The sequence below is a fragment of the Nonomuraea sp. NPDC048892 genome, assembly GCF_040649735.1.
GTDB classification, from domain to species: Bacteria; Actinomycetota; Actinomycetes; order Streptosporangiales; family Streptosporangiaceae; genus Nonomuraea; species Nonomuraea maheshkhaliensis.
In genome coordinates, this window is sequence record NZ_JBEZFZ010000005.1 from 232,441 (window position 1) to 346,092 (window position 113,652).

The window sequence follows — 113,652 nt, forward strand, 5'->3', positions numbered from 1 at the left end:
GCTGAACGGCTCCCTGCGCTGAACGGCTCCCTGCGCTGAACGGCTCCCTGCGCTGAACGGCTCCCTGCGCTGAACGGCTCCCTGCGCTGAACGGCTCCCTGCGCTGAACGGCTTCCTGCGCTGAACGGCCCTCCGCGCTGAACGCGGCGCACGCGCGGGGCGGCAGGAGGCTGTTCGGGTGGGGGATGATCGGTATACGGTCGGGCGGTACTGGTCCTCCTCCCCCTCCAAGGAGCGGCATACCGTGCGATCCCGGTTCCTGGCCGCGCTGGCGGCCGCGATGGCCGTCCTGACGGCCCTCACGCTCAACGCCCCTCCTGCCGCGGCGCAGGACGACCTGCTGGACAGGCTCAAGGCCATCCCAGGGCTCACCGTGGTGTCGGAGACCCAGCCGACCGGCTACCGGTTCTTCGTCATGACCTTCACCCAGCCGGCCGACCACCGCCACCCCGGCAAGGGGACCTTCCAGCAGCGGCTCACCCTGCTGCACCGCTCGGCCGACGCGCCCGTGGTGCTCTACACCGGGGGATACGGGCTGCCCGCCACCCCCACGGCCTCCCGTACCGAGCCGACCCGGCTGCTGGACGGCAACCAGGTCTCCGTCGAGCACCGCTTCTTCAGCCCCTCCCGTCCGTCGCCCGCCGACTGGGACGACCTGACGATCTGGCAGGAGGCGACCGACGAGCACCGGATCGTCCAGGCGCTCAAGACCGTCTACTCCGGCAAATGGATCCAGACCGGAGCCAGCAAGGGCGGCATGACGTCGGTCTACCACCGCCGCTTCTACCCCGCCGACGTGGACGGCGTGGTGGCCTACGTCGCGCCCGACGACCCGGTGAACCAGGCGGACCAGACCTACGACCGCTTCTTCGACCGCGTCGGCACCCCCGCCTGCCGCGCCGCGCTGCGGACCGTGCAGCGCGAGGCGCTCAAGCGCCGCGACCGCATGGTGGCGCTGCTGGAGGCCGACGCCGCGCGTAACGGCTACACGTTCACGAGGACGCTCGGTAGCGCCGACCGCTCGTTCGAGATGACGATCCTCGACACGGCGTGGGCCTTCTGGCAGTACATGTCCGAGGCGGACTGCGCCGCCGTGCCGCCCGCGAGCGCCACGGACGAGGAGCTGTACACCTGGATCGACGCCGTCACCTTCTTCGGCTTCTACACCGACCAGGGCCTGGAGTACTACTGGCCGTACTACTACCAGGCGTCCACCCAGCTCGGCTGGCCCGACCTGAAGTTCGCGCACCTGCGCGGGCTGACCCGCCACCGCGGCCTCTACCACCCCAACTCGGTGCTGCCCGCCGAGCTGCGCTCCCGGCACGACCCGCGCCCGATGCTCGACGTGGACCACTGGGTGCGCACCCGGTCGGAGCGCATGCTCTTCGTCTACGGGCAGAACGACCCGTGGAGCGCGGAGCGGTTCACCCCGAGCCGGCGTGACTCCTACCTCTACGTCGCGCCCGGCTCCAACCACGGGGCGAGCATCGCGCGGCTGACCGAGGCGGACCGGCAGGCGGCCACCGCCACGCTGCTGCGCTGGGCGGACGTGCCGCAGGCGCGGCGGCTGCCGGAGGCGGCCAGCCTGCCCGACGACGACATGCTCATCGACCGCCGCACCCACTGACCGCCGCACCTACTGACCGCTCCCTGCGCGCCCGCCTCGTTTTGGCAGGCGCGCGGGCGGCGGTCAGCCCGTCCCGGCGGGTGCGCGGGCCGGCGCGGCCGTTCCCCAGGACACCAGCCGCTCGCGAACCTCCCGCCGGACGGGCAACGCCAGCGCGTCGCGGTACGCACGTTCCAGCAGGTCCGCGAGCTCGACCCGGGCGCCGCCCGACTCGGCCGAGCGGACCGCCGCCTCGACCATCGCCAGGCTGCCCAGGTTGCGGGCGATGGACCCGGACGGCTCCACCCCGCTCCGCAGCGCCGCGACGAACTCCGCCAGCGCCCCCGCGATCTCCTCGCCGGCGCCGGGCGGCACGTCGGCGGCGCCGTCCAGGCTGGAGGTGACCCGGTCCACGCCGTCCCACGTCGCGCTCCCGCCGGCGCCGACCGCGCGCCACTCGCCGTTCCACGACGTCTCCAGCCCGTCCGCGCACCAGCTTCCGCTGTAGACGTAGCGGGCACCGCCGTCGAAGCGGAACGTCGCCGTCGCGGAGGCGTCCCCTCGATACCAGCTCCATGACGGGTTCCAGCTCTCGCACACGACCGAGACCGGCTCCGTCCCGAGCAGGTAGCGGGCCGCGTCGAAGGCGTGGATGGCCATGTCCACCAGCAGCGGCTGCGGCATCTCGGCGCGGAAGCCGCCGAACCTCGGGGCGCGGTAGAAGCCGGTGGTGAGCAGGCCGGGAGGCCCGAGCGCGGCGATCCGCTCCCGGTAGGCGGCCAGCGCGGCGTAGTAGCGGCGCGACTGGCTGATCATCAGCAGCCGCCCGGACGCCTGCGCGGCCGCGGCCTGCACGAGCGCCTCGGCCAGCGTCGGCGCGGCCGGCTTCTCGCACAGGACGGGGACGCCGGCGAACAGCGCCTCGACGCTGACCTCGGTGTGGGCCTCGGGGACGGTGACGTTCACGACGGCGTCCGGCCGGGTGGCCGCCAGCAGGGTGCCGAGCGAGGCGCCCACCTCGGCGCCGCCGCCGACCGAGCGCACGGCCTGCTCCGCCCGCGCCACGTCGAGGTCCGCGACCCCGACCACCTCGACGTCGGGGGAGGCGGCCAGCGTACGCAGCCAGGCCAGCCCCATCGCGCCCGCCCCGACCTGGACGACGCGGAGCCCGCTCACTGGGCCCGCTTCACGGGGCCGTGCTGGGGAAGAAGTCGCCGGTGTCGTGACGCCGCACCGCGGGTAGCTCGCGCCTGGACCGGTCGCCGGCCGCCCACTCGACGCCGTTCGCGATGACCTGGAGCACGTCCGGATGGTGGTAAACGGGAAAGTCCTGGTCGCCGGGGCTGAAGTAGAAGATCCTGCCGTTGCCGCGGCTGAAGGTGCAGCCGCTGCGGAACACCTCGCCGCCGGTGAACGAGCTGATGAAGACGAGCTCGTCGGGCACGGGAATGTCGAACTGCTCGCCGTACATCTCCTGGGCGGGGATCACGATGGGGTGGGGAATGCCGCGCGCGATGGGATGGGTGGGAGCGACCGTCCAGACCAGCTCGCGGTCATTCTCGCTGCGCCAGCGCAGCGAGCACGTGGTGCCCATGAGCCTGGTGAAGATCTTCGAAAAGTGGCCCGAGTGCAGCACCAGCAGCCCCATGCCCGACAGCACGTGCCGGTGCACCCGATCCACCACCTCGTCGGCCACCTCGCCGTGCGCGGCGTGCCCCCACCAGGTGAGCACGTCGGTGCCGGCCAGCACCTCCTCGGTCAGGCCGTGCTCGGGCTCGTCGAGCGTGGCTGTGCCCACGGTGGCCCGCCCGTCCAGGCGGGCCTCGATGCCGCGCCGGATCGCGTTGTGCATGCCGTCCGGATAGATCTCGGCGACCTTCGGCTCGACCTGCTCGTGCCGGTTCTCACCCCACACCGTGACGTGAATGGCTCCCACGACAGTCCTTTCCTCGGCGTTCGATCAGCGGGTTCGGCGATTTCGGTACGGAGCCACGCGCGGCCGGTCGGCGTTGATTTATCAAAGCGCTTTACCATGCTCACTTGTGCAGTATGTTGCGCCGTTCTGTTGGTGATGTCAATAACAAGTCAAGCGTTTATGGAAGCCCCCGGGGCGATATAGTCGCCAGTGCTTCGCACGCCCGCGCCTGATGGGGAGGCGGCCTCGATGGTCACGATGCGCGACGTCGCCGAGCGGGCCAACGTCTCGATCGCCACGGTCTCGTTCGTCGTCAACGGCAGCAAACGGGTCTCCCCTGAGACGCGCGCCCGCATCGAGGCGGCCATCCAGGAGCTCAACTACCGGCGCAACGTCGTCGCCCGCGCCCTGGCCAGCTCGCGCACACGCATCCTCGCCCTGCTCCACCCCGATCTGGAGTCCCGGCCCAACGCCACGGTGATCCAGTTCGTCATGGGGGCGGCCCACGGGGCGCGCGAGCGCGGCTACGACCTGGTGCTGTGGCCGGTCAACGACGACGAGCAGATGTCCCACCTGCTGGCCGGCGGGCTCGTGGACGGCGTGCTGCTCATGGAGGTGCGGATCCGCGACCCTCGGGTCGAGCGGCTGCTGGCGTCGGGGGTGCCGTTCGCGCTGATCGGCCGTACCGAGAAGGACGACCTGCCGTACGTCGACATCGACTTCGCCACCACGATCGAGCGGGCGGTCGCGCACCTGCGCTCCTTCGGCCACGAGCGCATCGCGCTGGTCACGCAGCGCACGAAGGCGCAGGCCGGCCACGAGCCAGGCCGGATCACGCGGGTCGAGTCCGCCTACCTCGACGCCATCGCGCCGCTCGGGGCCCCGCCCGCCATCGTCGCGGTGGAGGGCACGTCCGCCGGGGGCCGTGAGGCCGCGAGCGTGCTCGGCGCGGACTTCCCCGACTCGACGGCCGTGATCCTGGTCAACGAGGGCGCCTCGGCGGGGCTGGTCAAGGGGTCGCGGGCGCTCGGGCGGCGCGTCCCCGAGGACCTGTCCATCATCTCGGCGGCCACCACGCGCGAGCTGGGCGAGATGATCGAGCCGGCCCTGACCGTCATGGCGGCGCCTGCCCCCGAGCTGGGGCGCCTGGCCGCCGACGCCCTGATCGACCAGCTCGAAGGCGTCCAGGACGCGCCGCCGCACGTCCTGATCCCGTGCGCCCTGGAGCCGGGCCAGTCGGTCGGCCCCGCGCCCGCGGGCTGAGTCGCGGACAGAGCGGGTGCTCACCGCCCGGGGTCCTGCGGCGACTATGTACCGTTATGGGTGCTGAAACGGATTTGTCGGGGAATCTCCCGAGGTTAGCGGCGAAGGCGACGACTGTGTTCTGCTGACCCTCGGGGGAGACTGCGTGAGCACACGGTTGGGCCGCTCGCTGCGGACACGGCTGGCGATGTTCGCCGGCATAGCGATGCTGCTGCTGTACATCGTCGTCAGCGCGTCCGTCTTGTACGGCATCCGCAATGAGGCCTCGGCCGCCAGGGCGCACGACATCAGGGGCAAGACCATCACGGTGCTGCTCATGATCAAGCGTGGCAACCTGCCTCAGGTGCTGGACCCGGCTGGACTCGACGGCCTCCAGGTACTCAACCCGCAGGGCGAGCCGGTCGCCTGGACCCCCAACCTGGCCGGCCAGCCCCGGGTGACCGCCGAGATCCCCCACCTGCGCCAGACCAACGACTACGCCGTGCTGTGCGACCTGCCCGCCTTCGACCACCAGTGCCAGATCGCGGTGGTGCTGATCGCGTACCAGCCGGACGGGGAGTGGAAGATCTACGGCTTCGGCCCGGCCGTCCCCTGGTACGTGAGCCCGCAGGTGCTCATGTTCCAGATCGGCCTGGCGGTGGCGCTGGTCGCGCTGACCTGGTTCGGCGTCTCGCGCGTCGTGGCCCAGACGCTCGCGCCCGTCGGCGACATCACCAGGAAGCTCGCCGAGATCAGCGCGGGCGGCGGCGGCATGCGTGTGCCCGTGCCGGAGTCCGACGACGAGATCAAGGCCCTGTCGGAGACCGCGAACGAGATGCTGGGCCGGCTGGAGTCGGCCCTGGAGCAGCAGCGGGTACTGATGGAACGGCAGCGCAGGTTCGCCGCCGACGCCTCGCACGACCTGCGCAGCCCGATCACGGCGATGCGCGCCCAGATCGAGGACGCCCTGCTCCATCCCGACGACACCGACTGGCGGGAGACGGGCGCCGCGGTGCTGGCCAGCCTGGACCGGCTCCAGGCCATCGTGACCGACCTGCTCACGCTGACCAAGCTGGACGCCGGTGCCGCCGACAACCGTGAGCCCCTCGACCTGAGCGAGCTGATCGCCGCCGAGACCGCGAGGCCGCGCCACAAGCAGATCGTCACCACGCTGCAGCCGGGCCTGCGCGTCATGGGCGACCGGCTCCAGCTGGCCCGCCTGCTGACGAACCTGCTCGACAACGCCGAACGGCACGCCGAGTCGAAGATCGTCGTGACCGCCCGGCAGGAAGGCGACGACGCCGTGATCGAGGTGGTCGACGACGGCGCCGGCATCGCGCCGGACCAGCGTGAGATCGTCTTCCAGCGCTTCACCCGCCTCGACGCCTCCCGCAGCCGCGACGCCGGCGGCACGGGGCTCGGGCTGGCCATCGCCCGCGAGATCGCCTCGATCCACCTCGGCACGCTGACCCTGGAGGACTCCGACGTCGGCGCCAGGTTCGTCCTCCGGATCCCGATCTCGGAGGACTGACCGGCCTTCGCGGGTGACCGGGCTTTTTGAAGGTGACCGGTTTTGGCGGCTGAGCGGTCGGGGAGAGCCGGCCGCCTGCTGACGAGGACCCAGCGCTCCCGGCGGGCCGGCCGCCGTTCAACGCAGCTGGTAGGCGTGCCAGCGGCCCGGCATCCCGGCCGCCTCCCAGGGCCGCAGGAACGGCGCGGGCGTCGGGCCTCCCCGGTCCACGGCCACCACCCGCGTGCCCGTGCCCGGCGCCCCGCGCACCTGGGCCGGCGCCTCCTGCGGCCAGCTCAGGACCGGGTAGCCGTGGCAGCCCATCCGGTAGGCGATCATCACCGCGTGCTCGCCGTAGACCAGGCAGGGCGGCCTGACGTCCATGGCCAGCAGGGCGCGGGCCACCCGGACGTCGTCCCCGCGCCTGGCCAGCCCGCCCGTGACGACCTTCTCCAGCGTGATCCCCTGAAGGACGACCTGGGCCACCACACCGGCGGCCACGAGCCCGGCCAGGGCGGGGCGCCGGCCGGGCGACCACACGGCGTGCGCGACGGGCAGGGCCAGCAGCGCGTACGCGGGCAGCAGGAAGCGGGGCGCCGCGTACCCGACGAGGAAGGCGTACGGCACGGCCATGGCCAACCCGCAGCCGGCGGCCAGCACGAACCCCGGCAAGCTGGGCACGCCGCAGGGTACACCGCTGGGCACACGCGGGTCGCTGGGGCGCAGGGTCGCGGCCGGCTGATCGCGGCATGGGACCTCGGCCGGGTGATCGTGGCGCCGGGCCGTGGGTGATCGGTCGTGTCGGCGGGCGGCGTACAGGCCGAGCAGGGCCAGGACGGGAACCGCGATCAACCAGACCAGCCACGGCGTCACGACGGGCCCGCAGTCCGCGGGAGGGCGGCACAGCAGCGGCCCGTCGAGCGCCCTGACGTGATCGAGGAGCGAAACGTGCAGGCCGGTCTCGTTCGCCGCACCGGCCGCGTGCCAGCGCGCCGCCAGGCCGCCGAAGCGCACGTACGCCTCGACGATCCAGTCCGCCCAGCCCACGGCCAGTCCGGCCACGAGGGCGACCCCGGCCCGCCGGCACCTCCATCCGGGCCTGGCCAGGGCGAGCGCGAGCGGGAGCACGAGCCAGACGTTGTCCGGCGGGCGCAGCAGCGCCACGGCCGCCACGCTCAGCGCCAGCCCGGCCGCCGGCCCGAGTCCCGCCTCCGGACGTACGCAGCGCAGGAAGAACCCCGTGGCGGCCACCGCGCCGAAGGCCACCCACAGGTTCGGCATGGCCTCGTTCCCGTAGAACAGCGCGAGCCACGTGGACGCGAACAGCAGGGCGGCGACCGGCACCACGGGGCCGGGACGCACCCGTAGCCAGACGCCGAACGACGCGTACAGCCCCAGAGCGGACAGCACGCACAGATAGACCCGCAGCGCCTCGGTGGACGAGGTGACCAGCACCACGGGGGCGACCAGCAGCGTGATCCCCCTGGCGCGCGGCGCGATGAACTCGGCCGCCGGCACGCGCGGGTCGACCTGGCTGACGTAGACGACCTCGTCCCAGCCCAGGCCCATCCCGGGAGCGACCGCGACGAGCTGGACGACCGCATAGCCCAGCGCCACCAGAACCAGCCACGCCCGCCCTGCCCGCCACGCTGACCACGACTGTGCTCGCCACGCTGACCACGACTGTGCTCGCCACGCCGACCACGGCGCCACCCGGCCGGGCCGCGGCGTCTCATTCGATCCCACCGCCCTGTTCTTAGCCCCGGTCGCCACGCCACGGCGGGCGGAACGGCGAGTGCTGGCGCAACGCATGCCCGTCCATGACGTTCGCGAGGGCCGCCGCCTGCGGGATGACTGACCCGCCGGAGATCGGGAATGCATCTCCCGGACCGGGAATGTGCGACATCGAAGGGAGATCCACATGGACCAGCGGGGATCCGGCGACCGGCATGAGCGCACCACCGCGGGCGGCTCGCCCGCGCACGTCCGCTGCACACCTCCCGCCGCCGCCGCGCTGTTCGAGATCGCCGTCCTGGACACCACGAGCGAGGACGGCAGGCCGCGCTGGCACACGATCGGCTGGGGCGTGGGCAGGGGCGAGGCCGACAGCATCGCGGAGACGTACGTGACCCGTCCGGTGTGCCCCTACGACGAGGCCCAGATCCGCCACAACGGTCACCTGGTGGGCGTGCACCGCAGGCCGGCGGGCCGAACCGGCTAGACCAGCCGACGCCGCCCGGCGGCCAGGCTCAGGGGCCCGGCTCAGCGGCGCGGACCGGTGGTTCCGGTTCAGTGGCGCGGACCGATGGTGCCGGTCGGCGTCGCCTCAGGATGCCTGGGTAGGGGTCCGATCGCGTGGCTCGCCGTCGTTCATGACGCCGTACGCGGTCGCCCGGAACAGGAACGACGCCCACGAGCGGTAGGGCCGCCACGAGTCCGCCAGCCTCCGGTACGCCGACGGCGGGGCGTCCTCCGCCAGCCCGTACGCCTCACGCAGGATCGCGAACAGCCGCGGCTCGTCGCCAGGGAACGCGTCCGGCGCCCCCGCGCCCCTGATCAGGATCAGCCCCGCCGAGAACGGCCCCACTCCGGGCAGCCCACGCAGCTCGGCCAGCGCCTCCTCGGGCGTGAGCGAGCGCAGGTGCTCCGTGGTGAGCAGCCCGTCGAGCGCCGCCCTGGCCAGCCCGCGTACCCACTCCTCCTTCTGCGCGGGCAGCCCGAGACCGCCCGCGTCCAGCAGCGAGACAGGCGGTGGGAAGGCCGCGATCGGCTGCCCGTCCACCTCGACCCGCGCGCCGTACCGCTCCGCGATGCGCTGCTTGATCCGGGACGCGACCAGCATCGACGAGCGCTGCACGATCACCGCCCAGCACGCCGCCTCCCACGGGCTCCAGAAGCACACAGGCCGCAGCCCCGGCCGCAGCCGCTGGAGGTCGCCGAGCACCGGGTCGGCCTCGCCCAGCTTGGCGAATCCGGCGCCGTCCACGTCGAGGGAGAGGATCCGCGCCACCTCGCCCCTGATGCCCGGCCCCGCCGCCCGCGTCGTCGCCACCTCCACCCCGCCTGGCGCCCCCGTCACGCTCACCCCGATCGGCCGCCAGTCCGACTCCGCGCAGTAGGCGAAACGCAGCGCCCGGCCGTCTGAGGGCGGCAGCGCGCTGGTGGCAGGCCAGTCCTCCACGAAGCGCAGGGAGTCGGCGAAGTCGAACGGACCTTCGGCGGTGATCGTGAATCCGTGCGTGGTCATGGGCGTATGGTAGGCGCCGCTCGGGGCTGGGCGGCGATCACCGTCGCCGGCGCCTCGACGGCGGCAGAACAGGTATCGGACTGACAGGAGTACCCACATGCGCATCTTCGTCGCGGGCGGCACCGGCGCCGTCGGCCGGTACCTCGTCCCGGCGCTCGTTGCCGCCGGTCACGAGGTCACCGCGACCAGCCGGACACAGGCGGGGCTGGCCCTGCTGGACAGCCAGGGGGCGTCCGGCGTGCGCCTCGACGTCTACGACGCCGACGCCGTCCAACGGACGGTCGCCGCCGCCGCGCCCGAAGCGATCATCCACCAGCTCACCGCGCTGAGCGACGGCAACCCGGCCGACAACGGCCGCATCCGCAGGATCGGCACCCGCAACCTGGTGGACGCCGCCCGGCACGCCGGCGTGCCGCGCATCGTGGCGCAGTCGATCTCCTGGGTGTACGAGCCCGGCGACGCCCCCGCCACCGAGGCCACCCCTCTGGACGAGCAGGCGCCCGAGCCCAGGGTCGGCATGATCGCCGCGGTGCGCGCGCTCGAAGACGCCGTCTCCGAGCTCGACCGGTACGTCATCCTGCGCTACGGCCTCTTCTACGGCCCCGGCACCTGGTACCGGCCGGGCGGGCCGGTCGCCGACGTGCTGCGCGGAGAAACCGGCGACCCCGCCGCGCGGATGCTCGGCGACCTGGTCGCGAACGACGCGGTGTCGTCCTTCGTCCACGTCGAGGACGCGGCCCTGGCCGCCGTCGCCGCACTCGACTGGCCGTCGGGCCCGGTCAACATCGTGGACGACGAACCCGCGCCCGCCCGCGAGTGGCTGCCGGCGCTCGCCGCCGCCGTGGACGCACCCGCCCCCGCTCCGACGGCGGGGCGGCTGGCCTGGCAACGCGGCGCCGACAACACCTTGGCCCGCTCACGCGGCTGGCGCCCTCGTCATCCCACCTGGCGGACGGGTTTCGGCGCGGGCTGACTCAGCGGGGCGTCCCGGTCGGGCAGGTGGGTGCGTAGTGCTGTGATGAACCAGGTGAGGGCCGGGGCCAGGCTCTCCGGTGGTGGCCAGCCGTTGATCACGGCCAGCAGTTCGGCGTACCGCTCCCTGCGTGGATCCGCGGCCGCCTCCAGCCGGTCCAGCAGGGTCGCGCCGCCGAGTCCCGTCGCGGTGAGCAGCGCCGCCACGTACGGCTCGGCCTCGGCGGAGGCCGGGTCGATGCCGGCGGCGAGCGCGGGCGCGGCCCGATCCCGGACCATGGCCGCCGCATCCGGCCGCACGACGGCGACCTGCGCCCCACCCCGTCCGCGTCCGGCCCGATGATCGGCCCGATGATCGGACAGGTGATCGGCCAGATGTTCGGCCAGGCGGCGGAACGAGGCGCGGAAGGCCGGGTCGCGGGAGAGTTCGGCCAGTTCCACCCACGCCTCCACCTGCTCGGCCTCGGGATCCTCCGGCAACTCGGGCGTCATCGACGTCATGACGCCGGCCAAGGCCGGATCCCCGTCCAGGTCGCCGAAGGTGGCGGCGAGGAAGTCGCCGATCAGGCGGCGCCGCTCGGCCTGCGACAGTCGGGCGAGTTCGTGCATCAGTTCCATCTCCTCAGGGGTGGAGCCGCGCCTGGCCACGGCCGTCAGCACGGCCTGGCGCAGGCGCAGCGTGCGGATCTGGGTCTCCAGGGCCGCCGCGTGCGCGGACGCGACCTCGGCCAGGGAGATCTCCCGGTCCACGACAGCGCGCACGGTGGCCAGGTCGAGCCCGAGGTCGCGCAGCGTTCGTACGAGGTCGAGGCGGGCGAGGGCGGTCGGGTCGTAGCGGCGGTAGCCGGCCGGGCTGCGGCCGGCGGGCGGCACGATGCCCTGATCGGAGTAGAACCGAATGGTCTTGACCGTGAGCCCGGTCCGCCGGGCCAGGTCGCCGATCGAGTAGAGCGTGTCCCCGTCCATGCCCCCACTCTCGCGCCTCCCCTCACTGGAGACTCAAGCGCCCTGGCGAAGATGAGCCGGCGTACTCAGCGGGCCTGGGGACGAATGCTCAGGCCGGCGCGGGCCCGCCCCTGACAGGCTGGGGGAATGAGTTCGCTGAGAGAGTACGTGTCGCGCTACGACCGGTGGCGGCGCGGTCTGGCGATCGCGGGGGCGTACGCGCTGCTCGTCCTGGGGGTCGCCGCCTACGTCGAGATCAGTACCCGGCTGGCGGCGGACAGCCAGGGGCTTGAGGGCATCTACCTCTTCATGGTCACGGCCCCGAGCTCGTGGCTCATCATGTTGCTCCCGGTGGCCGATGTGCTGCCGTCGGAGCTGTATCTCGCGCTGCTCGTGGGGGCCGGCTTGGTGCAGGCGTGGGTGTTGTGGCTGCTCACGCGGGGCCGGCGGGTGGTACATCATCCGCGGCAGCCGGGGTAGGGGGCCGAGAGACAGGACAAAGGAGGGGGATACGGTCATGAGCCGCATAGCGGAGTGGCTGAAGAAAGCCGAGAACCTGGCCCGGGGGCACTCCAAGCAGGCAGACCAGATGCTGGACCGCGCCGAGGAGTACGCGAAGGAACGTACCGGGCACAAGTACGACGACCAGATCAGCAAGGGCGCCGACGCCGTGCAGGAGCGTTACGGCGGGGGCGGCGGCCAGCAGTCCGGTCAGCAGCAGCCCGGTCAGCAGCCGGCGGGCCAGGAGACCCAGGAGGAGCGCGAGCGGCGCACGCCGCCGCAGGGCTGAGCCTCCAACGCGCGTAGAGCCGCGGGACCGCTGACGGCGGGGCGACAGTGCCGGTGGCCACACCACCGACACCGTTCCCGCACGTCAGCAGCGCCCCGACAAGCGCCCCGGTAAGCGTCCCGGCAGGCCTCCGGTCCGCCCGTCCCGGATGAGCGGCCCATCACGTCAGCGGCGCGCGTCCTCCAGGACCTTGTTCGCGTCCCGTTCGAACGACGCCCTGGCCCCGAGCGTGAGCAGCCCGCCCACGACCATGGGGACGATCAGGACGTACATCCCGGACAACAGCGAGCCGAACCGGTCGGAGGCGATGCCGACGACCAGCGAGCCGAACGCGGCCCCCGCCGTGAGCAGCAGTTGCAGGACGGCGAAGCCGAGCCCGCGGGTGCCGGCGGACACCACGTCCGCCAGGCACGCGGTCATGTTGGGGATCGCGATCGACATCAGCGAGCAGGCGAGCAGCACCAGTGCCGTGAGAGCGCCGATCGAGTCCATGGACAGCGCGACGGCGAGGACCACGGAGCCCGCCGTGATGCCGCCGCCACCGGCGAGCAGCCGGCCGCCCTTGCGGGTGCCGTGCCATTTCCGGCCCAGCCACGAGCCGACGAGGGTGCCGGTGAGGGTCCCCGCGACGGTGATGAGGCCGCTGAGCGAGCCGGCCGTGGCCACACCGACGCCGAACGTACGCACCATGAGCGTGGGCAGCCAGTAGAAGACGCCGGCCAGGCCCAGGCTGAGCAGGGCCAGGCCGACGCAGACGAAGATCAGCGTCGGGATCGCCACCACCTGGCGGAACTGGGCCCAGAACGGCGGCTTGGCCTCGGCCGCGGGAGGGTCCGCCGGGGGCGATTCGCCGCTCGCCACCAGCCGGTCGAGCTCGCCGCGGCGCGGCTCGCGCAGGAACCAGACGAGCAGCGCCGTGAGCACGCCGGGCACGACCATGATGAGGAACGCGGCACGCCATCCGAAACTCCCGGCCAGTACGCCGCCGAGCAGGGTGCCGACGCCGCCCAGGTAGGTGGTGACGCGGGTGAGCCCGTACGCCTTGGCCCGGCTGGCGGGCGGGTAGTAGTCGGCCAGCAGGCTGCCCGCGGCCGGGTTGTCGATGTTCTCGGCCGCCGCCAGGAACACCCGCATCAGGTAGAACAGGGCGAAGCCGGTGGCCAGGCCCGAGCCGAGCGTGGCGATGGCCCAGCAGAAGACGACGATCGCGATGATGCGCGTACGGCTGAAGCGGTCGGCCAGATAACCGGCGGGCAGGGCCACGACGGCCGCGGCCAGCGCGGCGGCGGTCGGGATGGAGCCGGCCGCGGTGTCGCTGAAGCCCCATTCCCGCTGGATGAGCGGAAGCACCCCGGACAGGAGGTTGTGCTCGATCCGGTCCACTAGTCCGACGATGAAGAGCACCACGAGGGGCGCCCATCCGAATGGTGCGCGGGATCGCGCGTCGATCAAGCCAGCACGCGGAGAACCGAACGTCCCGACCATGCCCACCCTTTCCAGTAGGGAAAACTAGAATTCTGTTCTAGGGCGATGTTCTAGTCAGAGTGACAGAAGTCACAGCGTTCGTAAATGGGTGATTGCCGCGAAATTTCGTGACTCACTCCTTCGATACGGTGGTCCCATGGTCAAGGGGGCACTACTGGTCGCGGGTACCACGTCCGACGCGGGTAAAAGCGTGGTGACGGCCGGCATCTGCCGCTGGCTGGCCCGCCAGGGCGTCCGGGTCGCGCCCTTCAAGGCGCAGAACATGTCACTCAACTCGTACGTCACCGCCGACGGCGCCGAGATCGGCCGCGCCCAGGCCGCCCAGGCGCGGGCGGCGGGCCTGGAGCCCGTCGCCGACATGAACCCCGTTCTGCTCAAGCCGGGCAGCGACCGCCGCAGCCAGGTCGTGCTCATGGGCCGCCCGGTGGCGGACGTGGACGCCATGGAGTATGGCGCGCTGAAGGACATGCTGCGCACGACGGCCCTGGAGGCCCTGCACCGGCTGCGCGAGCAGTACGACGTGGTGGTGTGCGAGGGCGCGGGCAGCCCGGCGGAGATCAACCTGCGCCGCACGGACATCGCCAACATGGGCCTGGCCAGGGCCGCGGACATGCCCGTGCTCGTGGTCGGCGACATCGACAGAGGAGGCGTGTTCGCCGCCTTCTACGGCACGCTGAGCCTGCTGGACGCCGCCGACCAGGCCCTCGTCTCCGGTTTCGTGGTGAACAAGTTCAGGGGCGCGAAGGAACTGCTGCAACCCGGTCTCGACATGCTCGGGCGGCTGACCGGGCGCGAGGTGTACGGCGTGCTGCCCTGGCTCGAAGGACCCTGGCTGGACGTCGAGGACTCACTGGCCCTCGACGGCCGCCAGGTCGCCGCGCGGCCCCCTTACGGGCGGCAGACCCTGCGGGCGGCGGTCGTGCGGCTGCCCAGGATCTCGAACTTCACCGACGTGGACGCGCTGGCCGCCGAGCCGGGCGTCCTGGTGCGTTTCGTGAGCGATCCGGCCGAACTGGACGACGCCGACCTCGTCGTGCTGCCCGGCTCCCGGGCCACCGTCGACGACCTGGCCTGGCTGCGCGAGCGCGGCCTGGCGGCGGCCCTGCGCGAGCGCGGCGGGCCCGTGCTGGGCATCTGCGGCGGGTTCCAGATGCTCGGCAGGGAGATCGTGGACGAGGTGGAGTCGGGCGCGGGCCGGGTCGCAGGGATGGGCCTGCTGCCGGTACGGATCACGTTCGAGCGGGAGAAGCGGCTGGCCAGACCCGAAGGGGAGGCGTACGGGGAGCCGGTGCGTGCGTACGAGATCCACCACGGGGTGGCCACGGTGGAAGGCGGCGAGCCCTTCCTCGACGGCTGCCACCAGGAGAACGTCTGGGGCACCACCTGGCACGGCGCCCTGGAGAACGACGGCTTCAGGCGCGCGTTCCTGACGGACGTGGCCGCGCGGGCGGGGCGGGACTTCGTCCCGGATCCGGGCACCGACTTCGCCGCGCTGCGCGAGGAGCGGCTCGACGCGCTCGGAGACCTGGTCGAACAGCACCTGGACACCGGCGCCCTGCTCCACCTCATCCAGCACGGTCCGCCACCCGGCCTTCCGCTCCTGCCACCGGGATCCCAGATGGGCGAACCCCGGTGACCGCGCTCAGCCGTGTTCGGCCCGGTCGGGGGTTCTGGCCTGGCGCTGGGCGCTGATCCAGGCGTCGATCCGCTCCCAGTGGTCGTACAGCCAGCCGATCCTGGCCTCGCGCTCCGTGGGCACCTCGGCGGCGGGCACCCGCCACCATTTCGCGGTGATATGAGCGCGTAGGGGGAGTTTGCGCCAGACGTCCCCGAGCGTGATCAGGTCGTCCAGGCCGGTGTGCGCGACGAAGATGACGTCGGCCCCCGGGCACGCCTCGATCGCCGCGATGGCGCCGTTCGGGCGGGGCGGGAGCAGGTGGTCCATGCCGCGCGCCCGATCAGCCTGCGCGGATAGGCCCTTCTCCTCCAGCCGCCTGATCGCCAGCCGGCGGCGGCGCGGGGTGAAGTTGCCGCCCTCGGGGAAGATCACCAGGGCGTCCTGGTCGCCCATCGTCGCGGCAAGGCGGCGGATCTCCTCGACGACCCGGCTCTGTGCGGCGGAGCCTCGGGGGACGAACGCGTTCGGCAGCCGGTTGATGACGACGTCGAGCGAGGGGTCGTACTGGAGCGCGGCCTTCATGACGATGCGGGGTCGCCGGTGGTAGAGCGTCAGCAGGTGGTAGATGAGCAGGAACGAGTCGCCCGGCCCCGCGTGCCGTGACAGCACGATGACCGGCCGCGTCAGCCGGGCCGCCCGCTCCTCCGGCGTCGGCTCGGGCTCCTCGATGTCCAGGGTCAGCCGGAAGATCCGCACCGCGGCGGCGTACACCTTCGCCAGGAACCACCCGATCAGCGCGTAGTGCCGCTCCTGCCTGCGCGCCCCGCCCGCCAGCCACAACCACAGGCAGGCGATCAGCACCGCCGACTCCAGCGTCAGCCAGACGATCCCGAACCAGACGAATCTCGGCCCCCTGCGCTGCGGCGGTGGCAGCCGCAACGAGGCGGCGGCCGTGACGACGAGCCAGAACGGCAGCGTCACCAGCATGAACAGGGTCATCACGATGACCAGAGGAGCCAGCACGAGCCTGCGCAGAATACGTGGTGGAAGCAACGCGGCCTCCCTCAGAGGTCTACTCCCAGTCTCCACCGTCGCGCAGATAGCGGGAAGACGCCTGATAGGCGCGCTCGATCGAGGCCGCGATCTGCGACACGTCGCGGTAACGCAGCGGCGACAGCGGCTCGGTCATCCCGGTCGGCAGCACGTGCACCTCGACGCCCGGCGGCAGCGTGGCCAGGTCCTCGGCGAACCGGTGCCGGCGGGCGATCTCGAACGCCACCATGCCCACCTCCCAGAACCGCCTGGGCGGCGACAGCGGCTGCTCGATCCTGCCGACGTGCAGCACGAAGACGCGCCTGGCCCCGAGCAGCACGGCCCGCCCGATCGGGATGCTGTGCACCAGGCCGCCGTCGTAGAAGTGCTCACCGCCGATCACGACCGGCGGCAGCAGCCCCGGCACCGCGCACGACGCCAGCACCGCCTCCACCAGCGGCCCGCCGGTGAACCAGTGGGCCGCCGCGCGCTCGACCGAGGCCGCCACGCACTGGAACGGCACCTCCAGCTCCTCGATCAGGGAGACCCGCAACGTCTCGGTCAGCACCTCGCGCAACGGGCCGATCGGGTGCAGATGGGTGCCCGTCCTGGCCAGCGTCGACAGCCGGGCCACCCACGAGCCGGCGAAGGCCGTACGGACGATGTCGGAGCTCCACAGGCCCGCCAGCACGTCGGCCGCCTCGCCCGGCGCGGCGGCCACGACCGCCCCGTTCAGTGCTCCGACGGACGTGCCCACCACCAGGTCGGGACGGATGCCCGCCTCGTCGAGCGCCCGCAGCATGCCGACCTCGTGCGCGCCGAGCACGCCGCCGCCACCGAGCACGAACGCGGTCTCCACGCGACTCACCCTCTCCTTGCCGGGTTCCGGAAGCCAAGCCGGCCACAACCTGCCGGGCCCGCCCCGTGACGTGCCGCCCGGCGAGGCGCGACGATTCGGCCATGACAGCAGTGGTGCAGACCGAAGGGCTGACCAAGTATTACGGCAAACGCCGGGGCCTGGAGGATCTCACGCTCGACATCCAGCCGGGCGAGATCTTCGGCTACCTCGGCCCCAACGGCGCGGGAAAGACGACGACGATCCGGCTGCTGCTGGACGTGATCAGGCCCACCAGGGGCACCGTACGCGTGCTCGGCGCCGATCCGCGCGAGCCCGCGACCCGCGCCAGGATGGGCTACCTGCCCGGAGACCTGGTGCTGGAGGAACGCGACCGGGCCATCGACTACCTGCGCTTCCTCGGCCGCGCCCGAGGCGGCGTGCCGGCCTCCCGCATCGAGGCCCTGGCCGAACGCTTCGACGCCGACCTGTCGGTGCCGATGCGCAGGCTGTCCAAGGGCAACAAGCAGAAGATCGGGCTGATCCAGGCGTTCATGCACGAACCGGAGTTCGTCATCCTCGACGAGCCCACCGCCGGGCTCGACCCGCTGGTGCAGCAGGAGTTCCTGGCGCTGGTGCGCGAGGTGCGCACCTCCGGGCGGACCGTGCTCATGTCCTCCCACGTGCTGGCCGAGGTGGAGAACGTCTCCGACCGGGTCGGCATCGTCCGCGCCGGCCGGCTGGTGGCCGTGGAGAACGTCGCCGTCCTGCGCGAGAAGGCGGTCCGCCGGGTCGAGCTGCACTTCGAGTCGCCCGTGCCGCGCGACGCCTTCGCCGACCTGCCCGGCGTACGGGACCTGCGCGTCGAGGGCGCCGGCCTGAGCTGCACCATCGACGGCCGGCCCGACGCGCTGATCAAGGCGGCGGCCGGATTCACCGTCGTGCACCTGGTCAGCGCGGAGCCGGACCTGGAGGAGATCTTCCTGACCTACTACGGCAACGAGGAGGCACACCATGATCGCCCGCAGCCTGCGTGACTTCCGATGGGCGCTCACCTGGTGGACCGCCGGCGTCAGTGCCTTCATCGTCATGTACCTGTCCGTCTTCGGCAGCATCAAGCAGAGCCCCGACCTGTACGGGCCCGCGATGCTGAGCAAGTTCCCCGGCCCGCTGCGCGACCTCATGGGCGGGCTTGAGGACATGACCTCCGGCGCCGGCTTTCTGCAGACGGTCGTCTACCAGCTGTTCGTTCCCATGCTGTGCATCGCGTGCGCGACCCTGCTGGCCAACCGGGCGCTGGCGACGCCGGAGGAGACGGGGACCCTGGAGCTGATCGTCACCCTGCCGGTGGACCGGCGGCGGCTCGTGCTCGCCAGGTTCGCCGCGCTGGTCCTCGGCCTGCTCCTGCTGGCCGCCGTGACGCTGCTGGTCGCCGCCGGGATGGTCGCGCTCGTCTCCGCCGGGGTCCCGTTCGGCCGAATCCTCGCCGGGCACACCGGCGTCCTGCTGATCGCCCTCTTCTACGGCACCGTCGCCCTGACCGTCGGCGCCGCCACCGGCCGCCGGATCGTCGCCACCTCCGTGGTGGGGGTGTGGGTGGTGGCCGGGTACGCGGTCACCACCATCGGGCGGTCAGTGGAGTCCATCGCCTGGTTGAAGTGGGTTTCACCGTTCTACTACTACTCCGCGGGGCGGCCCCTCTACGAGGGGTTGCCGGTGGGGGACTACCTTGTGCTGGCGGGGGCGACGGTGGTGCTCGCGCTCACCGCGGTACTCGCCTTCGACAGGCGTGACGTAGGAGTCTGATGCCCCGCCCCACCCTCCCCCCAGACCCACCCTCCGACCCGCGGCCGGACGCCGACCCGCCTGCCGGTCCGGGGCCGGAGGCTGACCCGTCTGCCGGCTCGCCTCCGGACACCGGCCTGCCTTCCGCTCTGCGGCCGGTGGCCGACCCGCCTGCTGGTCCGCGGTCGGATGCTGACTCGCCCGCTGACCTGCGGTCGCACGCAGACCCGTCCGCTGGCCTGCCTCCGGATGTCGGCCCGCCCTCCGGTCTTCGGACGGATGTTCCCGCCGACATGCCGGCGAACTCGCGTGAGGGCCTGTCGGCGGACGTGCCTGCGGGTCTTCCTCCCACGGACCCGCACACCGACCTACGGGCAGAGGGACCCGGTGACCTGCGGGCGGAGGGGCCCGGTGACCTGCGGGGAGAGAAACATGGCGACCTTCAGACGGAGAGGCCCGGCGAGCTTCGGGCGGAGGGGTGTGACGACCTCGGGGCAGACGGATCGGTGAGGGCGGATCTGCCTGAGGAGCCCCATGTGGACAGGACGGTGGGAGGCGGGGCCGCGGAACTGCTCGGCGGGCACCGGCAGCGGCTGGCGGACCATGCGGCCACCGGCCGATTACCCGACAGGCAGGCCATGGACGCCTACCGCGCCGCCGGCACCAGGGCGGCCGAGGAGGGCGTCCCGCTGAGGGCCCTCGTGGACGCCGCCCTCTCCGCCGGCGAAGGTCTGCCCGGCGTACTGCCCGCACTCCGCAAGGCCGTCGCGGCGCTCATGGAGGGGTACGAGCGGGCGCAGCAGATGGCCTTGCGCGCCGAGGAGGACGCGCGCAGGGAGTTCGTGGACGACCTGCTCCAGGGCCGGGCCGAGCGGCTGGCGGAGCGGGCCGAGCACTTCGGGCTGCGGCTGGCCGAGTCGTACGTGGTGGCGGTGGCCCGCGGCATGCGCGACGGCGACCAGGACAGGATCGAACGGGACCTGATCGCCAGGTTCGGCTCCCACAACGTGCTCGTGGCCGTACGCGACGGGCTGCTCGTGTGCGTCGCCCCGGCGATGCTCCCGGCCGCCGTCGGCGAGTTCACCCATCACGTGCGCGCCCGCTTCCCGGCCGGTTGGCGCGTCGGCGTGGGCCGCCCGCACCGGGGCCCCGGGGGAGTGGTGGCCTCCTACCGGGAGGCGGCCCAGGCCCTTGAGCTGGCCGACGGCCTCGGACTCAAACCCGACGTCGTCAAGGCGGCCGACCTCCTGGTCTTCCCCGTACTGCTACGCGACAGAAGCGCCATCGAAGACCTGGTGACCAGCGTGCTCAACCCGCTCCTGGAGGCGCGGGGCGGCCATGAGCCGCTGCTGGAGACGCTGGAGGCGATCTTCGCCTCACAGGGCAACCAGACGGCCGCGGCCAGGCGGCTCCGGGTGAGCCCGCGGGCGATCACGTACCGACTGGAACGCATCCGCCGCCTGACCGGCTTCTCCCCGGACGAGCCCACACAACGCTTCACCCTGGAAACGGCCGTACTCGGCGCCCGCCTCCTAGGCTGGCCCACCACCTTCCCCCGCCCCACCCCACGCCAGAACCCATGACACCTACTGGCGTCGCGTATCTCCCAGGTGGGCGTGCCGAGCTGTATGACCAACCTGGGGCAGGACGAGGTCCGGTCGCGAGGCTGTCAGTAGCGTTGACGGCCCGACGGCGGCGCATACGCCCCAGATGGGTCTGCCAGGCTGTATCCCACCTGGGGTGAGAGGCGTCCAGCGCCATCAGGAACGTACGCAGGACGAGGGGCCGCGTCGGGGCCGGGCGCCGAGCGGGGAGTCGGCGATGCGGGTTGCGACCACGACGGCGAACAACCCGACCCGGTTCCGGACCTGGGCTCGGTTCCGGACCTGGCTCCTGACCCGGCCTGGACCCGGCTCCCGGCCTGGACCCGAACCCGGTTCCCAACCCGGACTCGGCTGCGGCGTTGGACACGGCTACCGATCGGGACCTGGACCCGGACCCCCGATCCGTGACTCATGGCCTCAGCTCTGTGACGCCTGCTTTGTGGCCTTCGCTTTGCCGCGCCCGGCCGCTGAGAGCAAGCGCGCGGCCCTCCGGATCAAGCACGCCGTCTCACCTCAGCGCGGAACGCCACGGAAGCATGCGCATCCCTGGTCGGCTCAGACCAGGTATGTGGCGCCGGTGGCCAGGCCACCGCGTCAGAGGCGTGCGCAGACCTGGTCGAACCAGGTCATTCATCCCTGCCCGGGCACAAGCACACCGTGGGCCGGCTGCGAGGCCGCCAGCAGTGCTGACAGCCTCGCGGCGCGGGCCGGCGTCAGGGGATGAGCAGCAACTTTCCGGTGGTGCGGCGAGCGGCGAGGTCCTCGTGAGCCTGCCCCACGTCGGCCAGCGGGTAGCGGCGGGAGATGTTGATCGCCAACTGGCCCGCCGCGATCCAGCCGAACAGGTCGGAGGCGCGCTGGAGCAACTCCTCGCGGTCGGCGATGTAGTGACCGAGCGTGGGCCTGGTCAGGAAGAGCGAGCCCTTCCTCTGGAGCACCTGGGGGTCCATCAGCGGGGCGGGTCCGCTGGCGGCGCCGTACAGGGCCATGAGGCCACGGGGGCGCAGCACCTCCAGCCCGCCCTCGAACGTGGTCTTGCCGACGCCGTCGTACACCACATGCATCTTGCCGCGCAGGGCGTCGGCGAAGTCGTCGTACCCCAGCACCTCGTCAGCCCCGGCCTGCCTGGCGAGCTTCTCCTTCTCGCTGGTGGAGACCGTGCTGTAGACCTTGGCGCCCTTGAGCTTGGCCAACTGGATGAGCAACTGCCCCATGCCGCCCGCGCCCGCGTGGACGAGGACCTGGTCGCCCTCCTTCACCTCGTACGTGGAGTGCGTCAGATAGTGGGCCGTCATGCCCTGCAACACCGTCGCGGCCGCCACCTCGGCCGACACGCCGTCGGGCACCGGCACCGCCCGATCGGCGGGCACCACGACCTTCTCGGCGTAGCTGCCGAGCACGCTCGCCCACGCCACCGTGTCCCCCACGGCGACACCCTGCACGCCTACCCCCACGGCCGACACCGCTCCCGCGCCCTCGCCGCCGATGACGGTGGGCAGATCGAGCGGGTACGCGCCGGAGCGCTGGTAGATGTCGATGAAGTTGACGCCACTGGCGGCGACGTCGACCACGAGCTCCCCCTCACCGGGTACCGGGTCGGGACGCTCGACGTATTCGAGAACCTCTGGACCGCCCTGGGCGGAGATGACGATGGCATGCATGCCCCTAGTCAACTCCGCCTCCCTCGGGCCATGCCACCCCGGGGCCCGGGTTTCGCACGGTAACGCGGTGACGCATCCGTCCCTCCCACCGGCCGACCCGCCCACATCCCCGGGCCCGGCAGCCACGGCCCAGCGGACGGTGAGCGCATCGCCCGGATCGTCACCACTCGGCGGCGTGTCCGCAACCTTCGAGTACGTCTCAGCGTCCCCAGTCGGTTTCCGTCCGTGCGGATGCAGCTCAGGGGTCCCCGAGGCTTGATCGGGCTGAGGCCAGGGACGCAGACCAGTACTTCCCCTGGCGTTGGTGGGGAGACCGGTTGGGTTGGAGACAGGGACACGATCCAGCGCCCTTTCAGACGCGGGTGGGGGAGCGGCTTGGGCTTGGGGACGGGGACGCGGATCAGCTCCTCCTCAGGAGTGGATGGGGGAACGGTCGGGCTGGGGGCCGGGGACGCAGGCCAGCCGCTCCCTCAGAGGTGGGTGGGGAACGGCCGGACTAGGGGACCTCTACACGGGCCAGGGCTCCTGCTTCCAGGGCTACCCAGATGGCTCCGTCCGGGCCGATCGTCAGCCCATGGGGCTCGGGCTTGGCGGGGTCCGCGTCCTCCTTGGGCGGTGGGACGGGCAGGGGGTGCTCGTCGATGATGCCGTCCGTGGTGATGCGGCCGAGGCGGCCTACCGCCCACTCGGTGAACCACAATGCGCCGTCGGGGCCGGTGATGATCGCGTGGGGGCGGGCGGCTCGGTCTGGTAGGGGGTATTCGGTGATCTGGCCTGAGGTGTCGATGCGGCCGATCTGGCCGGCGCCGATCTCGACGAACCAGAGGGCGTCGTCCGGTCCTAGCGTCATCCCCACCGGGGCGGCGCCCTCCGTGGGGAGCGGGTGAAGGGTGATCTCGCCCGACAGGGAGATGCGTCCGATGGCGTTGCCCTGGTTGAGGGTGAACCAGAGCGCCTCGTCCGGCCCTGCGGTGATGAATGAGGGCATGCCGCCTTCGACCGGCACGTCGAACGTGCTCACGACCCCGTCGGCGCCGATACGCCCGATTCGGCCGGACTCCAGTTCGGTGAACCACAGGGCCCCGTCAGGGCCGGTGGCGAGCCCGTAAGGCGTCTTCGCCTCGTAAGTCGTGAGCTGTCCGTCAGCGGTGATGCGGCTGATCCGGTTGCCCTTGTACTCGGAGAACCACATCTCCCCGTCGGGTCCACGTACGATGAGGGTCGGCTGCCCGTCTGCTGAGTCGAGGTGGTGGAACACGGGCTTCTCGGCCGGCACCAGCCTGCCGACGCAGCCTTGGTGAGCGAGGGTGAACCAGAGGGCTCCGTCGGCTCCCGTGGCGATGCCGTAGGGCGCGCCTGCGTCGATCATGGTCAACATGTGCTTCTCCCCGATGGTGGTAGGTGTGGTCGGGAACGCCCGTCCCCGAACATCCGCTGATGTCTCCGCGTGGCTCCTGAGGGGCGAGGCAGGTGGTGGTGGGGTGTCGGTCATGGGAGGCGTCCTCCTGCCAGCTTGAGCTCTTTGCCGCGGAATCGGCGCAGGAGGGCGCGGTCGTGGGAGACCACGACGAGTGTCCCCGTGTAGGCGTCGAGGGCGCGCTCCAGCTCCTCCGCCAGCACCGGTGACAGATGGTTGGTCGGCTCGTCGAGCAGCAGCAGGTCGTGCTCCCCTGCCAGCAGCTTGGCCAGCGCGAGCCTGCGCTGTTGGCCGACCGACAGCTCGCCCGTCCGCTGGGTGAGGGTGTGGGGCCGGAAGAGGCCGGTGTCGAGCAGCGCCGACCGGCGTTCGTCGGCGTATCCGATGCCGTAGGCCTCCAGCACGCTCTGGTCCGGGTCGAAGGTCACCTCCTGCGGCAGGTAGCCGACGCGGCAGCCGGCCTGCTCGGCGAGTACGCGCATCAGCGTCGACTTGCCCGCGCCGTTGGCGCCCCGGAGCAGCAGCCGGTCGCCGGCCCTGATGGTCAGCGACTCGATCTGGAGCCGGTCGGCCACCCGGACGTCACGCAGCTCCACCAGAGCCGGTGGTGCGGTCGCGGCCCCCTGCGTCGTACTCCATGACGCTGCGACGTCCTGTGGCGCATCGGGTGAGGTTGCGGATGCCCGCGTGGCGCCGGCTGTCCTGCCGCTTCCCGTCGCAGCACCGACTGTCTGGTGGGTGCGCTCGTCGGCCGCGCCGTCGCCCCCGCCAGAGTCGCGTCCGGACGGGTCGCCGGGCTGGTCGGTGGTGGTGAAGGTGGCGTGGAAGTGGAGGGGGTCCGGTTCCGATCCCGGGCTCAGGTCCCAGCTCAGATACCGGCTCCAGCTCGGAGGGGGAGGGCAGGCTCTCAGAGGCGTGAGCGGGTGCGCCTGCGGTGGATGCCGTACGCGAGCCAGATCAGCCCGAACAGCAGCCCGCCGCCGATCACCAGCGAGCCGATCATCCTGGTGTCGTCGGTCTGCCTGCCCGCCGCCGAGTCGAGCAGCGGCGGCTGCGCGGCCGGCGTGACCGAGGTGCCCGGCGAGGCGGAGGCGGCCGGCGCAGGCGCCGCGACCGGGAGCGGATCGACCAGCTGCCCGACGGGGGCGGCCTTGCCCCGCACCGAGAAGCCCCAGTCCAGCAGCGAGGCGACCTCTTCCCAGAAGAAGCCCTCGTGCCGCATGATGCTCACCACGATCGTATGGCCGCCCCGGGTGGCCGCGCCGACGAAGCTCGCGCGGGCCTTCGACGTCCAGCCGTTCTTGACGCCGACCATGCCGTTGTAGCGCCAGAGCAGCTTGTTGTGGTTGCTGATCTCGTAGTGCCCTCTGGGCGCCGGGAACTTCGTGGTCTTCGTGCTGATGTAGCGCTTGAAGTCCGGGTTGGCCAGGCCGGCGCGGGCGATCAGCGCCAGGTCGTACGCGGAGCTGCTCTGCCCCGGCTTGTCCAGGCCGCTCGGCGTCTTGGCCACGGTGTCGAACGCCTGCAGCCGCTTGGCCTCGGCGTTCATGTCACTCATGGTCTTGTCGAGGCCGCCGTTCGTCTCGGCCAGGGCCATGGCGGCGTCGTTGCCCGACGACATCAGCAGGCCCTTGAACAGGTCGTCGATCTTGTACGTCGCCTTGACCGACAGCCCGACCGCGCTGCCCTCCTGGTTGCAGGCGTTCCTGCTGGGCCGGATCTTGCGGTCCTTGTCCAGCTTCGGGATCAGCGTGAGCGCGGTCAGCGCCTTCAGCGTGCTGGCCGGCAGATAGCGCCCGTGGGCGTCCTTCGCCGCCAGCACCTGCCCCGTGTCGGCGTCCGCGATGACGTACGAAGTAGCCTTGCTCTTGGGCGGCTTCTTGACGCCTGCGGGGGCGACCAGTCCGCGGCTGCCCAGCGCCTCGCCGCCGACCGGGGTCGTCGGCGCGGCGTACGCGGTCCCGCTGGTGAGCGAGGCCGCGGCGATGAGTGCCGTGACCGGCACGAGTTTCGTCCACATGGCGGTCTCAGCGTAGCTCCGTGTTAATGCCCATGTGGCGACACATCCCCCGAAGATCCACCTTCGATACTAGAGAGGCGCATGTGTCACGAAAGCTGGCCGCATTCCTCATCATTCTCGGCGTGTTTATGATCTTCGAGTGGGTGAATCTCGGGTTTAACTTGGCCGACGGGCATCCGACCGCCTTCTACGTCGTGCACGGCATCCTGATCGCGGTGAACGTCGTCCTCGGGGTCGTCCTGGGGATCATCGGCTGGAGGGCCGTACGTGGCTCCGGGTCCGGCTCCGCTGGCGGCGCCGCGCTCAAGGGCCGCAGAGGAGACGGCGGGTGACGGCGTGCAGCTCGTCGGCCTCCTCGCGCGAGTCGCCGATCGAGGTGAAGCCCAGCTTGCCGTGCTCGGGCAGCGCGCCGAGCAGGTGGAAGACGTTCCCGGTACGCCGGTTCGCGTCGAAGCCGAGCCCGAGGCGTTCCGCCGTCCGCATCACCTCGCCGGGCGTACGCCCACGCAGGCAGGACGAAGCGCAGTTGTCGGTCGCGGTGTAGAACTTCGGCTGATTTCCGGACATGAGATGACCGGTGGCCTCGTCGTACGTGGCCCCGGTCGTCAGCACGGCGGCCCCGAACGGATGCGTCGTGCCGCCGATCCGCAGATTGATCTCGCACAGCAGCGCCGCGTACCCGGCGTCGGCCTTCAGCGCGAAGAAGTCCATCCCGAACAGCCCGACCACGCCCCGCTCCGCCAGCACCTCCGCGATCCGCCGCGCCGACGAGCCCACCTCGGCGCGGTACTCGGGCGCGGCGGGGAACGTGCAGCCCTGGTAGACCTGCCCGTTCGGGCCGCCGAGCACCTGGTCGTGGGTGGCGAGCACCTGGGCCTGCCCGCCCGGCGTGATCTGCGCCAGCGCGCTCGGGTAGTAGAGCGGGCGGTGTTCGATGTACTCCTCGACCACGGCCCCCCGGTCGCGGATCTTCGCGGTGAAGCTGCCCCAGCTCTCACCCGCCGCCGAGAAGCTCGTCATCGCCCGGTCGGACTTCGGGACGATCACGTTGCCGAGCCCCGAGTACCCGTCGTTGAGCTTGACGATCACCCGCTCACCGGGCAGCGCCTCGATCGCCTCCTCGATCTGGAGTTCGGTGCGCACGTCGCCGAAACCCCGAGCCATCGGCACGCCGGCCTCGTGTCCCACTTCCCTGGCCCCGCTCTTGGAGCCGTAATAGGAAAGGGACGTCGCCGGTCCGTAGAGGGGCACGTTGAGTAACGACGCGAGCTGCTCCTCCAGCTCGCTCAGGACGAACGGCACCAGCCAAGCGTCACCGACGATCGCGGAGCGTAGTTGCTCGATGGCGTCGGGGCGGTCGAGCAGGTTCCTGGTCAACGGCTGGGACCAGGGCTCGTCGAGGCTGATCAGCGTCAGACGCTTGGCGGCGTCATCCGGATCGGGCAGGAACGAGAGGTAGTAGTCGACGATCTCGGGGTCGACCGGGGCCGAGGAGAGGTAGACCACCTTGACGCCGGGCTCGCGGAGCGTCAGCAGGAGGAACAGCAGGCGTTCCTCGTACGACCTGGCTCCCGTGATCCGGCGCAGCTCATCCTGCGGAAGGGAGAGCGAGGGTACGACCACCAGGGTCCCCTCACTCGGCTCGAAGATGCTCAACCCAGCATTCTTCTCCCCGAACGGGATATTAGTGATCATATAGCGAGTGAAACACGCATTCTTCTCAAAGACAGCCATCGCTAGAGTGTGATGACCATGACAGAAGGTGACAGGATTCGGAATCGCTGACCACGTTTGAACTGACAGCATCGGGTCACGATCTACTGATCCCTTGTGACTATTTCCGGGTCAGCCGGACCGGCACGGAGCGTGACGACCTGCGGTTACGGTCGTGTCATCGGCTAACTTTTGGTGTGACTGTCGGCGCGAAGCGGCACGAGAGCGATAAAGTCGAAGCATCGCCATCGGGCTCACGGCCGACCGCTGTGCTCCCGGCCTGAGCGGCGCTCGCGACGATGAATGCGAAGCCCGTGCTGACGATCTCGCGCACCGAAACCAGTGGGTGTGTCTTTGGATTCGCCGAGCGGCCGCTCTAACCGGGTGGCCACCACGGGATGGGATGGTTTATTTGACGCGCATGAGCCGCGATGGCCGACACGTGTGGGGCCGCGCGGCATGGGACAGGATGGTGACATATGCGGGGACGTGAGCTTCGGGGGGAACTCGACGCGTTCCTGGCGGGGATGGAGCAGGACCTCGTGGCCTTCCGCCGCGACCTGCACATGCACCCCGAACTGGCCTTCGCCGAATATCGCACCACGCAGCGGATCGCCGAGCGGCTCACCGCCGCCGGGCTGACCCCTTCGGTGCTGCCGCGAGGCACGGGGCTGATCTGCGACGTGGGCAGCGGCGACGGGCCGACCATCGCGTTGCGGGCCGACATCGACGCGCTGCCGCTGCAGGACGAGAAGGACGTGGCCTACCGCTCGACCGTGGCGGGAGCCTGCCACGCCTGCGGCCACGACGTGCACACCACGGTGCTGCTCGGCACCTCGCTCTTCCTCGCCCAGCAGGCCGCCGCCGGGCTGCTGCCCGGCCGCGTACGCCTGATCTTCCAGCCCGCCGAGGAGCTGCCCGGCGGCGCGCTTGAGGTCATGGCCCAAGGCGGCATCAGCGGCGTCGACCGCATCTTCGGCCTCCACTGCGACCCGCGGGTCGACGTCGGCCAGCTCGGCCTGCGGACCGGGCCCATCACCTCCGCCTGCGACAAGATCGCCGTGCGGGTGTCCGGGCCCGGCGGCCACACCGCCCGTCCCCACCTGACCGCCGACCTCGTCTTCGCGCTGGCCAAGATCCTCACCGAGCTACCCGCCGCGCTGTCGCGCCGGGTCGACCCGCGCTCGTCGCTCAGCCTCGTCTGGGGCAAGGTCGTCGCGGGCTCGGCGGCCAACGCCATCCCCGACGACGGGGTGGCCGAGGGCACCGTGCGCTGCCTCGACGAGGACGCCTGGCACGCCGCCCCCGACCTGATCAAGTCGCTGCTGGAGTCGGTCGCGAGCGCCTACGGCGTCGAGGCCACCCTTGACTACACGCGCGGGGTGCCGCCGGTCGTCAACGACGAGGTCAGCGTCGAGATGCTGAGCGAGGCGGCCGAGCAGGCGCTGGGCGCGGGGGCGGTCGTCCCCACGCAGCAGTCGCTCGGCGGCGAGGACTTCGCCTGGTACCTGGAGTCGATCCCCGGAGCGTTCGCCCGGCTCGGCACGCGCTCGCCCGACGGGATCACGTACGACATCCACCAGGGCACGTTCGACGTGGACGAGCAGGCCATCGCCATGGGGGTCAGGGTCATGGCCACCACGGCGCTGACCTCGCTGTGGGAGGTCGGGCCGCTCGACTCGATCACCAGCGCCATGGCCTGAACCCGCCGCCCGGCCGGAGACACCGTCCCCGCCGGCCCGCTCCCTCTCCGCCGCACCGCGGCGGAGGTTTCCTGGGGGGAGCGGGCGGCGGGGTCGTTTTTTCCCTGGCCTGAGTGGGTGACTCAGAACAGCTTGCCGAGCACCACCGGGAGGTGGAGGGCCGACTGGCCGGGCGAGACGGTGACCTTGGTGCCGGCCGGATAACGCAGGGTGTAGTCGTAGTCGGTCGAGATGATCACCAGACCCAGCCGGTGTCCCTTCTTGAACAGGTAGTCGGTCGGCTGGAAGTCCCAGGTGAAGGAGTACTCCTTGCCGGGCCGCAACGGTTCCGTGCGGTCGGCGCGGTGCCGGTTGCGGACGTCGAGCCAGCCCCTGGTGACGATCTTGTACGGGGTCGTGGAGGTGCCGAGCGTGCGCAGGACGGTGCAGCCGGTGTCACCGGGGATGCCCTGGCCGTAACAGTAGTTCTGGCCGGTCGAGACCAGGCTCCCGTTGGGCCGCACGTCGGTGCCGTAGTCCACCAGCAGCGCCGTCAGGTACGGCGAGGCCCCGTCCTTCATGGAGGCCCGCACCGACACGGTCGGCGTGCCTGAGACGCGTACGTCGGCGGGCAGCGCCTTGGTCGTGTACGCCAGCCGGTTCGGGTCCGCCCCCACCGCCTCCACGAGCTGCTCGGCCGTCCTCGTCTTCTGGTCCGTGAACGACTCCTTGGCCGTGCGCGGGCGCGGGAACAGACCCAGCGACGAGCCGGACCCCGGGTGGAGCGGCACGGTGACGGTGCCGGGCAGCGGCCATGAGGCGTGCCGGCCCCACTGACCGGGCGCGATCTCCACGTCGGCCTGCGGCTCGCGCATGATGCCCGAGTCGATGCCGTACAGCCAGTGGTCGAACCAGCCGTGCAGCTGGCGCAGCCACTCCTCCGTACGCAGGTTGAAGGGGTTCATGTGGGTGCCCTGGTGCAGCCAGATCTTGCGCGGCACGTGCCGCTTGGCCAGGGCGTACCACCACTGCGCGAACTGCTTGGTCTTGACGTTCCAGTCGTTGAGCCCGTGCACGACGAAGACGCTGGCCTTGACCTTGCGCACGTCGTTCAGGTAATTGCGGGCGTCCCAGAGCGGGCTGTAGTCGCCGGTGATCCGGTCCTGGGTGGCGGTCAGCTGATCCATCAGCCCGCCGCACACCTCCTGGCCGTTCTCCCGAGTCAGCACGTACTTGGCGAGCACGTCGAGGTCTTCGCCCTGGAACCCGCCTGGGGCCAGGACGCCGCCGTTGGCGCGGTAGTAGTCGTACCAGCTGGAGATGGCGGCGATCGGGACGATCGTCTCCAGGCCCTTGACGCCGGTGGCGGCGACGGCGTTCGGCAGCGTGCCGTTGTAGGAGACGCCGATCATGCCGACCTTGCCGGTCGCCCAGGTGGCCTGGACCGGGGCGCCCGCGGCGTCAAAGCCCTTGGCGCGGCCGTTCAGCCAGTCGATGGCGGCCTTCGGTCCGGCCGTCTCGTTGCGGTCGCCCGAGGTGGGGCAGCCGGTGGCGCGGCCGCTGCCGATGTTCTCGACCAGGGCGATGGCGTAGCCGCGGGGCACGAAGTAGTTGTCGTAGTAGCCGTCGAACGGCTCGGCGGCCAGCTTGGGCGAGGCGGACCTCAGCGCGGGCAGCGGGTTGCCGTTCGCGTCCACGTCCACGGGGTGGTTGGCGACGTCGTTGCCGCCCGCGTAGTACGGGCTCGCCTCCATGATGACCGGGACCTTCAGCCCCTGGTCGGTCTCCTTGGGCCGCAGGATGTCCACGGCCACCCGGTCCGGCTTGCCGTCGTTGTCGCTGTCGGTGCCCGCGACCTCGACGAACACCGTCTGGCTGATGGCGTCCGCCCGGGAGAAGATCGGCTGGGTGGCGTTGTTCTCGACCTTGATCGCGGGGGTGGCCGGCGTGGCCGCGGCGGGCGCGGTGCCCGCCAGGCTCGCCACCAACAGTGCGGTCAATGGCACGATGAGCTTGGATAAAGCCTTGCGTGGGTGCATGCGGGGCTCCGATATGAGGTTTCCACCGTCGGTGGGAATCTCTGACACGATGGGGGTTCGGGGCAAGGGGTGATCGTGCACCAAAGTTGGGCAAAATTTCGTCGAGCCCCTGCTGTGTCACGAAACTGCGACACAGGTCACGGACGCGACTGATGTCGATAACGGACAGGTTGCGACCCTGTGTCCCGGTTTGGTTGGCCCTGGTCAAGCAACTATCTTCCGTGCAGGTGCCGTACGTTTCTTCGCGCCTGCGATGAGATTCGGCGGCGGGGAAATGGAAGGGAGTCGCCTTGCTCGGCAAGCGATTCAACAGGATGGCGCTCGGCTCGGTCGCCGGCGTCATGCTCATGGCAGCGGCCGCCTGTGGTGGCGGCGATGGTGGGGGCACCACGGCGAGTCAGGAGCCGACCGGCGCGGCCAGCGAGGCGCCGAAGGACGCGCTCAAGGTGGGTCTCGCGTTCGACGTCGGCGGGCGCGGTGACAAGTCCTTCAACGACGCCGCCTACGCCGGCCTGGAGAAGGCCAAGACGGACCTCGGTGCCGAGATCAAGGAGCTGAGCCCGTCCGCCGACGGCTCCAACCGCGGCGACCTGCTGCGCCAGCTCGCGGACGCCGGCTACAACCCGATCATCGGGGTCGGCTTCGCCTACGGCGAGGACATCAAGAAGACCGCAGAGGAATACCCGGACATCCAGTTCGCGGTCGTCGACTCCGCCTCCAACGCGCCCAACGTGACCGGCCTGCTGTTCGCCGAGGAGCAGGGCTCCTACCTGGCGGGCGTGGCCGCGGCGAACAAGTCGGAGAGCGGCCACGTCGGCTTCGTCGGCGGCGTCGAGTCCGACCTGATCAAGAAGTTCGAGGCCGGCTTCGTGGCCGGGGTGAAGTCGGTCAAGGCCGATGCCAAGATCGACGTCACCTACCTCACCCCCGACGGCGACTTCTCCGGCTTCAGGGCCCCCGACAAGGGCAAGGTCGCGGCCGAGAAGATGTACCAGGACGGCGCCGACATCGTCTACCACGCCTCCGGCGACTCCGGCCTCGGCGTGTTCCAGGCGGCCGCCGCGGCCAAGAAGAAGGCCATCGGCGTCGACTCCGACCAGCGCCAGACGGTCAAGGAGACCGACCTGCAGTCGGTCATCATGACCTCGATGCTCAAGCGCGTGGACGTCGGCGTCTTCGAGTTCATCAAGGCCTTCCAGGGCGGCGCCAAGGGCGGCTCGAACGTGACGTACGACCTCAAGGTCGACGGCGTCGGTCTGTCCACCACCGGCGGCGAGATCGACGACATCAAGGACAAGCTCGACGCTGCCAAGAAGGACATCGTCGACGGCAAGATCACGGTTCCGGCCAAGCCGTAACCGGGGTATGAGTGACAGATGAGGGCCCGGAGTCCGTAAACTTCGGGCCTTCTGTCTATGTCGCCCACCCGCTCTAGGAGAGGCGAAATGAGTGCTGACACCCTGGCCACGGCGCGACCCGCCGTAGAGCTGGAGGGCATCACCAAGCGTTTCCCCGGTGTCGTCGCGAACCACGACATCCGCATCACCGTCCAGCCCGGCACGGTGCACGCCATCGTCGGGGAGAACGGCGCGGGCAAGTCCACCCTGATGAAGATCCTCTACGGCATGCAGAAGCCGGACGAGGGGACGATCAAGGTCAACGGCACGGAGGTCAGCTTCCGCACGCCGAGCGACGCCATCGAGGTCGGGATCGGCATGGTGCACCAGCACTTCATGCTCGCCGACAACTTCACGGTGCTGGAGAACATCATTCTCGGCGCCGAGCCGAAACGGGCCGGGCGGCTCGACACGGCCGCGGCCCGCAAGCGCATCACCGAGCTGGCCGCCGCCCACGGCCTGCGTGTCGATCCCGACCGGCTGGTCGAGGACCTCGGCGTCGGTGACCGCCAGCGGGTCGAGATCCTCAAGGTGCTCTATCGCGGCGCCCGCATCCTCATCCTCGACGAGCCGACCGCCGTGCTCGTGCCGCAGGAGGTGGACGAGCTCTTCCAGAACCTGCGCGAGCTCAAGGCCGAGGGTCTGACGGTCATCTTCATCTCCCACAAGCTCGACGAGGTGCTCGGCATCGCCGACGCCATCACCGTGATCCGCCGCGGCACCACCGTCGCCAGCGTCGATCCGGGCGACGTCACCGCGCGCCAGCTCGCCGAGCTGATGGTGGGCAGCGAGCTGCCGACCCCCGAGACCCGAGAGTCCACGGTGACCGACACGGTCGCGCTGCGGGTCTCCGAGCTCACCGTGGAGGCCGACGGCCACCACCCCCTGCCCAAGGGCGTCTCCGTCGGCGACTACGCCGCCCGGCTGCGCGCCGAGGGCAAGCGGCTGCTGCTCGACGAAGTCTCGCTGCGGGTGCGCAAGGGCGAGATCCTGGGCATCGCCGGCGTCGAGGGCAACGGGCAGTCGGAGCTGATCGAGGCCATCATGGGCATCCGCGCCGCGCACGGCCGCGTCGAGCTGAACGGGCGCGACATCAGCGGCTGGTCCACGCTGCGCCGCCGCGAGGCCGGCATCGGCTACATCCCGGAGGACCGGCACCGCCAGGGCCTGCTCCTGGAGGCCTCGCTCTGGGAGAACCGGGTGCTCGGCCACCAGACCAGGAAGCCCGCGCGCAACGGCATCTGGGTGGACCGGCGCGCCTCCAAGGCCGACACCCAGCGCATCATCGAGGCGTACGACGTCCGCACCCCCGGCGTCGACACACTGGCCCTGGCCCTGTCGGGCGGCAACCAGCAGAAGCTGATCGTGGGCCGCGAGATGAGCGGCGAACCCGCGTTCCTCATCGCCGCGCACCCCACGCGCGGCGTGGACGTCGGCGCCCAGGCCGCCATCTGGGACCATCTGCGCGACGCCCGCGCCGCCGGGCTGGCCGTGCTGCTCATCTCCGCCGACCTCGACGAGCTGATCGGCCTGTCCGACTCGATCCAGGTCATCTACCGCGGCCGGCTCGTGGCCGCGCTCGACCCTTCCGAGATCACGCCCGAACGGCTGGGCGGTTACATGACCGGCGCGATCGCCGGCACTGAGGAGACGTGATGCCCGCCGGGCTCAACCGGGCGCTGCTCACCGTCGCCGGCGCCGCCGTCGCCGTCGTCCTGGCGATCGCGATCTGCAGTGTGGCCATCGTCATCGCGGGCGGCAGCCCGCTCGACGCGCTGGCCGCCTTCTTCGACTTCGGCAGAAGCGAGTCGGCGGAGTCGAACTCCGTCGCCGTCTTCCTCAACCGGGCGGTGCCGCTGTTCATCGCCGGGCTGGCGGTGGCCGTCGGCTTCCGCATGAACCTCTTCAACATCGGCGTCGAGGGCCAGTACCGCATCGCGGCCCTCTGCGCCGCGTACGTGGGCTCCACCTTCACCGCCCCCGCCCCCGTCCAGATCGGGGTCATCATCCTGGTCGCGGCCGCGGTGGGCGGCCTGTACGCGCTCATCCCCGCCGTCATGAAGGTGACCAGGGGCGTGAACGAGGTCATCTCCACGATCATGCTCAACTACATCGCCATCGCCGTGTCGGCCTATTTGGTCCGCGGCCCCTTCGCGGGCGAGCGCGCGCAGGGCCAGCTCACCACGACCACCCCGCCGCTGCCGCCGTCCGGCATGTTCCCCGACCTGAACTTCGTCTTCGAGTGGTTCGGCATGGTGACGCCTACCCGCAACGGCGGCCTGTGGGGCTTCCTTATCGTGGCCGTCGTGCTCGGCGTGGTGATCTGGCTCGTGCTGGAGCGCACGCGGTTCGGCTTCAACGTCAAGGCCAGCGGGCTCAACGGGCCCGCCGCGCTGGCCTCCGGCGTCAACCCCAAGACGATGATCATCGCGGCCATGGTGCTGTCCGGCGGGATCGCCGGGCTCATCGGTCTGCCCGAGATCCTCGGCGACCGGGGCGCGTTCGGCTCCAACTTCACCGCCGGCCTGGGCTTCCTCGGCATCGCGGTGGCGCTGCTCGGCCGTAACAAGCCGCTCGGCATCGCGATCGCCGCGCTGCTGTTCGCCTTCCTCGACCGGGCCCAGGGCGCGCTGCAGTTCGCCGACATCCCCGCGTCCGTCGTCACGATCATCCAGGGCGCGATCGTGCTGCTGGTCGTCGTGGCCAACGAGGTGACCAACCGGATCGCGCTCAGACTCGAAGAACGGCGAGCCGCCCAGCAGCTCGGCCGGAACACCCCCGTTGAGGTGGCCGCATGAGCAGGGTCCGCAAATACCACCTGGCGCTCATCGGCGTCGCCGGGCTCATCGTGGTGGTGTCGCTGGTCCGCGTGCTGACCGGCTTCGACGACCTCACCTCCTCCGGCACGGTCGCCGCCGCGCTGCTGCTGGCCGTGCCGATCGCGCTGGCCGGTCTCGGCGGCCTGTGGGCCGAACGGGCCGGCGTGGTCAACATCGGCCTCGAAGGCATGATGGTGCTCGGCACCTGGTTCGCCGGCTGGGCCGGATACCAGTGGGGTCCCCTGGGGGCGCTGGCCGCCGGGCTGATCGGCGGCGCGCTCGGCGGGCTGCTGCACGCCATCGCGACCGTCTCGTTCGGCGTCGACCACATCATCAGCGGCGTCGCCATCAACCTGCTCGGCCCCGGCATCACCCGCTTCCTGTCGGAGGTCCTCTACAAGGAGGGCACGCCGGCCGCCGAGGCGGGCGCCGGCATCACCACCTCGCCCGCCGTCTCCGGGCAGACGCCGGAGTTCAACCTGCCGATCCTGTCCTCAGGGCCCGACCTGCTCGGCCAGTTGGAGAGCACCCACTGGTTCCTGGTCGCCGACCTGGCCGGTGTCCTGCGCGGGGTCACGCACAACCTCAACGTGCTGGTCATCCTGGCCGTGCTGCTGCTGCCGCTGACGTTCTACGTGCTCTGGCACACCGCCTTCGGCCTGCGGCTGCGCTCGGCCGGCGAGAACCCGTGGGCGGCCGAGTCGCTCGGCGTCAACGTCTACCGGATCAAGTACGCGGCCGTCGTCATCTCCGGCGCCTTCGCCGGCCTCGGCGGCGTGTTCCTGGTCTTCGTCTCCGACAAGTACGTCGAGGGCCAGACACAGGGGCGCGGCTTCATCGGCCTGGCCGCCATGATCTTCGGCAACTGGCGGCCCGGCGGCCTCGCGGCCGGCTCCGCGTTGTTCGGTTACGCCAACAGCCTGCAACTGCGCAGCGCCCCCGCGGTCAACACGTTCTTCCTGTTCGGTGCGGTGCTGCTGCTGGTCTACCTCGGCCTGCAGATCCGCCGCCTGACCGCCGCCGACCGGCCGGTCGAGCTGGCCGCCCCGGGGCCGCGCCAGTACACCCTGATGGGCCTGGCCGCGCTCGGCGCCGTCTTCCTGGTCTGGCTCTGGCTGACCATCGACCAGCTGCCCAACGACTTCATCTTCATCACGCCACACGTGCTCACGCTGCTCGTGCTCCTGGTCGCCTCGCAGCGCCTGCGGATGCCCAAGGCCGACGGCGTCAGCTATCGCCGGGGGGAACAACATTGAACATCGACTGGGACGGCCTGCGGGACGAGGCCAGGGAGGCCATGCGGCACGCGTACGCGCCGTACTCGAAATTCCCCGTGGGGGCGGCCGCGCTGGTGGACGACGGGAGGATCGTCACCGGCTGCAACGTCGAGAACGCCTCCTACGGCCTCGGCCTGTGCGCCGAGTGCGGCCTCGTCTCGGCGCTGCAGCGCTCCGGCGGCGGCCGGCTGGTGGCCTTCACCTGCGTGGACGGCCACGGTGAGCTGCTCATGCCGTGCGGGCGCTGCCGCCAGCTCCTGTACGAGTTCGGCGGCGAAGACCTGGTGCTGGAGACCGAGGACGGGCCGAAGCGCATGGCCGAGATCCTGCCGTACGCGTTCGGACCGCAGGACCTCAGCAGGAGCGCGTGATGGACGCCATCGAGGTCATCCGCGCCAAGCGTGACCGGGGCGAGCTGACCACGGAGCAGATCGACTGGGTGATCGGCGCCTACACGCGCGGCGACGTCGCCGACGAGCAGATGTCCGCGCTGGCCATGGCGATCCTGCTGAACGGCATGAACCGGCGCGAGATCGCCGACTGGACCCAGGCCATGATCCGCTCGGGCGAGCGCATGGACTGGTCGGCGCTCGACCGGCCCACGGCCGACAAGCACTCGACCGGCGGGGTCGGCGACAAGATCACGCTGCCGCTGGCGCCGCTGGTGGCGGCCTGCGGAGCGTACGTGCCGCAGTTGTCGGGCCGCGGGCTCGGCCACACCGGCGGCACCCTGGACAAGATGGAGGCGATCCCCGGCTGGCGGGCCTCGCTGTCCAACGACGAGATGCTGGGCGTGCTGCGCGCGGCGGGCGCGGTCGTGTGCGCGGCCGGCTCCGGGCTGGCCCCGGCCGACAAGAAGCTCTACGCCCTGCGCGACGTCACCGGCACCGTCGAGTCGATCCCGCTGATCGCCTCGTCCATCATGTCGAAGAAGATCGCCGAGGGCACGGGCTCGCTCGTCCTCGACGTGAAGGTGGGCTCGGGCGCGTTCATGAAGAACGTCGCCGACGCCAAGGAGCTGGCCGAGACCATGGTCGCGCTCGGGACCGACGCCGGGGTGCGCACGGTCGCGCTGCTGACCGCGATGGACCGGCCGCTCGGGCGAGCCGTGGGCAACGCGCTGGAGGTCGAGGAGTCGGTCGAGGTGCTGGCCGGCGGGGGTCCCGCCGACGTGGTCGAGCTGACCGTACGGCTGGCGCGGGAGATGCTGGCGGCCGCAGGGGTGTCCTCGGGCAAGGACCCTGAGCAGGCGCTGAAGGACGGCTCGGCGATGGACGCCTGGCGGCGCATGATCGCGGCTCAGGGCGGAGACCCGGACGCGCTGCTGCCCAGGGCGGCTGAGACGATGACCGTGGAGGCGCCCGCATCCGGGGTGCTGACGCGGTTGGACGCGTACGCGGTGGGGCTGGCCGCCTGGCGGCTCGGGGCCGGGCGGGCGCGCAAGGAGGACCCGGTCTCGGCGGGCGCCGGGGTCGTGCTGCATGCCAAACCGGGGGATCTGGTACGGGCCGGGCAGCCGTTGCTGACGCTGCACACGGACGAGACGTCGCGTTTCGATCGGGCGGTCGAGGCGTTGCGGGACGGCTATGCGGTGGGGGAGGCGAGCGAGGAGCAGTTGCCGCTGGTCATCGACCGCATCACCGCCTCGTAGCCCTGCACGGTCCTCAGGCTTTCGCGATCATCGGTCCTCAGGCTTTCGCGATCATCGGCCCTTAGGCGCTGCCGCGATCACCGGCTCGGTCTCTGAGCGGGGACCGGGCCGGTGGTCAGCAGGCCCGGGATCGGGGCGTCGGCGAAGATCTCGGTGAGGACGGCCCGCTGCGTCGGCAGGGCTTCGGCGTGGCGGGAGCGGCCCTCGTCCGTGATGCAGACGTACACCCCGCGCCGGTCCGCGTCGCACACCCCGCGCGAGACCAGCGACGCCTTCTCCAGCCTGGCCACCACCCGCGACAGCGCGCTCTGGCTCAGGTGGACCTCTTCGCACAGCTCCTGGATGCGCAGCTTCCTGTCGTGATGGACGATCCGGTCGAGCACCTCGAACTCGCTGGGCCCCAGGCCGTGCCGATCGCCCAGCTCCCGCTCCAGCGCGCACATCGCCTTGGCATGCCTGCCCAGGACGTAATGCCAGGTGTCGACCACGAGCTCTTCGTCCATGTCGCGGAGGTTACCACTTCCGTAAATCTCATGCAACGACATTAAATGCAGTTGCATTAGATGTTCGTGCATGTATTGTTCTGACTCATGTCCTCTACCTCATCCCGCTGGGGCGCGCTCGCCGTGCTCTGCGCAGTGATATTCCTTGACGCCCTTGACGTGTCGATGGTCGGCGTCGCCCTGCCGGCCATCCAGCATGACCTGGATCTTGACACCTCCGCCCTACAGTGGGTGGTCAGCGGCTACGTGCTCGGCTACGGCGGTCTTCTTCTGCTCGGGGGCAGGACCGCCGACCTGCTCGGGCGGCGCAGGGTGTTCCTGGTCGCGCTGGGTGTCTTCGCCGTGGCGTCGTTGCTCGGTGGCATCGTGGACGACGGCGGCCTGCTGATCGTGGCCCGGTTCGTCAAGGGTGTGGCCGCCGCGTTCACGGCTCCGGCCGCGTTGTCGATCATCACGACCACGTTTGCCGAGGGGCCCGAGCGTAACCGGGCGTTGAGCTTCTTCACCGCCTCGGGGGCCAGCGGCTACTCGCTCGGTCTCGTGCTGTCCGGCCTGCTGACCGAGATCGGCTGGCGGTGGACGTTGCTGATGCCGGTGCCGGTCGCGGTCATCGCGCTGGTCGCCGCGTTGAAGGTGCTGCCGCGAGGCCGGGAGGAGCGGGCCGAAGGCGGTCACGACCTGGTCGGCGCCGTGACCATCACCGCGTCGATGTTGCTGCTGGTCTTCACCGTCGTGCAGGCCCCCGAGGCCGGCTGGGCCTCCCTGCGCACGATCGGCTCGCTGGCCGGCGTGGCCGCGCTGCTCGCGCTGTTCGTGGTGACCGAGCTCAAGGTGCGGCACCCGCTGGTGCGGCTGGGCATCCTGCGCTCCGGCCACATCGTGCGGGCCAACCTGGGGCTGCTCATCCTCATGGGCTCGTACGTGTCGTTCCAGTTCGTCGCCATGCAGTACTTCCAGAACCTGCTGGGCTGGTCGGCCCTCGGCACCGCCATGGCGTTCCTGCCCGCCGGCGTGCTCGTCGCGGTCACCTCGACCAAGATGGGCGACTTCGCCGACCGGTTCGGGACCGGCAAACTGATCGTCATCGGCGCCGCCGCGCTGGCCGGCGGATACGCGATCTTCCTCGGCATCGACCGCACCCCCAGCCTGGGCGGCATGGTGATCCCCGGCATGGTCCTGCTGGGCATCGCCTTCGCGCTGTCGTTCCCCTCGCTGAACATCCAGGCCACCAGCGGCGTGCACGACGACGAGCAGGGGCTGGCCTCCGGCCTGCTGAACACCTCGGGGCAGGTGGGCGGCGCGATCGTGCTGGCCGTCGTGACCGCCGTGCTCACCTCGGGCGGCGAGACCCTGTCCATCGGGGCGCTGCGCGCGGCGATCGTGGTGTCGCTGGTGCTGGCGCTGGTCGGCCTGGTGATCTCGGCCACCGGCCTGCGCGCCCGCAAGCCGGTGCCCGCCGCCGAACCGGAGGCCCGGGTGTACGAGACCGTCTGACGGCGGCACCCGGTCGGTCTGCCCATGGCGATGGCGCCGGCCGGTCTGACGGCGGAGGCGGTGGCACGCCGGGGTCGGTCTGATCGCGGTGGCGCGAGGCCCGGCGTGGCGCGCCCCTGGGCTGGGCATTTAGCGGGCATGCGCTCGTCATCCCCGTCCGCCGGTCGGTCGCCGCGCACCCGTGCGGCCGTCATGGTGGCCTGCCTGGCCGTGTTGATCGCAGGGCTGACCGGGTGCGGCACCGTCCGGCAGGCCACACTGCCGCAGACCCCCGGCAGCACGGAGACCGGCTCGGCCCCCGCCGCTCCCGGGGTCCCGACCAACACCGCCGAGGTGGACGTCGATCGGAGTGGCACCGAGCCGGCCGTCGTGACGGGGGTGCGTTTCGCCGCCCACGACGGTTACGACCGGCTGGTGGTGGACCTCAAGGGCGGGATGCCCGGATACAACGTGAAATGGGTGAACGAACTCGTCCAGGACGGCTCGGGCAAGCCGATCGGCGTGCGCGGTGGCGCGTACCTTCAGCTCACGCTCTTCCCCGCGAACGCCCACGACGAGAACGGCGAGCCCACCTGGAGCGACGGGCCCGTCTACCCGGCCGGTCTGGCCAATCTGGCCGACGTCGTCAGGACCGGCGACTTCGAGGGCCGGGTCGGGATCGGGCTGGTGCTGGACAGGCGGGCCGCGTTCCAGGTCACGGAGCAGAGGTCGCCGAACCGCCTGGTCCTGGACGTGGCACACTGACCTGGTGGTCAGAAAGATCGGGGCTCCGGCCCGCATTCCCGTACCAGGCGGCAAGCTCATCGACGAGCACGTGGGTCGCGTCAGCAGCGGCGACGAGGCGATCTCGATCGCTCACATGGTCGCCCCGCCCGGCTGGGAGGAGCCGCCGCAGACGCCGGCGTTCACCGAATACACGGTGGTGCTGCGCGGCACGGTGATCGTGGCGCACGACGAGGGCACGACGCTGGTCGAGGCCGGGCAGTCGGTGGTGACCTCGCCGGGGGAGAAGGTCCGCTACAGCGCCGGACCCGAGGGCGCCGAGTACGTCGCCGTGTGCCTGCCCGCCTTCTCCCCGGACGGCGCCGGACGAGACTGACGGAACGGGGCCGGCAGGGACCGGTCGGGGCTGACCGGCGCGGAACGGGCCCTGCCGACCGGCACGGGGCTGACCGGGTGGTGGGCGGTGCTCATATCATGGCCTGATGAGGCCCACGCTTGACGAGATCCGGCGGGCTCCCAAGGTGTTGCTGCACGATCACCTCGACGGCGGGCTCCGCGCCGAGACGATCGTCGAGCTGGCCAGGGAGACCGACTACGGCCGGCTGCCCACCCACGATCCCGACAACCTGCGTCAGTGGTTCGAGGAGGCGGCCGACTCCGGTTCGCTCGAACGCTACCTGGAGACGTTCGACCACACGGTCGGCGTCATGCAGACGCGCGAGTCGCTGGTGCGCGTGGCCGCAGAATGCGCGGAAGACCTGGCCGCCGACGGCGTGGTCTACGCCGAGGTGCGGTTCGCGCCCGAGCAGCACACCACCACGGGCCTGAGCCTCGACCAGGTCGTGGAGGCGGTGCTGGACGGGTTCGCGCGCGGCTCGGAAGGGCGCGGCATCCGCGTCGGCACCCTGCTGACGGCCATGCGGCACCAGGCGCGTTCCAGGGAGATCGCCGAGCTGGCGGTGCGTTACCGCGACGGCGGCGTGGTGGGCTTCGACATCGCGGGCGCCGAGGCCGGCTACCCGCCCACCCGCCACCTCGACGCCTTCGAATACCTCCAGCGGGAGAACGCCCACTTCACCATCCACGCGGGCGAGGGGTTCGGGCTGCCGTCGATCTGGCAGGCCATCCAGTGGTGCGGCGCCGACCGGCTCGGCCACGGGGTGCGCATCATCGACGACATCTCCGTGTCCGAGGACGGGTCGGCCAAGCTGGGGCGGCTGGCGGCGTACGTTCGCGACAAGCGCATTCCGCTGGAGATGTGCCCCACGTCCAACCTGCAGACCGGAGCGGCCGCGTCGATCGCCGACCACCCCATCGGGCTGCTGCGGCGGCTGCACTTCCGCGTCACCGTCAACACCGACAACCGGCTGATGAGCGCGACCGGCCTGTCGCTGGAGTTTCTCAAGCTGGTCGAGGCGTTCGGCTACGGCTGGGACGATCTGCAGTGGTTCACGGTCAACGCGATGAAGTCGGCGTTCCTCCCGTTCGACGAGCGGCTGGCGCTGATCAACGGCCGGATCAAGCCGGGGTTCGCGCAGCTGAAGTGGCAGCCGTGAAGCAGACCTACCGGTCCAGGACCGCGTTCGTGCTGGCATGGGTGTGGCTGGCGTTCGTGGCCTTCAACGTCTTCGACCTGATCGTCCGCTACAGCGGCAAGGCGTCGCTGGTGGCGCTGGCCGTGCTGGGGGCGCTGACGGCGCTCGTCTACGCGGTCGCGCTGCGCCCCGCCACCGTGCTCACGGAGGCGGGGCTGGTCGGGCGCAACCCGTTCCGCACCACGTTCGTGCCCTGGGCTTCGATCGAGGACGTCACGGTGTCCCACTCCATCAACGTGCACCACGGCGAGGAGCAGGTGTTGCGGCTGTGGACGCCGATGAGCAGCGCGCGCGAGCGGGCCAAGGCGCAGCGGCGCGGCGCCCCCGCGCCGCAGCGGGGGCGCTTCAAGACCGAGCCGACCCTGACGAAGGGCGAGCAGGCGGCGGCGGAGGCGTTCTCCGGCAAGACGCACGCCGACTGGGTGGGCGACCAGATCCGCGAGCGCGCCGAGTCGGCCAGGCGCCGCGACGAGCAGGCGGCGCCGGCTCGGATGACGTGGTCCTACGACGCGATCGGGGTGCTGGTGGTCGCGGTGGCGCTGGTGATCGCCGCGCTCGTCGTCGCCTAGCCGGAAGCGCTGACCCGCGCGGCCGGTTGACGGTCGCCTGGCCCGCGCGGCCTGTTGACCGGCGCCTAGCCTGCTCGTTTCCTGTTGACGAAGGCGTTCATGCCGGCCTGGGCGATGCCGGACGCCTCCACCTGCTCGGCCGCCTCGGTCTCCACCTGGAAGGCCCGCTCGACCTCCGCCAGTGACGGGCGGAGCAGGGTGAGGTGGACCGCCGTGGCCGTGCCCGCGGCGCTCCAGTGGCGTACGCGGGCGATGGCCGTCTCCACCAGCGCCTCCGGGGCCACGATCTCGTCCAGCAGGCCGACGGCGAGGGCGTCCTCGGCGCTCATCCTGGTCGAGTCGAGCACCAGCCGCAGCGCCCGGCCGCCGACGAGGCGCGGGAGCAGGTAGCTGGAGGCGTTGGAGATCGACAGGCCGATGTGGTTCTCCGGCAGGAAATACTCGGCCGCCGGCGTGCCGATGCGGGCGTCGAAGCAGAGCGTCCACTCGGCGGCGCCGCCCACGGCCAGGCCGTTGACCGCCGCCACCACAGGCACCCGGGTCTCCAGTACGGCCCTGGTCATGTCGTGGAACAGCTCCACCTCCTCGATCAGCGACCGGCCGACGGCCTGGTCGATGTCCTCGCCGGCGGAGAAGGCCCGGCCGGTCCCCGTGACCACGATGCCCCTGCCGCTGCGGCCGTGCTCGCGGACGGCGGCGGCGAGATCCCTGCGCATGGGGGCGGTGAGGGCGTTGAGCTTGGCCGGTCGGGCGAGGGTGATCAGGGCCACCTCGTCGCGTACGGTCACGTCGATCATCTCTGCTCCTTGTCCGGCCGGCCGGCAGGGGTGGTGGCGCGCTGGTCGCGCGCAGGAGGGACCTGGACGGCGGGCCCCGGGGGGCTGGTCGCGTTCGGGCTGAACCTGGATGGCGGGGGCGGCGCGCTGGTCGCGCTCGGGGTGGAGGAGGTGGCGTTTCTCGATGCGGGCCGACGGGGTCAGCGGGAACGCCTCGACGAACTCCACGTACGCCGGGATCTTGAACCGGGCCAGCCGCTCCCTGGCGTGCGCGATCACGCTCGCGGCGGTCTCGGCCGTGGCCGGATGGCCCGGCCGGAGCTGGAGGAACGCCTTGGGCAGCTCGCCGAACAGCTCGTCGGGGATGGGCACCAGGGAGGCGGAGACGACGGCCGGATGCTCGGCCAGCACGTGCTCCACCTCGGCGCAGGAGATGTTCTCGCCGCCCCTGCGCACCATGTCCTTGATCCGCCCGGCGTGCCTGATCCGGCCCTGGGAGTCGCGGACGCCCAGGTCGCCGGTGTGGTACCAGCCGCCTCTGAAGGCGTGGGCGGTCGCGTCCGGATGGTTCCAGTACCCCTTCATCATGGGCACGCCCCTGACCAGGATCTCGCCGGTGCCGGGGTCCAGCTCGACCTCCTTGCCGGGCGGCGCCACCCCCATGGCGCCGGTGCCGACCGTGCCGGTGTCGTCGAGGGGTGACACCAGGTCGGTGCCGCTCTCGGTGGAGCCGTACAGCTCGCGCCACGGCGCGCCCCAGCGTTCCTCGAACGTGCGGTGCAGGTCCGGTTGGATGCCCGAGCAGAGCACCGCGCGCATGCGGTTGGCCCGGTCGAGGGGGTGGGGCGGCTGCTTGTGCAGGAGAAGGGGCATCGTGCCCAGCACGTACGTGAGCGTCGCGCCGTGCTCCCTGGCCGAGGCCCAGAAGCCGGAGGCGGAGAAGCGGGGGAGCACGACGAGCGGGACGCCGCCCATGAGGGCGAGGAGGGTGACCCACTGGGGGTCCATGTAGGAGTACGCCTGCGCGATCATCAGGACGTCGTCGTCGCGCAGGGAGACCTGTTCGGCGACGACGGCGGCGGACCTGAGCCAGTAGGCGTGGGTGAGCATGCAGGCTTTGGGAAAACCGGTAGTCCCCGACGTGTACTGAAAATTCGCGACATCGTCGGCTTTAGGCGTATCGAGGGAAGTGAGGGGTGTTCCATCCAGTTGGTGGAGGAGGTGGACTGTGCCAGGGATGTGCGGGGCGTACTCGGCGGTGGTGATCGTGGCCACGGCCCCGGAGTCGCGCAGGACGTGCTCCAAGTCGGCGGCCCGGTAACGGACGTTCACCGGCACGGTGATCGCGCCCGCCTTGAGGACGGCCAGCCAGCTCAGCGGCCAGCCGGCCACGTTGTCCAGCATGATCGCCACCCGGTCGCCGGGTCGCACACCCTTGTCGGCCAGCGCTCCGGCCAGCCGATCCGATCGTTCGTCGGCCTCGGTGAAGGTCAGGGAGACGGGTGAGGGGTCGGGGAAACGGAGGAACTCGCGCTCGCCGTACGTGTCAGCGGCGTGCCTCATCAGGTCGGGGATCGTTGCTTGCATGCGGCGGCTCCCACGGGAACTCGGGCAGCAGGGCGAAGTCGGCCGTCACAGTGGCATTGACGGGGGCATTGACGGGGGCCTGGGCGGGGGCCTGAGCGGGGGCGCGGACGGCGGCCAGGCCGATCGCGACGAACTCGGCGCACACCTGCTCCAGCGTGGAGTCCCCGTCGGGGCGGTACCACTCGCTGGTGCCGGTGCACATGGACATCAGGGCGAGCCGGGTCAGCCTCTCGTCGGCGACCCGGAAGACGCCCTGCTCGACGCCGTCGGCCAGCGCGTGCTTCCAGTGGTCCTCGTACGCGTCGCGCAGGGCGATGATCTCGGCGTGGGCGGCGGAGCCGGGCGTCAGGGAGCGCAGCTCGCCGTCCATGACGCGGCTGGTCATGGGGGTGAGGGCGTGGACGGCGGTGAGTGAGCTGATCAGCAGGGCGAGGCGGTCGGCCGGCCGCTCGTACGGGGCCAGCATGCGCTCGGTGGCCTCGATCAGCTCGCGCTGCGCGACCCGCATGAGGTCGGCCAGCAGCGCTTCCTTGCTGGTCACGTGGTGGTAGATCCCGGCGTTGGTCATGCCGACCGCCTTACCGAGGTCTCTGATGCTGGTGGCCGCGTAGCCCCGCCGCGCGAACAGCAGCACGGCCGCGGTCCTGATCCGCCGGCCGGCATCGGTGTCGCGGTCGGTGAGGTCTACGATCATCATGTCCTACCGAACGTTCGGTTGCCTCTTAGATCCGAAAAATACCCCATGTCCTACGAAATCGCCATAGGTTGCCTCTGACGTCGTGTCACTGTCTCCGGGACACCGATGATTTCGGAGGCCGGGCTTCGTATGAAGGGAGAGAAGGAGGCAACAACATATGCCGCAGATCATCGAATTCCCGCCGCGCCCGTACCTCGGGGTGCGCCGTACCATCACCATGACCACGTTCCACCTGGTCGCCGACCGGATCGGCGAGATCATCGGCCACCTGGCCGAGCGCAGCACCGCCCCCGCAGGGGCGCCGTTCCTGCGCTACCACAGCATCGACATGGCCGCAGACCGCCTGGAGGTGTCGGCCGGGGTGCCCGTGCCGGCCCCGATGGAGTGGGAAGGCGACCTCTACGCCGCCACCCTCCCCGCCGGCCGCTACGCCACCACCACCCACCACGGCCACCCGGACCAACTCGTGGGCACCGTTGAGTCACTGCTGCGCTGGGGACGCGAGCAGGGCCTGGAGTGGGACCTGACCGAGAAGGACGGCGCCGAGCACTGGGGCTGCCGCCTGGAGCTGTACCGGACGGACCCACGCGTGGAGCCCGACATGAACAACTGGGACATCGACCTGCAACTACGCCTGACCTGACACCCGGCCACGGGAAGCGGACCTCACCGCCACGCGTCGACCAACTGCTCCGGCCCGACGTGGACGACGCCGTCCACGTCGCAGCCGCTGCGGGAGACGGCGTAGAGCGGAGTGGTGCTGCCGGCTCCTTCGACCTGCGCATGGTGGGCGATGAGCTCGCGCAGATCGTGCTCGTCGAAGGGCCGGTTCTCCAGCCACTTCACCGATCCGACAAAGGTGATCTTCTTGGCGACCGGCTCTTTGTCCGCTCCGATCAGGTCGATCTCCGGGTTGTTGGTCCTCGTCCAGTAACCTCCGATCGCCCTGGTGTCCTCGGGCAGTCCGTCCATGCGACGGAGCGACTCGCGGACGAAAGGCTCGACCGCGGCGCCGCGCCACGCCGTCCAGGAACGTTCGATCCGCTGGAGGACGAGGTCGCCGCGGTCGCGGTCGATCGCGGTCAGGTTCGGTCCGATGAACGAGAGCCAGAAGCGCAGGTGCGTGTCCGCGATGTGGTAGCGGCGTTCCCGCGACGGCCGTACGGACAGCGGCACCTCCGCCGTCACCATGCGCTTCTCCTGGAGGATCTGCAGACCGCGCGTCGTCGACGTGCCGGGCAGGCCGCTGGCCTTGGAGATCGACGCGTACGTGCGTTGCCCGGAGCCGATGGCGCGCAGCAGGACGCTCGCCTGGGCTTCCGGCGGGAACTCCGCCGCCATGGCCCGCACGCCACTCACCGTCAGGGCCGAGCCCGGCATCGGGACGGTCGTCTCCAGGAACTCTCTGACGGAGGCGCCGGCCGGCCATTCGTCCAGGATCTGCGGCAGGCCGCCGGTAATCAGGTGCGCGTCGACGGCCTCCGCGGCGGGCAGGCCCAGCTTGTCCGCCACATCGGCGGCGGTGAGCGGGTTGACCACCATCTCCGACGCGCGCATGTGGAAGGGACGGTCGTACTGGTTGATCGCCTCCATGATGGACAGATCGGAGCCGATCAGGATGAGCAGCATGGGCCGCCGGGAGAACTCGCGGTCGAAGAGGCGCTGCAGGGTGCTTTCGAGGTAGGGGTCCTGCTGGATCAGGTAAGGGAGCTCGTCGATGACGACGATGCTCGGTGAGTCCTGCGGGACGGCCTGAGCCATCAGCCGCAGGGCACTGTCCCAGGACGTGGGTGTGACACCGTCGAACTGGGAGGCGTCGGGCAGGTCCGAGGCGGCCACATCGGCGATGAAGCGTTCGAGCTGCACGGCCGGCGGCTGCTGGTCGGCGGCGAAGAAGAGGCTCGGCACACCGCTTCGCCGGATGAACTCCTCGGCGAGGCGCGTCTTGCCCACGCGGCGTCTGCCGCGCATGAGGATGGCGCGGCCTGGAAGATCGCCTGTCCGCACTCGGCTGAAATAGCGGCTGAGCTGGGCCAGCTCACGCCGCCGCCCGATGAACCCGTCTACCCGAGTCCCTCCCCTCGATACACCCAAATTTGGTCGTCCCAACTTTGGTACAACCAAATTTGGTTGCTACCCAGAGAACGTTAGCTCGTGCCGCGCATGAACGGCAGGTCATCGCCCCAGGAGTCCAGTTCGGGGCCGTGGCCGGCGGCGCGGGCATGGGGTTCGAGGTCGTTCAGCAGCCCCCGGAGGGCCGCCGGGGCGTCGGGGGACAGGGCGGACTCCAGGCGTGGCAGCAGGTCCCCGGCGGGCCATCCGTCCAGGGGGTGATGGCGCAGCTCCCACTCCAGGTACTTGTTGTACGGCCGCACCCGCCCGTGCAGCGCGAACAGGTGGCTCAGGAAGGCCGGCACCGCCTCCGAGCCGTCCAGCAGGACGCCGAGACGATTGCCGTCGCGGGCGTTCTTCATGCACCGGTACACGCTGTTGAGGAACGCGCCCAGCGCCTCGCGCCCGATGGCGAACGCCTCGTCCGGGGTGAGCGTGCCCTTGGCGGCGACCAGGGAGGCGATGCCGCCGGTGTCCTTGAGCACCTGGGCGTGGGTGAAGGCGTACCGATTCCACTCGGTGCCGGAGCCGGGCAGGGCGTGGGCGCGGAACTCGCCGAGCGTCATCACCACCAGGTCCACGAGCGCGTCCCTGCGCGGCTCGAACGGGGCTCCGTCGGCGGCGATCAGGTAGACGTCGTGGTCGGAGTGCGCGGTGGCGGTGCCTTCACGGGCCTGCGACCCGCTCAGCACCAGGCCCAGCACGCGGGGATCGGGCAGGGCCCGCGACAGGAAGATCTCGTACGTCTCCACGCGGCCAGATTGCCACGATCTTCATCGCCACGCGTCCAGCAGTTGCTCCGGGGTGATGTGGGTGACGCCGGCCACGCTGCAGCCACTGCGGGAGACGGCGTACAGGGGCGTGGAGGTGTCCGTTCCAGGCATCCTGGAGCGGTGAACGATGAGTTCGCTCAGGTCGTGGTGGTCGAAGGGCCGGTTCTCGAGCCACTTCACCGAGCCGACCATGGTGATCGCCTTCGCGACGGGTTCCCTGTCGGCTCCGACGATGTCGATTTCGGGATCGTTGGTCCTGGTCCAGTAGCCGCCGATCGCTCCCGTTCGCTCAGGCAGGTCGTCCATACGGCGAAGCGACTCGTGGATCAGCGGCTCGACGGCCATGCCCCTCCACGAGGTCCAGGAACGGCGGATCCGGTCCAGGAGCTTGTCTCCCCGGCCGCGTTCCACGTCGGTCAGATGCGGCCTGACGAACGGAAGCCAGAACCGCAGGTGGGAGTCGATCACGCGGTAGCGCGTATCCCTGGAGGGGCGGGTGGACAGAGGACGATCTATGGCGATCAAGCGCTTTTCCAGGAGGAGCTGCAGGGCTCGGTTCATCGTCGCGCGGGGGATCTCCTGGGTGGCGGCAGCGATGTTGGAATGTGTGCGTTGTCCTGACCCGATGACGCTGAGGACCTGCTGAGCGTGAGCCTCCGGAGGGAGTTCGGCGGCGAGCGCACGTTCTCCGCTGACGATCAGCGCCGACAACGGATCATCGAGCGCCTGCTCCAGATAGGTCATGACCGAGGCGCCCTTGGGCCACTCTTCGCAGATCATCGGAAGCCCGCCCGAGACCAGGTGTGCGTCGAACGCGTCGGCTGGACCGAGTTCGAGGGCCTGAGCGATGTCGTACGGTCCGAGGGGGTGGACCACGAAGTCGGCCGCCCGCTGGTAGAAGGGGCGGCCATAGGTGTTGATCGTCTCCATCATGGACAGGTCCGAGCCGATGAGGAGCAGCAGGACCGGCCGTCTCGAGAACGCCTTGTCGAAGAGCTTCTGCAGCACGCCCTCCAGGCTGGGGTCCGCCTTGATCAGGTACGGAAGCTCGTCCAGGACGACGATGCTGGGAGCGTCGTCAGGAAGGGCGCGGGCCAGGAGGGAGAGCGCGTCATGCCATGACCCGGGTGGCCCGCCGTCGAAAAGGGAGGCGCCGGGCAGGTCGGACGAGCGCATCTCTTCCGCGAAGACGCTGAGCTCCTTGCCGAGTGTCTGCCCGGTGGCCGTGTAGTACGCGTGCGGCACCTGCGCGCGCCGGATGAACTCTTCCGCCAGCCTCGACTTGCCGACTCGGCGGCGGCCCCTGACGAGGAGCGCACGTCCCGGCCGGTCGAATTGCCGTCTGCCGGTCTTCTCGAGCGCGCGTTGCAGGATACCGAGCTCTCGCCGCCTGCCGATGAAAGGTTCCAACACCGCTCCTCTTGGTCTCATGAATGAGACTAACTGAGAAGTTGGTATCAAGGCCTGGACTTGATGGCCCTCGATGCCGTGTTGGTCTCACCGATGAGACCTTCGCCTCTGAAGGTCTCACGGATGAGACTCTCTGCGTGGCCGGCCTAAGGGGCCAGGCGAGTCTCCAGGTCCGTGCGGATGCTGGCGAGTTGCTCCGCCGCCCGCGCCCTGGCCTCCGCCGGGGTCGTGGTCACCGGGACGACCGCCTCCAGGTAGCACTTGAGCTTGGGTTCCGTGCCGGATGGGCGCACCACCACGCGGGCGCCGCCCGCCAGGAGGTAACGCAGGCCGTCGGTCGGTGGGAGGCCGCCGTCGCCGCGCGCCAGGTCGTCACCTCGCTTCACCGTGAGGCCGCCGAGGGTCTCAGGTGGGTCGGTGCGCAGGCGGGACATGGCGGCGGCGATCAGCGACAGGTCGGACACCCGGAACGACAGTTGCGAGGTCGCGTGCAGGCCGTGGCGGCGGGCCTGGTCGTCGAGGAGGTCCAGGAGGGTGCGGCCGTCGCGTCTGGCGGCCGCGGCGATGGCGGCCACGGTCAGCGCGGCGCCGATTCCGTCCTTGTCCCTGACCGGCAGGCCGGCGTCGGAGCCGACGCTGTAGCCGATGGCCTCCTCGTAGCCGAAGACGAGCCCGGGGCCGGCCTTGATGATCCACTTGAAGCCGGTGAGGGTCTCGCCGTACCGGACGCCGTGCGCCTGGGCGATCTTGCCGAGCAGGGTGGAGGAGACGATGGTGGTGGCCACCATGCGGTCGCCGGTGGTGTGGGTGAGCACGTGCTCGGCCAGCAGGCCCCCGACCTCGTCGCCGGTCAGCATGCGGGCGCCGCCGCCGGGCAGCGGCACGCCCACCGCGCACCGGTCGGCGTCGGGGTCGTTGGCCACGATCAGGTCGGCCTCCGTCTTGGCGGCCAGCACGATCGCCAAGTCCATCGCGCCCGGTTCTTCCGGGTTGGGGAAGGCGACCGTGGGGAAGTCGGGGTCGGGCTCGCGTTGTTCCTCGACGGTCACCGGGCTGTCGAAGCCGGCGGCCTGGAAAGCGGCGGTCAGGGTGGCCGCCCCGACCCCGTGCAGCGGGGTGTAGGCGACGCGCAGTTCGCGGGCGTCGCCCAGGGGGAGGGCGGTCACGGCCCGGAGGTAGGCGTCGACTATCTCGTCGCCCAGCTCCGTCCACACGGAGTCCTGAGCGAGCTCGTCCACCCGGCCGACCGCGTCGATGGCGGCGGAGATCTCCGCGTCGAGCGGGGGCACGATCTGGGAGCCGTCGCCCCAGTAGACCTTGTAGCCGTTGTCGCGCGGCGGGTTGTGGCTGGCGGTGACCGTCACCCCGGCGTCGGCCCCGAGGTGGCGGACGGCGAAGGCCAGCACGGGCGTCGGCAGCGGGCGGGGCAGCAGCGAGGCGCGCAGGCCGGCGCCCGTCAGCACCGCCGCCGTGTCGCGGGCGAACACGTCGGACTTGTGCCTGGCGTCGTAGCCGATGACCACGTGCCTGCCAGGACCCAGGACCGCGGCCAGGCCGGCCGCGGCGCGCATGACGGTGACCCGGTTCATCCGGTTGGGGCCCGCGCCCAGCTCGCCGCGGAGCCCGGCCGTGCCGAACTCCAGCTTGGCGCCGAAGCGCTCGTCAAGGGCGGCCAGGTCCTCGCGTTCGATGAGGGCGGACAGCTCGGCACGCGTGTCGGGGTCGGGGTCCTGGGCCAGCCACTCCCGCGCCCGCCGCAGCACGCTCACAGCCGGTCCACCACCTTGGCCAGCAGGACGCCCATGCGGGCGGCCGTGGCCCGGCCCACCTCCAGGACCTCCTCGTGGTTGAGCGGCTCGCCGGACAGGCCCGCGCCCGGGTTGGTGACCAGGGAGATGCCGAGCACGTCGAGGTTCGCCTCGCGGGCGGCGATGGCCTCCAGGACCGTGGACATGCCGATCATGTCGCCGCCCAGCGTGCGCAGCATGCGGATCTCGGCGGGGGTCTCGTACGTGGGGCCGCGGAAGGCGACGTAGACGCCCTCGGCGAGGGTCGGGTCGATCTCGCGGACGAGGGCGCGCAGGCGGCGCGAGTAGACCTCGGTGAGGTCGATGAACGTGGTACCGGTGATCGGGTTGGCCCCGGTCAGGTTGATGTGGTCGCTGATCAGGACGGGGTCGCCGACGTTCTGCGTCTCGGGGCGCAGCCCGCCGGCCGCGTTGGTGAGCACCAGCGTGCGTACGCCGGCCGCCGCCGCCGTGCGGACGCCGTGCACGACCGCCTCCACCCCGAGCCCGGACGGCGACTCGTAGAGGTGGGTGCGCCCGAGGAAGATCAGCGCGTGCCGGCCCGCGGCGGTGCGGACAATGCGGATCTTGCCGCCGTGACCGGCCACGGCGGGCGCGCGGAAGCCGGGCAGGTCGGTGAACGGGATCTCGCGCACCGTCTCGCCGATCGCGTCGGCGGCGGGCACCCACCCCGAGCCCATGACGAGCGCGACGTCGAAGGCGGCGTCGGAGGAGTCGAGGCCGCTCGCGGCACGCAGTGCCGCGGCGGCCTCGCCGGCCAGGGTGTACGGGTCTTTGCTCACCTTCAGTAGTTTAGGAGCAGCCTGTCCAGGACCCGCACCCCGAACTGCAGGGCGTCCACCGGCACGCGCTCGTCCACGCCGTGGAACATGGAGGCGAAGTCCATGTCGGCGGGCAGCCGCAGCGGCACGAAGCCGAATCCGCGCACCCCCAGGTCGGCGAAGAAGGTCTTGTTGTCGGTGCCGCCGGACATGCAGTAGGGGATGGCGCGGGCGGCCGGGTCTTCGGCCTTCAGCGCCGCGATCATCGACTCCACGAGCGCGCCGTCGAACGAGGTCTCCAGCGCGATGTCGTGGTGGATGAACTCGCGCCGCACCTTCGGCCCGAGCAGCCCGTCCACGGTCTTGAAGAACTCCTCCTCGAAGCCCGGCAGGAAGCGCCCGTCGACCACGGCCGTGGCCTGGCCGGGGATGACGTTGGACTTGTAGCCGGCGTCGAGCTGAGTCGGGTTGGCGGTGTTGCGCAGCGTCGCGCCGACGAACCGCACCAGCGGCCCGATCTTGTCGAGGACCGGCCGGGGGTCGTCCTCGTCGAACGGGAGGCCGAAGGCGTCGGCGACCTCGGTGAGGAAGCGGCGCACGGTCGGCGTGTACGTCAGCGGCCAGTCGTGGCCCCCGATCCTGGCCACGGCCTTGGCGACCTCGGTGACGGCGTTGTCGTCGTTCAGCATCGAGCCGTGGCCCGCGGTGCCGTCGGCGATCAGCTTCATCCAGGCCAGGCCCTTCTGGGCGGTCTCGATGAGGTAGAGCCGCAGCGACGGGTCGACCTCCAGCGAGTAGCCGCCGACCTCGCTGATCGCCTCGGTGACGCCCTCGAACAGGCCGGGGTGGTTGGCGGTGAGGTATTTGGCGCCGTAGACGCCGCCGGCCTCCTCGTCGGCCACCCAGGCGAAGACCAGGTCGCGCCTCGGCCTCAGCCCTTCGCGCTTGAACCGGCGCAGCACGGCCAGCATCATCGCGTCCATGTCCTTCATGTCCACGGCGCCGCGGCCCCAGATGTAGCCGTCGCGCACCTCGCCCGCGAACGGGTCGACCGACCAGTCGGCGGCGTTGGCCGGGACGACGTCGAGGTGGCCGTGGACGAGCAGGGCGGGCAGCGACGGGTCGGTGCCCTCGACGCGGGTGATCACGTTGCCGCGGCCCGGCTCGCTCTCGATGTAGGTGGACTCGATGCCGGCCTCGGCCAGCCTGGCCATGACGACCTCGGCCGCGGCCCGTTCGCCGGGGCCGCTGCCGTCCCCGTAGTTGCTGCTGTCGACGCGGATCAGCTCGGCGCAGAGGTCGGCGACTTCGAGTTCGGCGGGTGTCATGGCGTTGTCTCCCAACGGTGATCCAGCGTGAGCAGTCCGGACTTGTGCAGGTGGCCGCGTTTGTGCGCCCGGGTGATGAGGGTGAGGTCGACGTCGGTGATCTCGTCGTGCCGGCCGACGACGCCGGTCATGAAACGGTAGAGGGCCGCCTCGTGGGCCGCCACGACCTGCACGATGAGGGAATGGGTGCCCGTCGTGGCGGCACAGTAACGGACGTCGGGGTGCGCCGCCAGCCGCTGGCCGACCAGGTCGAGGCCGTGGGGGCGGACCTTGAGCCAGAGCATGGCCTCCACCTCCAGGCCGAGCAGGGCGGGCTCGACCTCGGCGCGCGGCAGCAGCAGCCGCCGCTCGATCAGCGAGGTGACCCGGCGGCGCGCGGTGGGTACGGAGATGTCGAGCCGCTCGGCGACCGCGGTGAAGGCGATCCGGCCGTCGGCGGCGAGGAGCTCGGCGATCTCCTGCTCCAGGGGTGACAGGCCCTCCTCGTCGGGCAGGCACTCGGGCGGCGGGGCCGGCCGCAGTTCGGCCACCTCCCGCTCGGTCAGGAAGGGCGCGTGCCACTCGGCGACGGTCCTGAACGTGTGCAGGACGACCTGGGTCTGGGTCTGCAGGACGCCGTCGATCTCCGACACCTGGGCCGACAGGATGCGGTGCAGTGCCTCGCGGGAGGGGGAGACCAGCTCGCAGCCGAGGTCGGCGGCGCCGGTGAGGGAGTAGACGGAACGGGTGTCGGGGCGCTCGGCCAGCGCCTTGGCCACCTGCGTGGCGGTGCCGGGCCGCACCTGGACGTGCAGGTGCACGGGCCGGCCGTGGCCGGTGCGCAGGTCGTCGTAGATGGCCGTGACGCGGACGAAGCCTTCGGCGATGAGCCGCTGCAGCCGCCGGGCGACCGTGCGCTCGTGCTCGCCCACGGCCCGGCCGATCTCACCCCACGAGGCCCGGGGGCTGACTTGCAGCGCGGCCACGAGCCGTCGGTCGAGAACGTCCACGGATGCCCGTCCCTGTGTCGGGTTTGTAAAAGTTGGGGTAATTATTTGACTGTTTCGGTCGCCCGAATGCAGAGTAAGCCATTACCGCACTTGTCAGCAAAGGAGCCCTTCGTGGCGACCTCCCCCGTGGCGCACTCCCCACTCGGAATCCCCAAGAGCCGCGTTCGGCAGCTCATGGCGGCCAGCATCGGCAACGTCGTCGAATGGTACGACTGGTACGCGTACACCTTCCTCGCCGTCTACTTCTCCGACCAGGTCTTCCCCAAGGCCGCGGACAACAGCCTCGTCCCGCTGCTCAGCTCGTTCGCCGTCTTCGCGGTGGGCTTCTTCATGCGCCCCCTGGGCGGCCTGCTGGTCGGCGCGTTCGCCGACAGGTACGGCCGCAAGTCGGCCATGACGTTCACGATCGTGCTGATGGGCGCGGGCTCCCTGCTGGTCGGCCTGACCCCCACCTACGCGGCCGTCGGCCTGCTGGCGCCGGTCATCCTCACCCTCGCCCGGCTGATCCAGGGCCTGTCGGTGGGCGGCGAGTTCGCCGCCGCGACCACCTTCCTGGTGGAGTCGGCACCGCCCGGCCGCCGCGGCCTGTTCTCGAGTTTCCAGTACGTGAGCACCACCATCGGCCAGCTCATCGCCTCAGGACTGGCCGCGCTGCTGGCCACGAGTCTGATCGAGGCCGACATGGACTCCTGGGGCTGGCGCGTGCCGTTCGTCGTGGGCGCGGTGCTGAGCCTGGTGGGCCTGTGGATCCGCAAGGGCGCCGACGAGACCTCGGCCGTGGCGGAGGAGATCCAGCGCGGCGAGGCCACCCGGCCCAAGCTGTTCGAGTTCCTCCGGCTGCACCCGAGGTCGGCGGCGACGATCGTGGGCATCACGATCGCCGGCACGGTGGCCTACTACACCTGGACCAGCTTCCTGCCCACGTACGCGCAGATCACGGTGGACTTCGACAAGGCCGAGTCGCTCCAGATCGGCACGATCTCGCTGGTCTTCTTCATGATCCTGCAGCCGCTGCTGGGCATGCTGTCGGACCGGGTGGGGCGCAGGCCGTTGCTGATCACCTTCGGGCTCGGCTTCGTCATCCTGCCCGTGCCGCTGCTCGGCCTGCTCACCGACGCCTACTGGAGCCTGCTGGTCGTGCAGCTCGTCGGCATGGTCTTCCTCGGGTGCTTCACCGCGATCTCGGCCGCGGTCAACTCCGAGCTCTTCCCGACGCGGGTGCGGGCGGCCGGCGCGGGGTTCCCGTACTCGCTGACCGTCGCGCTCTTCGGCGGCACCGCGCCGCTGATCGGCACGGCGCTGCAGGAGGCGGAGAACCCGGGCCTCTTCCCGTGGTACATGTCGGCGCTGGCGCTCGTCTCCACGCTGGTCTACATCTTCGTGCTCAGGGAGACCAAGGACGAGCCGCTGCGTTAGCCGGACTCACTAGCCGGACGGCACTAGCCGGACCCGCTAGCCGAACGAGGTGCAGGGGCGCTCCCGCAGCTCCTTGACGTAGTCGTCGGGGGCGCCCGCCCGCTCGGCCGCCTCGGCCAGGCTGCCCAGATAGCGGGCCGAGGGCAGGCCGCCCTCGTAGCCGTCGAGCACGTAGAACCAGGCCACGACCTCGCCGTCGAGGGTCTGCACCCGCAGCCGGACCTTGTGGTAGGCGCCGCGCACCGCGCCCTCCCACTGGTCGAGCGACTGCTCCTCCCAGTCGGGCACGTCGTAGAGGACCACGAAGACGTGCTCGTCGGGGTCTTCGACGATCGTGGCGACCGCGCCCTCCCACTTGAGGTCCATGCCTCCGAACGTCAGCCGCCAGCCCGGCAGCCAGCCCACACCGCGGATCGGTGAGTGCGGGGCACGCATGGCCATCTGCTCCGGGTCCATGTTGCTGCCATAGGAGGCGTATACAGGCACAGCGGCAAGACTAGCGCCTGAGACCGCGCCCCGTTCGTCAGCAGCTCGGGGCATGCGGGAGAATGGTGGTGTGACGAGGATCGTGATCATCGGCGGCGGACCAGGCGGCTACGAGGCGGCGCTGGTGGCCGCCCAACTAGGCGCGCAAGTCACGATGGTCGAGCAGGACGGCCCAGGTGGCGCCTGCGTGCTCACCGACTGTGTGCCGTCCAAGACGCTGATCGCGACCTCCGTCCGCAAGCAGGCCCTGCTCGACGCCCCGTCGCTGGGCGTGTCGTTCTCCGGCGGTCCCGACGGCGACGCCGGGGTGGCGCAGGTCGATCTGCCGCTGGTCAACAAACGGGTCAAGGAGCTGGCGCAGGCGCAGTCCGCCGACATCGCGACCCGGGTCGAGGCCGAGGGCGTCGAGATCATCAAGGAGCGCGGCCGGCTGGTCGATCCGCAGGTGGTCAGGGCCGGAGACCGCACGATCAGGGCCGACGTCGTGCTGGTGGCCACGGGGGCGACGCCGCGGGTGCTGCCGGGGGCCGAGCCCGACGGTGAGCGCATACTCAACTGGCGTCAGCTCTACGACCTCGAAGAGCTGCCCGAGCACCTGATCGTGATCGGCTCGGGGGTGACGGGGGCCGAGTTCGCGGGGGCCTACCGGTCGCTCGGGGCGGAGGTCACGCTGGTCTCCAGCCGCGACCGGATGATGCCCAACGAGGACGCCGACGGCGCCGAGGTGCTCGAAGAGGTCTACCGGCGGCGCGGCATGAACGTCATGGGCCGCTCCAGGGCCGCCTCCGTCAAGCGCACGCCCCACGGCGTGGTGGTGACGCTGGAGGACGGCCGCACGGCCGAGGGCTCCCACGCGCTGATGACCGTCGGCATGATCCCCAACACCTCCGGCATCGGGCTGGAGGAGGCGGGCGTGCAGCTCGACCGGGGCGGGTTCGTCAAGGTCGACAAGGTCTCCCGCACGTCGGCGCCCGGCGTCTACGCGGCCGGCGACTGCACCGGCGTGCTGATGCTGGCCTCGGTCGCCGCCATGCAGGGCCGGATCGCGGTGTGGCACGCGCTGGGCGAGGCCGTGCAGCCGCTGCGGCTGGCCACCGTGGCCTCCAACATCTTCACCGACCCGGAGATCGCGGCCGTGGGCGTCGCGCAGCGCGCCATCGAGGCGGGCGAGATCGAGGCCAACGTGGTCAAGCTGCCGCTGGCCACCAACGCGCGGGCGAAGATGCAGGGCTTCAACGACGGTTTCGTGAAGCTGTTCTGCCGCCCGCACACCGGGATCGTGCTGGGCGGCGTGGTCGTCGCGCCGCGGGCCTCCGAGCTGATCCTGGCGGTGTCGGTGGCGGTGCAGCAGCGGCTGACCGTCGACCAGCTGGCCCACACGTTCGCGGTCTACCCGTCGCTGTCGGGATCGGTCACCGAGGCGGCCAGGCGGCTGATGCAGCCGGGGGTCAACATCTAGGAGTTCCCTGCGGAGAAAGGGGCGTGCGGTGGTCCGCGCGCCCTTTTGTTGTGCCTCTGACCGTTGACCTTTGTTGGTATGGACACCAAACTAAGTCACGAGTTGGCGCAGCGTTCGAAGGAGCTTCCATGCCCTATCGCCCTCCCTTGGTGGCGCACGAGTACTTCGTCGCGGACCCGCCGGAGTTGCCGGTCCGCGTACGAGGCGAGGGCGGCCTGTCGGCGCTCATCGCCGCGGAAGTGGTCGCGGCCGACGGCGCCGAGGTGCTGCTCAAGGCGGTCACCTCGGCGGAGGAGACGCTGGTCGTCCAGGTGGGGGCGGCGGGCGAGGGCGTGATCAGGGTGCGGCTGTCGGAGGACGCCACCGCGCGGCCCCGCTCCGAGCGCGCCATCGCGCTGGTGACGCCCGGCACGTACGCGGGGGCACGGGTCGTGGCCGAGCCCGGCGCGCCGATCGTGGTGGACGCCGGGTCGCTGCGGGCCGAGATCACCCTGTCGCCGTGGCACCTGCGCTTCACCGACGCGGCCGGGGCGACGCTGGTCGAGCAGGACCGGGGGCACACCGACATCAGCGGGCGCCTGCGTACGCTGCCGTTCGGGCGCTCCGCCTCGGGCGGCGCGCCCGTCGCCTACCACGAGAGCTTCGCCGCCGCGCCCGACGAGGCCTTCTCCGGCTTCGGCGAGTCGTTCACCCGGCTGGACAAGCGCGGCCAGCGACCGCTCATGTGGAACTTCGACGCCTTCGGCGCCGAGTCGCAGCGCGCCTACAAGAACATCCCCCTGTACGTGTCCAGCCGGGGCTACGGCGTCCTGGTCGACAGCGGCGCGCCCCTGGAGTTCGACGTGTGCCAGTCCACGCACAGCGTGGTGCAGATCCTGGTGCCCGACGACGTCATGGACTACTACGTGCTGGCGGGCCCGGCCCCCGCGGAGGTGCTGGACCGGTACGACCGGCTGACCGGACGGCCCTCGCTGCCGCCGAAGTGGGCGTTCGGCACCTGGATCTCCTCGGGGTTCTGCGTGGACAGCGGGGAGCGGGTGCTGGCCAGGGCGCGCACGATCAGGGAGCGCGGCATCCCGTGCGACGTGCTGCACCTGGACACCTACTGGCAGAGCAACGGGCACTGGTCGGACATGCGCTGGGACCCGGTGAACTTCCCCGACCCTGAGGGCATGCTGGCCGAGCTGGGGGAGATGGGGTTCAAGGTCTGCCTATGGATGAATCCCTATATTTCGCACCTTAGCCCGGTCTTTCAGGAGGCCGCCGAGGCCGGCTACCTGCTGCGCGACCCCCAGGGTGAGGCGTACGTCGCCGACTGCTGGCACGGCTCCTTCCCCGCCTGCGGCATCGTGGACTTCACCCACCCGGGGGCGGTCGAGTGGTTCAAGGGCCTGCTGCGCCCGCTGCTGCGCCAGGGCGTGGCCGCGTTCAAGACCGACTTCGCCGAGGGCGTGCCGGCCGACGCGGTGGCCGCCAACGGCATGAGCGGCACCGACCTGCACAACGTCTACACCCTGCTGTTCAACGACGCCGTCGTGGACGTCACCCGCGAGGTCAACGGGCATGAGCTGGTCTGGGCGCGCTCGTCGTACCTGGGGGGTCAGCGCCACAGCGCCCAGTGGGGCGGCGACACCTACACCAGCTACGCGGCCATGGGCAGCACGATCAGGGGCGGCCTCGCGCACGGCTTGTCCGGCGTGCCGTTCTGGAGCCACGACGCGGGCGGCTTCACCGGCCGGCCCACCGACGACCTGTACGTGCGCTGGACCCAGTTCGGCGCGCTCTCCCCGCTGCTGCGCCTGCACGGCACCACGACCCGCGAGCCGTGGGAGTTCCCCGAGGCCGAGGAGCAGGCGGTCGCGGCGCTGAAGCTGCGTTACCGGCTGATGCCCTACCTGTACTCGGCCGCCGTCGAGGCCGCGCGCACCGGCGCGCCGATGATGCGGGCGCTGTGCGTGGACCATCCGGACGACCCGGTCGCCTGGCAGGCCGACCTGCAGTACCTGCTCGGCCACGACCTGCTGGTGGCTCCCATGACCGGGCCCGAAGGCGTCAGGCAGGTGTACCTGCCGCGCGGCCGGTGGGTGGACTACTGGACCGGCGAGGTGCTGGACGGCGCCCGTTACGTCCGGGTCGCCAAGCCGCTCGGCCAGATCCCGCTCTTCGCCCGGTACGGCGCGCTCATCCCCGTGCAGGAGCAGCGGGACACGGTGGACGTGCCGGAAGAGATCGCGCTCGTCGCCTTCGGCGGCGGAGGCGGGAGCGCCGAGATCCACGACGCCGACGGCGTGACGGTCGCCGTCGCCACCAGGGACGGCGACGTGCTGCGTGTCGCCGTCACCGGCCCGAAGCGCGTCACCGGGGTCGAGCTCGTCCCGGTGCCCGGTGCTCCCGCGCGGGCCGTCATCTCGTAACACCCCCTGGAGGGATCATGGTCAAGTCAAGAGGCGCGGCGGTGCTGGCCGCCGCCGTGCTCGCCCTGTCGGCCTGCGGCTCGGGCGGCGGTTCCGCGAGCCCGAGCCCGGGCGGCACCGAGCCGCGCGTGCTCAAGCTCTGGCACTACGAGACGGCCGACAGCGCCATGGGCAAGGCGTGGGCCGAGGCGATCAAGAAGTTCGAGGCGTCGCATCCGAACGTGACCGTCGAGTTCGAGGAGAAGGGCTTCGAGCAGATCCAGAAGACGGCCGCCATGGTGCTCAACTCGGACGAGGCGCCCGACATCATGGAGTACAACAAGGGCAACGCCACGTCCGGGCTGCTGTCCAAGCAGGGCCTGCTCGCCGACCTGAGCGAGGAGGCCACCAAGCGCGGCTGGGACAAACTGCTGCCCGGCAGCCTGCAGACCACCGCGAAGTATGACGACCGGGGCGTGATGGGCTCCGGCAAGTGGTACGGCGTGCCCAACTACGGCGAGTTCGTGATGGTCTATTACAACAAGGACCTCTTCGACAAGCACAAGGTCACGGTCCCGGCCACGTACGAGGAGTTCACCGCCGCGCTCGACACGTTCGTCAAGGCCGGCGTGACCCCCATCTCCAACGCCGGCGCCGAATACCCGGCGCAGCAGATCTTCTACCAGCTCGCGCTCACCAAGGCGCAGAAGCCGTGGCTGGACGCCTTCCAGTCCTACAAGGGCAAGGTCGACTTCCACGGCCCCGAGTTCACCTACGGCGCCGACACGTTCGCCGACTGGGTGAAGAAGGGCTACATCCCGAAGAACTCGGCCGGGGTCAAGGCCGAGGACATGGGCGTGGCGTTCATGAACGGCAAGTTCCCCGTCATGATCAGCGGTAGCTGGTGGTACGGCCGCTTCGCCTCGGAGATCAAGGACTTCGAGTGGGGCCACTTCCTGTTCCCCGGCGCCACCATGTCGCCCGGTTCGAGCGGCAACCTCTGGGTCGTCCCCGAGAAGTCGGAGAACAAGGACCTGGCCTACGACTTCATCGACATCACGATGAGCAAGGACATCCAGAACCTGCTCGGCAACTCCGGCGGCGTCCCCGTGGCCGCCGATGCCGCCGCGATCACCGACGCCAAGAGCAAGGAGCTCATCGAGTCCTTCAACAAGCTGACCGCCGCCGACGGCCTGGCCTTCTACCCCGACTGGCCCGCGCCCGGCTACTACGACGTGATGGTGGCCGGCGTCCAGGAGCTCATCAACGGCAGCAAGACCTCGGCCGAGGTGCTGGACGAGCTGGCCAAGCCGTACGAGGACAACCTCGCCGACATTGGCAACTAGATGAGGGCACGCACGAGGGGGTACTGGCTCTACCTGGTCCCCAGCCTGCTGCTGTTCCTGGCCGTCATCGTGGTGCCGTTCCTGATGAACGTCGGCGCCAGCTTCACCCGCTGGTCGGGGGTGGGCACGCCGCGCTGGATCGGGCTCGGCAACTACGCCAGGCTGCTGGAGGACGAACGCTTCTGGGAGTCGTTCCAGCACAACGTGGGGCTGATCGTGGCCATGGCCTTCGTGCCGACCGCGATCGGGCTCGTGCTGGCGGCGGCCCTGTTCGACTACATCGGCAAGCGGTTCGGGGCGCGGACGGCCTCCGCGCTGCGCGCGACGTACTACCTGCCGCAGGTGCTGCCGGTGGCGGTGGCGGGCGTGGTGTGGGGGTGGATGTTGCATCCGTCGTACGGCGCCGTCAACCAGATCTTCGGCCTGGACCTCGACTGGCTCGGTGACCCCGATCTGGCGCTGGCCACGGTCATGGCGGTGATGGTCTGGTTCCAGCTCGGCTACCCGGTCGTGATCTTCATGGCCGGGCTGCAGCGGGTGGACCCGGCCTACTACGAGGCCGCCGAGATCGACGGGGCCTCGTGGTGGCGCAAGTTCTGGCACATCACGATCCCGCAGATCCGGCCGGAGATCTTCGTGGTGCTGCTGACGTGCACGATCGCCGCGCTGAAGGTGTTCGGGCCGATCTTCGTGCTGACGCGCGGCGGGCCGGGGAACGCGACGATGGTGCCGTCGTACTTCTCGTACCTGAACTTCTTCCAGAAGAGCAACGTCGGGTACGGCTCCGCCATCGCCACCGTGCTGGCGCTGATCATCATCGTGGTGACGTTCCTGTTCCTGCGTGTCCAGGAGCGTGACGCATGAGGGGCCCGGGACGCTGGGCGGTGCTGTTCGCGCTGGTCGTGCTGGCCGTGGTGATGATCTTCCCGTTCGTGATCGTGGCGATGAACGCGGTCAAGTCGCCGGCCGAGTACAGCTCGAACGGGCCGCTGAGCCTGCCGGAGGGGCTCTACCTCCAGGGGATCGCAGACTTCTGGAACCGGGTGGAGTTCGGCGTCAAGCTCTGGAACAGCTTCGTCATCAGCGCCTCGGTGTCGGTGCTGGCGGTGGTGCTGTCGGTGCTCAACGCGTACGCGCTGGGCATCGGCAGGGTGAAGGGCCGGCTGTGGATCCTGGTGCTCTTCCTGGTGGCCAACACGCTGCCGCAGGAGGCGCTGGCCTACCCGCTGTACTACCTGGCCAAGGCCGTCGGCCTGTACGACACCCGGCTCGCGGTGATCATCATCATGACCGCGATCCAGGCGGCGTTCGGCACCTACCTGCTGAGCGCCGTGCTGGGCCAGTTCCCGAAGGAGATCCTGGAGGCGGCCTCGATCGACGGCGCGGGGCGGCTGCGGTCGCTGCTGCGGATCGTGGTGCCGATCAGCCGGCCCACGATCAACGTGCTGCTGATCTTCTTCTTCATCTGGACCTGGAACGAGTTCTTCCTGCCGCTGATCTTCCTGATCTCGAACGACACCCAGACGGTGCCCGTCGCGCTCGGCGTCCTGCAAGGGCAGAGGTACATGGACGCGACCATGTCCAGCGCCTCGGCCCTGCTCGGCATCGTCCCGGCGGTCGCCTTCTTCCTGATCTTCCAGCGCACGCTGACCCGAGGTGTGACGGTCGGCGCCATCAAGTGATGGAGAACCACTCAAGATGCGAAAAGTCCCGTTATTAGCGGTTGTTTCGCTCGCTGCCTCGTTATTCGTCGCGCCCGCCGTTCAAGCCGCGCAGGCGTACCCGTTCCAGAACCCGGCCCTGCCGCTCGACCAGCGCGTCACCGACCTGCTCGGCCGGCTCACCCTCGACGAGAAGCTGAGCCTGCTGCACCAGTCGCAGCCGGCGATCCCGCGCCTCGGCATCGCCTACCACAAGAACGGCACCGAGGCGCTGCACGGTGTCGCCTGGTCCAACCACCGCGACGACAACTGGAACCAGAAGTTCGCCGCCGGCACCGTCTTCCCGCAGGCGGTCGGGCTGGCCAGCACCTGGGACCCGGCGCTGATCAGGAAGGTCGGCGCGGCCGTGGGCGACGAGACGCGCGGCTACAACGCCGTCGATCCCGTCCTGTGGGGGTTGCAGGTGTGGGCGCCGGTGGTCGACCTGCTGCGCGACCCGCGCGCGGGGCGCAACGAGGAGGGCTACTCCGAGGATCCGCTGCTCACCGGGGCCGTCTCGACCGCGTACGGCAAAGGGCTCCAGGGTGACGACCCCTTCTACCTGAAGACCGCGCCCGTGCTCAAGCACTACCTGGCCTACAACAACGAGACCGACCGCAGCCTCACCTCCTCCAACCTGACGCCCAAGCTCAAGCACGAGTACTACGAGCCGGCCTTCAAGGCGGCGATCTCGGCCGACGCCGCGACCGGGGTGATGGCGTCGTACAACCTGGTCAACGGGCGGCCCAACCACGTCAACCCGGACCTGAACGACGCGGTCAGGACCTGGACCGAAAAGACGCTCTACAACCCCAGCGACGCGTGGGGGCCGCACGCGCTCACCGACCTGGAGCGCTACTACGACGACAAGCCCGAGGCGTTCGCCGCCGTGCTGAAGGCCGGGCTGGACAGCTTCACGATCGACGGCAGCGACCTCGGGCCGATGCTGACCAACCTCAAGGCCGCGCTCGACCAGGGCCGCATCACCGTGGCCGACGTGGACAAGTCGGTACGCAACGTGCTGTCCATCCGGACCCGGCTGGGCCACTTCGATCCGGACGGCGGGCCGTACGCGCGGATCACGGCGGACGTGATCAACAGTGCGGCCAACCAGCGGCTCAACCGGGAGACCGCCGGCAAGGCGGCCGTGCTGCTGAAGAACTCCGGTGTGCTGCCCCTCGGCAGGCCGAAGTCGGCCGCCGTGGTGGGGCCGCTGGCGGACCGGCTGTACCGGGACTGGTACTCGGGGCAGCTGCCGTACCAGGTGACGCCGCGAGACGGGATCAAGGAGCGGGTGGGCGCCGTCACCACCGGCGAAGGGCTGGAGCGCGTCGCGCTCAAGCACCTCGACTCCGGCCGGTACGTCACCGCGACCGGCACCGGGCCCGACGACAACGCCGCCCTGCTCGACACCGCGCCCGGCGCCGCCTCGCAGTGGGACCTCACCGACTGGACCGGCGGCGTGTCCACGCTGCGCAACGCGGGCAACGGCCGGCTGCTGGGCGGCGACTGGCGCTCGCTCGACACCGACGACGCCGAGCCCGACGGCTGGTACGTCTCCCAGCAGTTCGCGCTGGAGCGGCAGGCCGACGGTAGCCACCTGATCCGTTATGCCGGATACGAGACGGTCGAGGGCTGGTTCGGCCTGCCCGACGCGTACGTGGGCGTCACCGACGGCACGCTCGGCCTGGTCCCGAAGGCGCAGGCGGCGAAGTTCGCCAAGGAGGTCGTCTCCGACGGCGTCGCCGAGGCCGCCGCGCGGGCGGCCGAGGCGGAGGTCGCGGTGGTCGTGGTCGGCAGCCATCCCTTCGTCGCGGGGCGCGAGTTCCACGACCGCGCCGACCTGCGGCTCGGCGCGGGCCAGCGGCGGCTGATCGAGGCCGTGCGCAAGGCCAACCCGCGCACGGTGGTCGTCCTGGAGACCAGCTATCCGGTCGTCGTGGACGCCCCGACCCTGCTGTGGACCACGCACGCGGGCGCGGAGACCGGGCACGCCGTCGCCGACGTGCTCTTCGGCGACGTCAACCCCGGCGGCCGGCTCACCCAGACCTGGCTCGCCGATGGCGAGCTGCCGAGCCTGCTGGACTACGACCTGGTCAAGACCGGGATGACGTACCTGTACGGAAAGGACAAGCCGCTCTACGCCTTCGGCCACGGCCTGAGCTACACCTCCTTCGGCTACCAGGGCCTGCGCGCGCACGGCGACCAGGTGAGCGTCAAGGTCACCAACACCGGCAAGGTGAAGGGCGACGAGGTGGTCCAGCTCTACACCCACCAGCGCGACTCCCGCTTCGCGCAGCCGGTCAAGCGGCTGCGCGGCTTCCAGCGGATCACGCTCGGCCCGGGGGAGACGCGGACGGTCACCTTCCCGCTGAAGCGGTCGGACCTGGCCGTCTGGGATCACACCAGGGGCAGGTGGGTGGTCGAGAACGCCACCCACGACGTGCTCGTGGGCTCCGCCTCCGACCGGATCCGCCGGCGCACCACGCTGCGGGTGAACGGTGAGACCGTGCCCGTGCGCGACCTGGCCAGGACGACGCGGGCGATGGACTTCGACGACTATTCGAGCGTCGCCTTCGCCGACGAGAGCAAGGCGCGGGGCGAGGTGGTCGAGGGCTCGGCCGGTGACTGGGTGGCGTACACGGGGGCCTCCTGGGGCTCGCGCCTGACGGCCGCGGTGGCCTCGGTGAACGGCGGGTCGTTCGAGGTGCGGCGGGGCTCGCCGACCGGTGCGCTGCTGGCGACCGTGCGGGTGCCTGCCACGGGCTCGATCTATACGTACGGGACGGCGAGCGCGAGCGTGCGGGCCGGCGCCGGGAGCATCTACCTGGTGTTCCGGGGTGACCTGCGGATCAGGGACTTGGCACTCGCCCGATGAGGCTCTTCCCCTGACGAGGAAGCTCGCCTGACGAGGACTCCGCCGGGCGGCCGCGAGCATGGTCGTGGCCGCCCGGCGGACTTGCCTCTTGTTGGATAGCCGTGTTATCTATTAGTTGGATAACACAGCTATCCAGAAGAGGAGTGTCTCATGACCGTGATCGTTCTGCTGGTCGCCACGCTGGCGTTCCGGCTGCTGGGAGTGCTGGGCGTGGGCCGGTTCGGCACGTGGCGGGTGAGCGCGGCCCACGGCCTGGCCGTCATGCTGGTCATGACCGCCAGCGCCCACTTCGTCCCGGCCGGCGTGACCTTCATGCCCAACTACGCCGACATGCTGGCCATGGTGCCGCCGTTCGTGCCGTTCCCCGCCTTCATGGTGTATCTGAGCGGTGTGCTGGAGCTGGCCGGGGCGGCGGGGCTGGTGCTCGGGCGCACCCGCAGGGCCGCCGGGATCTGCCTCGCGCTGCTGTTCGTGGCGCTGCTGCCGGCGAACGTGCACGCCGCCGAGGCCGATCTCGTGGTCTCCTCGCCGCTCTGGCAGCGCATCCCCGAGCAGGTGCTCTACATCGCGATCGCCCTGTGGGCGGCGCGTCCGTCCGCTGCCCGCCCGGTGGCCCGGCAGGCCGAGAAGGTGAGTGCGTGAGCGGGGTCAGCGGACCGTCCAGCCGCCGTCGATGACCAGCGTGTGTCCCGTGATCAGCGACGCCGCGGGGGAGGCGAGGAAGAGCACCGCCCCCGCGACGTCCATGGGCTCGCCGATGCGGTGCAGCGCCGCGATCCGCTCGATCACGTCGGCCTCGAACGCCGGGTCCGACAGGGCGAGCGCGGTGCCGGGGGTGCGGATGAACGTGGGGGCGACGTTGTTGACCGTGACGCCGTGCGGGCCCCATTCGACGGCCAGGCAGCGGGTCAGGTGGGCGATGGCCGCTTTCGTCATGCAATAGACGGATTCGCCGGGCAGGGCTACCTCGCCGGCCTGTGACCCGATGTTCACGATCCGCCCGTACCCCTGCTCGATCATCACTCGCCCCGCCGCCTGGCTGGCCAGGAACGTGCCCTTCAGGTTCACCTGCACCGTCCGGTCGAAGTCGTCCTCCGTCACCTCCTCGGCCGGGTTGCCCGGCGCGATGCCGGCGTTGTTGACCAGGATGTCGATCCGGCCGAACCGCTCCACCACCGCGCGCACCGCATCGGCGATCTGGCCGGGCGCGGTCATGTCCATCTGCAGCGGCAGCGCGGCCCGGCCGAGACCGCGGACCTCGTGGGTCAGCCCTTCGTCGGCCCCGGCGTCCCGGTAGCCGAGCGCGACGTCGGCGCCGGCGTTCGCCAGGGCCAGGGAGATCGCCCGGCCCAGCCCTCGCGCCGCGCCCGTGACCAGGGCGATCTTCCCGTCCACGCGATATTCGGGGAACGTCGTCATGCGTGCCTCCTTGCGGCTTTAATTCGTTGTCTATCCAAACTATTGACCGTGGGTGCGCGCGTGTGTGAGCCTGCTGGTGAGCTCATGCGCGTAGCGCGGCGACGGTCAGGGTCCTGCACTCTGCTCGTGCATGGCGGTCAGCTGACGCCTTTGGGACGCCTGCCGGCGTGCCTGGAAAGGAAGAGCCGCGCATGCGAAGAAGATTATTCGTCATGCTCACGACCGTCGCCGTGCTGATCGCGGCGGCGGTCGTCCGGATGTCGCCGGTCTCGGCGGTCGCCTCGGATCCGTACGCGTTCAAGAACGTCAGGATCGACGGCGGGGGCTTCGTGCCCGGCATCGTCTTCAACCCGTCCGAGCGGAACCTCGTCTACGCCCGCACCGACATCGGCGGCGCGTACCGGTGGAACCAGTCCAGCACGTCATGGACCCCGCTGCTCGACTGGGCCGGCTGGGACAAGTGGGGCTACAACGGGGTGATCAGCCTGGCCACCGACCCCGTGCAGACCAACCGGGTGTACGCGGCCGTCGGCATGTACACCAACAGCTGGGACCCGAACAACGGCGCCGTCCTGCGCTCCACGGACAAGGGCGACACCTGGCAGGTCACGGCGCTGCCGTTCAAGCTGGGCGGCAACATGCCGGGCCGCGGCATGGGCGAGGCGCTGTCGGTCGACCCGAACGACAACCGGATCCTCTACCTCGGCGCCCCCAACGGCAACGGCCTGTGGCGCAGCACCGACTACGGCGCGACCTGGTCGAAGGTGACGAGCTTTCCCAACCCCGGCAACTACGCCCAGGACCCGGGCGACCCCAACGGCTACCTGAGCCACCGTCCCGGCGTGGTCTGGGTGACCTACGACAAGCGCTCGTCCACCCCGGGCAGCGCCACCAGGACCATCTATGTGGGCGTCGCGGACAAGGACAACACGGTCTACCGCACCACCGACGGCGGCGCCACCTGGTCGCGGCTGGCCGGTCAGCCCACCGGCTACATCGCGCACAAGGGCGTGCTCGACACCGTCAACGGCTACCTCTACCTCGCCACGAGCGACACCGGCGGCCCGTACGACGGCGCCAAGGGCGACGTATGGCGCTACGCCACCGCCACCGGCACCTGGACCCAGATCAGCCCCATCCCCTCCTCCAGCGCCGACGACTACTTCGGCTACAGCGGCCTGACCGTCGACCGCCAGAATCCGGGCACGATCATGGTGGCCACGCAGATCTCCTGGTGGCCCGATGTGATCTTCTTCCGCTCGACGGACTCCGGCGCCACCTGGACCCGGGTCTGGGACTGGACGTCGTACCCGAACCGCAGCTTCCGCTACACGATGAACATCTCCGAGAACCCCTGGCTGACCTTCGGCGCCAACCCGCAGCCGCCCGAGGTCGCCCCCAAGCTCGGCTGGATGACCGAGTCGCTGGAGATCGACCCCTTCGATTCCGACCGGATGATGTACGGCACCGGCGCCACCGTCTACGGCACCGAGAACCTGACGCAGTGGGACGCCGGCGCGCAGTTCACGATCAGGCCGATGGCCAAGGGCCTGGAGGAGACCGCGGTACTCGACCTGATCAGCCCGCCCAGCGGCGCGCCCCTGGTCAGCGGCCTGGGCGACATCGGCGGGTTCCGTCACACGAACCTGGACGCCGTACCGCCGATGATGTTCACCTCACCGGTCTTCACCTCCACCACCAGCCTCGACTACGCGGAGCGGGCGCCCTCGATCATGGTCAGGGCGGGCAACTTCACCGACGCCGACCGCCCGAACGACAGCCACGTGGCCTTCTCCACCGACGGCGGCGCCAACTGGTTCCAGGGCACCGAGCCCGGCGGCGTCAACGAGGGCGGCACGGTCGCCGCCGCGGCCGACGGCTCCCGCTTCGTCTGGGCGCCCAAGGGCGTGGCCCCCGTCTACTCCGTCGGCTACGGCAACTCCTGGCAGCAGGCTTCCGGCCTGCCGGCGGAGGCCGTGGTGGAGTCGGACCGGGTCAACCCGCGTAAGTTCTACGGGCTCAGTGGCGGACGCCTCCACCTCAGCACCGACGGCGGTGCCACCTTCACCGCCACCTCCGCCACCGGCCTGCCCGCGAGCGGCAGGGTCAAGGCCGTGGCCGGCGTCGAGGGCGACGTGTGGGTCGCGGGCGAGGGCGGCATCTGGCACTCGACCGACAGCGGCGCCTCCTTCGCCAAGCTGTCCGGCGTCACGAACGCGGTCAACGTCGGCTTCGGCAAGGCCGCGCCCGGCGCGACGTACCCGGCGGTCTACGCGGTGGCCACGATCGACGGCGTCACCGGCCTGTACCGGTCGGACACGGGCGGCTCGGCCTGGGTGCGCATCAACGACGACCGGCACCAATGGGGCAACATGGGGGAGGCGCTGACGGGGGATCCGCGCGTGTACGGGCGGGTCTACCTGGGCACGAACGGGCGCGGCATCATCTACGGCGACCGCACGGGCCCGCCCGTGACGGTCACCCCCACGCCGACCGTCACGCCCACGGTCACCCCCACCGTGACCCCGACCGTGACCCCGACTGTGACTCCGACTGTGACTCCGACGGTCACCCCCACGACCGGCAGCGGTTGCGCGGCCACTTACCAGCCGGGCAACTCCTGGCCCGGCGGCTTCCAGGCGAACGTCACCGTCAGGAACACCGGCGCCGCGCCGATCACCGGCTGGCGGGTGACCTGGACCTGGCCGGGAGACCAGCGGATCACCAACCTCTGGGGCGGCACCCCGGCCCAGACGGGCACCGGCGTCACGGTCACGAACGCCGGCTACAACGGCGGCGTGGCGGCCGGGGCGACGACGTCGTTCGGCCTCAACGGCTCCTACACGAGCGCCAACACCCCGCCCACCACCCTCACCTGCACCCCGGCCTGACCGCAGGAAACCACCGAGGGCCGCACGGGACCCACACCCCGTGCGGCCCTCGCCGTCTGGGTGATGCCGCAGGGCCTCGCCGTCCGTGCCGGCGGACGCGGCGTACCGGCTGATGAGGTCTTGACAGGGGCGGCGGGCCGGCGAAGCGTGGCGCTCACACGCCTCACCCGAGGGGGCCCGCCATGGCCGTACACGAGATCCGCATCGACCCCGACCTCCCTCTCCGCGACGAGCCCGGCACCGGCCACAACCGCTGGCATCCGGACATCCCGCCCATCGTCCGCTGCGAGCCGGGCGACGAGGTGATCCTGGAGACCAGGGACGCCTTCGACGGCCAGATGGGCCCCGAGGCCACGCTGAAGACCGTCGAGGCACCCGACCTGGACGTCGTCCACCCGCTCACCGGCCCCGTCCACGTGGAGGGGGCGCGGCCTGGGGACCTGCTGGAGATCGAGATCCTGGAGGTCGCGCCGGACCGCTACGGCTACACCGTCCAGGTCCCCGGCTTCGGGTTCCTGCGTGACGTCTTCCCCGAGCCGTTCATGGTGCGCTGGGAGCTCGACGACGGGTGGGCGGCCTCGGACGACCTGCCAGGGGTGCGGATCCCGGCGGCGCCGTTCATGGGCACGATCGGGCTGGCGCCCGGCCACGAGTCGCTGGCCAGGACCACGACGAGGGAGCAGGCGGCGCTGGCGCGCGGCGGGTTCGTGCTGCCGCCCTCGCCCGACGGCGCCGTCCCCGCCACCCCCGTCGGAGCCGCGGGGCTGCGCACCATCCCGCCCAGGGAGCAGGGCGGCAACGTGGACATCAAGCAGCTCGGCGCGGGCACCCGGCTCTACCTGCCGGTGGACACGCCCGGCGGGCTGTTCTCGGCCGGGGACGCGCACTTCGCGCAGGGCGACTGCGAGGCGTGCGGGACCGCGATCGAGATGCGGGCGACGCTGCGGGTGCGGTTCACCGTGCACGAGGGGCAGGCGGAGGAGAAGGGCATCAGGGGGCCGAGGTTCGCCCGGTCGGAGTACTGGGTGGCGCCGGCGTACGCGGCTCCGCGCCGGTTCTACGCCACCACCGGCATGTCGGTGAGCAGGGACGGCGAGGTGTCGGCCGAGGACGCGACGCTGGCGGCCAGGAACGCGCTGCTGGAGATGATCGACCACCTGGAGGACAGGGGGTGGAGCGCGCAGCAGGCGTACGCGATCTGCAGCGTGGCGGTGGACCTCAAGGTGAGCCAGCTCGTGGACGTGCCCAGCTTCCTGGTGTCGGCGTTCCTGCCGGAGGACATCTTCACGGACTGAACGCGGTGGCGTTCAGAGCTCCTCCAGCAGCCCGGCGGGCACCGGCTCGTCCGGCTGGTCGTCCGCCGGTGGGGCCTCGTGGTCGGCGAGGCCGGTGAGGATGACCGCGAGTTCGGCCCGCGTGTGGATGCCCAGCTTGCGGTAGATCCGCGCCAGATGGGTGTCCACGGTGCGCTTGCTGATCGACAGGACGGTGGCCACCTCCAGGTTGCTCATGCCGCGCAGCACGAGGTCGGTGACCCGGCGTTCGCCGACGGTCAGCGGGTGGCCGTCCTGGCCGTTGGCGGCCGGGGCGGCGGGACGGCGCGGCGCGGTGGCGGCCCGGTGCTTGTCGGCGAGCGCGGCCAGGCGGACCGCGCCGCAGTCGGTGGCCAGCCGCAGCGCCATGGCCAGCGTCTCGTGCGCCTTGCCCGCGTCGCCCGCCTGGCGTTGCGCGATGCCGAGGCGGAGCATCGCCCTGGCCTGTTCGAGCCTGGCGCCCCGGTGGGCGAGCAGATCCACCGCCTCGTGCAGCAGGTCGAGCCGGGTGGCGCCCTCGTAGGCGACGCTGCCCGCGCTGAGCGCGCGGGCGATCGTGGTGGGCGCGCCCCACGCCCGTGCCAGCTCCAGCTCCCGCTCGGCCATCATGCGGGCGGCAGAGCGTTCGCCTGACAGGGTGTAGGCGAGGATCGTGTTGGTGCCCCATGGCACACAGGCCGGGTTCGTGATGCCCGCGGCGGTCAGGCGGCGCCCGCACTCCAGCAGGGTCAGCAGCCCGTCGCGGGGCCGGCCGTGGGAGAGGTGCACGCGTCCGAGCGCGTCCAGGAGGTGGCCGGAGATGAGGGGGTGCCAGTCGCCGTACGTCCTGACCGAGCCGAGCGCGCTCTCGGCGGCCTCCAGCTCGCCCCGCTCGACCAGGATCCTGACGGCGCAGGCGGTGGCGGCGGCGTGGAAGCCCTCGGCCCGCACCTCGCGGGCGCTGGCGATGGCGTCGTTGGCGTCGCGCAGCGCCGCGTCCAGGCTGCCGAGCTGGTAACGCACCTCGGCCCTGGCCGACAACGCCAGTGCCAGCCTGGTGCTCGATCCCTCGTCCCTGGTCTCGCTGACCAGTCGTTCCGCCCAGTAGGAGGCCTCGTCGAGGCGGTCGCCCCACACGAGCGGCAGCACCGCGGTGACCGGCACCGTGCCCTGGCCGTCCATGCAGCGGCGGGTCTGGGCGAGCATGCGCGGCAGGTTGCGGCCACGCACGCCGGTGGCCAGGGCGAGCGCGCTCAGGAACTCCCTGGCGGCGGGGGTGAGCAGCGTGCCGAACGAACGGCCCAGCCGGCGTACCCCGATCTGCCCCGCCGAGCGGCCCCACAGCAGCGCCTGGGCGGCGAACAGCAGGGCCAGGTCGGCGCCGGCGAACTGCGGCATCGCGGCGGCGGTGGTCGCCGCCTCGGCCAGCACCTCGCCCGCCTCCGCCGAGTTCGCGGTGACCAGGACGTCGGCGAACGGGGTCACCGACATGAGCGCCTGCGGCGCCCGCTTGACCCGGCCGTAGACCGTGCGCAGGTGCCGCAGGCAGGCGGGCAGGTCGCGGTGTTTCTCGACGGCGCCCAGCTCGGCGGTGACCTCCAGCACCGTCTCGCGGTCGTCGGTCTCGGCCAGGGCGCGGTGCAGGTAGCCGGTCGCGTCCTGCCAGGAGTGGTTGCCGCCGGCCTCTTCCGCGGCCTCGCGCAGCACGGTCACGGTCAGCGGGTCGCCGGTCGGGCCCGCCGACATCAGGTGCCTGGCCGAGCTGCTCAGCGGCGCGCCGAGCCGGTGCAGCAGCGCCGCGGTACGGCGGTGCAGGCGGTCGCGTTCGTCGGGGTCCATGCCGGCCAGCACGGCCTGCTGGACGCCCGGGTGCGGGAAGCGGCCGGGCGGCGAGCCCGTGATCAGCCCGAGAGCGCGCAGCCGGGCCGTGGCCACCCGCGCCGCGTCCTGGCCGTGGCCGGCCAGCATGGCGGCCAGCTCCAGGCCGTCGTCGGGCGCCACGACGGCCAGCGCGCGTAACAGGTCCACCCCGGCCGCGTCGGCGCCGGAGTCGCTGTCGCTCAGCCAGCCGAGCGCGGTCTCGGTCATCGCCGCCGCGCCCGTCTCCAGCACCCGGGGCAGCTCGCCGCGCGTCGCGGTCACGCCGGTCCTGGCCAGCCGGGTCGCCAGCTCGTGCAGCAGCGCGGGGTTGCCCCGGGTGAGCTGGTGGCAGGCGAGCGCGACCTCCGCGTCGACCTGCTGCTCGGCGGTGCCGAGCTGGCCGGCGAGCAGCCGCCGGGCGGCCAGGTGGGGCAGCGGCGCGGGCCGCAGCAGCCGCATGTACGGCAGCGCCGCCAGGTCCCTGGCGAGGTCGTTCCCCCCGAACTCGCCGGGGTCGGCACTGGTCAGGATCATCGCGATGGGCAGGCCGTCGAGCCGCCTGGCGATGTAGGAGCACCATTCCGCGGACTGCTGATCGGCGTGGTGCACGTCGTCGACGGCGATGATCAGCGGCTGGTCGCCGGTGAAGTCGCGGGTGGCGCGGTAGAGCCCGTGCAGCACGCCGGGGGTGACGGCGTCCTTCCGCTCCTCGTCCGGCGTCAGGCCGGTGGGCGGCGCGCGGCCGGCGGCCATGAGCGGCTCGAACAGCTGCCGGATGACGCCGAAGGGGTGCTCGCGCTCGGCGGGGTGGCCGCGGGCCATGAGCAGCAGCGCACCCGTCTCGGCCAGGGCCGACAATGCCGCGTTGAGCAGCGTGGTCTTGCCCATCCCGCGTGCGCCCTGGATCAGCAGCACGGACGGACTCGCCGAGCGGATCCTGGACAGCACTTCCCGTACAGCGGCTAGTTCTACGTCACGGTGTAGCAGCGTCTGCCCGGAAGACATCGCTACTCCAAAAGCTTGGCCCCCTGGACTGTCACAAGGATCATCCCGCCAAGGACAGGTCGGCTGTCAATAGCTGACGGACAAATCGGACAATTATGACGATCCCTTGTCAGATCTCACAACCGCCCCGTGGCCGGGTGAATGCGCATTCCCGGGCCCGCGTATACGTATTTCAGCGCCGCCGTACGGCTTAATGCGTACGCCGGAATTACGTCTTTACACGGCGGCGGGCCCGATGCAACTCTGCGATCAACGCCAGCACGAATGACGGCAGTAATTTGGGACCCAATACGGGGAGCGCCATGGACCGCCCACGTCTCAAGGCACATTTCACCGCTCAAGTGATCGACGGGTCGAAAGTCTTCCTGCTGGCCGACGGCCAGCACTATCGCGTTCAGGCGGAAGGGGCCGGCAAACTCCTGCCCTACCTCGACGGGCGGCACACGGTCGCCGAGATCGCCGCGGGGCTGAGCGGCGAGCTGCCGCTCACCCGGACGCTCACCGCCATTCGCAAGTTCGCCGCGTTCGGGGTGCTCGCCGACGGGCGGCCCGATTGGCCGGACGGCACGCTGGCCTTCTGGGACGCGCAGGGCATCGATCCCGTCCGGGCCCGTTCCGCGCTGGAGCACGCCGAGTTCACCGTCGTCGCGTGCGGGGACGCCGGCACTGACGCCGGCGCTGGGCCGGTCGAGGGAGTACTGCGCGAGCACGGGCTGCGCGTGCGGACGAGGACCGTCGAGGAGGAGGTCGCCGGCCCCGCGGGCGAGCTGACGGTCGTCGTCACCGGCGATTACCTCGATCCCGCGCTCGACCGGCTCAACGCCGCCTACCTGGCCGCCGAGCACCCGTGGGCGCTGGTGAAGCCGTCCGGGATCACGTTGTGGGTCGGCCCGGTGCTGCGGCCGGGGCGTACCGGCTGCTGGGCCTGCCTGGCGCAGCGGCTGGCCGGGAACCGGCAGGTCGAGCGGTACCTGGCGGGCAAGCGCGGCGGCGGGATGCCGTACCACCCGGCCCGCGAGTCCGTGCCCGCGGGACCCTCGGTGGCGGGCGGGCTGCTGGCGGTGGAACTGGCCAGGATCGCGGCAGGACAGGACGACGGCTCGATCGCGCGATCCTGCCTCGACGGCAGGATGACCACGGTCGACCTGCGCTCGCTCGGCACGATGGAGCACACCGTCATCCGGCTGCCGCAGTGCCGGGCCTGCGGGGACCCGGCGCTGATCAGCGAGCGCAGCCCCAAGGTGATGTTGTCGGCGCGCGACGCCAGGCACGTCACCGACGGCGGTTACCGGATCGAGCCGCCCGCGCGCACGTACGCCCGGCTGGAGAAGCACATCAGCCCGCTCATCGGCGCGGTGACCAGGTTGCACACGTTCGCGGAAGAGGACAACGGCGTCACCTACAGTTTCACCGCAGGACACAACTTCGCCATGATCGGCGACAACATGGATCTGCTGCGGCGCAACCTGCGCGGGCAGAGCGGCGGCAAGGGCCGCACCGAGATCCAGGCCAGGGTGAGCGCCCTGTGCGAGGCCATCGAGCGCTACTCCGGCGTGTGGCGCGGCGAGGAGCCGGTGACCGAGGCCGCCTACGCCGACCTCGACCCGGCCGTGGCCGTGCATCCGGAGAGCCTGCTGCACTTCTCCGACGGCCAGTACGCCGGCCGCGATGAGTGGAACAAGGACCCCGCGCACCGCCTGCACCTGGTGCCCGAGCGCTTCCGCACCGACCTGCCCGTCGACTGGTCGCCGGCCTGGTCGCTGACCGAGGGGCGCGAGCGGCTGGTGCCCTCCGGCTACGCCTGGTACGGCCACCCCGACCTGGAGCGCCACTTCTACTGCGTGGGCGACTCCAACGGCAACGCCTCGGGCAACTCGATCGAGGAGGCCGTCCTGCAGGGCTTCTGCGAGCTGGTGGAGCGGGACGCGGTGGCGCTGTGGTGGTACAACCGGGCCAGGCGGCCGGCCTTCGACCTCGACTCGCTGCGCGACCCGTACGTGGACACCGTGCGCGAGTTCTACCAGGGCATGGACCGCGACATCTGGCTGCTCGACATCACCACCGACCTCGGCATCCCGGCGTTCGTGGGGGTGTCGCACCGGATGGGCCACCCGGTGGAGGACGTCATCGTCGGCTTCGGCGCGCACCTGGATCCGCGCATCGCCGCCATCAGGACGCTGACCGAGGTCAACCAGTTCCTGCCCTCGGTGGAACGGCGCGACGAGCAGGGCAACACCCTCTACCTGGACGACGACGTGGCCACGCTCGCCTGGTGGAAGGAGACCAGGCTGGCCGAGCAGCCCTGGCTGGTGCCCGATCCCGCGCAACGGCCGCGTACGCTCGCCGACCACGCGCTCGCGAGCGGCGACGACCTGGCCGCGGACGTCGAGACGTGCGTGAACCGGGCCGCCGCGGCCGGGATCGAGGTCGTCGTGCTCGACCAGAGCCGGCCCGACCTGGAGCTGAGCGTCGTCCGCGTGATCGCCCCCGGCATGCGCCACTTCTGGCGGCGGCTCGGCCCCGGCCGCCTCTACGACGTGCCGGTCACGCTCGGCTGGATCCCGCGGCCCTGCGCGGAGGACGAGCTCAACCCCGTCAGCGTCTTCTTCTGACGGTCCCGGGGGACGTGCGGTGAACGAGGGAGGAACCCGGCGTGAGTGAGACGAAACGGCGGCTGCGGCGTGAGGCGACGCTGACCGAGGCGGACGGCGAGGTGCGCATCTCCTCGCCCGCCGGTTCGCTGGGGCTGCGCAACCCGTCTGACCGGATGGTGGCCGCCCTGCGCGTCCTGGCGGCCGGTGACGCGACGGACACGGCGCTGGCGGCCACGGTGGGCGAGGCCGGGCTGCTGCGCTGGAACCTGCTGCTGCGCCGCCTGGCCCAGGGCGGCCTGCTGGAGTACGGCACGCCTGCGGCCAGGCTGCGCCCGATCGGCGCCGGACCCGTCGAGCCCGGCCCGCCGCCGGCCCCCGGCACGCGGCTCAGACTGTCCCGGTTCGCCGTGGTCACGGCGGAGGACGGCGTGCTGAGCGTACGCGGCCCGCGCAGCCCCGCCGTGGTGGAGCTGGCGCCCGAGGCGGCCGGCCTGCTGGGCGCGCTCGCCGACTGGACCACCCCCGCCGAGCTGGACGCGCGGGCCGGCTGGACCACCCCGGCCGAGCTGGGCGCCGACGACGTGCTGCGCTTCCTGGCCGCCGCCGGGGCGCTGACCACCGGCACCGAGGACGGTGACGAGGACGGCGACCTGGCCCTGGCCCAGTGGCAGCCCCGCGACCTGTGGCTGCACGCGCACAGCAGAGGCTCGCGGATCGCCGGCCGCTACGGCGGCACGTACCCGTTCAAGGAGCGCTTCGAGCCCCTGCCCGTCAACCCGGCGCCCTTCGGCGGCAAGCGGATCGAGCTGACGGCCCCCGACCTGGACGCGCCTGGGCCGAGCCTGACCGAGACGCTGGAGCGCCGCCGCTCCGTACGCGAGCACGACCAGGACGCGCCGATCACCCTCGACCAGCTCGGCGAGCTGCTCTACCGATCGATGCGGCAGCGGGCGGCCTTCGACTCGCCGGACGGCCAGCGGCTGGCCGACCGGCCCTACCCCTCGGGCGGCTCGGTGCACGAGCTGGAGGTCTACCCCCTGGTCGTCTCCTGCCGCGGCCTCGATCCTGGGCTGTGGCACTACGACACCGCCGGGCACGCCCTTGAGCTGGTGTCGGAGCCGTCCCCTGCGGTGCGGACGCTGGTGCAGCGGGCCAGGTCGGCGGCGCTGCTCGCGGACGACCCGCAGGTGCTGCTGATCGTCACCGCCCGCTTCGGCCGGGTGATGTGGAAGTACGAGACGATCGCGTACTCGCTGGTGCTCAAGCACGTCGGCGTGCTCTACCAGACGATCTACCTGGTCGGCACCGCGATGAACCTGGCCGTGTGCGGGCTCGGCGGCGGCGACGCCGACGACTTCGCCCGCGCCAGTGGCCTCGACTACCTGAGCGAGGGCAGCGTGGGCGAGCTGGTCCTCGGCAGCAGGCGGGGATAGGGCGATGAAGTTCCGGTTCAAGGCGCTGCAGCGGATGCGCGAGCCCGACGAACTCGACTCGCCGACGCTGCTGGCCTCGCCGCGCGGGTGGATCGCCACGTTCGTGGTGCTGATCATCGTGGCGGCGGCGTCCGTCTGGTTCTTCGTGGGTCGGCTGCCGGTGACGGTGTCCGCGGCGGGGCTGCTCACCCACCCCGCGGGCACCGCCCGGCTGCAGAGCCCGTACGGCGGCACCGTCCGTTCGATGCTGGTCCGCCCCGACCAGGCCGTGCACAGGGGCCAGCAGGTGGCCGTGATCACCGTGGACAGCGGCAGAGATCGGCCGGTGCACAGCCCGTTCACCGGCCGGGTGGTCGCCTTCTCCGCGGTGGACGGGCACGTGGTGGGGCCCGGCGAGGAACTGCTGCTCATCGAGCGCACGGACACCGCCGACGACCGGCTGGTGGCGATGTTGTTCGTGCCGGTGGACCGGGCGATGGGCGTGGTGCCGGGCAAGCCGGTGGATCTGTCGGTCTCCTCGGCCCCGCCCGGCGCGTTCGGGCTGCTGCGCGGCCGGGTGCACTCCGTCAGCTCCTATCCGGTCATGCTGGAGCACGCGGCCGACCTGGTGGGCGGCCTGGAGGCGGCCCGCGGCTATCTCAAGGGCGTCCCGGCCAGGCTCGTCATCGTCGATCTGGAACGCGACCCCGGCACGCCGTCCGGCTACGCCTGGTCCACCCAGAAGGGGCCGCCGGCGCGCCTGCAGTCGCAGGTGTCGGTCGCCGGCGCGATCGTCCTGGGCAGTCAGACCCTGTTCGACCTGCTGCTCGGGCGCTGAAGGGGGAGATGTGACGACCACGAGCGCTCCCGCGCAGGCGAGCCCGCCGGCCCCGCCACCGTCACCGCCACGACCTGCCAGGCGGTGGCGGTGGCGGCGGCGCACGCCCACGGTGATCCAGATGGAGGCGGTGGAGTGCGGGGCCGCCTCGCTGGCGATGATCCTCGGCTACTACGGCAAGTTCGTCCCCCTGGAGGAGCTCCGCTCGGCCTGCGGCGTCTCCCGCGACGGCGCCAAGGCCTCCAGCGTGATCGCCGCCGCCCGCCGCTACGGGCTGATCGCCAGAGGCTTCCAGATGGAGGCCGAGGACCTGCGCTCGCTGACAGGGCCCGCCATCGTGTTCTGGGCGTTCCAGCACTTCATGGTCCTCGAAGGGGTGCGCGCCAGGTTCGGCAGGAAGGCCGTGGCGGTCAACGACCCGGCCGGCGGCCCGCGCATGATCGACTGGGACGACTTCGACTCCGGCTTCACCGGCGTGGTGCTCACCTTCGAGCCGGGACCGGACTTCCGGCCCGGCGGGCGGCCCACCCGGGTCGGCCAGGCGCTGCTGACCCGCCGCATGCCGTCGGGGCGGGCGCTGCCGCTGGTGCTGCTGGCCAGCCTGCTGCTGGTCGTCCCCGGCATCATCGGGCCCGCGTTCAGCCGGGTCTTCATCGACCGGGTGCTGACCGGGCGCGACCCGGGCTACCTGCTGCCGCTGCTGTTCGGCGTGGGGTTCACGGCGCTGGCGGTGTTCGTGCTGACCTCGGTGCAGCGGCACTACCTGCTGCGCATGGAGATCAGGCTCGGGCTGGTCAGCTCGGCCCGCTTCTTCCGTCACCTGCTGCGGCTGCCCGTGGAGTTCTACCTCCAGCGCCGCCCCGCCGAGGTGGCCAAGCGGGTGCAGGCCAACGACACCGTCGCCGAGATCCTCTCCCGCGACCTGGCCATCACCCTGGTCAACCTGGTGCTGGTGCTGTTCTACGGCATCGTCCTCATCCGCTACGACCTGCTGCTCGGCCTGGTCGGGGTGGGGATGGCGCTGGTCAACATCCTGGTGCTGCGGCAGGTGTCCAGAGCCCGTACGGACGCCGTGGCCGCGCTCCGCGCCGACTTGGGCAACCTCACCTCGACCACGTTCAACACCCTGCAGCTCATCGAGACCGTCAAGGCCACCGGCGCCGAGCCCGCCGCGTTCCAGCGCTGGGCGGGCTTCCTGGCCAAGGCGGTCACCGCCAAGCAGCGGCTGGGCGTGGCCACGGCCACGCTGACCGTCGTGCCGCCGCTGCTGGCCGGCGTCAACAGCGGGCTCATCCTGCTGATCGGCGGCCTGCGGGTGGTGGACGGCGTGATCAGCGTGGGCATGCTGGTGGCCTTCCAGACCCTGCTCACCTCCCTGTCCAGGCCCGTCACGCAGCTCACGAACCTGGGCGGGCAGTTGCAGGACATCTCCGCCGACGTCTGCCGCCTGTACGACGTCGAGAAGTACCCCGTGGCCGCCACCTTCGAGCGCCGCGAGCCCGTACGGGAGCGGGCCGAGGGCCGCCTGGACGGCCGGCTGGAGTTCGACCGGGTCACGTTCGGCTACAACGCGCTGGCCACGCCCGTGATCAAGGACCTGTCGTTCACGCTGGTGCCAGGACGCAGGGTGGCGATCGTCGGCAACTCCGGCAGCGGCAAGTCGACCGCGGGCAAGCTGGCCGCCGGACTCTACGTGCCGACCTCCGGACGGGTGCTGCTCGACGGCCTGCCCAGGGAGGACCTGCCCAGGGAGGTGGTGGCCGCGTCGGTCGCGTACGTGGACCAGGACATCACCCTGTTCGAGGGCACCGTGCGCGACAACCTGACCCTGTGGAGCGACGACGTGCCGGACGAGGTCGTCGTCTCCGCGCTGCGCGACGCCGCCCTGTTCGACCTGATCGCCACCAGGCCGGGCGGCCTCAACAGCGGCGTGCTGGAGGGCGGGCGCAACTTCAGCGGCGGCCAGCGGCAGCGCCTGGAGCTGGCCAGGGCCCTGTCGCTCCGGCCGACCCTGCTGATCCTGGACGAGGCCACCAGCGCGCTGGACCCGGAGACGGAGCGGAACATCGCCGACCACCTGCGCAGACGCGGCTGCGGCTGCCTCATCATCGCCCACCGGCTGTCCACCGTGCGCGACGCCGACGAGATCATCGTCCTCGACCGCGGCGAGGTGGTCGAGCGCGGCCGGCACGCCGAGCTGCTGGCGCTGGACGGGCACTACGCGGAGCTGCTCAGGAGCTCGCGCAGGAACGGGGAAGGAACGTGACGACGCCGGCGCTCTCGGCGCACTCCGCGTTCTCGCCGTTCTTCACCGACGCGGCCACTCCGGTGGACTACTCCGCGGACAACCTGTTCGTCATGTCGGGCGTGCGTGAGGTGCTGCTGGTCGAGCGGGGCGAGGTGGACCTGTTCGCCGTGCGCCTGGAGAACGGGCGTCCGGTGGGCCGCTGGAACTACCTGTGCCGGATCCGTGAGGGCACGCTGCTGCCCGGCGCACCCCGAGGCCCGCGGCACGGCATTGTGGGCCGTCCCGTGCCCGGCTCGCTCGTCTCGCGCGTCCCGCTGGCCAGGCTGCGCGAGCTGGCCGGCACCGGGCGCTCGGCCACGATGTCCACCGCCGATTACGGGCTGGCCGTCAAGCAGCTCGTACGCGGCCTGGAGGCGGGCATGGTGTCGCTGGCCACCGCGCTGCGCGACGGGCTGCCCCCGCGCGAGTTCGTCCCCCTGGCCTCGGACGCGGTCACCGTGCTCGGCCAGAACCGGGCCGCCAGGTCGGTGGACGGCGTGCGCTGGCTCAGCGTCGAGGAGGGCGCGGTCGAGATGCCCGACGGCGTGGCCGGCGTGCTCACCGCGGGCGCGGAGCTGTCGGTGACCGAGCGGGACTGGGTGGTCGCCACCACCCCTGCCCGGCTGCGCTCCAGGTCCACCTGGCAGCTGCTGGCGGACGAGACGCTCTGGAGCCGCTGGGTGGAGCACGCCATCCGCTTCCTCTACACCGTGGACCGGCGGGTCGAACGGCAGCGGGCCCGCGAGCTGCGCTCGCTGGAGCGCAGGAAGGAGCAGGAGTCGGCCACCACCGTGGCGGCCAGGCGCAGCTTCGACACGCTCGTGCGCGACACCGAGGCCAGGGTGCGCCTGGCCGACGTCAGCAACGATCCGCCGGCGCTGGCCGCGGCCAGGCTGGTGGCCTCGCACGCCGGCTTCACCGTCACCGCGCCGCCGCCGGGCAGCAGCAGGGAGGTCGATCCGCTCCAGGCCGTCGCCCTGGCCTCGGGAGTGCGGACCAGGACCGTCCGGCTGGACGACGGCTGGTGGAAACGGGACATCGGCCCCATGGTGGGCTACCTGCGCGACGACGAGACCCCCGTGGCGCTGCTGCCCATCGGCTCGCGGTACGTGCTCGCCCAGCCGGGACAGAGCCGGGTCACCCCCGTGACCAGAGCAGTCGCGGCCACGCTGGCCAACAAGGCCGAGGTGCTCTACGAGCCACTGCCGCGCGAGGTGCGCACCGTGGCCGGGCTGCTGCGCTTCGGGCTGGCCCGCAACGGCCACGACCTGTTCGTGCTCGCCTCCCTCGGCACGATCGTGGCCGTCATCGGCCTGCTCGTTCCCGCGATGACCGGGCTGGTGCTGGGCACGTTCGTGGCGCGGGCCGAACGCGACCTCATCGTGCAGGGCGCGGCGCTGGTCATCGGCGGCGCCTTCGTGGCGGGCGCGCTGTCGATCGTCCAGAACGTGGCCGCGCTGCGCATCGAGGGCCGCGCGTCCGCCCGGGTGCAGGCGGGGGCGTGGACCCGGCTGCTGTCGCTGCCCGTCACGTTCTTCGGCAGATACTCCACCGGCGAGCTGGGCACCACCGTGCTCGGCGTGAGCGCGGCCCAGGAGATGCTCTCCGGCGTCATGACCACGGCCACGCTCGGCCTGTTCGGCGGCCTGGCCAACCTCGTCCTCGTCTACGTCTACGACGTCCGCCTCGCGCTGCTCGCGACCCTGCTGGTGCTGGCCGGCGTGCTGGTGTGCGCGGTCGCCGGCTTCTTCGAGGTACGTCTGCAGCGCCGCCTGTACGAGCAGGAGCAGCGGCTGTCGTCCCGGGTCTTCCAGCTCCTGTCGGCCGTGCCCAAGCTGCGCGTGGCCGCCGCGGAGGACCAGGCGTTCGCCGTGTGGACCCGCGACTTCACGCGGACCAGGGCCACCTCGGCCAAGGCCAGACGGCTGCAGAACCTGGTGACCACGTTCAACGCGGGCTTCCCGCTCGTCTGCTCGTGCGTGATTTTCGCCGTGGCGGCCGGGCCCATGCGCGGGCAGCTGCCGATCGCCGCGTTCCTGGCCTTCTTCACCGCCTTCAGCCTGCTCATCGCGTCCGTGCTGCAGTTCACCGGCGCGGCCATCACCGCCATGAGCATCGTGCCGATGCTGGAGAAGCTGGCGCCCGTCCTGGAGGTCGAGCCCGAGGACGACGCGGGCAAGGCCGACCCCGGCGACCTGTCGGGCCGCATCACCCTGTCCAAGGTCTCCTTCCGTTACGGCGCGGACGGGCCCAGGGCGCTGAGCGAGATCGACCTGTCGATCGAGCCCGGTGAGTTCGTCGCGATCGTCGGGCCGACCGGCAGCGGCAAGTCCACGATCCTGCGCCTGCTGCTCGGCTTCGAGCAGCCCGACTCGGGCAGCGTCATGTACGACGGCCAGGACCTGGGCGAGCTCGACCTCGGCGCGGTGCGCCGCCAGTGCGGGGTGGTGCTGCAGAACGGCGCCCTGCTCGCCGGCGACATCAGGCAGAACATCGTCGGCAGCACCAGCCACACGATCGACGACGCCTGGGAGGCCGCCGCGATGGCCGGCATCGACGGCGACATCACCGCCATGCCGATGGGCATGCACACCGTCCTGTCCGAGGGCACCCACACGCTCTCGGGCGGGCAGCGGCAGCGCATCATGATCGCCAGGGCACTGGTATCCCGCCCGCGCATCGTCTTCTTCGACGAGGCCACCAGCGCTCTGGACAATCCCGCGCAGAACGTCATCGCCGAGAGCACCCGCAGGCTCAACGCCACCCGCGTCGTCATCGCCCACCGGCTGTCCACCATCAGGGACGCCGACAAGATCCTCGTGCTCGACGGCGGGCGCGTCGTCCAGCAGGGCACCTATGACGAGCTGCTGGGCGACGAGCAGGGCCTGTTCGCCCGCCTGGCCCGGCGGCAGATCTAGCGGGCCGGTCAGGTGATGAGGTCGAGTTGAGGCGCTGCGACGTGGAAGGATGTCACGATAGTGCCGACCGGGGCTCTGCCCGCTCCTCGACGATCCCGAGGGCAGATCTCCTAGGAAGGTAGGCGACTGATGGACTTCGTGCTGCTGATCCACGGCGACGAGATGCTCTGGGACGCCTTCAGCGAGAGCGAACGCACACGCATGGCCGAGGCGCACCGCCAGTTCGGCAGGGCGATGGTGACGGCGGGTGTCAAGGTCAAATATGGCGCGGGGCTGACCAGGTCCCGCGAGGGCAAGCTGGTCAGGCCCGACGGGCCGGCCGTGGCCGGGCCCTACGCGGTGGGGCGCGAGCAGATCGGCGGCATCTGGATCATCGAGGTCAAGTCCGCGGAGGAGGCCGAGGCGTGGGCGCGCAAGATGCCGTACGCGCCCGGCGACATCGTCGAAGTACGCCCCTGCGACCCCACCGCCTGACGACCGTTCCGGGGCCGTCCGGAGCCCTCTGAGCGCTCCGGACGGCCCGTCGTCAGTAACTGTCGTCAGTAGCTGGGGCGGCGGCTGAGCACGATGCCCACGGCCAGGAAGAGCAGGCCGGCCACGCCGTACACGATGGCCAGGGACGTCGCGGGCGGCTGCTGGCTGGCGTTGATCACCGCCAGGCCGAGTCCGACGATCCCGCTGATGTAGCAGAAGATCGCCACGAAGATCTTCCAGAACGGACTCATTGCGCATTCCTCCAGAACCTTGCGGGTTTCTCCGGAACTGTCTCCGGTACTGAGGGGGCCGGGCCTGGCGGCGCGGTCCCGGCTGCGGCGAAGCCGAGGAGCATGACCCAGGCGTCCGGGTCGGCCAGGAAACGCCGCCAGCGGTCGGCGGCCAGGGCCAGCTCGGCCATCGACAGCGCGCCCGAGGCCACCAGCGGCACCAGCCGCTCGGGGCCCAGGTGCGGGGCGAAGGCGGCCGTGGGGTGGGTGTCGTTCGTCGCGGCGAAGGGGCGCAGCACCACGTCGGTGAAGCCGCTCCCGCGCAGCAGCCTGGTGAGCTTCCTGCCGATCTGACGGTCGCCTCCCGCGCCGCGCTGCGCCTGGGCCATCGTGGCGTGCACGGAGGCCAGCTCGGGATACATCGGATCGGCCAGGCCCCACAGCATGCTGTCCACCTCGACGGCGACGAGGGTGCCGCCGGGCCGCAGCACCCGTAGTGCCTCGGTCAGCATCGGGACGGGGTCGGCGAGGTGCTGCAGTACGTAGCGCAGCAGTACGCCGCCCACGCTTGCCGTACGCAGGGGCAGCCGGGCGCCGTCGGCGGCCACGAGCGGCGCGCCGCAGCCGCCCGCGTGGCGGAGCAGCCCCGCGTCCACGTCCAGCGCGATGACGGGCAGGCCGGGCTCGGCCGCGCGCAGCCTGCGGGTGATCGCGCCCGAGCCCGCGCCCAGCTCCAGCAGCGGGCCCGCACGGGTCAGCCCGAGGTCACTCATGATGCGCAGCTCCTCGTCGAACGAGAGCGCCGCCTGCGCTTCGAGGCGGGCCAGCTCGCCGTCCACGCCACCCCAGGTGGTGTTGGCGACGTCGTACGAGCCCGCCGCGGCCGGCGCGCTCACCGGGGCCTCGGAACCATCATCAGGCCGTGCCTGGGCCGCAGCGTGACCAGGGCCTCCGGCTCGACGGGGAATCCCGGCACCAGCTCCATGCGCAGGTCACGCAGGATGACGGCGAGCACCAGCGTGGCCTCGACCAGGGCGAAGTGCCGCCCCAGGCAGATGCGCGGGCCGCCGCCGAAGGGCAGGTACTGGTGGCTGAGGTGCCGGGCCGCATGTTCGGGGTCGAAGCGCTCGGGGCGGTAGACGGCGGGGTCGTCCCAATAACGCGGGTCGCGGTGCAGCACCCACGGGCTGACGCAGACCAGCGAGCCGGCCGGGATGTCGTAGCCGTCGATCACGTCGGCCGCCACGCTGCGCCGCGAGATGAGCCAGACCGGCGGGTAGAGCCGCATCGCCTCCTGCACGGCCTGCCTGCATCTGCGTAGCGCGGGCAGGTCGGCGGCGACCGGCGCCCTGCCGCCCAGCACCTCGTCGATCTCCGCCCGGACGGCGGCGGCCGCCTCGGGGTGGCGGTCGAGCAGGTAGAGCGTCCAGGTCAGGGACTTGGCGGTGGTCTCGTGCCCGGCCATGACGATGGTCAGCACCTGATCCCGCAACTCGACGTCGGCCGGGCCGCCGGGCCCTGCTGCTGCGGTGGGCCCGGCGGCTGCGGTGGGCTCGGTGTCAGGCCCCGCCGCGGGTCCGGTGCCGGGGTGGGGGTGTCCGTCGGTGAGCAGGGCGCTGAGCAGGTCGTCGCCGGGTCCGCCCGCGCGGCGCGCCGCGATGATCACTCGGGTCACCTGGTCGAGGAAGGCCCGCGCCCGCTGGAAGCCGACGTACCGCGCGGCCGTGTCGGCCGGGTCCGGGTCGTCGCTGGGTACGTAGTGCCCGATGAACCGGTTGACCGCGTCCACCGCCCGGCCGAACCCCTCGCCCGCGCCGCCGATGTCGGTGCCGAGCATGGCCTTCACGATCACGGTCAGGGTGAGCGAGGTCAGGTCGTGGTCCACCCGTACCGGCCCGGCGCCCCGCCACTGCGCCGCCAGCTGCTCCGCCGCCGCCACGATGACCTGGTCGAACCGGTTGACCTCGGCGGGCCTGAAGGCCGGCGCGCACCTGCGCCGCTGCGCCGCCCACTCGGCGCCGTTGCTGGTCAGCAGGCCGTTGCCGAGCAGCGGGCGCAGCATGTCGTCGTCCGGCGTGCGGTCCTTGGTGTAGTTCGCCCCGTTCTCCTTGAGTACGTACCGCGCCAGATCCGGCCGGTTGAGCATGTAGACCGGCTCCCCGTCGGCATCGTGGCGGGTGACGTCCCCGTGGGCCGCCATCGCGGTGACGAACTCCAGCGGCGCGTCTCGCATGGCCCGCAGGCTCTGGGTCCCCGCCGGTCCAGGCGGCACCCGGGGGGATACGTACGTCCCGGACATGAGCACTCCCGATGGCTTACGCAATTGAATGTTCCGATACGCATTTCCGGCCGTTGAATACGTATATGTATTTCGTACGGTTCCGGCCCGCGCATTTGCAGAGTACCTTTCACGCAGAGGTCTCTCAATACTTAATCAATGGCTCCGGAAATTAAGTCTGGGCACCCGGAATTCGCCGTGCAAGACTCCGTTTCGAGACGGCGCACCGGCGCCGAAGGGGAAAAGCTCCAGGAGGACGCAATGGCCCTGAATCCCAGAGAGCGGACCGAATTCGTCAACGCCTACACGCGAGTACTGATCACCGCGTGGTCGAGCGAGGAGTTCTCGGCCAAGCTCGACAGCAACCCGCGCGAGGCGCTGGCGGAATCCGGCCTCGAGGTTCCCGCGGGCGCCGAGATCAACGTCGTGCGCAACGTCCCGGACAACGCCCACGACTCCAACCTCGACGTCCAGGTCTCCCTGTGGGAGCGCGGGCTGGAGACGGGGACGTACGAATTCCACATCCCCGAGACGCCGCAGATCGACATGGCCGAGCTGAGCGAGGGCGACCTCGACTCGATCGCGGCCGGCGTCGACATCAACTGCTGCTGCTGCCCGTGCTGCTGCTGCACCTGACCTGAGCCGCCACAGAGGTCTTCGCACGCCCGAGAGGAAGAGGAGATCATGTCCGACGATCAGGCGAACCCGATCCGCGTACGGGGGCTGCGCAAGCAGTACGGCTCCAGCCACACCCTGCGAGGCGTGGACCTGGACGTCCGGCCAGGAGAGGTGTTCGCCTTACTCGGCCCCAACGGCGCCGGCAAGACGACGACGGTCGAGATCCTCGAGGGCGTGCGCAGGCGTACTGGTGGCGAGGTCCAGGTCCTCGGCCGTGACCCGGCCGAGGACGCGCCCCGGTGGCGCGCCAGGCTCGGCATCGTGCCGCAGACCACCGGCGCGTACACGGACCTGACGGTACGCGAGGTGGTCGAGCACTTCGCCTCCTTCTACCCGGCTCCGCTGCCCGTCGACCAGGTGATCGGCATGGTGGGGCTGGGCAGGCAGGAACGCAAGCAGACCCAGACGCTGTCGGGCGGCCAGCTGCGCCGCCTCGACGTGGCCGTGGGCGTGGTCGGCGACCCCGACCTGATCTTCCTGGACGAGCCCACCACCGGGCTCGACCCGGAGGCGCGGGCGGAGGCATGGGACCTGGTGCGTTACTTCGCCGACCAGGGCAAGACGACCGTGCTGACCACCCACTACCTCGACGAGGTGGAGGCGCTGGCGCAGCGGGCCGCCGTCATCGTCGCGGGCGAGATCGTGGAGACCGGCGCCGTCAGCGAGCTCGGCGGGCGGCGCGACGTGCCCGCCACGGTCAGCTTCACCCCGACCGGCGGCCTGAGCGCCGCCGGCCTGCCCGAACTGCCGCAGGACACGACCGTGGGCGCGCGGACGGACGAGATCATCACGCTGCACACCCACCGGCCCACGCGGGCGCTGGCCGCGCTGCTGCCGTGGGCGGCCCGCGAAGGCGTCGAGGAGCTGCGGGACCTGCGGGTCCACCGGCCCACGCTGGAGGACGTCTATCTCAAGCTGATCCGCGAGAACCAGGGGGAACCGTCATGACCAGCTCGGACGCCGTGGTCGCGGGACAGAGCCGCGCGGTCGCGTATGGCGGGGGCTCGGGGCTGTGGCGGGCGTCGGTGGCGCGCTCGTCGGTCGAGCTGAAGTCGTTCTTCCGCAACCGGCAGTCGCTGTTCTTCACGCTGCTGCTGCCGATCGTGCTGCTGCTGGTGCTCGGCTCGATCTTCTCCGGCACGGTCCCCGGCACCCACACCGACTTCAAGCAGATGTTCGTGGCCGGGATCATCGCCTGCGGCATCATGAGCGTCAGCTTCAACGGCCTGGCCATCAACATCGCGATCGAGCGGGACAACGGCATGATCCGCCGCCTGGCCTCCTCGCCGATGCCGAAGACCGCGTACTTCGCCGGCAAGATCGTCCGGGTGACCGTGACCGGCATCCTGGAGGCCGCGATCCTGCTGGTCGTCGGGGTGGTCCTGTTCCACCTGCCGATGCCGTCGGACCCCGGCCACTGGATCACGTTCCTGTGGGTGCTGCTGCTCGGCGCGGCGGCCTGCTCGCTGCTGGCGGTCGCGTTCAGCTCGGTCATTCCCAACGCCAGGTCGGCGGCGGCGATCGTGACGCTGCCGTTCCTGGTGCTGCAGTTCATCTCGGGGGTGTTCTTCCCCTACAGCGAGTTGCCCGCCTGGATGCAGACGATCGCGGCGTTCTTCCCGCTGAAGTGGATGACGCAGGGGCTGCGCTCCGTCTTCCTGCCCGCGGACTTCGCCGTGGTGGAGCCCGCGCACGCGTGGGAGCTGGGCAGGACCGCGGTCGTGCTCGGCTCGTGGTGCGCGGCGGCGCTGCTGCTGAGCCTGCTGACCTTCCGCTGGCGCGGCGCGAACGTCAGGTAGTGAGGGTGAAGCCGGTCAGCCGCCTGGGCACCATGCTCGGCGCCCACACGGGCGGGTCGCCGACGGGACGCAGCTCCGGATACCTGGTCAGTAGGCCGCCGAGCAACAGCGCGCCGGCCTGCCTGACCAGCGGGGCGCCGAGACAGAGATGGGTGCCCGCGCCGAAGGCGAGGTGCGGGTTGGGCGCGCGCGACACCACCAGCTCGTCGGGCTCCGCGAAGACCGCCGGGTCGCGGTTTGCCGCTCCGACCAGGGCCAGCACCCTGGCCCCCGCCGGGATCACGCCGCCGTCCAGCCGTACCTCCTCGGTGGTCACCCTGGCCGTGAACGGGATCGGCGACTCCAGGCGCAGCAGCTCGTCCACGGCCGACACGGCCGCCTCGTGGCTCTCGCGTACCTGTTCGGCGGCGTCCTTCCTGGGCAGCAGCCGGTGCAGCGCGTTGCCCACCATCTCGGCCAGCGGCTTCCACCCGCCGACGACGGTGAGCGAGGCGATCCCGAGCATCTCCGCCCTGGTCAGCCGATCATCGGCGGCCAGCCTCCCGAACGGCGACCCACCCGCGGTGTCGGCGGCTGCCGCAGAACCCGCCGAGCCGGTGGAGCCCGTCGCAGCCGCGGTGGAAGCCGAAGCCGCCGTGGCCCGTACAGCCTCGGCCGCCGCGTCGGCGCGGTCGCCGAGGAAGCGGGTCAGCTCGCCCATCGCGGCCCGCCCCGCCGCCGCGGCCTGCGGCCCGGCCAGCGGGTCGAGGTTGACCGAGACCCGCGCAGCCAGCACGGCGAAGGCGGCCCGGTCGGCGGGCGGCAGCCCGAACAGCTCGGCCAGCACGCCGGTGGCCAGCGGCTCGCCGATGTCGGCCGTGGCCTCGATCCGCTCGCGTCCGGCCAGGCCGTCCAGCACCCGCTCGATCTCGGCGGCGATGCCGCCGGAGATCCCGCGGATCGCGGCCGGCCCCATCAGCAGTGCCCCCGGCGAGCGTAACCGCTGGTGCTCAGGGGGATCGGTGGTGAGCATCGACGGCGGCAGCTCGTCGTCCCTGACCCGCTCCCGCTGCCCCAGCGCCGCGGAGAAGCGCGGGTCGCGCAGCGCGAGCGCGCAGTCGGCGTGCGTGGTCAGCAGCCACATGCGCGAGGTGACGTCGAAGTGGACCGGATCGTGCTCACGCAGCCACCGGTACGCGGGATACGGATCCAGCCGCCCGCGAGGAGAGAACGGGTGGGCCAGGTGGGCGGGCAGCGTACGGGATGCGGTCATCGCGTCTCCTCGTGATCAAGCCGACGACAACCTACTACAGAGGAGCGGCCGGTGGCAGAGCTCGACGTGGTCGTGATCGGCGCGGGCGTGAGCGGCCTGGCCGCCGCCGCGAAACTGGCGGGCGCGGGCCTGGCGGTGGAGGTGCTGGAGGCCAGGACGCGGATCGGCGGCCGGATCCACACAGACGAGGACTCGGGACTGGAGCTCGGCGCGCAGGTCGTGCACGGCGACCGCAACCCGATCGGCGCGCGGCCGGGCCTGCCCGCCCTGGTGCCGCTGCCCCGCTACACCGCCAGAGTGCTCATGAACGGCGCCCCCCACCCGCTGTCCGCACTCCGCCCACCCCCGCCGCTGCTGGAAGAGCGACTGGTGGCAGGCACGAGCGGGGACGTGTCGGTGGCGCAGTGGCTGAAGGAGCAGACGGCACGTTTTCCTGCCGCGCTGGAGCCGGCCGCCGAGTGGTTCAGGCAGAACTGGGCCGCCGACCCCGAGGCGCTGAGCGCGCTCGGCGTGGCCGCGGCCCGCCGCGCCGACGCCGTGGGACAAGGCCAGTTCGCCCTGCCCGGCGGCTTCCGCACGCTGCCCGAGCGGCTGGCGGACGGCCTGCGGGTGCGGCTGGGCGACCCGGTCGTGCGCCTGACCTGGTCGCCAGGACGGGTCCGCGCGGTCACCGCCGCCGGCCACGTCGTGGTCGCGGTCGCGGCCGTGGTCACGGTGCCGCCGCCGATCGTCGCCGACGGGCGGCTCGCGATCGACGATCTGCCGGTACGCAAGCAGGCGGCGGCCCAGGAGCTGCGCCCCGGTGACGCCTGGTGCGCCCTGGTCACCTACCCGGAGCCCGCGCCCGAGTCCGTCGTGGTCTTCGACCCGGAAGGACGGCTGGGCTTCGTCACCGCCACGGCCGGCCGCCCCGAGGTAGTGATCATGGCGAAGGCCGGGGCGGCCGCCCGAGCCAGGGCCGTCTGGAGGGACGGACCCTTGCTGTCTCGGCTGGCTGAGGCGGTGCCCTGGACCAAGGGGCGGGTGCCGGTGGTGGTGAAGGTGGCTGACTGGGGGGCGGACCCGTGGGCCGGTGGGGCGTACACGTACCCGGGGGCGGGGGCGCTGTGGGCGCCCGCGGCCTGGGCCGAGCCGATGGGCGGGACGCTCTTCTTCGCCGGCGAGGCCACGACCGGCCTGGCCGGGCCGCCCATGGCGCACATGGCGATGGCCGGCGGGGAACGCGCGGCCACTGAGGTGATCGGAGCACTGAGGTGATCGGACAGACCACGACCGGCCCCCCGCCGGGAGACCTGCACGGCGGCTGGTTCCTGCTCGCGCTCGACGACGAACTCGCCCCCGGCCTCACCCCGCTGCGGCTGGGCGGCAAGGACCTGATCGCGGTGCGCGACGACGACGGCGTCCGCGTGTTCGAGGCCACCTGCCCGCACCGGGGCGCCCACCTCGGCTACGGCGGCAAACTGGACGGGCAGTGCGTCGTCTGCCCCTTCCACGGCAAGCGGATCGCGCTCGGCGACCGGGCCCGCCGCTGGTCGGTGGCCGAGGTGCGGACGTTGCACGCCGGGGCGGCGGTGTTCGCCCGGCTGTCCGGCGATCCGGGCGACGACCGGGGCTTCGAGCAGGCGATCAAACAGGCGGCCGGGGAGCTGACGTTCGTCGCGGCGGTGAACCAGCGGGTCGCGGTCCCGGCCGAGTACGTGGTCGAGAACGCCTTCGACGCCGAGCACTTCAGCACCGTCCACCTGGTGCCTGCGGTGCGGGGCATGCGGGTCAGCATGGGGGAGCACGACGAGCTGGTCATCGAGGGAGAGTTCAGGACGAAGGCGCCGCCGTGGGAGAAGGAGCGGCGGCTGAACTTCGCCTCCCGGTTCGTGGCCCGCGCCTACAGCCCGCACCTCGTGCTGACCGAGCTGGGCACGGCCGCGGCGCCGTACACGATCATCACGGGGGCGGTGCCGGACGGGACGGGCAGCGTGGGGCGGGTGGTCATCGGCGTGCGGCCGGACCAGCAGGAGTCGCTGCCCGCGCTCGTGCACGGGGCCCGCTACGCCTTCGACCAGGACCGCGTGGTCTGGGACCACCTGGACGTGCACGCCCCGCAGCGCTACGACGCGGCCGACACGTCCGTGATCGCCTTCCGCCGCTTCTGCTCCGGTTTCGCCCCGGTGGGGGTGACGTCGTGAGCCTGCATGTGCGTACGCGCGGCGACGGCCCCTCGGTGTTGTGGATCCACGGCTACACGATGGACTCCTCGGTCTGGGAGCCGCTGTGGGGGCTGCTGCCCGGCTGGCGGCACGTCGGCGTGGACCTGCCGGGCCACGGCCGGTCGCGGCCGCTGCGGCCGGGCACGTCGCTGCCGGCGTTGGCGGCGGAGCTGGCCGGGCTGGCCCGCGCCGAAGGGGCCACGCTGGTGGTGGCCGAGTCGATCGGTTCCATGATCGCCCTGCAACTGGTCATCGACCACCCCGGCGACGTGCGCGGGCTGGTCGTCGGCTCGCCGACCATCGCCGGCGCGCCCGCCGAGCCGGGCACCGCGGGGCGCTACCGCACGCTGGCCGGGCTGGCCAGGATGGGCGTGGACGGCGAACGGCTGGCCGACGTGTGGATGGCGGCCCCGCCGGACATCTTCCGCGGCACCGAGCGCCATCCCGAGCTGCGCGCCAGGCTGCGCGCGATCGTGGCCAGGCACTCGTGGCGCGAGCTGCGTGACGGCGCCATGTACGGCCTGAGCAGGCACGTCCACACGGTGGACGATCTGCGCGGCATCAGGGCGCGCACCCTGGTCGTGCTGGGCGAGCAGGACATGCCGGGCTTCCGGGCGAGCGCGGAGCTGCTGCGCGGGTCCGTCCCCGGCTGCGGCGTGATCACCGTGCCCGACGCCGGGCACCTGTGCATGATCGAGCGTCCCGCCGCCGTGGCGCCCGTCATCGACGCTCATCTGCGGACGGCGGCGCGGGAGGTGCAGCATGCCGATTCATGAGCACTACCGGCCGGGCACGCCGTGCTGGGTGGACTACGGGGCGCTGGACCCCGAGGGCGCGCGGGCCTTCTACGGGGAGCTGTTCGGCTGGACGTTCCGCGACGGGGGCGGCTACTCCTTCATCGAGCTCGGCGGCCGGGTCGTGGGCGGCTTCGGACGGGTGCCCGCCGGGCTGCCCGCCTCGTGGAACACGTACCTGGCGACGCCGGACGCGCAGGCGGCGGCCGTACAGGTGAAGGAGAGAGGCGGGAGCGTGCTGCTCGGCCCGGTTCCGGCCGGCCACGACGGGCGGCTGCTGTTCGCGCTCGACGCCTGCGGGGCGCCCTTCGGCCTATGGGAGGGGCGCAGGCCGGCCGGGATCGTCCTGGTGGACGAGCCGGGCACCTGGTGCGGCCACGAGCTGTGGACGCACGACGCCGGCTTCTATCCCGGTCTGCACGGGGTCGAGGTCATGGCGCCGCCGGAGGGGATGAGCCCGTGCTGGCTGACGTTCTTCGCCACCGCCGGCCGCGCGGCGACGAGCGCGCGGGCGGTCGAATCGGGCGCCACGATCGTCTCGGGCCGAGACCACGCGACGATCGTGCGCGACCCCTGGGGCGCGCTACTGGCGCTGACGTGAACGTGCGGTGATGACGAAGAACGCGGCCACGAGGAGGGCTCCGACGATGGCGACCACCGAGCCCACTGTTTGCCCGATCAGGAAGGCCACGATGACCGCGGCCGCGTAGACCAGGGGGACGACCAGCCGGAGGTTCAAGCCCATGAGCGCTCCTTGGATGAGAGAACGGACCTCGGATCCAGCATCGGCTCGCCGTTCGCCGCCGGTCCAGCGGGACGGCCGTAATTACGCATCGGATCGCCACGAATTACGCATCGAATCACTGGCCCTACGCATCGCCGCTCGCCGCTACGCGTTCGAATGGAGACCGTTCTGATGAAGTCACGCCTGCTGATCCCGCTGGCCTGCCTCCTGCTGCTGATCGCCGTGACCCCCGCGGCGGCCGCCGCACCCGCCAGAGAGCCCCTGACCCAGGCCGAAGCCATGCGCAGGCTTTTCTTCATGGTCGGCGCCTGGGCCGGGACCGGCTGGACGATCCTGCCCTCCGGCGCCCGCCAGGAGTTCCTGCAGACGGAGTGGATCCGCTACCAGGCGGGTGACCTGGTCATCTCGGTCGAGGGGCAAGGGCGCGACAAGGCCGACCCGGGGACGATCGTGGACAGCGCGCTCGCCGTGATCAACTACAACGACGTCACGGGGCAGTATCGCTGGGAGGCGTTCTCCCGCGGCTTCGTCACCACCGTCGAGCCGGTCGTCGGCGACCACCGGTTCGAGTGGAGCCTGCGGACGCCCTCCTTCACCACCCGCTACACGCTGACCTTCACCGACACGGCCTGGCACGAGATCGGCGAGACCTCGGTCGACGGCGGGCAGAGCTGGCGCCAGAACTTCCAGATGGACCTGCGCCGCCTCTACTGACTCCGCAAAGGGGCCATCTGCCTACCAAAGCGGAGAAAGATTCGACTCTGAGTAATCGGTCAGTCTCAATCGGTAATCTGTTCGGCATGTCGCCGACATTAGAACATGAGTACCTCATCGAACTCGTCCGTAACCGCCCGTCCCTGGTCACAACCCTGCTGGCCGAAGTGGGCGTCGCGGTGCCGGCCTTCGACCGGGCCCGGCTGGGCACCTGCGACTTCACCAACTGCCGGCCCACCGAATACCGGGCGGACTCCGTTGTCCTCCTGGATCGAGAGGGCAACCCGGTGCGAGCGGTGGTGCTGGAGGTCCAACGACAGTACGACAGAAGGAAAACCTGGTCCTGGCCCGTCTATCTGAGCACCCTACGGGCGATCGAGGAGTGCCCGGTGGTGCTTCTGGTCTTCTGTCAGGACGAGAAGACCGCGAAGGACTGCGCCGAGCCGATCGACATGGGGCATCCGGACTGGGTGCTGCGGCCGATCGTCGCGGGGCCCCGCGATATCCCTAGAGTCACCGACATCAAACAGGCCTGCGATGATGCTGAGCTCACCGCTCTGTCCACCATCATGTACGGCGACCCCGAGACCCCGGAGGGCATCGAGGTCCTCCGGACCTTCGTCGAGGCCGCGGCTCTGCGGCCGAAGGGTCAGCCGAGTTATGCTCAACTCGTATTCGCGCTGCTACCCAAGTTCAACCTCGCTCAGTTCGGCAAGGAGATCGGCATGGAAGTGACCGTCGAAGACGCCATGGTCCACCCGCTCATCCGCGAGTGTGTCGAATATGGCGAGGCGAAGGGCGAAGCGAGGGGCGAGGCGAAGGGTGAGGCCAAGGCTGTCCTCATGATCCTGGACGGGCGGAACATCCAGGCCCCGTTCGAAGCGCGGCGTCGGATCCTCGCCTGCACGGACCAGGAAGCTCTGAAGACCTGGATCAATAGGGCGCTCGTCGTCACCAGCGTCGACGAACTGTTCGACTGACCCCCGCAGCCACAGGACCGGCATGGTTCTCGCCGTGCCGGCCCTGTGCGCCACGCTGTCGTCGGCCGAGGTGAGGGTCACGGTGAGGAACTGTGGCCCAAGTTCAACCTCGCTCAGTTCGGCAAGGAGATCAGCATGAATGTGACCATCGAAGACGCCATGGTCCACCCCTTCGTCCGCGAGTGTGTCGAATATGGCCAGGTGAGGGGTGAGCTCAAGGCTGTCCTCATGATCCTGGACACACGGAATATTCAGGTCTCGTCCGAAGCGCGGTGTCGGATCCTCGCCTGCAGGGACCTGGAAACTGTGAATACCTGGATCGACAGGTCGATCGTCGCCACCAGTGTCGACGAGCTGTTCGACTGACCCGCAGTCGCAGGGCCGGCATGGTTCTCGCCGTGCCGGCCCTGTGCGTTACACCGTCGCTTCACTGGTCGTCGGGGGTGTGGGCCGCCTTGATCAGGCGGGTCAGTGCGGTGTGCAAATCCTGGAGTTCGTCGAGGTCCATGCCGAGGCGGGCCACGACCGCCGGCGGGATCTGCTCGGCCCGAGTCCGCAGCTCGCGGCCGGCCGGAGTTAGGGTCACGACGAGGGAGCGCTCGTCGTGGCTGTTGCGCTCGCGGTTGACGTAGCCGAGCGCCTGGAGGCGCTTGAGCAGCGGGGACATGGTGCCGGGGTCGAGCTGGAGCAGCTCGCCGAGCTCCTTGACCGAGAGCGGCTCGTGCTGCCAGAGCGCGAGCATGGCCAGGTACTGCGGGTGGGTCAAGCCCATGGGCTGCAGGAGCGGCCGGTAGAGCGCGATCACGCTGCGCGAGGCGATGCTGAGGGCGAAGCACACCTGCCGGTCCAGCGCGAGGAGATCTGTAGTCTCCGTCACAGGCTCCATGCGACGACACCTCCGGGAGCATCTGGTAAATTACTTTGCGTACTAACTAATAGTCCACAAACAGTATGGACGCAAACCTTCGGTCCGGAAGGGACGTCACCGGTGTTTCACCGCAAGTCGATCGAGGAGCGCATCGCCGAGCGCCAGGCCAAGCTGCCTCCGCTGAAGGAGGGCAAGCACTTCGAGCACGGCCCGGCCAAGTTCGTGTTCGTGTCGTTGCTGGTGATCGTGGCGATCGTCCACTTCGGCGGCCTGGCACTGGTGATGCACTTCTACTCCTGAGCCGCGTGCCCGGCGCGGAGTTCAGCCCTTGACGGCGCCCACGATCACGCCCTTGGTGAAGTGGCGCTGCACGAACGGATAGATGATCAGGGCCGGGATGACCGCGATCACCACGATGGCCATCTTGATCGCCAGGGTTGGCGGGGCGTCGCCCGTCACGCCGGCCGTGGCCGCGGGCAGCGGGTTGGAGTCGACCACGTACTGCCGCAGGATCAGGGCGAGCGGCCACTTCCTGGTGTCGTCCATGTAGAGCATCGCGTTGAACCAGGCGTTCCAGTACCCGACCGCGTAGAACATCGCCACCACGGCCGTCACCGCCTTCGACATGGGCAGCACGATCCGGAACAGGATGCGGAACTCCCCGGCGCCGTCGATGCGCGCGCTGTCCAGGATCTCCCCGGGGATGCCCATGAAGAACGAGCGCAGCACCACCACGTTGAACGCCGACACGGCCGTCGGCAGGATCAGCGACCAGTAGCTGTCCTTCAGCCCCAGCCCGCTCACCATCAGGTACACGGGGATGATGCCGGGGATGAAGACGAACATCAGCAGCACGCTGAACAGCAGCGGCCGGTGCAGGAACGAGCCGGGGCGCGACAGCGAGTACGCCCCCAGGACGCTCACCCCGGCGCTGACCAGCGTCCCCGCGACGGTCACGCCGGTGCTGACCATGACCGCGCGGCTGACCACCGTGTCGGAGAAGATCTGCCGGTACGCCTCGAACGTGATCCCGTCGGGCACCAGCACGAGCCCGCCCGCCCTGGTCACCGTGGCGGTGGAGCTCAGGCTCGTCAGGACGATCGTGTAGAGCGGGCCCAGCACGGCCACGACGATGATGGTCAGCAGCGTGCCCTTGCCCACCTGGCCGACCGGCGACGGCCGCTCCTCCCAGGGCGCGAGCCCGGCCGGTCTGCGGGTGCGGGGCCTGCTCGTCAGTGCGGTCATGACTTCGAATACACCCCTCGCTCGCCGAACGCGTGCGCCACCCGGTTGGCCGCCACGATGAGCAGTAGCCCCACCAGGCCCTTGAACAGCCCGGCCGCGGCCCCGTACCCGAGGTCGCCGGTCCGGATCCCCGACCAGTACACGAACGTGTCGAACACCTCGGACGCCTCGCTGCCCACGGCGCTGCGCTGGAGCATGAACTGCTCGAAGCCGACGTTCAGCGCGTCGCCCAGCCGCAGGATCAGCAGCAGCACGATCACCGGGCGCAGGCCGGGCAGCGTGATGTGCCACATGCGGCGCCAGCGGCGGGCCCCGTCCACGGCGGCGGCCTCGTACAGGTTGGGGTCGATGGTGCTGAGTGCGGCCAGGAAGATGATCGCGCCCCAGCCGGCGTCCTTCCAGATGGTCTGGGAGGTGATCAGCAGGATGAACGTGTCGGAGTTGGTCATCCAGTCCACGGCCTCGCGGCCGTTCTCCCGCAGGATCTGCGCCAGTAGGCCCGCGCCGCCGAACATCTGCTGGAAGATGGCCACGACCAGCACCCAGGAGAAGAAGAACGGCAGGTAGACCACGCCCTGCACGAACGCCCGCAGCTTCGCCGAGGCGAGGCTGTTGAGCAGCAGCGCCAGCATGATCGGCAGGGGGAAGTAGAAGACGAGCTGGAATGCGGTGATCGACAGGGTGTTGGTGATCGCGCGCAGGAACTGCGGATCCTCGAAGAGCAGCGCGAAGTTCGTGAAGCCGATGACCGGGCTGCCGAGGATGCCGCCGGTGTACGGGTTGTAGTCCTGGAAGGCGATCACGTTGCCGAGCGCGGGGACCCACCAGAAGGCGAGCACCACGAGCAGCATCGGCAGGTTCATCACCAGCAGCGGCCAGTCCCTGCGCAGCTTGACCCGCCACGAGGGCCGGGGCGGCGGGGGAGCGGGGCGCGTGCCGCTTCGGGCGGGCCGCCGGGTCGTCACCGTGCCCATGGCGGCGCTGTCCTGGAGACGTCCTGTGGCGTCGTGATGTGCGAGACGTCCTGTGGCGTCGTGATGTGCGAGACGTTCTGCGGCGTCGTCGTGTGCGTCACGAGGGCTCACAGCCGCCCGTTGTCGCGGGCGACCTTCATGTAGAACTCGCGCGCCTCGTTCCCGCCGCCGTCCTGCCACTCCTTGACGATCTTCGGCCACTCGGAGACGGGCCGCTTGCCGCGGAAGATCTCCTGCATCTTGTCCTCGGTCGGGACCGTCAGCCCGGCCATCTTGGACGGACGTTCCACCCGGATGCCCACGAACGGGTCGTTCTCCAGGATCGCCGCCGCCTTGGTCGACCAGTCCCACAGGCCCTGGACCAGGCCCTCGTACTGGCTCATCGCGTTGGCGTTGGGGCGGCCCGCCAGGAACAGGTACGTGGGGGCGACCTCCTTGCGCCCGAGCGCGGTCTGCTTCACCTTGCCGTCCTCGACCGTGTAGTGCTTGCCCTCGACGCCGTTGGTGACCAGCTCGTACTCCTGGGTGCCGAACGGGCCCGACGCCCAGTTCGACAGGGCGAGCAGTTCGCGGGTGCGGGCGTCGCCGAGTCCCTTCTTGATGAAGACGAACATGCTGGCGGGCTCGTTGCGCCACATGATCGGCTTGCCGCCCGCGTGCGCCGGGTACGGGTCCACGATCATCTGCTTGAAGTCGGGGTTGTCCGCGCCGAAGCGGCCCATGTTCTCGTGCCAGGAGCCGAGGCCGTCGCGGTAGATGACCATCTCGCCGTTGCCGAAGATGGCCTTGTTGTCGGCGTCCTTGTTGGCGACGACGTCCGGATGGATGTAGCCGGCCTCGAAGAGCTTGGTCAGGAACTCGATGCTGGCGGCCCACTCGGCGGTCTCGTACTTGTACTCGAGGGTGCCGTCGCTCTTCTTGCGCCACTCGCGCGGCGCGCCGAAGGCCCGCTGGAGCTCGTTGTCCATGCCGCCGCCGTACGCCCACCGCTTCTTCTTGGCGTCGGTGATCTCCTTTCCCAGCGTGACCAGGTCGTCCGCGCTCTTGGGGTGCTCCAGGCCGAGCTCGCGCATGATGTCCTCGCGGACGAACGTGGCGAAGGGGAACGGGTCGTTCTGCCACGGGATGCCCTGGAGCACGCCGCCGAAGACGCCGTACTGCCAGGCGGCGGTGTCGTAGTTGGCCAGCAGCGGGAACTCCTTGGCCTTGTCCCCGGCCAGGTAGGGGGACAGGTCGGCGAAGAGCTTGTTGGCGGCCTCGGTGAAGTGGCCGATCTTGATCAGCTCCCACTCGGGGATCATCACCATCTCCGGCACGTCGCCGCTGGCCAGGACGGTGCTGAGCTTCTGCCCGTAGGTGTTGCCGTCGGAGATGTTGAAGCGGACGGTGCCGCCGAGCCGCTCGTTGACGGTGTCGTAGTAGGAGTTGTCGCCCAGGCCCGGCGGCACCGTGCCCCACAGCGGCGTCATCGCGGTCACCTCCTTGCCGCTGGTGAGCGGCTTGGTGGTGACGGCCTGCACCATCTGGGCGGGGCGCGACAGGAAGCCGGGCTGGACGAACTCGCTGCCCGGCAGGTCCGGCTTGAGCCCGGGGATCTCGAACGGCGTCCTGGTGGGCACCAGGCTCTTGAGCTTGTCGGCCGCCACGGCGGTGCCCTTCGACACTTGCTTCTTCTCGGCGCAGCCCGCCACGAGGACGCTCGCGCCGACCAGGCCGAGAAAGCCCCGGCGGGTTGTTGAGTTCTGCATGGCTCGTCCCCTGTCCCTGTCGGGATGGCCGCTCTAAATTAGTTGGTATTCCGACCAAACAAATTAGTAGACTGGAACCGCACCCACAAGTGAGCGCGATGGTCACAGGTTGGTGAAGGGAGCCGGCGATGCGGCATGCTGGGGTCACCTCCTGGCGGGAACGGGGCTGATATTGATCACTTCTACGACCGGGCCTCAGCCGGCCGACTTCGCCGACGTACGGGCCACCAACCTCGCGGTCGTGCTGCGTTTCGTCCGCGAGCACGCGCCCTGCTCGCGCGCCGACATCGCGGCCTCCACGGGGCTGAACAAGGCGACGGTGTCCAGCCTGGTCGCGGACCTCATCGATCGCCGGCTCGTGCGCGAGACCGGGCTGACGGAGAACCGCGTGGGCCGGCCGGCCACGATGCTCGTCCTCGACGGCTCGCCCTACGCGGCCATCGGCGTCGAGATCAACGTCGACACCGTGTCGGCCGTGGCCGTCGACCTGGCCGGCGAGCGGCTGCTGACCTGGCGGCGCTCGTTCTCGGCCGGCGACTCGGTCAACCAGGGCGTGGCGGCCGTCGGGGCGGTCATCAGGCGCGTGGTCGGGCGCATGGCCAAGGAGGAGCGCCAGGTGCTCGGCCTGGCCGTGGCCGTTCCCGGGCTGGTCGACGTGCAGGGCACCGTACGCATCGCGCCCAATCTCGGCTGGCGCGACGCCGACCTCGGCGGCGACCTGGCCAAGGCGCTGCGCGACCCCGGCTTCCCCATCCAGGTCGACAACGACGCCAACTTCGCGGCCCTGGCCGAGCAGCGCTTCGGCGCCCATGCCGGCGCCTCCGACCTGGTCTACCTCACCGGCGAGATCGGCGTCGGCGCGGGCGTCATCCTCGACGGGCGGCTGCGCAAGGGCGGGCGCGGCTTCAGCGGCGAGATCGGCCACGTCCAGCTCGACCCCGACGGCCCCCGCTGCCACTGTGGCCGGCGCGGCTGCCTGGAGGCCATGGCCGGGATCGCCGCCGTGCTGCGCAAGGACGTGTCGCCGGCCGAGACCCAGGTCGAGATCGAGGAGGTCGTGCGCCTGGCCCGCACGGGCGACGCCGGCACCCTGGCATCGCTCGGCTCCGTGGGCCGCGACCTGGGCAAGGGCGTGTCCCTGCTGGCCAACCTGCTCAACCCCGAGGTGGTGATCCTCGGCGGCTACTACGTGCCGCTGGCGCCGTGGCTGCTGCCCGCCGTGCACGACGAGCTGGCCGGCCGGGTCGTCGCCGAGGAGGCCGGCGGATGCCAGGTCGTGGCCTCGACGCTGGGGCACGACGCGGCGGCGCTCGGGGGCGCGGCTAGGGTGCTCGACTCCGTCGATTCGGGAAGATTGCCCGGAGGATTGTCGCGAATCCCTTGACCTTGGTCACGGGGGCGTGCACCCTTCAGTCAACCCACCGAAATGCCCGCGTAACTTCCCCAGGCCGGTCGTCGAAGCGCTTCGACACTCTCAGAGGGATGATCATGCAACAACCCCCCTTCCGTGACCCGGCGGTACCCCTTCACGACCGCATCGACGACGTGCTGCGCAGGCTGACCCTTGAGGAGAAGGTGGGCCTGCTGCACCAGTACCAGGCGCCGGTGGAGCGGCTGGGCATCGGCGCGTTCCGCACGGGCACCGAGGCGCTGCACGGCCTGGCCTGGCTGGGCCCCGCCACCGTGTTCCCGCAGGCCGTCGGCCTGGCCTCCACCTGGGACCGCGACCTGGTGCGCCGGGTCGGGGAGGCGACGGGGGACGAGGTGCTCGCCTTCCACCACAAGGACCCCGCGGGCGCGGGGCTCAACGTGTGGGCGCCCGTGGTCAACCCGCTGCGCGACCCTCGGTGGGGGCGGAACGAGGAGGGCTACTCCGAGGATCCGTGGCTGACCTCCGTCATGGCGAGCGCCTACGCCCGCGGACTATCTGGGAGCGCTCCCGGAACCCTCAAGACAGCCCCCACGCTCAAGCACTTCCTCGGCTACAACAACGAGACCGACCGGTGCACGACCTCCAGCAACCTGCCGCCTCGGGTGCTGCACGAGTACGAGCTGCCCGCCTTCCGCGCCCCCATCGAGGAGGGCGTGGCGGTGGCCGTGATGCCGTCGTACAACCTGGTCAACGGGCGGCCCGCGCACCTCAGCCCGCTGATCGGGCAGGCGCTGCGGGCCTGGGCGCCGGACGACCTGCTGGTGGTCAGCGACGCGTACGCGCCGGGCAACCTCACCGCGCCGCAGGGCTACCACGACACGCTGCCCGAGGCGTACGCGCACGCGGTCAAGGCCGGGATCGACAGCTTCACCCAGGACGACGACCGCGCCGAGGCCACGCTCGGCCACCTGCGCGCGGCCCTGACCCAGGGGCTGCTGGCCGAGGCGGACGTCGAGGCCGCCGTCCGGCACGCGCTGTCGATCCGGTTCCGGCTGGGCGAGTTCGACCCGGCGACGCCGTACGACGACGTCAACGACAACGTGGTCAACTGCCCCGAGCACCAGGCGCTGGCCAGGGAGGCGGCGCGGCGCTCGTTCGTGCTGCTGGCGAACGACGGGCTGCTGCCGCTGCGCGACGTGACCAGGGTCGCCGTGATCGGCCAGCTCGGCGACGCGCTCATGGAGGACTGGTACAGCGGCACCCTGCCCTACGCCGTCACCGCCCGCGCCGGGCTGGCCGAGCGGTGCGAGACGGTGTTCTGCGAGGCCGTGGACCGGGTGACGCTCACCGCCGAGTCCGGCCCCGTCGCGGCCGACCCGGCCGGCGGGCCGCTCGGCGTGGGCGCGCGGGCCGGGCTGTTCGACCTGTTCGACTGGGGCGGCGGCGCGTACGCGCTGCGCTCGGTCACCACCGGCAGGTTCGTCTCCGTGGACGGCGTGACGCTGGTCAACGACCAGCCGGGCCCGAACGGATGGGAGGTGCGCCAGACGTTCCGGATGGAGGAGCGCCCGCGCGGCACGCTCGCCCTACGCCACATCTCGACCGGCTGCTACGTCGGCGCCGCCGACGACGGCGTGCTGTGCCTGGTGGACGACGCCGACCAGGCCGTCTGGCTGGCCATGGACGTGGTCAGGAGCGGCACGGAAGAGGCCGCCAGGCTGGCCGGCGCCGCGGACGTGGCGATCGTGGTCGCCGGCGATCATCCGCTGGTCAACGGGCGCGAGACCGAGGACCGCATGACGCTGGCCCTGGCGCCCGCCCAGGACGCCGTGGTGCGGGCCGTGCGCGCGGCGAACCCGCGTACGGTGCTGGTCCTCACCAGCGGCTACCCGCTCACCTGGACCGCCCGCGACCTGCCCGCCGTGCTGTGGTCGGCGCACGGCGGCCAGGAGTACGGCCACGCCCTGGCCGAGGTGCTGTTCGGCGACGCCGACCCGGAGGGCCGCCTGACCCAGACCTGGTACCGCTCGGAGCGGGAGCTGCCCGACCTGCTCGACTACGACATCATCGCCTCCGACGCCACCTACCAGTACTTCCGCGGCGTCCCCCTGCACCCCTTCGGCCACGGCCTGAGCTACACCACCTTCGACTACGCGGGCCTGCGCGTCCGCCTGGCGGACGGCGTGCTGGAGGCCGAGGCCACGGTGACGAACACGGGCACGCGCCCCGGCGTCGAGGTCGTGCAGTTCTACACCCACCAGCAGCGCTCCCGGGTCAAGCAGCCGCTGCGCCGCCTGCGCGGGTTCGAGAAGGTGCGCCTGGAGCCGGGCGAGAGTCGTACGGTGACGCTCCGGCTGCCCGTCGCCGAGCTGGCCTTCTGGGACGTCACCAGGAGCAGGTTCGTCGTCGAGAGCGCGCCGCATCAGCTCATGGTCGGCCGCAGCGCCACCGACCTGCGTCTGAGCGCCCGCTTCGAGGTCGAGGGCGAGACCGTCCCGCCGCAGCGGGGGCCGCTGCGGGCGTCCTGCCACGACGAGTACGACGCGATCACCTTCGTGGACGAGACCAGGGTGGACGGCGACGCCGTGAGCTCCGACGCGGAGGGCGCCTGGATCCTGTTCCGGCAGGTGGACCTGACCGGCAGGACGCGCTGCGTGGCGCGGGCGGGCAGCACCGAGGGCGGCGTGATCACCCTGCGCCGCGGCGACCCCCTCTACGGGCCGACGCTGGCCACGTTCCCGGTGCCCAGAACCTCCCGATACGGCTACCACTCCGTCGAGACCTGGCTCGAAGACGCCGGCGGAGTGCAGGATCTCTACGTGGTCTTCGAGAACGAGGGCGTGACGCTGGCCGGGATCGACTTCGGAGCCGGGGCTTGAGCGGCCGCACGGTGACGATCGCGCAGGTCGCCAAGCACGCGGGGGTGGCCGTCAGCACGGTCTCGTACGTGCTCAGCGGCAAGCGGACGATCTCGGCCGACACCAGGCGGCGGGTGCTCGACAGCATCAGCGCGCTCGGCTACCACCCCAACGCCGGCGCCCGCGCGCTGGCCAGCAAGCGCTCCAACGTGATCGCGCTGGTGCTGCCGCTGCGCGCGGGCATGCACGTGCCCGTATTGATGCGGTTCGCCAGCGCCGTCGTGACGGCCGCGCGCCGGTTCGACCACGACGTGCTGCTGCTGACCGCCGACGAGGGCCCGGAGGGCATCCGGCGGGTGGCGGCCAGCGCGCTGGTGGACGCGCTGGTGCTCATGGACGTGGAGCTGGACGACCGCCGGGTGCCGCTGCTGCGCGAGCTGGCCGAGCCGAGCGTGCTCATCGGCTTCCCTGCCGAGCCCGCCGGGCTCACCTGCGTGGACCTCGACTTCGCCGCGGCGGGGGCGCGCTGCGTGGAACACCTGGCCGAGCGCGGGCACGAGGAGATCGCGCTGCTCGGGGCGCCGTCGGTGGTCTACGACCGGGGCACCGGCTTCGCCACCCGCACGCGCGAGGGCTTCGCGCGAGCGCTGCACGCCCACGGGCTCAAGGGCGTGACGCTGCCCTGCGAGGAGACGTTCGACGAGGTGTACGAGACCGTCCGCGACCTGCTCCTCGACCGTCCCGGCCTGTCCGGGCTGGTCGTGCACAACGAGGCGGCGGTCAGCCACGTGCTGGCGGCGCTGCGCCAGCTCGACCGGCGGGTGCCGCACGACGTGGCCGTGGTGGCGATCTGCCCCGACGACGTCGCCGAGCGGGCCGGGCCGCCGCTCACGTCGGTGCTGATCCCGGCGGAGGAGGTGGGCAGGGAGGCGGTCCGCCTGGTCATGGACAAGCTGGAGGGGCGTGCGGTCCCCGAGTCGACGCTCCTGACGCCGCTGCTCGCCGTACGCGCCAGCACCTGAGGTTTCTGCGGCAAACACCCCCTCGTCTCAAAAGTACGGAAGGTACTCGTCCGTACACGAGGCGTACGTCAAATCTGCCTGGTTTGTGATTCCCTGTCGTATTTCGCGGGCAGGCTGGCGGTGGCGAGGGGGAAACCATATGAGTACGTCTGTGCAACCGGCGTCAGCCGGCGCGGGGGGCGGCGGCGGGCCGTCGGGCCTCGCCGACGTGATCGACACGATCCTCGACAAGGGTCTCGTGATCGACGCCTACGTCAGGGTGTCGCTCGTCGGCATCGAGATCCTGACCATCGACGCCCGCATCGTCGTGGCCAGCGTCGACACCTACCTGCGCTTCGCCGAGGCCGCGAACCGGCTCGACCTGACCAAGAGCGAGAAGGGCCTGCCCGACGTCATCGCGGGCGCCAAGGGCGTGCCGGCCAAGGACGAGGCCAAGGAGATGATCCAGGGCGTCGTGGAGAACGCCGGCGAGCTCACCGGCGAGCAGCGCGATCCCGCGGCCGAGGCGGCGGAGTCCGAGACCGAGGTCGAGGTGGACCGCGCGCACCAGGGCCCGCCGAAGAGGAAGTTCCGGCCCAAGCGAGAGGAAGGCTGAGCGCCATGGGACGTCCGACGAAGGTCTCCGGAGCCTCCGCGCCCGACCAGGCCGCCACCCAGAGCCCGACTCTCGGCTCGTACGTGTACGGCGTCGTCCGCGCGAACACGAAACTGCCCTCCGACCAGCGCGGACTCGGCGACCCCGCGGGCGAGGTCAGGCTGATCGAGCACGGCGAGATCGCGGCCCTGGTCAGCGACGTCGACGTGACCGAGCCGCTCGGCCGGCCCGACGACTTCTACGCCCACGAAGGGCTGCTCGACGCGCTGGCCGCCAAGGGCCCCGTGCTCCCGTTCCGCTTCGGCGCCGTCCTGGCCAGCGCCGAGGCCGTCGAGGAGGAGCTGCTCGGGCCGCACCACGACGACTTCCTCTCCGCGTTGAACGAGGTCGAGGGGCACGCCGAGTACGTCGTCAAGGGCCGCTACGACGAGGTCGCCGTGCTGACCGAGATCCTCGCCGAGAGCCCGGAGGCGCAGGCGCTGCGCGAGGCCATCCGCGGCAAGCCGGAGGACGCGACCAGGAACGAGCGGATCAGGCTCGGCGAGATCATCAACGCCTCGATCGAGGCCAAGCGCGAGATGGACACCAACCTGCTCGCCGACGCCCTGACCGGCCTGTTCACCCAGGCCGTCATGCGCGACCCGTCGCACGAGCAGGACGCCGTGCATCTGGCCCTGCTGAGCAGGACCGACGAGCAGGAACGGCTGGAGCGGGCGCTGCGGGACTTCGGCCAGCGCTGGGAGGGCCGGGTCACCCTGCGGCTGCTCGGCCCGATGGCGCCGTACGACTTCGTCGTCGCGCAGGCGTGAAGGGCATGACCGATGGGCCTGATAAGCGGCATCTTCACCTGGCCGCTGACGCTGCCGGTCCGGGGGCTGATCCGGCTCGCGGAGATGATCCAGGAGCAGGTCGAACGCGAGACGCGCAACCCCGCGACCGTGCGAAGGAAGCTGGAGGAGATCGAGGCGATGCGCGCCGCCGGCGAGATCTCCGAGGAGGAGGAGCGCCGGGCCGTCGAGCAGGTGCTGCGAATGGCGACCCGGAGGTGAAGCGATGACGATCAGGCGTCCCGCCGCGGAGCAGCCGCGCGTACGCCGCCGGTTCCGTACGGACGCCCCGTCCCGGTCCCGCGACGAGGCGTCCGAGCGGCCACGGGAGCAGCGATCCGAGCAGCCGTCCGAACGATCGCCGGCAGCGAAACCGGAACCGGCACCTGAGCGGGCCGGGGGTGAGCTGACCGCCGTGACGGCCGGTGGCGTCGGTCTGCGCCACATCGCCGAGCTGACCACGAAAGGCGTCGAGGGCGTCACCTCGGTCGCGCCGTCCGACGGCGGCTGGGTGGTCGAGGTCGAGGTGGTCGAGGACCGCAGGATCCCCTCCTCGGGCGACATCCTCGCCCTCTACCAGGTGCAGATCGACAAGGAGGGCAGCCTGTTGTCCTATCGCAGGATCCGGAGATACAAGCGGGCCAACGCCGAGTACAGCGAGGCGTACTGACATGGACAGAGCATCGTCGTCCGGCCCTGTGGCCCGGCCCGCGTACGGCGCGATGGGGGCGGGCGGCCGTGAGCCCGCCAACCTCGGCGACATCCTGGAACGGGTGCTCGATCGGGGCGTGGTGATCGCCGGGGACATCCGGGTGAACCTGCTCGACATCGAGCTGCTCACGATCAAGCTGCGGCTGCTGATCGCCTCGGTGGACACCGCCAAGGAGCTGGGCATCGACTGGTGGAAGCACGACCCGTTCCTGTCGGGGCGGGACCGCCAGCTCGTGGAGGAGAACCGCCGGCTGCGCCGCCGCGTGGCCGCGCTCGAACGGCCGGGGGAGCTCGATGACTGACGAGGGCGAGGGGACGGACGAGGGCTTGGGTTCCGGCGAGGGCGAGGGGACCTACCTGTACGCGGTGGCCCGCGACCCGCTGCCCGCACCGGACGGCGTCGCGGGCGCCCCCGTGCGCACGATCACCCACGCCGGCCTGGTGGCCTACGTGAGCACGGTGCCGCTGGAGCGGTTCGGGGAGGAGCCGCTGCGCCGGTCGCTGGAGGACATGGACTGGCTGGCCGAGACCGCCCGCGCCCATCATCGCGTGGTCGACTCGGTGGCGGCGCTCACGACGACCGCGCCGGTCCGGCTCGTCACCGTGTACGCGGACGACGCCCAGGTCGCCGACCTGCTGGAGCGGCGGGAGAACGACTTCCTACGCCTGCTTGAGCACGTCACCGGCCGTAGGGAGTGGGGCGTCAAGGCGTACGCCGTCCAGTCCGCCGAGCAGGAGCACCCGCAGCAGAGCGCCGAGGCGCACGCAGGGCGGCCCGGCACCGCGTACCTGCAGCGCCGCCGGACCAGCCTGCGCGGGCGGGAGCAGGCCCGCAGGCAGGCGCTCCAGCGGGCCGACCACATCCACCGGGCGCTGGCCGCCGTCGCCGCCGCCGGGCTGCGCCACCGCGCCCAGGACCCGCGCCTGTCGGGCCGGGACGACCCGATGCTGCTGAACGGCGCGTACCTGGTGGACGAGGAGCGCGACGCCGAGTTCGCCGAGCTGGCCGGCACCTTCGGCGGGGACGGCGTGGAGATCAGGCTGACCGGCCCGTGGGCGCCGTACTCGTTCACGGTCATGGAGGCGACGTGAGCCGGGCCGGGGCGTGGACGTGAGACCGGACGTGGTGGCGACGTGAGACGGGCGGTCAGGGTGGCGGCGGTCATGATGCTGACGTGCGGAGTGGCGGCGTGAGACGGGACGTGGTGGCGGAGGAGCGGCTGCCGCCGGAGCGGGTGGCCCTCGTGGACCTGCTGGACCGGCTGCTGGCCGGCGGCGTCGTGGTGACCGGCGATCTGGTGCTGTCCATCGCCGACATCGACCTCGTCCGCATCTCGCTGCGTGCCCTGATCGCGTCCGTGGACGAGCTCGAAGGGAGCTGGTGACCGGCCATGGAGACGCCCCGCTGGCGGGTCGCCGCCGACCCTGAGACGGTCGAGCGCGACCTGAGCCGCCTCGTCCTCACCCTGGTCGAGCTGGTACGCCAGCTCGTGGAGCGCCAGTGCGTACGCCGCATGGAGCAGGGCAGTCTGACGGACGAGCAGATCGAGGTGCTCGGCGTCACCCTGATGCGCCTGGAGGAGGCGATGACCGACCTGTGCGCCCGCTTCGAGCTCACCCCGCAGGACCTCAACCTCGACCTCGGCCCCCTCGGTACGCTCCTGCCCGCGGACTGACTCCCGTCCCGCGAGAACTCCGTTGCCCGCTTCGGGTGAAGAAGGGTGACAGGACCTGAGGAACGGAGTTCGAGCTTGATGCCGGACACAGAGCTGAGCGACGCGGAGGTGATCAGGCGTGCCAGGAGCGATCCCGGGTTCTTCTCGACGTTGTTCGACCGGCACGCCCCCGCCCTGCACCAGTACGTGACGCGGCGGCTGGGCGACGCGCTGGCCGACGACGTGGTGGCGGAGACGTTCCTGGCGGCCTTCAGCCGGCTCGGGCACTACGACACCGCCCACCGCGACGCCCGCCCCTGGCTGTACGGCATCGCCGCCAACATCGTCGGCAAGCACCGGCGGACCGAGGTCAGGGCGTACCGGGCGCTGGCCAGGACCGGCGTGGACGAGGTCGCCGAGAGCTACGCCGACCGGGTGGAGTCACGGGTGTCGGCGGGCGCCGCGCAGCGCGAGCTGGCGAGCGCGCTGGCCGCGCTGTCGCCGCGGGACCGGGAGGTGCTGCTGATGGTCGCCTGGGCCGACTTCAGCTACGAGGAGGTGGCGGGCGCGCTGGGGATCCCGGTCGGCACCGTGCGCTCGCGCCTGCACCGGGCCAGGAAGAAGACCAGGGCGGCATTGGGCGGCGTCGACCCGAGCGCCGCCGTCTCGGAGGAGGAGCCCGGCCGTGGACGATGACCTGAAGCTGCTGAAGAGGCTGCGCGCCGACGCCCCTCAGCCGACCGGAGAGCGCCTGGACGCGCTGCGCGCCCGATCCCTCGATCGGCGTCGTGCGCCCAGTCGTGCGCCCAGTCGCGAGCCCAGTCGCGAGCCCAGCCGTGAGCCCAGTCGTGAGCCCAGGAGGACGCGCAGGTTGTGGCTGGCGCCGTCCGCGCTGGTGCTCGCCACGGCCGCCGCCGCGGGGATCGTGGTGTTCAACCGGGTCGACCAGCCGCCCGCGCCGCGGATCGCCACCACACAGGTGACGACGACGCCGATCGGCGAGCCGCGCGTCGTCCTGCTGCGGGCCGCCTCGGTGGCCGAGCGGCGCGAGCCGGGCGCCAGGCCGAGGGACGACCAGTGGCTGTACCGGCAGGCCGTGGTCAGGCAGCCCGGCGACACCGAGCGCGACACGCAGGAGTACTGGACCCGCCACGACGGCGGGCAGCAGGCCACCCGCCACAACCACGGCCCACTCGACCTGCGCACGGTCGGGCCGGATCCGGACGACGACGACCTTTCGCCCAAGCAGTACGCGGCCAAGCTGGCGGCCCTGCCCACCGATCCGGCCAAGTTGCTGGCGCACGTCAAGGGCGACGCGCACTGGAGGACCAAGCCCGTGCAGGAGGCCGGGAAGGAGCCGCCGGACGCGCGGGCGTTCCGGGTGCTCACGCTCTACCTGGGGCAGGAGAACGCCGTGCCGCCCGAGCTGGCCGCGGCGATCTTCCGGGCGCTGGCCAGGATCCCCGGCGTCCGGATCGACCAGGGCGTTCAGGACGCGATAGGGCGCACGGGCCTCGGCCTGGCCTACGACCCCGGTCAGCGCCGCGCCGACGGCCGGCTCGTCGAACGGTCGTACACCGTGCTCGACCCCGAGACCTTCCGGTACCTCGGCAGGCGGGTGGAGAACCTGGAGGACGACTTCATCCACGGCTCTCTGGTCGCCGCGAAGGGCACGTTCTACGCGACCGCCGAACTCACCACCGGAATCGTGGACAAACCAGGCCAACTCCCCTGAACCCGGAGGGCTGCCCCGGCAGACCCCCGCCTAGCATCGGATGAATGGAGGCGGACAGTCAGGCCGAGGCGGGGGAGTTCGAGGTCCGGGAGTTCGAGGCGCAGCGGGCGCGGCTCTTCGGGCTGGCCTACCGGCTGCTCGGGTCGGCCGCCGAGGCCGAGGACATGGTCCAGGAGACCTACCTGCGCTGGCGGAACGCGGGACCGGTCGAGGTGCCGGCCGCCTGGCTGGCCAGGGTCGTCACGAACCTCTGCCTCACCCGGCTCGCCTCGGCCCGCGTACGCCGCGAGAGCTACGCGGGGCCCTGGCTGCC

At 71.2% G+C, this 113,652-nt stretch carries 102 protein-coding genes (1 of these 102 only partly in view); 66 read left to right on the forward strand and 36 right to left on the reverse strand.

The features are described 5' to 3' along the window. Window positions 1-244 precede the first annotated feature (244 nt). Window positions 245-1,627, forward strand: a complete 1,383-nt coding sequence (locus AB0C28_RS18430) for a S28 family serine protease (protein ID WP_358075870.1) — start codon at window positions 245-247, stop codon at window positions 1,625-1,627. Window positions 1,628-1,690: 63 nt separating this feature from the next. Here the strand turns inward: AB0C28_RS18430 and AB0C28_RS18435 are convergent, their stop codons facing one another. Then, on the reverse strand, window positions 1,691-2,782 hold the full coding sequence (locus AB0C28_RS18435) for a Gfo/Idh/MocA family oxidoreductase (RefSeq protein ID WP_358075873.1): 1,092 nt from the start codon (window positions 2,780-2,782) through the stop codon (window positions 1,691-1,693). 10 nt (window positions 2,783-2,792) lie between these two features. Continuing rightward, window positions 2,793-3,542 carry a ThuA domain-containing protein gene (locus AB0C28_RS18440; protein ID WP_357855764.1) on the reverse strand — a complete coding sequence of 250 codons (750 nt, stop codon included), beginning with the start codon at window positions 3,540-3,542 and terminating at the stop codon, window positions 2,793-2,795. A 228-nt stretch (window positions 3,543-3,770) separates the two neighbouring features. Here AB0C28_RS18440 and AB0C28_RS18445 point away from each other — a divergent pair, with 228 nt between their 5' ends. Continuing rightward, on the forward strand, window positions 3,771-4,784 hold the full coding sequence (locus AB0C28_RS18445) for a LacI family DNA-binding transcriptional regulator (RefSeq protein WP_358075876.1): 1,014 nt from the start codon (window positions 3,771-3,773) through the stop codon (window positions 4,782-4,784). A gap of 145 nt (window positions 4,785-4,929) precedes the next feature. Next, complete coding sequence (locus AB0C28_RS18450) at window positions 4,930-6,294, forward strand: HAMP domain-containing sensor histidine kinase (protein ID WP_357855770.1); 1,365 nt, start codon at window positions 4,930-4,932, stop codon at window positions 6,292-6,294. Between the two features lie 117 nt (window positions 6,295-6,411). Here AB0C28_RS18450 and AB0C28_RS18455 read toward each other — a convergent pair whose 3' ends face one another. After that, window positions 6,412-7,890: a hypothetical protein gene (locus tag AB0C28_RS18455; RefSeq protein ID WP_357855773.1), complete on the reverse strand. Its 1,479-nt coding sequence runs from the start codon at window positions 7,888-7,890 to the stop codon at window positions 6,412-6,414. Between the two features lie 304 nt (window positions 7,891-8,194). Here AB0C28_RS18455 and AB0C28_RS18460 point away from each other — a divergent pair, with 304 nt between their 5' ends. After that, window positions 8,195-8,494, forward strand: coding sequence for a hypothetical protein (locus AB0C28_RS18460; RefSeq protein ID WP_357855776.1), 300 nt, complete (start codon window positions 8,195-8,197; stop codon window positions 8,492-8,494). Between the two features lie 105 nt (window positions 8,495-8,599). On the opposite strand, the gene AB0C28_RS18465 is transcribed toward AB0C28_RS18460, so the two are convergent. After that, window positions 8,600-9,520: a hypothetical protein gene (locus AB0C28_RS18465; protein WP_358075879.1), complete on the reverse strand. Its 921-nt coding sequence runs from the start codon at window positions 9,518-9,520 to the stop codon at window positions 8,600-8,602. Window positions 9,521-9,617: 97 nt separating this feature from the next. On the opposite strand from AB0C28_RS18465, the gene AB0C28_RS18470 reads away from it, so the two are divergent. Beyond that, window positions 9,618-10,493 carry an NAD(P)-dependent oxidoreductase gene (locus tag AB0C28_RS18470; protein WP_357855782.1) on the forward strand — a complete coding sequence of 292 codons (876 nt, stop codon included), beginning with the start codon at window positions 9,618-9,620 and terminating at the stop codon, window positions 10,491-10,493. Here AB0C28_RS18470 and AB0C28_RS18475 read toward each other — a convergent pair. Next, complete coding sequence (locus tag AB0C28_RS18475) at window positions 10,457-11,458, reverse strand: MerR family transcriptional regulator (protein ID WP_357855784.1); 1,002 nt, start codon at window positions 11,456-11,458, stop codon at window positions 10,457-10,459. The genes AB0C28_RS18470 and AB0C28_RS18475 overlap by 37 nt on opposite strands. Before the next feature lie 126 nt (window positions 11,459-11,584). Between AB0C28_RS18475 and AB0C28_RS18480 the strand changes: the two genes are divergently transcribed. Both AB0C28_RS18480 and AB0C28_RS18485 read left to right on the forward strand, forming a co-directional pair. Next, a complete protein-coding gene (locus AB0C28_RS18480; protein ID WP_357855787.1) occupies window positions 11,585-11,917 on the forward strand; it encodes a hypothetical protein in 333 nt (110 codons plus the stop codon). Window positions 11,918-11,954: 37 nt separating this feature from the next. Further along, window positions 11,955-12,227, forward strand: coding sequence for an antitoxin (locus tag AB0C28_RS18485; RefSeq protein ID WP_358075882.1), 273 nt, complete (start codon window positions 11,955-11,957; stop codon window positions 12,225-12,227). A 165-nt stretch (window positions 12,228-12,392) separates the two neighbouring features. Here the strand turns inward: AB0C28_RS18485 and AB0C28_RS18490 are convergent, their stop codons facing one another. Continuing rightward, window positions 12,393-13,712: an MFS transporter gene (locus AB0C28_RS18490; protein ID WP_357855794.1), complete on the reverse strand. Its 1,320-nt coding sequence runs from the start codon at window positions 13,710-13,712 to the stop codon at window positions 12,393-12,395. A 136-nt stretch (window positions 13,713-13,848) separates the two neighbouring features. Here AB0C28_RS18490 and AB0C28_RS18495 point away from each other — a divergent pair, with 136 nt between their 5' ends. Next, window positions 13,849-15,348 carry a cobyric acid synthase gene (locus AB0C28_RS18495; protein WP_358075885.1) on the forward strand — a complete coding sequence of 500 codons (1,500 nt, stop codon included), beginning with the start codon at window positions 13,849-13,851 and terminating at the stop codon, window positions 15,346-15,348. 6 nt (window positions 15,349-15,354) lie between these two features. Here the strand turns inward: AB0C28_RS18495 and AB0C28_RS18500 are convergent, their stop codons facing one another. Beyond that, the gene (locus AB0C28_RS18500; RefSeq protein WP_357855799.1) at window positions 15,355-16,383 is read right to left on the reverse strand and encodes a 1-acyl-sn-glycerol-3-phosphate acyltransferase; all 1,029 of its coding nucleotides are present in this window, start codon (window positions 16,381-16,383) and stop codon (window positions 15,355-15,357) included. Window positions 16,384-16,402: 19 nt separating this feature from the next. Continuing rightward, window positions 16,403-17,230 (reverse strand): patatin-like phospholipase family protein, encoded by an 828-nt coding sequence (locus AB0C28_RS18505; RefSeq protein ID WP_357855802.1) that lies wholly within the window; start codon window positions 17,228-17,230, stop codon window positions 16,403-16,405. 92 nt (window positions 17,231-17,322) lie between these two features. On the opposite strand from AB0C28_RS18505, the gene AB0C28_RS18510 reads away from it, so the two are divergent. From AB0C28_RS18510 to AB0C28_RS18520, 3 genes are all read left to right on the forward strand, one after another. Beyond that, window positions 17,323-18,234, forward strand: coding sequence for an ABC transporter ATP-binding protein (locus AB0C28_RS18510; RefSeq protein WP_357855805.1), 912 nt, complete (start codon window positions 17,323-17,325; stop codon window positions 18,232-18,234). After that, window positions 18,212-19,003, forward strand: coding sequence for an ABC transporter permease (locus AB0C28_RS18515; protein WP_357855808.1), 792 nt, complete (start codon window positions 18,212-18,214; stop codon window positions 19,001-19,003). The genes AB0C28_RS18510 and AB0C28_RS18515 overlap by 23 nt, the downstream gene beginning before the upstream one ends. Window positions 19,004-19,518: 515 nt before the next feature. Continuing rightward, complete coding sequence (locus tag AB0C28_RS18520; RefSeq protein WP_358075888.1) at window positions 19,519-20,565, forward strand: helix-turn-helix domain-containing protein; 1,047 nt, start codon at window positions 19,519-19,521, stop codon at window positions 20,563-20,565. Window positions 20,566-21,299: 734 nt separating this feature from the next. Here AB0C28_RS18520 and AB0C28_RS18525 read toward each other — a convergent pair. From AB0C28_RS18525 to AB0C28_RS18540, 4 genes are all read right to left on the reverse strand, one after another. Continuing rightward, complete coding sequence (locus AB0C28_RS18525) at window positions 21,300-22,247, reverse strand: quinone oxidoreductase (protein ID WP_358075891.1); 948 nt, start codon at window positions 22,245-22,247, stop codon at window positions 21,300-21,302. A gap of 496 nt (window positions 22,248-22,743) precedes the next feature. Next, window positions 22,744-23,625 (reverse strand): virginiamycin B lyase, encoded by an 882-nt coding sequence (locus AB0C28_RS18530; RefSeq protein WP_358075894.1) that lies wholly within the window; start codon window positions 23,623-23,625, stop codon window positions 22,744-22,746. A gap of 110 nt (window positions 23,626-23,735) precedes the next feature. Then, on the reverse strand, window positions 23,736-24,260 hold the full coding sequence (locus AB0C28_RS18535) for an ATP-binding cassette domain-containing protein (RefSeq protein WP_358075897.1): 525 nt from the start codon (window positions 24,258-24,260) through the stop codon (window positions 23,736-23,738). Between the two features lie 311 nt (window positions 24,261-24,571). After that, on the reverse strand, window positions 24,572-25,684 hold the full coding sequence (locus tag AB0C28_RS18540; RefSeq protein ID WP_357847714.1) for a D-alanyl-D-alanine carboxypeptidase: 1,113 nt from the start codon (window positions 25,682-25,684) through the stop codon (window positions 24,572-24,574). Window positions 25,685-25,827: 143 nt separating this feature from the next. Here AB0C28_RS18540 and AB0C28_RS18545 point away from each other — a divergent pair, with 143 nt between their 5' ends. Continuing rightward, complete coding sequence (locus AB0C28_RS18545) at window positions 25,828-26,016, forward strand: hypothetical protein (RefSeq protein ID WP_358075900.1); 189 nt, start codon at window positions 25,828-25,830, stop codon at window positions 26,014-26,016. Here the strand turns inward: AB0C28_RS18545 and AB0C28_RS18550 are convergent. Continuing rightward, window positions 25,988-27,340 carry a peptide ligase PGM1-related protein gene (locus tag AB0C28_RS18550; RefSeq protein ID WP_357847710.1) on the reverse strand — a complete coding sequence of 451 codons (1,353 nt, stop codon included), beginning with the start codon at window positions 27,338-27,340 and terminating at the stop codon, window positions 25,988-25,990. The two genes, AB0C28_RS18545 and AB0C28_RS18550, sit on opposite strands and share 29 nt — an antisense overlap. A 536-nt stretch (window positions 27,341-27,876) precedes the next feature. Here AB0C28_RS18550 and AB0C28_RS18555 point away from each other — a divergent pair. Next, window positions 27,877-29,100 (forward strand): M20 family metallopeptidase, encoded by a 1,224-nt coding sequence (locus AB0C28_RS18555; protein ID WP_357847708.1) that lies wholly within the window; start codon window positions 27,877-27,879, stop codon window positions 29,098-29,100. Between the two features lie 122 nt (window positions 29,101-29,222). On the opposite strand, the gene AB0C28_RS18560 is transcribed toward AB0C28_RS18555, so the two are convergent. Beyond that, complete coding sequence (locus AB0C28_RS18560) at window positions 29,223-31,085, reverse strand: Xaa-Pro dipeptidyl-peptidase (RefSeq protein ID WP_357847706.1); 1,863 nt, start codon at window positions 31,083-31,085, stop codon at window positions 29,223-29,225. Between the two features lie 323 nt (window positions 31,086-31,408). Between AB0C28_RS18560 and AB0C28_RS18565 the strand changes: the two genes are divergently transcribed. The 6 genes from AB0C28_RS18565 to AB0C28_RS18590 all read left to right on the forward strand — a co-directional run bounded on the left by AB0C28_RS18565 (window position 31,409) and on the right by AB0C28_RS18590 (window position 38,262). Then, window positions 31,409-32,476, forward strand: coding sequence for a BMP family ABC transporter substrate-binding protein (locus tag AB0C28_RS18565; protein ID WP_357847704.1), 1,068 nt, complete (start codon window positions 31,409-31,411; stop codon window positions 32,474-32,476). 87 nt (window positions 32,477-32,563) lie between these two features. Further along, on the forward strand, window positions 32,564-34,171 hold the full coding sequence (locus AB0C28_RS18570; protein ID WP_358075903.1) for an ABC transporter ATP-binding protein: 1,608 nt from the start codon (window positions 32,564-32,566) through the stop codon (window positions 34,169-34,171). Further along, window positions 34,171-35,313, forward strand: coding sequence for an ABC transporter permease (locus tag AB0C28_RS18575; RefSeq protein ID WP_358075906.1), 1,143 nt, complete (start codon window positions 34,171-34,173; stop codon window positions 35,311-35,313). Before AB0C28_RS18570 ends, AB0C28_RS18575 begins: the two co-directional genes overlap by 1 nt. Beyond that, a complete protein-coding gene (locus AB0C28_RS18580; protein ID WP_357847698.1) occupies window positions 35,310-36,590 on the forward strand; it encodes an ABC transporter permease in 1,281 nt (426 codons plus the stop codon). The genes AB0C28_RS18575 and AB0C28_RS18580 overlap by 4 nt, the downstream gene beginning before the upstream one ends. Next, entirely contained in the window at window positions 36,587-36,982 is a 396-nt protein-coding gene (locus tag AB0C28_RS18585; RefSeq protein WP_346109626.1) for a cytidine deaminase, read from the forward strand. The genes AB0C28_RS18580 and AB0C28_RS18585 overlap by 4 nt, the downstream gene beginning before the upstream one ends. Continuing rightward, window positions 36,982-38,262 (forward strand): thymidine phosphorylase, encoded by a 1,281-nt coding sequence (locus AB0C28_RS18590; protein WP_358075909.1) that lies wholly within the window; start codon window positions 36,982-36,984, stop codon window positions 38,260-38,262. The genes AB0C28_RS18585 and AB0C28_RS18590 overlap by 1 nt, the downstream gene beginning before the upstream one ends. A gap of 77 nt (window positions 38,263-38,339) precedes the next feature. Here the strand turns inward: AB0C28_RS18590 and AB0C28_RS18595 are convergent, their stop codons facing one another. Then, window positions 38,340-38,765: a MarR family transcriptional regulator gene (locus AB0C28_RS18595; protein WP_357847693.1), complete on the reverse strand. Its 426-nt coding sequence runs from the start codon at window positions 38,763-38,765 to the stop codon at window positions 38,340-38,342. An 87-nt stretch (window positions 38,766-38,852) separates the two neighbouring features. On the opposite strand from AB0C28_RS18595, the gene AB0C28_RS18600 reads away from it, so the two are divergent. From AB0C28_RS18600 to AB0C28_RS18620, 5 genes are all read left to right on the forward strand, one after another. Then, window positions 38,853-40,259, forward strand: a complete 1,407-nt coding sequence (locus AB0C28_RS18600; protein ID WP_357847691.1) for an MFS transporter — start codon at window positions 38,853-38,855, stop codon at window positions 40,257-40,259. Between the two features lie 138 nt (window positions 40,260-40,397). Beyond that, window positions 40,398-41,003, forward strand: a complete 606-nt coding sequence (locus tag AB0C28_RS18605) for a hypothetical protein (protein ID WP_358075912.1) — start codon at window positions 40,398-40,400, stop codon at window positions 41,001-41,003. A gap of 4 nt (window positions 41,004-41,007) precedes the next feature. Further along, window positions 41,008-41,358, forward strand: a complete 351-nt coding sequence (locus AB0C28_RS18610) for a cupin (RefSeq protein ID WP_357847687.1) — start codon at window positions 41,008-41,010, stop codon at window positions 41,356-41,358. 106 nt (window positions 41,359-41,464) lie between these two features. Further along, window positions 41,465-42,538 (forward strand): adenosine deaminase, encoded by a 1,074-nt coding sequence (locus AB0C28_RS18615; protein WP_357847685.1) that lies wholly within the window; start codon window positions 41,465-41,467, stop codon window positions 42,536-42,538. Continuing rightward, the gene (locus AB0C28_RS18620; protein ID WP_357847683.1) at window positions 42,535-43,146 is read left to right on the forward strand and encodes a PH domain-containing protein; all 612 of its coding nucleotides are present in this window, start codon (window positions 42,535-42,537) and stop codon (window positions 43,144-43,146) included. Before AB0C28_RS18615 ends, AB0C28_RS18620 begins: the two co-directional genes overlap by 4 nt. A 65-nt stretch (window positions 43,147-43,211) precedes the next feature. On the opposite strand, the gene AB0C28_RS18625 is transcribed toward AB0C28_RS18620, so the two are convergent. Continuing rightward, window positions 43,212-45,509, reverse strand: a complete 2,298-nt coding sequence (locus AB0C28_RS18625; RefSeq protein ID WP_358075916.1) for an AMP-binding protein — start codon at window positions 45,507-45,509, stop codon at window positions 43,212-43,214. Then, a complete protein-coding gene (locus tag AB0C28_RS18630; RefSeq protein ID WP_358075919.1) occupies window positions 45,469-46,206 on the reverse strand; it encodes a TetR/AcrR family transcriptional regulator in 738 nt (245 codons plus the stop codon). The genes AB0C28_RS18625 and AB0C28_RS18630 overlap by 41 nt, the downstream gene beginning before the upstream one ends. Window positions 46,207-46,363: 157 nt before the next feature. On the opposite strand from AB0C28_RS18630, the gene AB0C28_RS18635 reads away from it, so the two are divergent. After that, on the forward strand, window positions 46,364-46,849 hold the full coding sequence (locus tag AB0C28_RS18635; RefSeq protein WP_357847673.1) for a GyrI-like domain-containing protein: 486 nt from the start codon (window positions 46,364-46,366) through the stop codon (window positions 46,847-46,849). A 23-nt stretch (window positions 46,850-46,872) separates the two neighbouring features. Here the strand turns inward: AB0C28_RS18635 and AB0C28_RS18640 are convergent, their stop codons facing one another. From AB0C28_RS18640 to AB0C28_RS18670, 7 genes are all read right to left on the reverse strand, one after another. Then, window positions 46,873-48,330, reverse strand: coding sequence for a DUF234 domain-containing protein (locus AB0C28_RS18640; protein WP_358075922.1), 1,458 nt, complete (start codon window positions 48,328-48,330; stop codon window positions 46,873-46,875). A 23-nt stretch (window positions 48,331-48,353) separates the two neighbouring features. Beyond that, window positions 48,354-49,070 (reverse strand): hypothetical protein, encoded by a 717-nt coding sequence (locus tag AB0C28_RS18645; RefSeq protein ID WP_358075925.1) that lies wholly within the window; start codon window positions 49,068-49,070, stop codon window positions 48,354-48,356. A 21-nt stretch (window positions 49,071-49,091) separates the two neighbouring features. Then, window positions 49,092-50,504 (reverse strand): DUF234 domain-containing protein, encoded by a 1,413-nt coding sequence (locus tag AB0C28_RS18650; RefSeq protein ID WP_358075928.1) that lies wholly within the window; start codon window positions 50,502-50,504, stop codon window positions 49,092-49,094. A 143-nt stretch (window positions 50,505-50,647) separates the two neighbouring features. After that, window positions 50,648-52,270, reverse strand: coding sequence for a phospho-sugar mutase (locus AB0C28_RS18655; RefSeq protein ID WP_358075931.1), 1,623 nt, complete (start codon window positions 52,268-52,270; stop codon window positions 50,648-50,650). Continuing rightward, complete coding sequence (locus tag AB0C28_RS18660; protein ID WP_357847663.1) at window positions 52,267-53,091, reverse strand: purine-nucleoside phosphorylase; 825 nt, start codon at window positions 53,089-53,091, stop codon at window positions 52,267-52,269. Before AB0C28_RS18660 ends, AB0C28_RS18655 begins: the two co-directional genes overlap by 4 nt. A gap of 2 nt (window positions 53,092-53,093) precedes the next feature. Beyond that, window positions 53,094-54,398, reverse strand: a complete 1,305-nt coding sequence (locus AB0C28_RS18665) for a M20/M25/M40 family metallo-hydrolase (protein WP_358075934.1) — start codon at window positions 54,396-54,398, stop codon at window positions 53,094-53,096. Further along, window positions 54,395-55,387 (reverse strand): Lrp/AsnC family transcriptional regulator, encoded by a 993-nt coding sequence (locus AB0C28_RS18670; protein ID WP_357847659.1) that lies wholly within the window; start codon window positions 55,385-55,387, stop codon window positions 54,395-54,397. Before AB0C28_RS18670 ends, AB0C28_RS18665 begins: the two co-directional genes overlap by 4 nt. A 111-nt stretch (window positions 55,388-55,498) precedes the next feature. On the opposite strand from AB0C28_RS18670, the gene AB0C28_RS18675 reads away from it, so the two are divergent. After that, entirely contained in the window at window positions 55,499-56,803 is a 1,305-nt protein-coding gene (locus tag AB0C28_RS18675) for an MFS transporter (protein WP_357847657.1), read from the forward strand. A 36-nt stretch (window positions 56,804-56,839) separates the two neighbouring features. On the opposite strand, the gene AB0C28_RS18680 is transcribed toward AB0C28_RS18675, so the two are convergent. After that, a complete protein-coding gene (locus tag AB0C28_RS18680) occupies window positions 56,840-57,289 on the reverse strand; it encodes a gamma-glutamylcyclotransferase (RefSeq protein ID WP_357847655.1) in 450 nt (149 codons plus the stop codon). Between the two features lie 70 nt (window positions 57,290-57,359). Between AB0C28_RS18680 and AB0C28_RS18685 the strand changes: the two genes are divergently transcribed. From AB0C28_RS18685 to AB0C28_RS18715, 7 genes are all read left to right on the forward strand, one after another. Continuing rightward, entirely contained in the window at window positions 57,360-58,748 is a 1,389-nt protein-coding gene (locus AB0C28_RS18685) for an NAD(P)H-quinone dehydrogenase (RefSeq protein ID WP_357847653.1), read from the forward strand. A gap of 128 nt (window positions 58,749-58,876) precedes the next feature. Continuing rightward, window positions 58,877-61,162, forward strand: a complete 2,286-nt coding sequence (locus AB0C28_RS18690; RefSeq protein WP_358075937.1) for a TIM-barrel domain-containing protein — start codon at window positions 58,877-58,879, stop codon at window positions 61,160-61,162. Window positions 61,163-61,179: 17 nt separating this feature from the next. Further along, window positions 61,180-62,487, forward strand: coding sequence for an extracellular solute-binding protein (locus AB0C28_RS18695; protein ID WP_358075940.1), 1,308 nt, complete (start codon window positions 61,180-61,182; stop codon window positions 62,485-62,487). Continuing rightward, complete coding sequence (locus tag AB0C28_RS18700; RefSeq protein WP_357847647.1) at window positions 62,488-63,351, forward strand: sugar ABC transporter permease; 864 nt, start codon at window positions 62,488-62,490, stop codon at window positions 63,349-63,351. It begins immediately after the preceding gene. Further along, window positions 63,348-64,169 carry a carbohydrate ABC transporter permease gene (locus tag AB0C28_RS18705; RefSeq protein WP_357847645.1) on the forward strand — a complete coding sequence of 274 codons (822 nt, stop codon included), beginning with the start codon at window positions 63,348-63,350 and terminating at the stop codon, window positions 64,167-64,169. The genes AB0C28_RS18700 and AB0C28_RS18705 overlap by 4 nt, the downstream gene beginning before the upstream one ends. 16 nt (window positions 64,170-64,185) lie before the next feature. After that, a complete protein-coding gene (locus AB0C28_RS18710; RefSeq protein ID WP_358075943.1) occupies window positions 64,186-67,065 on the forward strand; it encodes a glycoside hydrolase family 3 C-terminal domain-containing protein in 2,880 nt (959 codons plus the stop codon). 150 nt (window positions 67,066-67,215) lie between these two features. Further along, window positions 67,216-67,707 carry a DoxX family membrane protein gene (locus AB0C28_RS18715; protein ID WP_357847641.1) on the forward strand — a complete coding sequence of 164 codons (492 nt, stop codon included), beginning with the start codon at window positions 67,216-67,218 and terminating at the stop codon, window positions 67,705-67,707. Window positions 67,708-67,713: 6 nt separating this feature from the next. Here the strand turns inward: AB0C28_RS18715 and AB0C28_RS18720 are convergent, their stop codons facing one another. Beyond that, window positions 67,714-68,484: a 3-oxoacyl-ACP reductase family protein gene (locus AB0C28_RS18720; RefSeq protein WP_358075945.1), complete on the reverse strand. Its 771-nt coding sequence runs from the start codon at window positions 68,482-68,484 to the stop codon at window positions 67,714-67,716. Between the two features lie 191 nt (window positions 68,485-68,675). Here AB0C28_RS18720 and AB0C28_RS18725 point away from each other — a divergent pair, with 191 nt between their 5' ends. Both AB0C28_RS18725 and AB0C28_RS18730 read left to right on the forward strand, forming a co-directional pair. Then, the gene (locus AB0C28_RS18725) at window positions 68,676-71,375 is read left to right on the forward strand and encodes a cellulose binding domain-containing protein (protein ID WP_358075948.1); all 2,700 of its coding nucleotides are present in this window, start codon (window positions 68,676-68,678) and stop codon (window positions 71,373-71,375) included. 182 nt (window positions 71,376-71,557) lie between these two features. Further along, entirely contained in the window at window positions 71,558-72,670 is a 1,113-nt protein-coding gene (locus AB0C28_RS18730) for an acetamidase/formamidase family protein (RefSeq protein WP_358075950.1), read from the forward strand. 12 nt (window positions 72,671-72,682) lie between these two features. On the opposite strand, the gene AB0C28_RS18735 is transcribed toward AB0C28_RS18730, so the two are convergent. Continuing rightward, the gene (locus AB0C28_RS18735; RefSeq protein ID WP_358075952.1) at window positions 72,683-75,532 is read right to left on the reverse strand and encodes an AAA family ATPase; all 2,850 of its coding nucleotides are present in this window, start codon (window positions 75,530-75,532) and stop codon (window positions 72,683-72,685) included. Window positions 75,533-75,834: 302 nt separating this feature from the next. On the opposite strand from AB0C28_RS18735, the gene AB0C28_RS18740 reads away from it, so the two are divergent. The 6 genes from AB0C28_RS18740 (at window position 75,835) to AB0C28_RS18765 (ending at window position 86,055) form a co-directional block, all read left to right on the forward strand. Next, entirely contained in the window at window positions 75,835-78,144 is a 2,310-nt protein-coding gene (locus AB0C28_RS18740; protein ID WP_358075954.1) for a TOMM precursor leader peptide-binding protein, read from the forward strand. Between the two features lie 41 nt (window positions 78,145-78,185). Then, entirely contained in the window at window positions 78,186-79,559 is a 1,374-nt protein-coding gene (locus tag AB0C28_RS18745; protein WP_357847629.1) for a SagB family peptide dehydrogenase, read from the forward strand. A 4-nt stretch (window positions 79,560-79,563) separates the two neighbouring features. Next, window positions 79,564-80,376 (forward strand): HlyD family efflux transporter periplasmic adaptor subunit, encoded by an 813-nt coding sequence (locus AB0C28_RS18750; RefSeq protein ID WP_357847627.1) that lies wholly within the window; start codon window positions 79,564-79,566, stop codon window positions 80,374-80,376. A gap of 10 nt (window positions 80,377-80,386) precedes the next feature. Next, complete coding sequence (locus tag AB0C28_RS18755) at window positions 80,387-82,642, forward strand: NHLP family bacteriocin export ABC transporter peptidase/permease/ATPase subunit (protein WP_357847625.1); 2,256 nt, start codon at window positions 80,387-80,389, stop codon at window positions 82,640-82,642. Next, window positions 82,639-85,581, forward strand: a complete 2,943-nt coding sequence (locus AB0C28_RS18760; RefSeq protein WP_357847623.1) for an NHLP bacteriocin export ABC transporter permease/ATPase subunit — start codon at window positions 82,639-82,641, stop codon at window positions 85,579-85,581. Before AB0C28_RS18755 ends, AB0C28_RS18760 begins: the two co-directional genes overlap by 4 nt. Before the next feature lie 129 nt (window positions 85,582-85,710). Continuing rightward, window positions 85,711-86,055 carry a YciI family protein gene (locus tag AB0C28_RS18765; protein WP_346109591.1) on the forward strand — a complete coding sequence of 115 codons (345 nt, stop codon included), beginning with the start codon at window positions 85,711-85,713 and terminating at the stop codon, window positions 86,053-86,055. Between the two features lie 65 nt (window positions 86,056-86,120). Here AB0C28_RS18765 and AB0C28_RS18770 read toward each other — a convergent pair whose 3' ends face one another. The 3 genes from AB0C28_RS18770 to AB0C28_RS18780 are packed head-to-tail and all read right to left on the reverse strand — an operon-like array spanning window position 86,121 to window position 88,518. After that, window positions 86,121-86,306: a hypothetical protein gene (locus tag AB0C28_RS18770; RefSeq protein WP_358075957.1), complete on the reverse strand. Its 186-nt coding sequence runs from the start codon at window positions 86,304-86,306 to the stop codon at window positions 86,121-86,123. After that, on the reverse strand, window positions 86,303-87,181 hold the full coding sequence (locus AB0C28_RS18775; protein ID WP_357847621.1) for a methyltransferase domain-containing protein: 879 nt from the start codon (window positions 87,179-87,181) through the stop codon (window positions 86,303-86,305). The genes AB0C28_RS18770 and AB0C28_RS18775 overlap by 4 nt, the downstream gene beginning before the upstream one ends. Further along, a complete protein-coding gene (locus AB0C28_RS18780) occupies window positions 87,178-88,518 on the reverse strand; it encodes a cytochrome P450 (RefSeq protein ID WP_358075960.1) in 1,341 nt (446 codons plus the stop codon). The genes AB0C28_RS18775 and AB0C28_RS18780 overlap by 4 nt, the downstream gene beginning before the upstream one ends. Window positions 88,519-88,824: 306 nt before the next feature. Here AB0C28_RS18780 and AB0C28_RS18785 point away from each other — a divergent pair, with 306 nt between their 5' ends. From AB0C28_RS18785 to AB0C28_RS18795, 3 genes are read left to right on the forward strand one after another with little or no spacing between them, the layout of a single operon-like run. Then, complete coding sequence (locus AB0C28_RS18785; RefSeq protein ID WP_346109588.1) at window positions 88,825-89,199, forward strand: hypothetical protein; 375 nt, start codon at window positions 88,825-88,827, stop codon at window positions 89,197-89,199. 48 nt (window positions 89,200-89,247) lie between these two features. Further along, the gene (locus AB0C28_RS18790; protein WP_358075963.1) at window positions 89,248-90,189 is read left to right on the forward strand and encodes an ABC transporter ATP-binding protein; all 942 of its coding nucleotides are present in this window, start codon (window positions 89,248-89,250) and stop codon (window positions 90,187-90,189) included. Next, complete coding sequence (locus AB0C28_RS18795; protein ID WP_357847615.1) at window positions 90,186-91,040, forward strand: ABC transporter permease; 855 nt, start codon at window positions 90,186-90,188, stop codon at window positions 91,038-91,040. Before AB0C28_RS18790 ends, AB0C28_RS18795 begins: the two co-directional genes overlap by 4 nt. Here the strand turns inward: AB0C28_RS18795 and AB0C28_RS18800 are convergent. Further along, the gene (locus AB0C28_RS18800; RefSeq protein WP_358075966.1) at window positions 91,033-92,292 is read right to left on the reverse strand and encodes a cytochrome P450; all 1,260 of its coding nucleotides are present in this window, start codon (window positions 92,290-92,292) and stop codon (window positions 91,033-91,035) included. The genes AB0C28_RS18795 and AB0C28_RS18800 overlap by 8 nt on opposite strands. 51 nt (window positions 92,293-92,343) lie before the next feature. On the opposite strand from AB0C28_RS18800, the gene AB0C28_RS18805 reads away from it, so the two are divergent. The 4 genes from AB0C28_RS18805 to AB0C28_RS18820 are packed head-to-tail and all read left to right on the forward strand — an operon-like array spanning window position 92,344 to window position 95,891. After that, on the forward strand, window positions 92,344-93,549 hold the full coding sequence (locus tag AB0C28_RS18805) for an FAD-dependent oxidoreductase (protein ID WP_358075969.1): 1,206 nt from the start codon (window positions 92,344-92,346) through the stop codon (window positions 93,547-93,549). After that, complete coding sequence (locus AB0C28_RS18810) at window positions 93,546-94,475, forward strand: Rieske 2Fe-2S domain-containing protein (RefSeq protein WP_358075972.1); 930 nt, start codon at window positions 93,546-93,548, stop codon at window positions 94,473-94,475. Before AB0C28_RS18805 ends, AB0C28_RS18810 begins: the two co-directional genes overlap by 4 nt. Beyond that, complete coding sequence (locus AB0C28_RS18815) at window positions 94,472-95,272, forward strand: alpha/beta hydrolase (protein WP_357847608.1); 801 nt, start codon at window positions 94,472-94,474, stop codon at window positions 95,270-95,272. The genes AB0C28_RS18810 and AB0C28_RS18815 overlap by 4 nt, the downstream gene beginning before the upstream one ends. Continuing rightward, window positions 95,259-95,891: a VOC family protein gene (locus AB0C28_RS18820; RefSeq protein WP_358075975.1), complete on the forward strand. Its 633-nt coding sequence runs from the start codon at window positions 95,259-95,261 to the stop codon at window positions 95,889-95,891. Before AB0C28_RS18815 ends, AB0C28_RS18820 begins: the two co-directional genes overlap by 14 nt. On the opposite strand, the gene AB0C28_RS18825 is transcribed toward AB0C28_RS18820, so the two are convergent. Then, complete coding sequence (locus tag AB0C28_RS18825; RefSeq protein WP_346112500.1) at window positions 95,874-96,035, reverse strand: hypothetical protein; 162 nt, start codon at window positions 96,033-96,035, stop codon at window positions 95,874-95,876. The two genes, AB0C28_RS18820 and AB0C28_RS18825, sit on opposite strands and share 18 nt — an antisense overlap. A 171-nt stretch (window positions 96,036-96,206) precedes the next feature. Here AB0C28_RS18825 and AB0C28_RS18830 point away from each other — a divergent pair, with 171 nt between their 5' ends. From AB0C28_RS18830 to AB0C28_RS18840, 3 genes are all read left to right on the forward strand, one after another. Further along, complete coding sequence (locus tag AB0C28_RS18830) at window positions 96,207-96,749, forward strand: hypothetical protein (RefSeq protein WP_357847604.1); 543 nt, start codon at window positions 96,207-96,209, stop codon at window positions 96,747-96,749. A gap of 86 nt (window positions 96,750-96,835) precedes the next feature. Continuing rightward, a complete protein-coding gene (locus AB0C28_RS18835; RefSeq protein WP_358075978.1) occupies window positions 96,836-97,729 on the forward strand; it encodes a hypothetical protein in 894 nt (297 codons plus the stop codon). Between the two features lie 135 nt (window positions 97,730-97,864). Then, entirely contained in the window at window positions 97,865-98,095 is a 231-nt protein-coding gene (locus AB0C28_RS18840) for a hypothetical protein (RefSeq protein WP_357847600.1), read from the forward strand. Window positions 98,096-98,156: 61 nt separating this feature from the next. Here the strand turns inward: AB0C28_RS18840 and AB0C28_RS18845 are convergent, their stop codons facing one another. Further along, window positions 98,157-98,615: a MarR family transcriptional regulator gene (locus AB0C28_RS18845; RefSeq protein WP_357847598.1), complete on the reverse strand. Its 459-nt coding sequence runs from the start codon at window positions 98,613-98,615 to the stop codon at window positions 98,157-98,159. Window positions 98,616-98,717: 102 nt separating this feature from the next. Here AB0C28_RS18845 and AB0C28_RS18850 point away from each other — a divergent pair, with 102 nt between their 5' ends. Continuing rightward, a complete protein-coding gene (locus AB0C28_RS18850) occupies window positions 98,718-98,897 on the forward strand; it encodes a hypothetical protein (protein ID WP_346112505.1) in 180 nt (59 codons plus the stop codon). 21 nt (window positions 98,898-98,918) lie between these two features. On the opposite strand, the gene AB0C28_RS18855 is transcribed toward AB0C28_RS18850, so the two are convergent. The 3 genes from AB0C28_RS18855 to AB0C28_RS18865 form a co-directional block, all read right to left on the reverse strand. Further along, entirely contained in the window at window positions 98,919-99,842 is a 924-nt protein-coding gene (locus tag AB0C28_RS18855; RefSeq protein ID WP_358075981.1) for a carbohydrate ABC transporter permease, read from the reverse strand. Further along, window positions 99,839-100,816: an ABC transporter permease subunit gene (locus AB0C28_RS18860; protein ID WP_357847594.1), complete on the reverse strand. Its 978-nt coding sequence runs from the start codon at window positions 100,814-100,816 to the stop codon at window positions 99,839-99,841. Before AB0C28_RS18860 ends, AB0C28_RS18855 begins: the two co-directional genes overlap by 4 nt. A 107-nt stretch (window positions 100,817-100,923) precedes the next feature. Continuing rightward, window positions 100,924-102,564, reverse strand: a complete 1,641-nt coding sequence (locus AB0C28_RS18865) for an extracellular solute-binding protein (RefSeq protein WP_358075984.1) — start codon at window positions 102,562-102,564, stop codon at window positions 100,924-100,926. Between the two features lie 172 nt (window positions 102,565-102,736). Between AB0C28_RS18865 and AB0C28_RS18870 the strand changes: the two genes are divergently transcribed. From AB0C28_RS18870 to sigJ, 14 genes are all read left to right on the forward strand, one after another. Beyond that, window positions 102,737-103,948, forward strand: a complete 1,212-nt coding sequence (locus AB0C28_RS18870) for an ROK family transcriptional regulator (protein WP_357847590.1) — start codon at window positions 102,737-102,739, stop codon at window positions 103,946-103,948. Window positions 103,949-104,046: 98 nt separating this feature from the next. Then, complete coding sequence (locus AB0C28_RS18875) at window positions 104,047-106,815, forward strand: glycoside hydrolase family 3 C-terminal domain-containing protein (protein ID WP_358075987.1); 2,769 nt, start codon at window positions 104,047-104,049, stop codon at window positions 106,813-106,815. Beyond that, the gene (locus AB0C28_RS18880) at window positions 106,812-107,816 is read left to right on the forward strand and encodes a LacI family DNA-binding transcriptional regulator (RefSeq protein ID WP_357847586.1); all 1,005 of its coding nucleotides are present in this window, start codon (window positions 106,812-106,814) and stop codon (window positions 107,814-107,816) included. Before AB0C28_RS18875 ends, AB0C28_RS18880 begins: the two co-directional genes overlap by 4 nt. Window positions 107,817-107,955: 139 nt before the next feature. Beyond that, window positions 107,956-108,411 (forward strand): gas vesicle protein GvpJ, encoded by a 456-nt coding sequence (gene gvpJ / locus AB0C28_RS18885; RefSeq protein WP_358075990.1) that lies wholly within the window; start codon window positions 107,956-107,958, stop codon window positions 108,409-108,411. A 5-nt stretch (window positions 108,412-108,416) separates the two neighbouring features. Beyond that, window positions 108,417-109,220, forward strand: a complete 804-nt coding sequence (locus AB0C28_RS18890; protein WP_357847582.1) for a GvpL/GvpF family gas vesicle protein — start codon at window positions 108,417-108,419, stop codon at window positions 109,218-109,220. 12 nt (window positions 109,221-109,232) lie between these two features. After that, a complete protein-coding gene (locus AB0C28_RS18895) occupies window positions 109,233-109,460 on the forward strand; it encodes a gas vesicle protein GvpG (protein WP_346112517.1) in 228 nt (75 codons plus the stop codon). A gap of 4 nt (window positions 109,461-109,464) precedes the next feature. Continuing rightward, complete coding sequence (gene gvpO / locus AB0C28_RS18900; protein WP_358075993.1) at window positions 109,465-109,908, forward strand: gas vesicle protein GvpO; 444 nt, start codon at window positions 109,465-109,467, stop codon at window positions 109,906-109,908. A gap of 1 nt (window position 109,909) precedes the next feature. After that, complete coding sequence (gene gvpJ / locus AB0C28_RS18905; protein WP_357847576.1) at window positions 109,910-110,251, forward strand: gas vesicle protein GvpJ; 342 nt, start codon at window positions 109,910-109,912, stop codon at window positions 110,249-110,251. Next, entirely contained in the window at window positions 110,244-111,041 is a 798-nt protein-coding gene (locus tag AB0C28_RS18910) for a GvpL/GvpF family gas vesicle protein (RefSeq protein ID WP_357847573.1), read from the forward strand. Before gvpJ (AB0C28_RS18905) ends, AB0C28_RS18910 begins: the two co-directional genes overlap by 8 nt. A 98-nt stretch (window positions 111,042-111,139) precedes the next feature. Then, window positions 111,140-111,334, forward strand: a complete 195-nt coding sequence (locus AB0C28_RS18915; RefSeq protein WP_346112523.1) for a gas vesicle protein — start codon at window positions 111,140-111,142, stop codon at window positions 111,332-111,334. A gap of 6 nt (window positions 111,335-111,340) precedes the next feature. Beyond that, a complete protein-coding gene (locus tag AB0C28_RS18920) occupies window positions 111,341-111,625 on the forward strand; it encodes a gas vesicle protein K (RefSeq protein WP_106236451.1) in 285 nt (94 codons plus the stop codon). 78 nt (window positions 111,626-111,703) lie between these two features. Beyond that, window positions 111,704-112,300 carry an RNA polymerase sigma factor gene (locus AB0C28_RS18925; RefSeq protein ID WP_358075996.1) on the forward strand — a complete coding sequence of 199 codons (597 nt, stop codon included), beginning with the start codon at window positions 111,704-111,706 and terminating at the stop codon, window positions 112,298-112,300. Then, window positions 112,290-113,339 (forward strand): CU044_5270 family protein, encoded by a 1,050-nt coding sequence (locus AB0C28_RS18930; RefSeq protein ID WP_358075999.1) that lies wholly within the window; start codon window positions 112,290-112,292, stop codon window positions 113,337-113,339. Before AB0C28_RS18925 ends, AB0C28_RS18930 begins: the two co-directional genes overlap by 11 nt. Window positions 113,340-113,383: 44 nt before the next feature. Next, on the forward strand, window positions 113,384-113,652 hold the 5' portion of the coding sequence (gene sigJ, locus AB0C28_RS18935) for an RNA polymerase sigma factor SigJ (RefSeq protein ID WP_358076002.1). It continues 631 nt past the right edge of the window; only the first 269 of its 900 coding nucleotides appear in the window; it begins with the start codon at window positions 113,384-113,386; its stop codon lies beyond the right edge, outside the window.

Excerpts from the sequence above, each read along its gene's own strand:
- AB0C28_RS18445 (WP_358075876.1), top strand. The coding sequence starts at position 3,771 with ATGGTCACGATGCGCGACGTCGCCGAGCGGGCCAACGTCTCGATCGCC.
- AB0C28_RS18460 (WP_357855776.1), top strand. The coding sequence starts at position 8,195 with ATGGACCAGCGGGGATCCGGCGACCGGCATGAGCGCACCACCGCGGGC.
- AB0C28_RS18465 (WP_358075879.1), bottom strand. The coding sequence starts at position 9,520 with ATGACCACGCACGGATTCACGATCACCGCCGAAGGTCCGTTCGACTTC.
- AB0C28_RS18470 (WP_357855782.1), top strand. The coding sequence starts at position 9,618 with ATGCGCATCTTCGTCGCGGGCGGCACCGGCGCCGTCGGCCGGTACCTC.
- AB0C28_RS18475 (WP_357855784.1), bottom strand. The coding sequence starts at position 11,458 with ATGGACGGGGACACGCTCTACTCGATCGGCGACCTGGCCCGGCGGACC.
- AB0C28_RS18480 (WP_357855787.1), top strand. The coding sequence starts at position 11,585 with ATGAGTTCGCTGAGAGAGTACGTGTCGCGCTACGACCGGTGGCGGCGC.
- AB0C28_RS18485 (WP_358075882.1), top strand. The coding sequence starts at position 11,955 with ATGAGCCGCATAGCGGAGTGGCTGAAGAAAGCCGAGAACCTGGCCCGG.
- AB0C28_RS18490 (WP_357855794.1), bottom strand. The coding sequence starts at position 13,712 with ATGGTCGGGACGTTCGGTTCTCCGCGTGCTGGCTTGATCGACGCGCGA.
- AB0C28_RS18495 (WP_358075885.1), top strand. The coding sequence starts at position 13,849 with ATGGTCAAGGGGGCACTACTGGTCGCGGGTACCACGTCCGACGCGGGT.
- AB0C28_RS18510 (WP_357855805.1), top strand. The coding sequence starts at position 17,323 with ATGACAGCAGTGGTGCAGACCGAAGGGCTGACCAAGTATTACGGCAAA.
- AB0C28_RS18515 (WP_357855808.1), top strand. The coding sequence starts at position 18,212 with ATGATCGCCCGCAGCCTGCGTGACTTCCGATGGGCGCTCACCTGGTGG.
- AB0C28_RS18525 (WP_358075891.1), bottom strand. The coding sequence starts at position 22,247 with ATGCATGCCATCGTCATCTCCGCCCAGGGCGGTCCAGAGGTTCTCGAA.
- AB0C28_RS18530 (WP_358075894.1), bottom strand. The coding sequence starts at position 23,625 with ATGTTGACCATGATCGACGCAGGCGCGCCCTACGGCATCGCCACGGGA.
- AB0C28_RS18540 (WP_357847714.1), bottom strand. The coding sequence starts at position 25,684 with ATGTGGACGAAACTCGTGCCGGTCACGGCACTCATCGCCGCGGCCTCG.
- AB0C28_RS18555 (WP_357847708.1), top strand. The coding sequence starts at position 27,877 with ATGCGGGGACGTGAGCTTCGGGGGGAACTCGACGCGTTCCTGGCGGGG.
- AB0C28_RS18570 (WP_358075903.1), top strand. The coding sequence starts at position 32,564 with ATGAGTGCTGACACCCTGGCCACGGCGCGACCCGCCGTAGAGCTGGAG.
- AB0C28_RS18575 (WP_358075906.1), top strand. The coding sequence starts at position 34,171 with ATGCCCGCCGGGCTCAACCGGGCGCTGCTCACCGTCGCCGGCGCCGCC.
- AB0C28_RS18580 (WP_357847698.1), top strand. The coding sequence starts at position 35,310 with ATGAGCAGGGTCCGCAAATACCACCTGGCGCTCATCGGCGTCGCCGGG.
- AB0C28_RS18590 (WP_358075909.1), top strand. The coding sequence starts at position 36,982 with ATGGACGCCATCGAGGTCATCCGCGCCAAGCGTGACCGGGGCGAGCTG.
- AB0C28_RS18595 (WP_357847693.1), bottom strand. The coding sequence starts at position 38,765 with ATGGACGAAGAGCTCGTGGTCGACACCTGGCATTACGTCCTGGGCAGG.
- AB0C28_RS18600 (WP_357847691.1), top strand. The coding sequence starts at position 38,853 with ATGTCCTCTACCTCATCCCGCTGGGGCGCGCTCGCCGTGCTCTGCGCA.
- AB0C28_RS18605 (WP_358075912.1), top strand. The coding sequence starts at position 40,398 with ATGCGCTCGTCATCCCCGTCCGCCGGTCGGTCGCCGCGCACCCGTGCG.
- AB0C28_RS18615 (WP_357847685.1), top strand. The coding sequence starts at position 41,465 with ATGAGGCCCACGCTTGACGAGATCCGGCGGGCTCCCAAGGTGTTGCTG.
- AB0C28_RS18625 (WP_358075916.1), bottom strand. The coding sequence starts at position 45,509 with ATGCAAGCAACGATCCCCGACCTGATGAGGCACGCCGCTGACACGTAC.
- AB0C28_RS18630 (WP_358075919.1), bottom strand. The coding sequence starts at position 46,206 with ATGATGATCGTAGACCTCACCGACCGCGACACCGATGCCGGCCGGCGG.
- AB0C28_RS18635 (WP_357847673.1), top strand. The coding sequence starts at position 46,364 with ATGCCGCAGATCATCGAATTCCCGCCGCGCCCGTACCTCGGGGTGCGC.
- AB0C28_RS18665 (WP_358075934.1), bottom strand. The coding sequence starts at position 54,398 with ATGACACCCGCCGAACTCGAAGTCGCCGACCTCTGCGCCGAGCTGATC.
- AB0C28_RS18690 (WP_358075937.1), top strand. The coding sequence starts at position 58,877 with ATGCCCTATCGCCCTCCCTTGGTGGCGCACGAGTACTTCGTCGCGGAC.
- AB0C28_RS18695 (WP_358075940.1), top strand. The coding sequence starts at position 61,180 with ATGGTCAAGTCAAGAGGCGCGGCGGTGCTGGCCGCCGCCGTGCTCGCC.
- AB0C28_RS18700 (WP_357847647.1), top strand. The coding sequence starts at position 62,488 with ATGAGGGCACGCACGAGGGGGTACTGGCTCTACCTGGTCCCCAGCCTG.
- AB0C28_RS18705 (WP_357847645.1), top strand. The coding sequence starts at position 63,348 with ATGAGGGGCCCGGGACGCTGGGCGGTGCTGTTCGCGCTGGTCGTGCTG.
- AB0C28_RS18710 (WP_358075943.1), top strand. The coding sequence starts at position 64,186 with ATGCGAAAAGTCCCGTTATTAGCGGTTGTTTCGCTCGCTGCCTCGTTA.
- AB0C28_RS18715 (WP_357847641.1), top strand. The coding sequence starts at position 67,216 with ATGACCGTGATCGTTCTGCTGGTCGCCACGCTGGCGTTCCGGCTGCTG.
- AB0C28_RS18720 (WP_358075945.1), bottom strand. The coding sequence starts at position 68,484 with ATGACGACGTTCCCCGAATATCGCGTGGACGGGAAGATCGCCCTGGTC.
- AB0C28_RS18725 (WP_358075948.1), top strand. The coding sequence starts at position 68,676 with ATGCGAAGAAGATTATTCGTCATGCTCACGACCGTCGCCGTGCTGATC.
- AB0C28_RS18730 (WP_358075950.1), top strand. The coding sequence starts at position 71,558 with ATGGCCGTACACGAGATCCGCATCGACCCCGACCTCCCTCTCCGCGAC.
- AB0C28_RS18735 (WP_358075952.1), bottom strand. The coding sequence starts at position 75,532 with ATGTCTTCCGGGCAGACGCTGCTACACCGTGACGTAGAACTAGCCGCT.
- AB0C28_RS18740 (WP_358075954.1), top strand. The coding sequence starts at position 75,835 with ATGGACCGCCCACGTCTCAAGGCACATTTCACCGCTCAAGTGATCGAC.
- AB0C28_RS18750 (WP_357847627.1), top strand. The coding sequence starts at position 79,564 with ATGAAGTTCCGGTTCAAGGCGCTGCAGCGGATGCGCGAGCCCGACGAA.
- AB0C28_RS18765 (WP_346109591.1), top strand. The coding sequence starts at position 85,711 with ATGGACTTCGTGCTGCTGATCCACGGCGACGAGATGCTCTGGGACGCC.
- AB0C28_RS18770 (WP_358075957.1), bottom strand. The coding sequence starts at position 86,306 with ATGAGTCCGTTCTGGAAGATCTTCGTGGCGATCTTCTGCTACATCAGC.
- AB0C28_RS18780 (WP_358075960.1), bottom strand. The coding sequence starts at position 88,518 with ATGCGAGACGCGCCGCTGGAGTTCGTCACCGCGATGGCGGCCCACGGG.
- AB0C28_RS18785 (WP_346109588.1), top strand. The coding sequence starts at position 88,825 with ATGGCCCTGAATCCCAGAGAGCGGACCGAATTCGTCAACGCCTACACG.
- AB0C28_RS18790 (WP_358075963.1), top strand. The coding sequence starts at position 89,248 with ATGTCCGACGATCAGGCGAACCCGATCCGCGTACGGGGGCTGCGCAAG.
- AB0C28_RS18795 (WP_357847615.1), top strand. The coding sequence starts at position 90,186 with ATGACCAGCTCGGACGCCGTGGTCGCGGGACAGAGCCGCGCGGTCGCG.
- AB0C28_RS18800 (WP_358075966.1), bottom strand. The coding sequence starts at position 92,292 with ATGACCGCATCCCGTACGCTGCCCGCCCACCTGGCCCACCCGTTCTCT.
- AB0C28_RS18820 (WP_358075975.1), top strand. The coding sequence starts at position 95,259 with ATGCCGATTCATGAGCACTACCGGCCGGGCACGCCGTGCTGGGTGGAC.
- AB0C28_RS18825 (WP_346112500.1), bottom strand. The coding sequence starts at position 96,035 with ATGGGCTTGAACCTCCGGCTGGTCGTCCCCCTGGTCTACGCGGCCGCG.
- AB0C28_RS18830 (WP_357847604.1), top strand. The coding sequence starts at position 96,207 with ATGAAGTCACGCCTGCTGATCCCGCTGGCCTGCCTCCTGCTGCTGATC.
- AB0C28_RS18835 (WP_358075978.1), top strand. The coding sequence starts at position 96,836 with ATGTCGCCGACATTAGAACATGAGTACCTCATCGAACTCGTCCGTAAC.
- AB0C28_RS18840 (WP_357847600.1), top strand. The coding sequence starts at position 97,865 with ATGAATGTGACCATCGAAGACGCCATGGTCCACCCCTTCGTCCGCGAG.
- AB0C28_RS18845 (WP_357847598.1), bottom strand. The coding sequence starts at position 98,615 with ATGGAGCCTGTGACGGAGACTACAGATCTCCTCGCGCTGGACCGGCAG.
- AB0C28_RS18855 (WP_358075981.1), bottom strand. The coding sequence starts at position 99,842 with ATGACCGCACTGACGAGCAGGCCCCGCACCCGCAGACCGGCCGGGCTC.
- AB0C28_RS18860 (WP_357847594.1), bottom strand. The coding sequence starts at position 100,816 with ATGGGCACGGTGACGACCCGGCGGCCCGCCCGAAGCGGCACGCGCCCC.
- AB0C28_RS18865 (WP_358075984.1), bottom strand. The coding sequence starts at position 102,564 with ATGCAGAACTCAACAACCCGCCGGGGCTTTCTCGGCCTGGTCGGCGCG.
- AB0C28_RS18875 (WP_358075987.1), top strand. The coding sequence starts at position 104,047 with ATGATCATGCAACAACCCCCCTTCCGTGACCCGGCGGTACCCCTTCAC.
- gvpJ (WP_358075990.1), top strand. The coding sequence starts at position 107,956 with ATGAGTACGTCTGTGCAACCGGCGTCAGCCGGCGCGGGGGGCGGCGGC.
- AB0C28_RS18890 (WP_357847582.1), top strand. The coding sequence starts at position 108,417 with ATGGGACGTCCGACGAAGGTCTCCGGAGCCTCCGCGCCCGACCAGGCC.
- AB0C28_RS18895 (WP_346112517.1), top strand. The coding sequence starts at position 109,233 with ATGGGCCTGATAAGCGGCATCTTCACCTGGCCGCTGACGCTGCCGGTC.
- gvpO (WP_358075993.1), top strand. The coding sequence starts at position 109,465 with ATGACGATCAGGCGTCCCGCCGCGGAGCAGCCGCGCGTACGCCGCCGG.
- gvpJ (WP_357847576.1), top strand. The coding sequence starts at position 109,910 with ATGGACAGAGCATCGTCGTCCGGCCCTGTGGCCCGGCCCGCGTACGGC.
- AB0C28_RS18910 (WP_357847573.1), top strand. The coding sequence starts at position 110,244 with ATGACTGACGAGGGCGAGGGGACGGACGAGGGCTTGGGTTCCGGCGAG.
- AB0C28_RS18920 (WP_106236451.1), top strand. The coding sequence starts at position 111,341 with ATGGAGACGCCCCGCTGGCGGGTCGCCGCCGACCCTGAGACGGTCGAG.
- AB0C28_RS18925 (WP_358075996.1), top strand. The coding sequence starts at position 111,704 with ATGCCGGACACAGAGCTGAGCGACGCGGAGGTGATCAGGCGTGCCAGG.